Raw genomic sequence first — 115343 nt, forward strand, 5'->3', positions numbered from 1 at the left:
CGAGGCCCAGGAGCAGGTCCATGGACTCGTGGACAACCTCGTCGATACGGGCGTCAGGGCGGTCGGTCTTGTTGACCAGGAGGATGACCGGCAAGTGCGCAGCAAGGGCCTTGCGGAGCACGAAGCGGGTCTGCGGGAGGGGACCCTCGGAAGAGTCAACCAGCAGGACAACGCCGTCAACCATGGAAAGACCGCGCTCCACCTCGCCACCGAAGTCGGCGTGGCCAGGGGTGTCGATCACGTTGATGGTGATGGTCTCGCCGTTGGACGACGGGCCGTTGTAGGCAACCGTGGTGTTCTTGGCGAGGATGGTGATGCCCTTTTCGCGCTCCAGGTCACCGGAGTCCATGACGCGGTCCTCAACCTCACCGTGGGAAGCGAAGGAGTTGGTCTGCTTGAGCATGGCGTCGACCAGGGTGGTCTTACCGTGGTCAACGTGTGCGACGATCGCGACGTTGCGCAGATCGCTCCGCGACGCAGTGTTGGTGATGGTTTCAGACATGCGTTAATGACTCGATTCAGTGGTGAAGTCAGCTGTTTGTATCCGCGCGCATACCTGATCGACTTGATCGGAACACACAGCGAAAAGACCCCGGGACACAGGGCACCTGCATCCAGTCTAAACGCAGATGCATTTCTGAGCCTAAAAAGCAAGCCATCGGGCCATGAATTGTGGCGTCAGTCACAGCAGGTCACGTGTTCGTAAACACAAGTCAAGATGCTGGATTTTCACGCTCCCGTGCCCCATGATTGCAGCAGAACCAGTGCCCCACGGAGACCAATCAATGCGCCAATCTTCGGCCGTGTTTCGCATGATCGCACCTTTGATCGCCGTTGGCGTCCTTACGGTCGGTTGCGGACCAAGCCCAGTGCCAACCAGTGCCCCCTCACGATCCGCTGCGCCCGCGCCCGCCCAGACGGCCGCCGCTGACAAACCACTCAGGGTTGCCCCGCAACCCAGCGCCCTGAATCTCCCGGCAGGTTCCCTGTACAAGAATCCGACGAACAACCGCAACGAACTGGTGCTGGCCGATGTCCGCCACACCGCCGTACTGATCGGTGATTCCCAAGCCATGCCGGCGGGTTCCTGGCCGCAGCAAGGCATCGCAGCCCTCGGCTACAAACTGCATGTGGTGGGCATGGGCGGTACCGGATACGTCGCCACCAACGGCAAGACCGGCAACTACATTGACGCCTTGCAACGCGGCGACTGGGTTCTCCCCTATGGCGAGCCACCGTTGATCGTGGTGGAGGGCGGCGGAAACGACGCCACGCAGCGCGCCACGGATGCTCAGATCACCGGCAACGCCGAGCGGCTGCTGGCCGCCTTGAAGACCCGCTACCCGGGCTCACGCCTGGCCATGATCGGCACCCTGGCCCGCGGCGTCAGCAACGGAGGCGGACGACGCACGGAAGTGGACGCCCTCCTGGGCCGGATCGCCGCCAAGCACGGCATTCCTTTCGTCAGTGCCGGCGATTGGCTCACCCGATACGACGCCATCAGTGACCTTCAGGACGGCGTTCATTTGAGGGCGACCGGACACGCGAAGCTTGGTGTCGCCCTGGCGCGCGAGCTAACGGCCTTGGGCCTCACTGCCCGCCCGGACAACCCGCAGCCGGCAAAGTAGGCGACCGTACCAAACGGCAAGAGCCGGTGGTTCCCTTTCCAGGGAACCACCGGCTCTTCTGCTGTACGGCAGCGGGATTACGACGCCGGTCAGGCCACTTCAGGGGGCAGGAGCAAGGATCCACCCGGGATGGCATCCAGGAGGGCCTGTGTATAGGCCTCGCGGGGATTGTCGAAGACCTCGTCCGTGCTTCCCGTTTCCACGAGCTTGCCTTTTTGCATCACACAGACGTGGTCGGCAATTTGACGGACCACAGCGAGGTCGTGGGTGATGAAGAGATAGGTCAAACCGAGGTTGTCCTGCAGCTCCGCCAACAGGTTCAGGACCTGGGCCTGCACCAGGACGTCCAAAGCGGAAACGGCCTCGTCACAGATAATGACTTCCGGGTCCAATGCCAGAGCACGCGCGATGGCGATACGCTGACGCTGGCCACCCGAAAGCTCGTTCGGGTATCTGCGCATGGTCGACTGCGGAAGCGCCACCTGATCCAACAGCTCACGAACCTTCTTTTCTCGGCTGGCCTTGGTGCCGATCTTGTGAGTGCGCAGCGGCTCTTCGATGGTTCGGAAGATGTTGTACATCGGATCCAAGGAACCGTAAGGGTCCTGGAAGATCGGCTGCACCCTGCGGCGGAACTTAAACAAGTCCTTGCTGTTCAACGTTGATGTGTCAACGCCGTCGAAAATGATCTTCCCCGAGGTGGGTTCCAACAGGTTAAGCACCATCTGCGCCACAGTCGACTTACCGGAGCCGGACTCGCCCACAATGGCTGTGGTAGTCCCTCGACGAACGGAGAATGACACTGCGTCCACAGCCTTGAAGTCCGTGGTTTTGCCGATGCCGCCACGAAGTTTGAAAACCTTGGTCAGGTCTTCAATCTTCAGGACCTCTTCAGGCAGCGCGGATTCAACGACCACAGGTTCGCTGGGCGCCAACAGTTCGTCGGACTCAACGCCCTGTTCCTTGGCAACCTGAATACGCCGGGAGGCCAAGGACGGGGCCGAGGAGACCAAGCGCTTGGTGTACGGGTGCTTCGGGTTACGCAGCAACTCGAGGGACGGACCGGATTCCACAACCTGTCCCTTGTACATCACCACCACCTTGTCCGCCCGCTCGGCAGCCAGCCCGAGGTCGTGGGTGATGAGGAGTACAGCGGTCCCCAATTCGGACGTCATCTTGTCCAAGTGGTCCAGAATCTGTCGCTGGACGGTCACGTCGAGTGCCGACGTGGGCTCATCCGCGATCAGCAAACGCGGCTGGCAGGAAAGGCCAATGGCAATAAGCGCGCGCTGGCGCATTCCGCCCGAAAACTCATGCGGATATTGCTTGGCACGACGCGCCGCATCGGGAAGACCAGCTTCGGACAAGACCTTGGCGACATCCTCCGGCCCGGACGGAAGGCCGTTGGCTTTCAGCGTTTCCTTGACCTGGAAACCGATCTTCCACACCGGGTTGAGGTTGGACATCGGGTCCTGCGGCACCATTCCAATGGAGTTGCCACGAAGCTCAATCATCCGCTTTTCGCTCGCATGGGCAATGTCTTCGCCGTCAAAAAGGATCTCTCCGGCAGCCACCCGCCCATTGCCCGGAAGCAAACCAATGGCTGCAAGGGCGGAGGTGGACTTTCCGGATCCGGACTCGCCCACAATCGCCACGGTCTCACCCGGCATGACAGTGAAGTGCGCGTTCCTGACGGCGTTAACCTCGCCGTTGCTTGTCGCGAAGTTGATTGCCAGGTCCCTGATCTCCAGCAACGGACGTTCGAGGCCAGCGGATTCTTCTTTGATGTGAACGGAAGGGTTCATGGCTTGGCCTTTCATCGTTTACGCGCTTTCGGGTCCAGAGCATCACGAAGGGCGTCACCCAACATGATGAAACTCAGAACGGTGATGGAAAGGGCGATAGCCGGGTAGAGCAAAGGCATGGGATTGGATCGCAACGATGCCTGCGCTGCCTGGATGTCGTTGCCCCAAGACATCACGCTTGGTGGTAATCCGATGCCGAGGAACGACAGGGTGGATTCCGCCACGATAAATGTGCCCAGCGAGATGGTGGCAACAACAATGATCGGAGCCAGAGAGTTGGGCAGCACGTGGCGAAGCAAGGAGCGGAAGCGCGAAACACCCAATGACCTTGCAGCCATGACGAAGTCCGCATTCCGCACCTCAATGACGGCGCCTCTGGTGATTCGGGCAATCTGCGGCCATCCGAAGGTAATCAGAATCAGGATGAGCGTCCACACCGTGCGGTTGGCCCGGAAGACGGGAAGCTGCATCATGACGATTGCGCCAAGGATGAGGGGCAGAGCAAAGAAGATATCAGTGAGCCGAGCCAGGAGTGCGTCAGCCCAGCCACCGTAGTAACCGGCGAGGGCACCCACTGTGCCGCCGAAAATGACAACTCCAAGCGTGGTGAAGAGGCCAACTGTCACAGACGAGCGCGTTCCGAAGATGACGCGTGCGTAGACATCGCAGCCCTGTTTGTTAAAGCCGAGCGGGTGGCCGCTGACAGGTCCGCCGTTCGAGTTGGCCAACTGGCAAGCTTCGCCAGAGGGATCGATCGGTGAGAAAAGGCCCGGGAACAGAGAGACGACGACTACGACCAGGATCATGAAGGCCGAAATGATGAACAGAGGCTGCTTACGCAGATTCTTCCAGGCCTCTCCCAAAAGACTGGAAGGGGCTTGGTCTTCTTTTACCTTGTCAGTGGCTTGCAGTGGCGTCTCTTCGAGGTCCGCAACGAAGTGCTCGATGTGACGCGGGGCTGTGTCCTGCCCCGTCAGGTTGTTATCAGGCGTCATAGCGGATCCTCGGGTCAAGCCAGGCGTACAAAAGGTCAACAATCAGGTTCGAGACACAGTAGACAAGCACCAGAACTGTGACGATCGATACCACGGTAGGTCCTTCGCCGGACAGGACTGCCCGGTACAACCTGTTGCCTACGCCAGGTACGTTGAAGATACCTTCGGTGACGATCGCGCCACCCATGAGGGCGCCAAGGTCAGCACCCAGGAACGTGACAACGGGGATCAGCGAGTTGCGCAGAATGTGCACGTTGACCACACGGAAACGGGAAAGCCCCTTGGCAGTGGCCGTCCGAACGTAGTCGGCGTTCATGTTCTCGATAACACTGGTTCTGGTCAGTCTCAAAACGTAGGCGAAAGAGGCCAGCCCCAGGACGATCGCCGGAAGAATAAGGTCCGGTATGGTCGCAGCCGAACTCACGGTAGGTTTAGCCCACCCCAGCTGGACGCCGATAAAGAACTGCAAAAGGAAACCGAGCACGAAAATCGGGATACCGATGACGATCAACGAAGCGATCAGGACAGTGCCGTCAAAAAGCTTGCCCTTGCGCAGACCTGCGATGAGACCAAACGCAATGCCAAAAACACCTTCAAAGATCAGTGCCATGACAGCCAGGCGGGCCGTAACCGGGAACACTTCGCCAAGGACGGCAGCGATGGGACGCCCGGAGAAGTCCTGGCCCAGATCAAACGTAAAAATGCTCTTTAGGTAGAGCAAGTATTGAACGATAAACGGCTGGTCCAGGTTGTATTGCGCCCTGAGCTTTGCCGCGACGGCTTCATTGACAGGCTTGTCCCCAAAAAGTGCCGCAATGGGGTCGCCCGGGAGGCTGAAGACCAGGAAATACACAAGGAGGGTGGCCCCCAGGAAGACAGGAATCAGCTGGAGGAATCTTTTCAGGATGTATGTGGCCATTAGCGCAATACACCCCGAACAGCAGGCACCCGGTCCAGGGGTGCAGCGGAGTTGTTCATCGAAGAACCTTTTCGTTCGATGTGCAGGAGTTCAGGGCCGACGGTCCAAGTATGCCTGCACAAGGACGCCCAACCGGAGTTGGGCGTCATTGATTTGCAACGCGATACGGCGGCGGTAGCGCCTCTAGAGCGCCCCCGCCGCCGATCGTTATTTACTTGCCAGTGATGTTGTAGTACAGCGGGACGCCGTCCCATCCGTAGTCAACATTCGAGACGCCGGTGCTCCAGCCACCCTGCGATACCTGGTACCACAGCGGGATAGCCGGGAGGTCCTGCAGAAGGATCTCCTGGGCCTTGTTCATGGCCTTGTTGCCTTCTGCAACCGAGGGGGCCGAGAGACCGTCAGAGATGGCCTTGTCAAAGGCGGGGTTCTCGTAGCGGGCATCGTTCGAGCCTGCGCCGGTCTTGTAGATCGGTCCCAGGAAGTTGTACAGCGACGGGTAGTCTGCCTGCCAACCTGCACGGATCGAACCGGTCAACTTACCGGACGTTGCAAGGTCGCGGGCTTCCTTGAAGGTAGCGAACGGAAGACCCTCAGCCTTGATACCAAGGTTGTTCTTCAGCTGGTTGGTAACGGCCTCAACCCAAGCCTTGTGGCCGCCCTTGTCAGCGTTGTACGCAATGGTGAAGACCGTGTTCGGGTCCCACTTCTGAATGGCGTCGGCCTTGGCCCACAGATCCTTGGCCTTGGCAGCATCGAACTTGAGGTTGTCGGAGCCCGGGATGCTGTCGCTGTAGCCGTCCAGAACCGGTGCCGTGAAGTCCTTGGCGGGCTGACGGCCACCGCTGAAGATTACCTTGGTGATCTCTTCACGGTTCATGGCCATGGAGATTGCCTGGCGGCGCAGCTTGCCCGCTTCTCCGCTCCACTCGGGGAGGTACTCGGGAATGGCGATGGTCTGGTTACCGGCATACGGCTTCTCGATGAAGCGATCGCCGAGGTCGGTCTTGAAGTTCGCGAGGGCGCTCGTGGGGATCGTCTGGAGGATGTCCAGGTTGTTGCCCAGGAGATCCTGGTAGGCGGCGTCATCGTTCTGGAAGATCTTGAACGTCACGCCACCGTTCTTGGCCTTACGGGGACCGTTGTAGTCGGCGTTCGGAACGAGCTGGATCTGCACGTTGTGCTGCCAACCGTTCTCAGCCATCTTGTACGGACCGTTGCCTACCGGCTTCTCGCCGTACGTCTTCGGGTCCGCGAGTGCTGCGGCAGGGACCGGCATGAAGGCGGTGTAGCCGAGTCGCAACGGCCAGTCCGACTCAGGCTGCTTGAGTTCGACCGTGAAGGTGGTGTCATCCACAACTTTCAAGCCGGACATGGTGTCGACGGTGGAACCCTTGGCACTGGTTTCGTCGTAGCCCTTGATGCTTTCGAAGAAGGTTGCGCTCAGCTGAGCGTTCTTCGCTGCTGCACCATAGTTCCAGGAGTCAACAAACGTCTTGGCCGTGATGGCGTCGCCGTTGGTGAACTTCTGATCCTTCTTGATCTTGATGGTGAAGTTCTGCGCGTCAGGTGCCTCAATGGACTCGGCCAGTTCATTGACCGGCTTGCCGGAGGGGTCGTAGCTAACGAGCCCGGAGAAGATCAGCGTTGCGATCTTTCCGCCGCCGACCTCGTTGATATCTGCCGGCATCAGCGGCCGCTGCGGTTCTGAACCGTCAGCGATGATGACCTTGTTGGGGTTACCGCCGGATGCGCCGGAGTCGTTGTTGCCGCCGCCGCCGCAACCGGTCATTGCGAGGGCGATGACCGCCGCTACGCCTAGAGCTTTGGAAGTGCGCGAGAAACGCATTCCGCCTCCTATGAGTCGGGAAGTTGATCAGGGGAATTTTGGTAGGTTCCCCCAAGGCAAGGCACAGATTCCTACTGTGACGTTGCCTACATGTGAGTGTAAGCCTACCCACATTGCGTCCGAATGTTGGAACATGCTGGCCAAACTGTAACCGTTCCGCAACCTCCACATGCCTAAAACGGCGGGAATTTCAAGTCAAACACTACCCGGTGGTAGCATTCGCTGTCTGACAGCAGGACAGGACGTTTTTCAGGCGCAGAAACAACCCCGTCTCGGCTTCATCTTTCGCCCGATGGATGGGCTGGGTCAATGGCAACGGCAGCTCCGTGCCAGCTGTTCCCGTTGGCTTTCCTTGAACCTTAAAGTTCTTCATACTGTTGAGGCCCCTCCCGGCGAACCGGGAAGGGCCTCAATTTATGGATCCTAGTAGTCGTTGAACGACACCTTTACCTTGCCGCCATCCAGGCTGATGTTGGCGCTCAGTGATACTGAGGTGGTGTCCGTTGTGGTCTTCCAATCCGGCGTCCCGAAACCATATGAGTTGTCCTTCTCATAAGTGACGGTCGCTTTCCCCGGATTCGACGTGCGTACACGCCACGGGGTTTCGCCGTAGCCCTTGCTGACAACGAACGTGGGCTTGGTGGTGAGTGCCCAGCGGAAGTTCTTTGTGTAGCGCGAGGAACTGTAGCTGTTCAAGGGGCAGTTGGCCGGCCGGGCCTCGGTGGACTTCACACATTCAGCCAGGTAGGCATCGATTTGAGCCATTGCCTCTGACTTCAATGCTTCTGAAGCTTCCACCTTCAGGCTGGCCGTTGAAGAAGTCGACACGGTGCCGATGGTCACCATCGTGGTCAGCTTCGGAGCTGACAGATACTTCTCCGAGGACGGCAACTCCACCGTGTACTCGCCTGGCAAGGCGGGATACGTCACGGAGCGGCTGTCAGAGAGGTTGACATCAACTGACTGTCCATTGATCAGGAGGGTCTTCACCGGGGTGTCGGACGAAATGCGCAAAGTCCGGGGAGACGCGGAGTCCATGACCCAGTGATCATCCAAGAACTCCGGGTTGGACTTATGCAAACGGTAGGTCGTTTGCTGTTTCCGGCCGTCCTGGTACATGGCGGCAACCACGGTGGCTGTGTCGTTTGAGACATTCGTAGACACGATCTCAAACTTGTCGATGCGCTTGCCCGCCTTGGAATAGACCTCATCGGTCAGCAGAATTCGCTGGTCAGTGGCGACGCCGGGATCGGCGATGGCCATCGCCTTGGACGCCTCGCCATTCTGCAGCGCCTGGAGGTAGCCGGCGACGGCTTTGTCTGGTCCGTTGTTGCCCTTGATCACATCGACGGCGATGAATGCCCCGACGACCAGTACGACGACCAGACCGGCTGCTCCCAGGATCAGACCAAGCTTGCGCTTCGCTTGGGCAGTCATGGGCTCTCTGGGTGCCAGGGCCGGGTGAGCCGCAGCGGGAGCCGGCACGGATTGACCGTCACCAGGTGCGGTGGCAGCCTGTTCAGCAACGACAGGCTTGGCGGGAGCGATCCTGCCCGCCAGGGACAAGGGCACATACCTGCTCAACTGTGGCGCCAGGAAACGTGCTGAAACTTCCGTTGCGCCGCCCCAAAGCAGCAAGATGAACGGCGTCCACCACGCCAGCGTCATACTGACGGCCCCCGAAGCCAGTGACCCGGCGTCGAACGTTCCTGTTACGCCACTGAGCCACGTCATCAGCGTCCCGGCCACCAGGAAAGCAGCGGGAAGCAGGACCCAGTCGGTGATCTTGTTGCTGACCACCGGCCCCCGGCGCAGGTACCAGAAAACAGAAGCCACCACGACGGAGACCAATGCCAGGAGAAGCATCAGCCACCCGGCCCAGCCCGGCACGCCGAATTGGGTGAGCGCATTGCCGAATCCAAAGCTGATATCCGAGCCTGATGAATTAGACGACGAAGACATGCTGGAACCGGAATTCCAGGTGCGGCTTACGGCACTCAGGTGGCCCAATCCGAACATGAAAAAGCCTGCCGTGGGCGCCCACAAAGGTGAAGAGAGCGAGGCCTGCCATCCGGACTTAATGCCGATGGCAATTACCAGGACGGGAATCGCAATGGCAAGAAATACACCATAATGAACGGCCACGGTTTCGAAGGCCCGACCGATTGCGGCACCCGGCCCACTAAGGGCCGGGACGCGCGGTTTACCTGACATCCGCCCCAAATATGCGGCGAGGGTTCCGAGGATCAGCGCAAAGATCACAGAGCCAAAGGTCACGGCCCCGATCGAGCTGACCTTCACATTGGGAATGGGCAGGTTCACGGCAAATATCGCACCGAAGGCGTTGACCAAGAGGGTGAAGACGAGGCCGGCTGTTGCTGCCTCGATCCAGATTCCGGCTGTGGTGTGGGCTTCGGACCGCTTTGCGGCAATCCGTGCGGCAAGGAACAGGACTGCGACTGAGATGGCAGTCAACAACAGGGGAACGGCAAAGAATGATGCCGAACCCTGGACGCTTCCGACTAACGGAAATGTTGCATCGATGCTCGTGCCGAGCGCCCCAAGCTGGCTCATGACTACCAATTGAACGGCCAACTGACCCATCAGGGACCACGGGGACGGCATGCTGCTGCTATTGCCGCCGGAAACCATCGAATTGGACGGGAGATCGGTGTTGCCGCCGTTGCTGATGGCCACACCTATAAGAGCCAGAATCAGGAAGAGAAATGCGGTGATGAGAACGGCTGCATAGGAAATGGCCCCCACCAGGGCCCCCGGAATCAGCGACTTTGCGTCAAAAGAACTGACGACGCTGGACACCGGCCCAGTTTTGAGGCCGGCGTTGGTAGGGCCAATATTTTTGGTGCCGCTTTCTGCACCGATGGCTGAATGGCTGTCCGGTGCCGCATTGTGCGGGACTGTATTCGGCGGCGGCCCGTCCGGAGCGGCAGTCGGTTGATGTGGTTCGGTCATAACAATTTCCCCCTATTGTTTTCTCTACTGCTCATGGTGCCATAGCCAGACATAATTCATGGGGTCGTCATAACCGGCGGACCGCTCCGGCAGACACCACGAAAAATATGCCGCCCTCCGATTCACGGGGGGCGGCATATTTCCATCAATTAAAATCTAGACGTTGAAGCGGAACTCCACCACGTCGCCGTCGGCCATCACATACTCTTTGCCTTCGATGCGGACCTTGCCACGGGACTTTGCTTCGGCCATGGAGCCCGCCTCGATGAGGTCATCGAAGGAGACCACCTCGGCCTTGATGAAGCCGCGCTGGAAGTCTGAGTGGATCACACCTGCTGCCTGGGGCGCGGTGTCGCCCTGGCGGATGGTCCATGCACGGGTTTCCTTGGGACCGGCGGTGAGGTAGGTCTGCAGGCCGAGCGTGTGGAAACCGACGCGAGCCAGCTGGTCAAGGCCGGATTCGGACTGGCCGTTCATTTCCAGCATCTCCCGGGCTTCTTCCTCGTCCAGTTCAACGAGGTCGGATTCGAGCTTCGCATCGAGGAAGACGGCGTCGGCCGGGGCAACCATGGCGCGCAATTCTTCCTGCTTGGCGGGATCGCCAAGGATGCCTTCGTCGGCGTTGAAGACGTAGATGAACGGCTTGGCCGTCAGGAGACCAAGCTCCTTGAGGTGGCCCATTTCGAGCTTGTCGCTCTTGATGGAGGAGAAGATGGTGTCGCCACGTTCCAGCACCGTCTGGGCGGCCTTGATGGCTGCCAGCTCTGCGGCATCGCGCTTCTTGATCTTGACTTCTTTTTCGATGCGCGGAATGGCGTTTTCGATTGTCTGAAGGTCAGCGAGGATCAGCTCGGTGTTGATGGTCTCCATATCGGAGCGCGGGTCGACCTTGCCGTCGACGTGGATGACATCGGGGTCGTCAAAAACGCGGACGACCTGCGCGATGGCTTCAGCCTCGCGGATGTTGGCCAGGAATTTGTTGCCCAGGCCTTCGCCTTCGGACGCGCCCTTCACGATGCCTGCGATGTCCACGAAAGACACGGGAGCGGGCAGCAATTTCTGCGAACCGAAGATTTCGGCCAGCTTCGCCAGACGGGGGTCAGGCAGGTTCACGACGCCTACGTTGGGCTCGATCGTGGCGAACGGGTAGTTCGCAGCGAGCACCTGATTGCGGGTCAGTGCGTTGAAAAGGGTTGATTTGCCGACGTTGGGCAGTCCGACGATGCCAATAGTAAGAGCCACGAGCATTGATTCTACCCGTAGGAAGCCCGTCCCCGCTTGCCCTGCACTGTCAGCACGCGTACTGCCGGTCCGCCTCGCTAAAACTGTCGCACCCCTGTGACAGGGTTGCCTTATGGATGGATTTGGATTGGTTTTGGCCTTGCTGATGCTGCTGGTTGGCGCTGCGGTTGGTCTCGCTGCCGGCTACGTTGCCTTCCGACGCCGGGGCGCTGGCTTGGAAGAGGACTTCGACGCCGTCTCGTCGCGGCTTTCGGAGGTGACGGCGCAGTTGGCAGCGGCCGACGCCGAGCGGCGGCTTTTGTTTACGCAGAACCGCGAGTTGAGCGCGGCCAGGAACTCCGACGGCAGTGTTCTGCGGGCGTTGGCTCCCGTAGCCGAGAAACTTACGGCGGTACAGCAGCAGGTGTCATTGCTGGAGCGCGACCGCGTGGAGCAATACGGACAGCTTGCCCAACAGCTGCAGGACGCACGCCTCTCCGATGAACAACTCCTCAGGTCGACCCACGCGCTGGCTTCCGCCCTTCGTTCCAACAGCGCGCGTGGCCAGTGGGGCGAGGTGCAACTTCGGCGCGTAGTGGAGGCGTCAGGGATGCTGCGGTACGTCGACTTCCACGAACAGGTGCATTCGGGCAGAACCGAGAATACGTTGCGGCCGGACCTCGTGGTTCAGCTGCCTGGCGGCAAGCAACTTGTGGTGGATGCCAAGGTACCGCTGGCCTCCTACCTCGCTGCCCAGGAGCAGTTGCATGGAGACGGGGCCTTCGGTGAATCGGTAGCCCCTGCCAGCAACCAGGACTCGAAGACACTCCTTGCACAGCACGCCAAAGCGCTCAAGGCCCACATCGATGCACTGGCAACCAAGAAGTACTGGGACATTCCGGGTAACTCCCCCGAGCTGGTGATCTGCTTCCTTCCGGCGGAGTCGATCCTGGCATCCGCCCTAGAGGCCGACCCGGCCTTGCTGGAGCACGCTCTGTCCCGGAACGTCGTGCTTGCCTCCCCCGGCACGCTGCTGGCAGTCCTCAAATCAGTGGCCTTTACTTGGCGGCAGGATGTCCTTACGGACAGCGCCCACGAGCTGTTTGAGCTCTCCAAGCAGTTGTACGAACGGATGGGCACACTGGGCGAGAACGTCAGCAAGCTGGGAAGCTCTCTCAAGACCTCCGTTGATCGCTACAACGCCATGGTAGGCACCTTGGAAGCGCGGGTGCTCCCCACGGCCCGCAAGCTCAACACCATGGACGATGCCGGACTTACGGCCCCGCCGTCGGTGGAAGCCGTCCCCAGGGCGCTGGCTGCACCTGAACTCCTTGAAAACAGGGAAGATCGGGATTCAGCAGCCTGACTGAAAAGACCCGTTGCGGGCCGTCCGTAGACGGCCCGCAACGGGTCAATTGTCCGGATCCCAGTGTCTGGGTTTGAGACCTAGGATGAGGGGCGGTTTCCGCGCCCGCCCAGGGCACGCGTGACGTCGCCTGCCTTCTTCAACGTGGCACGCAATTCCTTGGGCAGCGAGAAGAGGAGGTCTTCTTCTGCCGTGACAACTTCCTGGACTTCGCCATAGCCATAGTCCGCGAGTAGTCGCAGGACGTCCTGCACCAGGACTTCAGGAACGGAGGCCCCGGAGGTCACGCCTATGGTAGCCACGCCTTCGAACCAGGATTCGTCCACTTCGTTCGCGAAGTCGACGCGATATGAACTCTTGGCCCCGTATTCGAGGGCAACTTCAACCAGGCGTACTGAGTTGGAGGAGTTTGCTGAACCCACAACGATCACCAGGTCGGCCTGCGGAGCGATCTTCTTGATGGCTACCTGGCGGTTGGTGGTGGCGTAGCAGATATCGTCGCTGGGCGGATCCTGCAACGTCGGGAAGCGGTCCTTCAGCAGACGGACCGTTTCCATGGTCTCGTCCACACTCAGCGTGGTCTGCGAAAGCCAGATGGTCTTCTCTGGGTCACGGACGGTGACCTTGTCTACCTCGTGGGGGCCGTTGATGATCTGGATGTGCTCGGGAGCTTCGCCGGCCGTACCTTCGACTTCCTCGTGGCCCTCGTGGCCGATGAGCAGGATGTCGTAGTCTTCCTTGGCGAAGCGCACAGCCTCTTTATGGACTTTGGTGACCAAGGGGCAGGTGGCATCGATGGTGCGCAGGCCACGGTCCTCAGCCGACTGGACAACAGCGGGGGAAACGCCGTGTGCCGAGAAGATCACCAAGGCGCCCTCGGGAACTTCGTCGGTTTCCTCCACGAAAATGGCACCCTGTTCTTCCAGGGAGCTGACCACATGGACATTGTGGACGATCTGTTTCCGGACATAGACAGGCGGCCCGTAGTGCTCCAGGGCCTTCTCAACAGCGATGACAGCCCTGTCGACACCGGCACAGTAGCCGCGCGGAGCTGCCAGCAGGACCTTCTTGGGACCCGTAACGGGAGCCGCTGCCTGTACCTCTTCCGGAGATCGCCGTCTGCGGGGCACCGTTGGCATCGGGATGGAAACTGCTGTGCTGGTCATGCCTCCATGCTACCGGCCCGGCCTTTAGCTCAGGGCAGAACGTGACCGTTGTCGCCCTGAGACCACAGCTGCTATGACGCCCACCACAAGGACAACGCCGGAGACGACCGCTGCCATCACAACCCACTGCCCGAAGCCGGCGCGGGCCGCAGTGAGGAACTCATCCTTGAACAGCTCCGCCACACCGTTGGCGCTGTCGAGGTTCCCCACCACTCCCCCGGCAAGATCAGCCCCGGCAGTCCAAAGGGCTGCAAGGGCGAGCCCGCCAAGTCCGAGGAACACCAGAACCAGGGAACGGCGTCGAGAGGCAACGAGCGCCAGAAGGGCCGAAACTACAGCGCCAAGGGCCGCCACCCACCACAAGGGAGCGAACGTCGCGACCCGCTCGACGAGTTGTCGGTGGGAAGGCTGCCCCAGCGACACCAGGCTCTCGGCCGGAACATCAATGCGAATAGTGGTGGCCTCGGCGAAGTGGTCGCGAACAAGCCTGACCATCGGACCGATGTCCAGGACAAGTGCGGTACTGCCACGGGCTTCCTCGGCTTGGTCCACCGTGCCGAAGTTGAGTTTGTGGCTGTTCCTGACAGTGTCCTCCCAGGCCTTCGGATAGTCGCTCCACGACTGCATGCCCGAGGCAGCTTTCCGCAGGGCATCGGCGGCCAGCGACTGAATGGGATCGGGGAGATCCACTGAGGACTCAAAGGTCCCTACAGCGGCCGCAGCCAGCCTGCCCTGGAATCCGAGGTCATTTCCCAGGGATCCGGCGATACGGACAAACCCTTCTTCCTTGACGATGTTCTGGTCCACCCACGCGGTGGGAACGGCGACGGCCGTGAGGAGCACGGCGAGGACCACTCCAACTGCAGAGACAAAAGTACGCAAGGTCATCCTTGGGGTTGGGGGCAGTGCCACCATCCTAGGTCTGTCCACATGATAGGAAAAATGTCGGAGCCGGCGGTAAAGCTATGGATAGAGTTGGAAGGCGGCCGGCATCCAAGGACGCACCCCTGAATGAGGACGACAAGAATGCAGCCACAACCGCAGCGACCGGGACAGGCACGGATCAGCCATGTCCGCTGAAGCGACGCCGGAATCAACCCTACCCGGGACCGCTGCCGAAACCAGCCCGGATAATCCCTGGCCTCTGCAACTGCTGTCCCGGAAACTCAAAGCCCACATTGAGCGTGCACCGGCGGCGTGGATCGAGGGCCAGGTCATTGAAATGAACCGCAGGGGCGGCAACGCCTTCCTCACTCTCCGCGACGTCGACGCCGAGATTTCCCTGCCGGCCTCCGTATGGTCCACCGTGCTGGAACGGCAAAAAATTCCGTTGGAGCGCGGTTCACGGGTGGTGGCGCTGGTGAAGGCGGACTTCTGGGTCAAAACCGGGCGCCTGAACATGTCGGTCAAGGACATCAGACCGGTAGGCCTCGGTGACTTGCTCGCGAGAATTGAAAGGCTGCGCCAAGCCTTGGCAGCTGAAGGCCTTTTTGCCGATTCCCGGAAGAGGAAGCTGCCGCTGCTCCCCCACCGCATTGGCCTGATCACCGGCAGGGACTCGGACGCCAAGAAAGATGTCATGCGTAATGCCGCCCTGCGGTGGCCCGCAGTGGAGTTCGATGTCAGGGAGGTGGCCGTCCAGGGCAACACCGCTGTTTCCCAGATCATTGCCGCTTTGAAGAAACTTGATGCCGATCCCCAGGTGGACGTCATCGTACTGGCCCGTGGTGGCGGCGCATTGGAAGACCTCCTGCCGTTCAGCAACGAGGACCTTATTCGCGCGGTCTCGGCGGCAAGCACCCCGGTGGTCAGTGCCATCGGCCATGAAGCCGACAGGCCAATCCTCGACGATGTTGCGGACCTCCGCGCTTCCACGCCCACGGATGCCGCCAAGCGGATCGTTCCGGACGTCGCAGAAGAACTGGCCATGGTCCGGCAAGCGAGGGAGCACCTGCGCCGCGGCATCAGCCGCATGGTGGACCGCGAAATGGACAGGCTTCATTCCCTGAAATCACGCCCCGTCCTTGCCTCCCCGGCAACCATGGTGGACGCCCGCGCCGAGGATATCCATCGGCTCCAGCGCAGAACACATTCAGCGGTCAGCACGGCCGTTGTGAGGGCACTGGACCAAGTGCATCACCTGCGGGCCCAGGTCCGGGCACTGTCACCCCAGAAAACCTTGGACCGCGGTTACGCCGTTGTCCAGCTCCTTGGAGAGGACCAGGCAGGGCACCATGTGGTCAGCGCTCCCGATGAGGCTCCGGACGGGACTGCACTCGCCATTCGGGTAGCCCACGGACGATTCAAGGCCGTCTCCGCCGGCCACGGGGAAATCCTGGATCCCTGATTTCCCCACAGCCCTGCAAACCCACGCAAAGGACATCATGACCGACAACAATCCATCAGCTCCCGGGACCGATCCCCTGGACTCACTGAGCTACGAAGAAGCCCGCGAACAACTGGTCGCCGTCGTCAGTCGGCTCGAGGCCGGAGGGGCCAGCCTCGAAGAGTCCCTGGCCCTCTGGGAACGCGGCGAGGCCCTTGCAAAACGCTGCGAGGACTGGCTGGAAGGCGCCCGCAAGCGCCTGGCGACCGCCCGCGACGCAGGGAACGACGCCGGAGCTCCCGCCGGCTCCGACTGACGCCAGCAGGAACGGCAGCCCTAGGAGGCTGCCACCAGAGCGCGTTCGGCGGCGACGTCGAAGTCGGCCTTGGGCCAGTCCAGTTCCAGGCCTCCGAGGGCGTCCAGCAGCAGCTGTTGAACAGCGATCCTGGCGTACCACTTCTTGTTTGCCGGCACGACGTGCCAGGGAGCGACTTCCGTTGAGGTCTTCTCAAAAGCGATGTCGTAGGCCGCCATGTAGTCGTCCCAGTAGGCGCGCTCGGCGAGGTCGCCCCGGCTGTACTTCCAGTGTTTGGCGGGATCGTCAAGCCGGGCGATGAGACGCTCTTTCTGTTCGTCCTTGCTGATGTTCAGCATGACTTTGACGATAGTGGTGCCCTGCTCTGCAAGGCGTGCCTCAAAATCGTTGATTGCCGCATACCGCCGCTCCAGTTCCTCGCCATCCGCCCAGGCGTGAACGCGGTGGATCAAGACGTCCTCGTAATGCGAACGGTCGAAAACGCCCACCATGCCCGCAGCAGGTGCCTGCTTCTCAATCCGCCACAGGAAGTCGTGGGACTTTTCCTCTTCCGTGGGTGCCTTGAAAGCGGCCAGGTGTACGCCCTGTGGGTCCATGGCGCCCACAACATGGCTCACAATCCCGCCCTTGCCCGCAGTATCCATGGCCTGCAGGATCAGCAGGAGCCGTTTGGAGCTGCCGAACTTGCCCTCGGCGAAGAGTTGCTCCTGCAGCCCGGCCAACCGGTCGTCCTGGGCGGCAAGCAGCGCCTTGCCGTCAGCCTTGGCCCCCGGGTAGCCGGGCGTGGATTGGGGGTCAACGCCAGCCAGCGAAAAGCCCGGGCCAACCTTCAGAACTTCGGCCGGACTCTTGGCGAACTCAACTGCAGCAGCCATGTGGCGGTACCCTTCTGTCCGGCCGCGCCCCGATGGCGCGGCTATGCACCTCAGGCTAGTTGCCCGGGTACCTCGACAGGAAGTCCGCCATGCGGCCAATCGCTTCTTCGATGTCCTTGACGTTGGGCAAGGTCACCATCCGGAAGTGGTCCGGACGAACCCAATTGAAGGCACGCCCGTGGGAAACCAGGATCTTTTGTTCCTTCAGGAGGTCAAGGACAAACTTTTCGTCGTCCCTGATGTGGTACACCTCAGGATCCAGTTTCGGGAACAGGTACAAGGCACCCCGGGCCTGCTGGGTGCTGACTCCCGGGATGGCATTGAGGAGGTCGTAGGCTTTGTTGCGCTGTTCCAGCAGCCTGCCGCCGGGCAGGATGAGGTCGTTGATGCTCTGGTAGCCGCCCAGCGCAGTCTGGATGGCGTGTTGCGCAGGGACGTTGGCACACAGGCGCATGTTGGCCAGGAGGTTGATGCCTTCGAGGTAATCCGCAGCGTCCTTCTTCGGCCCGGAAATAGCCATCCACCCGGCACGGTAACCGCACACACGGTAAGCCTTTGACAGGCCGCTGAACGTCAGGCACAGGACGTCGTCACCGGTCAGTCCAGCCAAATTCACATGCACGGCGTCTTCGTACAAGATCTTTTCGTAGATCTCATCGGCGAAAAGCACCAGGCCGTGCTTCTCCGCCACGGCCACAATCTTCTTGAGCGTCTCCTCCGGGTAAACGGCACCCGTGGGGTTGTTCGGGTTGATCACCACGATGCCCTTGGTCCGTGGAGTGATCTTCGATTCGAGATCGTCAAGATCGGGCTGCCAGCCGGACTCCTCATCGCAGAGATAGTGCACCGGGCGGCCACCGGCCAGTGCAACCGAGGCCGTCCACAGCGGGTAGTCCGGGGTGGGGATCAGAACCTCGTCGCCGTCCTCGAGCAAAGCCATGAGGGACATGGTGATGAGTTCACTGACTCCGTTGCCCAGGTAAATGTCGTCGACGTGGATGTTTTGGATGCCACGGGTCTGGTAGTACTGCGATACCGCTGTCCGGGCCGAGAAGATACCGCGGGAATCGCTGTAGCCCTGGGCGTTCGGGAGGTGGCGGATCATGTCCACCAAGATGGCGTCAGGCGCTTCAAAACCAAACGGGGCCGGGTTTCCGATGTTCAGTTTGAGGATTCTGTGACCCTCCGCCTCCATCTGCTGGGCGGCCTGAAGAATCGGTCCACGGATGTCGTAGAGGACATTATGAAGCTTGGTGGACTGCTTGAATTTCGCCATTCCTCAAATATGCCACACGGGTGATGCAGTTCAGCTGAGACTTAACTCACATATACGACGACGGCGGTGACGGAGCCGCGAGGGTCCGTCACCGCCGTCGTACGCGGTTTTATGCGGATGCTACTTAACGATGCCCTTGTCCTTCAGCCAAGCGGCTGCGGCGTCCTTGGGTGCCTGCTTCTGGTCGCCACTGACGGCCCTGTTCAGGTTGATCAGATCGTCGGTGGTGAGGATTTTGGAGACGTTGTTGAGTGCTTCCTTGGCCTTGTCCGTCATCTTTGCCTTGTTGTAGAGCGGCAGGACCTGCTGGGCCTTGAAGTTGTTCTTGGGATCTTCAAGAACAACGAGGTCGTTGTCAACGATGGACGGCGTGGTGGTGTAGATGTCGGCCACCTGGACCTTGTCTTCCAGCAATGCCTGCAGGGTCAGGTTGCCGCCGCCGTCACTGAACGGCTGCAGGCCCTTGAGTTCGCAGTTGTAGTTCTTCTTCAGACCGGGGAAACCGTACGAGCGGGTCTCGAACGTGGCCGGGGCAGCCATGGTGAAGTCCTTGCACACCTTGGCCAGGTCCTCGATGGACTTCAGCTGGTACTTCTCGGCCGTCGCCTTGGTAACTACCATCGCGTCCTTATCCTCGGCTTTGGAAGCCTCCAGGACACCCAGGCCCTCGGGAAGCTTGCCGGGGAGCGCCTTGTAGACATCATCGGCCGAGACCTCCGCGGCCTCTGTGTCGACGAAGGAAAGGAGGTTCCCGGAGTAGTCAGGAACGAGGTCAATGGACCCGTCCTGCACGGCCTTGAAGTAGATCTCGCGCGAACCGATGTTCGGCTTGGACGTAGCCGTGAGGCCTGCGGCATTGAGGGCGCCGACATAGATCTCGGCAATAACCTGGCTCTCGGGGAAGTCAGCGGAGCCCACTACCAGGGAGCCTCCGGCAGAGCCACTGGGCGCCGCCGAGGAAGGGGTGGCCAAGGGGCTGCCACCGCAGGCGCTCAAGGCGAGGGCCACACCCACACCGGCTGCGAGGCCGCCAAGACCACGGCGTGTAAGGGTCATTGGGACGGGGTTCTTCATGGTGTACCTCCTTGAACGGCAGCCCCGGCTGGCGCCGTGGCTGTGAGATCTTCGGCCGCCTTGTGGCTGCCTTTTGCTTTTGAGTCGAGGGTCAGCCCCGATGAGAGGACAAGCCGTTGCACACCGGCGAGGATCAGGTCCACGGCGATCGCAAGTCCGGCGATAAGCAACGAGCCGCCCAGCATCCTGGGGAAGTCCTGAAGGACAAGGCCGTCGAACAGATACCGGCCCAGCCCTCCCAGCGGCAGATAGGCAACCACGGAAACAGTGGCAATGACCTGCAACACCGCGGTGCGGATACCGCCGAACATCACCTGCAGTCCGTTGGGCAATTCCACTCGGAACAGGATTTGCAGTTCGGTCATGCCCACGGCCCTCGCAGCGTCAACGACGTTGGCGTCAACACTGGAAATACCGGCATAGGTACCTGCCAGGAGTGGCGGCACGGTGAGGATCACCAGCGCCCAGACCGGCGGCATCAGGCCGCTGCCGGCGAGTAAGGCGAACAGGACCAGCAATCCGAGGGTAGGCAACGCCCGGAGCGCGCCGGCCACAGCGACAGCCACAACCCGGCCACGTCCCGTGTGCCCGATGAAGAGGCCCACCGGGATAGCGATCACGGCCGCAATGAGCAACACCAGGGCGCTGTACTGCAGGTGTTCGAAGAGCCGGGTGGGAATCCCTCCGGTTCCGGTCCAGTGCTTGGGGTCGAGCAGCCAGGCAATGGTTTCAGCGAAAATATTCATCCGGACGCCCCCGTATCGGGCCGAAGGCTTGCACGCGGCAGGCCAGGACCGGACTTGGGTTCAGTGATCAACGTGGTGGCGTCAGCTCCCGAAGACTTGCCACCTGCCGCACGGGTCCAAGGCGTCAGGAGTCGTTCCAACACCACAAGAACAGCATCCATCAGCAAGGCCAGGACCAGGATGGCAAGGATTCCCACCACCACTTCAGTGATGAAGGTCCGCTGCAGTCCGTCGGTGAAGAGGAATCCAAGGTTCCCTACGCCCAGCAATGCCGCAACGCTGACCAGGGAGATATTGCTGACCGACACCACGCGAAGACCGGCGAACATGACCGGGAGGGACAACGGGAGGTCTACCTGGAAGAAGCGGGCCATGGGTTTGAAGCCCATGGCAACGGCGGCGTTCCGGAGATCGTCGTCCACCGAGTCGAACGCATCCATCGCTGCGCGGACCAGCAAGGCCACGGCATAGATGGTCAGCGCCACCACCACATTCAGGGGGTCCAGAATCCTGGTCCCCAGAATGGTGGGCAGGATGATGAACAGGGCAAGCGAAGGAATGGTGTAAAGCAGTGACGTAGCAGTAGCCACTACCGAACGGAGTGTGCTGTTCCGCCGGGCCAGCTGGGCCAGGGGAATGGAAATCAGCAGTCCAAGGACCATCGGAATGATCGCGAGAACCAGGTGCTGGCCGGCCAGGCCCAGGACCATGCCGCTGTTGGCAAGGAACCACTCCATCAGGTGGCGTCCTCCCTGTGGTGCCGGACTTCCTCGATCAAGGCCAGGACCTCCGGCGCCTTCAGGACTCCGGCAACCCGGCCGTCGTCGTCTACCGCCACGCCAAGACCCGACGGTGACGACAACGCCGCATCCAGGGCGCGACGCAGCGTGTCCCCCTTGCGGAAGAGCGATCCGCCGGGGATCAGGCCGGCGCCGTCACGCGGCGAGGACCACCCCAGCGGACGGGTGTCTTCGTCGACCACGAGCGCCCATTCCCCCGAGCGACGCCCGGCACTGTGGCCGTCGTTGGCGCTGACCATGGTCACCGGGTGCAGGGTCACGGCGTCCGCGGCGTTGAAGGCGAGGTGCCGGAAACCGCGGTCGCGGCCCACGAAGGAGGCAACGAAGTCGTTTGCCGGTGCCCTGAGGATTTCCTCCGGCGCGGCGTACTGGGCCAGCTTGCCACCGACGGCGAACACCGCAACTTTGTCGCCGAGCACGGTGGCTTCGTCGATGTCATGCGTGACGAACACGATGGTCTTGGCAAGTTCACGTTGCAGGCGCAGCAACTCCTGCTGGAGTTCGTCGCGCACCACAGGATCCACTGCGCTGAACGGTTCGTCCATGAGCAGGACGGGCGGATCAGCAGCGAGCGCCCGGGCAACCCCGACACGCTGCTGCTGCCCACCTGAGAGTTGGCTCGGGTAACGCTTCCCGAGAACCGATGCCAGGCCGACGACGTCAAGCAGTTCCGCCGCGCGTTTCCGCGCCGCTGCCTTGGATACGCCATTAAGCCGCGGGACGGTGGCGATGTTGTCCAGCACGGAGCGGTGCGGCAAGAGGCCCGACGACTGCATGACGTAACCCATGGAGCGGCGCAGCTTTGCCGCCGGAACCTGGGACACATCCTCACCGGCCACGGTGATGGTCCCGCTGGTGGGCTCCACCATGCGGTTGATCATTCGCAGTGACGTGGTTTTGCCGCAGCCCGAGGGCCCCACGAACACGGTAATGGCACCTTTGTCGATGGACATGGTGAGATCGTCCACCGCCGGTTGCCCGCCCTGGTATCGCTTGGTGACGCTCTGGAACTCAATCATGGCTTCGGCCATACCTGGGCTTACCTATCTGTGGTCGAGAACATCGGTAGAGCCTGATGATCATATGCACTCTTATTACTTGGCTGCAAAGCAATCTTCACCCAGCGTAGCCAGCACCACCGACGATGTCAGCGGCGGCACGATTTCCGTAATCAATCGGCAATGTTTACCGCTTCCTTCGTTTGGCTCCCCTGCCGGACCGTTCCTGGGCCTGGTCATGTTTGTAACGTTCGACGGCGCGTTGGCCCCTGTCGGCCGACATCACCTTTTGGTGCCATTCGCGCTGGTGGGCGCGGCGGGCCGCGGCATCATGTTTGCGGTTCAGGGCAGCGAGCTCGCGTTGCAGTTTCAAATAGCTGGCCCATCGCCGGGGATCCAGGGCCTCCTCGGCGAGCGCTTGCTGCACGGCGCAGCCCGGCTCCGCCTGGTGGGCGCAGTCGGCAAAACGGCACTGGGCGAAGAGTTCATCAAAGTCACCGAACATCTCCTCCATCCCGTCCTCCGCGTCGAAGAGCCCGAACCCGCGCACCCCGGGAGTGTCCATCAGGACAGCTCCGCCGCTGAGGGGCACCAGTTCCCTGGCCGTCGTGGTGTGTTTGCCCTTGCCGTCGCCGGCGCGGACGGCACCGGTCTGCTGGACGTCGCGGCCTGCCAGGGCGTTGATGAGCGTTGATTTCCCCGCTCCTGACGGACCCAGAAGAACCAGGGTGGCGCCGTCGGGGATGTGCTGCATGAGTTCGTCGAGCCCATCGCCGTGCTCGGCGGAGGTGGTGACCACCTCCACGCCCGCAGCCTGCAGGATAACCTCCCCCACGACGTCATCCGCGAGGTCCGTCAGGTCGGCTTTGGTAATGACCACCAGCGGTGTGGCCCCTGAGTCCCAAGCAGCCACCAGGGTGCGCTCCAGGCGGTTGTGCGTGAGGGGCCGGTCCACGGGGACCACCACTGCGACGATGTCGATGTTGCTGCCCAGGATTTGTTCCTCGGAGGAAGCCTCGAAGGCCCGCTTGCGGCTCAGCGCGGAATAGCGTGGAAGGACGGCGACGACGGCCGGCTCGCCTGCACTGTTCCGGCCGACCCAGACCCAGTCCCCCGTGGCGGGCACCAGTCCTTGGGTGGGATAGGGCAAATGCAGCAGGCCTTCACCGGAGGCGACGAGAACGCGGTTGCGGTCCAGGCGGACCACCCTTCCGGGGCTGGCTGCGTCCTGGTTGTCCGCCGGAAGATTGGCGCTGAAGAGCGCTGCTGTCTTGGCTGTAAAGCCGTATTCCGCAGGTCCGCGGAATGGCATGGTGCTGCTCAATGAAGGGTCGCTTGAAGAAGCGAAAGTGTTCGCGTAAGTATTCAATGGGATGCCTCTGCTGAGGCCCGGTTGCCTGCTACTGGCGGGCAGATGCCGGGACAGGATGAGTGGTGTGATGACGGTGCGCCGCCGCGTGCGGGGCGCGCGAAGTTATGGCAATCATCAAAATCCACCTCCTTGGGCATCAGGGCCGGCATGGATGGCCGGCAACGATGCCAAGCCTAGCCAACCGTTGGGCAGCTTGGCTAGCCCTCCGTGCCGGGCTTTCCGTCTGCCGGGCGCTCACTGTGGAGGCGCAGTGCCGTGTCGACCAGGGAAACCCTGTTCAGCTTCCCGATTTCATGCAAAGGAATCCACGCGGCATGGGTAGTACTGCCATCCACCTCATAGGTCAGTTCTCCGCCCACCACGGTGGCCTCGTAGACAATACGCAGGGCCTCGAAGCCCCGAACGGAGCCGTCCGCCTGCGTCTCCCCGGGCCAGTGACCGACGTCGATCCCCAACATCCGGTCAACCCTGGCCTCGTAGCCGGTTTCCTCCCGGACTTCGCGCCGGCACCCATCAACCGGGTGCTCGGCGAAATCCAAGCCTCCGCCGGGCAGGGTCCACCCCTCCTTGTCATCCTGCTTCCAGTAGGCCAGCAGGATCCGTTCCTCCTTGACGATTACGGCGTAGGCTGCGGGGCGGGTGTCGAACTGCGGGCTCATCGTGCCAGCATAATTCGCTTTGCCTGATCCCTAGGGCAGTTCGGCGGCGGCGATGGGGCCGGGCTCTTCGGGACCAAGGTCCGGCTGCTCACGAAGCTCGACGACGGTCCCCGGCTTGCCGAGTTCAAGAACCTTGATGCGGTTGAGGCCAACGTTCAGCAACGGTGCGGGCGCGTACAGGGTGACCTGTGGTCCTTTTTCCCAGTACCGTCCGAGAAGGAAACCATTGAGCCAGACGAAGCCCTTCCCGGAATCGGGCAAGGCAACGTAAGTATCAGCCGGTTCCCGCAGGTCAAAGTCGGCCCCGGCGAGGTCTTCCAACTCCTGGCTGCCCCACTCGGAGAGTGCCACCGGTACCTGTGTCCAGTGGAACGTGTAGCGCTGGTTGATGAGGACTCCGCCCAGGATTCCCTTGCCCTGCCCGGTGAGGGGCCCGTAGTTGATGCGGCCCAGGTTCTCCACCAAAATGTCTAGCTTGGCGGAGGCACCAGTCCCTGTCAGGGGCAAGCCTTCTGCGCCGCTCGTATCGTCCAGCACTCCGGCAAACGCGCCGTCCACCCAGATGTAGGCGCGGTCGTTCAGGCCAGTGATCTTCAACCGGCACTCGCTGGGAGAGTCGGCGCGGCCCGGCAAGATGGCGTCGGCGGAGTACAGGACCATACCGGCGTCGAGCCCCAACTGTTCGAAGCTGAGGGGCTTGACACTGCTGACGGGCTTGCCGGAGCTGCGTGCAAGCTCCAGCACGTCCGGTCCGGCCGACAATGGCAGCGACTGCGCCGGGACCACCGGAGGGTCCGCCAGCAATTCGGCGGGGAGCCCGGGCATCTCCTCAATGCCTTGCGCACGGAAGAATTCTGCCCGGAAGGCATGGAACTTAGGCGTCAGGGCACCGTTCTCCGCGATGGGCGCGTCGGAGTCGTAGCTCGTGACCGTCGGCTGCAGGCGGGAGCCATCGTGGTTGCTTCCGGATCCGAGGCCGAAGTTGGTCCCGCCGTGGGCCATATAGACGCAAACGGAGCCGCCAAGATCAAGCATCTTGCGGGCTTCATGCGCTGCATCGGCGGCATCGCGCCGGTGGTGGTGTTCGCCCCAATGGTCAAACCAGCCGCCCCAGAACTCGACATTGAAGAACGGTTCACCTGGGCGACGCCGCTTCCATGTCTCCACGGCTTCATCTCCCCGGCTTCCCAGCGTCGCTGTAGCCCACGTTCCCGCGACAGAGCCGCCGTCCAGAAAGTAGTCCGTGCCGCCGTCGGCCGTGAACAGCAGCTCCGTGATGCCGCGCTCTTCAAGGACCCGGCGGTTCCAGCGGATGTATTCATGGTCATCGCCGTAGCTGCCGTACTCGTTCTCGATCTGCACGGCCACCACCGGCCCGCCCAAGGAGGCCTGCCGGGAAGCAACGATCGGCAGTAGGTGGTCGAACCATTCCTCAATGGCGGTGGTGAATACCGGGTCCATGCACCGCAGCCCGATGCCCGGGATGCCGGTCAACCATGACGGGAAGCCTCCGTTGTCCCATTCTGCGCAAATGTAGGGACCCGGGCGGACGATGACGTCCAGACCTTCCTCTGCTGCGAGGTCGATGAAGTGGCCAACATCCCGCCAGCCAGTGAAGTCCGGTGCCGCATCACGCTGCGGCTGATGGAAGTTCCAGGCTACGTAGGTGTCAACAGTGTTGGCCCCCATGGCCTTGAGTCGACGCAAGCGGTCCCGCCACAGATCGGGGTGAACCCGGAAGTAGTGGATGGCTCCAGCGAGGATGCGGTACGGTTCACCCGAACGGTAAAGGACAGCGTCGTGGTAGCTCAAAAGGGCGTTGTTCACACGGAACAGATTAGCTCAATTTCCAACATTTATGCACAGGTGATGAACACGTGACCAATCTTGATACTTCCCCTGCACAGGAAGTTTGCCCTGCCGCACCCGAAGGGCAGGGTCCATGCGTTCAACTGTGGCCCGAACGCGAAGTCCCCCTGGGCGGCGTCCGCGCGATGAACGTCATGAGGACGCTGCCGCAGCGTGGACTGCCCACCGTAGGGGCCTGGTGCTTCCTGGACAGCTTCGGCCCGGACCGGGTGGCGATGAGCGTCCTTCCCCACCCCCACTGTGGTCTGCAGACAGTCACCTGGCCATTGGAAGGTGCCGTGCGGCACCGCGACAGCGTCGGGAGCGACGTTGTGGTGCGGCCCGGCGAGCTGAACATCATGACCGCCGGCAACGGTATTTCGCATTCCGAGTTCTCGGTCCTTCCGGCCACCACCGAAGACGATTCCAGCCCCCTCGTCGAGGAATTGCCGGTGTCACGGGGACTTCAGCTCTGGGTTGCCCTTCCGGATGAGCATCGCCACCGCACGCCGTCGTTCGAGCAAGTCCGGGATCTGCCGGTGGCCGTGGGAGACGGCTTCTCCGCCACGGTGATGGTAGGCGAGTTTGCCGGACAGCGGTCCCCTGCCACCATGTTCAGCCCCATCGTTGGCGCCGACATCGTGGGATCGGGCCTGCTGGAACTTCCGTTGCGGCCCGACTTCGAGCACGCTGTACTGGTCCTGGACGGCCGCCTTGTCATTGACGGCCAGGAGGTGCAGGCCGGTCCCCTGGCCTATCTTGGCGCCGGCCGGAGCAGCCTCGCCGTGGAAGCGCAACCCGACACCCGCTTCATGCTCCTGGGCGGCGAGCCTTTCGGTGAAGACCTCCTCATGTGGTGGAACTTCGTTGGGCGGACGCACGAGGAAGTAGAACAGGCCCGCGAAGAATGGGAGGCCGAAGGATTGCTCGACGCCGATGCTGCCGCGGCCTCGCGCTTCGGCCATGTCCATGGCCACGGACCAGATGCCGGTCCCGAAGCCGGCCGCATTCCGGCTCCCCCGCTTCCCGGGGTCAAGCTGCGTCCCCGTACGCGCGGCTGAGCCTTATTTCCGGCTTGATGCCCGCTGCTCGGCAATCAGACGGGGAACGCCAAAGACGGGATCCTGCCGCAGGATCCGCACATCCGTGATGCCTTGTTCGGCGAGTGCCGCCGTGAACGCTTCCTGCAAACGGGGAACGTTCATTCCCAGTCCGCTGCCCAGGATGACCGGACCGTTCAGGCCCAGCTGGCGGGTGGCCTGTCCGGCGAGGTCGGCGAGGTCACGCCCGGCCTGCACCACCATTGCCTGGCTGGCCTCGTCACCGGCGTCGGCGGCTTCCACCACAAGCCGGGCCTGTTGTGCCCAGTAGCGGCGGCCGGTGTCAGGTGAATGGAAAAGGGCTATGAGCTTCCCCGGCTCATCCACTCCGCAGGAATCCAGGAGCGCGCGGCTCAGCCGGTCAGGCTCCAAGCCCTGATTCATCCGCCGCAAACTGTGCCGGACGGCTTCCCTTCCGAGCCAGTACCCGCTTCCTTCATCCCCCAGGAGGTAGCCCCAGCCACCCGCCCGGGCTTCCTCACCGGCGTCGTTCTTCCCCCACGCCGCCGAACCGGTCCCGGCAATGACGGCCACACCGGTGCCAGCTCCCCCGGCCGCCAGCAGCAGCCTCGAATCGTGGACCACGGTGATGCGCGCCCCCGGCGCGTGGGGGGCGATCAGGTCTGCGAGCGCCTGGGCATCTTCTTGCGTATCGATTCCGCCGGCACCTGCGTATACCTGGTCGATCCGGCCACCACCGATTTTTCCGAACAATTCGGCCAGGTTCGCCGCAGCCTGCTCCCGGCTGACATTCTGGACGTTGGCACTGCCTGACGTTTCATCCCGGACCGGTTCGTCGTCCTGAAACCTCACACCGCGGGTCTTGGTGCCGCCTATGTCGAGCCCGATAACGGTGCCGCTCGCGGCCGCGGAGGGGGCAGGGGAATGCAGGGCAGAGTCATGATTGTTCACCGTGAAAGACTAGCTTGGAGCGTCCTGAGGAGGAACCGACCATGCCTCAATTCCTGTTTGGCACACCATTTATTGCGGCCCCGATGGCAGGAGGGACATCAACAACGAAGTTGGTACACGCTGTCCATGAGGCCGGCGGGCTGGGCTTCCTCGCTGCCGGGTACAAGAGTCCCGGGTCCATGGCTGCGGAGGTCTCCGCTGCGAGGGCGCTGGGGATCAGGTTCGGCATGAACGTCTTTGTTCCGGACCCGGACGCACTGTCGCCGGGGCCCAAGGAGCGGGCACGGCTGGAAGCCTACCGCGCCGAGCTGGAACCAGAGGCTGCGCGCTACGGTGTCACTTTGCCCCCGCTTCGCCTCGATGACGATGACGCCTGGCAGGAGAAGATCGACATCCTCGTGACGGACCCGGTGGAAGTGGTGAGTTTCGCTTTCGGCCTCCCTGGGCGCGAAGTGGTCGGGTCCCTGCAGAAGGCCGGAACACTCGTTGTCACCAGTGTGACCAGTGTTCAGGAAGCCCTCGCCGCTGCCGAGGAGGGCCCTGACGCACTGGTCGTCCAGCACGCCTCCGCAGGGGCACATACTGCGGCCTTCCTGGCCGGCATTCCGGATACATCGCCAGCCAGTACGACGGCGGACCTGGTCGCCCGGGTGCGGGCCGCCGTCGGGCTTCCGCTGATAGCTGCCGGCGCGATCATGGACGGCAATACGCTCCGCGGGGTCCTGGCTGCCGGTGCAGCAGCCGCCCAGGTTGGCACCGCCCTGCTCCGCACGGACGAAAGCGGCGCGCGCCAATCGCACAAAGACGCGTTGGGGAATCCTGAGTTCACTCAAACCGCCATGACCCAGGCTTTCACGGGACGTCCGGCACGTTCCCTGGTGAACGAGTTCGTACAGGATCATCAGGATGCCCCCAAGGGCTACCCGGCCATCCACCACCTCACTGCCCCGGTCCGTGCTGCGGCGTCCGCGGCGGGCGATCCGCACCGCCTCAACTTGTGGGCAGGAACGGGCTGGAAGCAGGCGCGGACAGGATCAGCGAGGGATGTTGTCAGGGAGTTCCTGAACGGGCTCTAACGAGTTCGGCCAACAGTTCGCCGCCTTCGGTCACCACCAGTTCGCGAAAAAGCCGAACCGCGTCCGGCTCGAAAGTCCGCTCCCGCCAGGCGATGCCAATCTGCCGGAACGCCAGATCGGATTCAATGGACACCTCGACGAGCCCGAGTTCCGTCTTGGGCAGATATTGTCCGGTGCCGGAGCCGGGCCCGGCGGGCGGGAGGATGCTGAACCCCAACCCTGCCGAGACCAGCCCTCGGGCGGATGTGGACTCCTGGACCTCAAAGGCAATGCGTGGCCGGAACCCTGCTTCACGGAACAGTGCCTCCCCCAGTGCCCGCAAGCCGACTCCGGCCGGCAGCGTCACGTAGGGGTCGTGCCGCAGCTCCGAGAGGTTGACGCTGGGCCGCCCGGCCAAGGGGTGCCGGTAGTGCAGCACAGCCCTCAGCGGCTCCCGGTACAGCGGATGGGAGCGGATGCCCCGGCCCTCAGGCGCTATGGGCGCCGTCAAGGCGAAGTCCATCTCCCCACTGGCCAACTGTTGCAGGCAATCGTCGCGGGGTCCCTGCCAGAGTTCGAACGCTGCGTGGGGATGGCGGCCGCGGAACGCACTGATCAGGAGAGGGAGGGTGGCTTCGCCGAACGTGTGCTGGAACGAAACTCCGATCCTCCCCCGCACGACGTCCGATTCGTGGCGTACCCGGTCCAGGCCTGCCTGGAAATCCTCCAGCGCAGCGTCGATGTACGGGAGGAGGGCCTTCGCGGCGGAGGTGAGACGTATACCGCGTCCGTCCCGCACCAACAGGTCCATCCCAACGATCGCGCTGGCCCGAGCCACGGCCCTGCTGACCGTGGACTGCGGTACCCCGAGCAATTCCGCGGTTTCCGTCATATGTTCGGTGCGGCCCAGTTCTGCCAGGACCGGCAGGAGCGGGAGGAGTTGGACAAGCTGCTGGTGATCCGGTTCCACGACGTTCCCTTTCAGCAACACAACTCATGCATATCTGCATCAATTATACGTAACCCATGCATTGGAATGGGTAGTCGAGGTCGTCCTACTCTGGGCCGGTGAACAGAACGAGCATTGAGGCTGAAACCGAAAGCTGGGACGGGCACGCCAAGGGGTCCCGCGGCTACAGCCGTGTTCTGGCGGCATTGGCCCTGGCCGGCGTCGCGACGTTCGCACAGCTGTATTCCACCCAGGCCGTGCTGCCCCTCATGGCAGCGGACCTCCGGATCACTGCAGCGGAAGCCGCACTCAGCATTTCGCTGGCCACGGTTGGTCTCGCCGCCACCGTGCTTCCGTGGTCGTTTGTTGCCGACAGGATCGGCAGGGTCCGTGCCATGGCCATCGGCATCGCTGCCGCTACGATCCTGGGACTGCTTGTTCCGCTGGCCCCGAATGTGCCCATGCTGCTGGGTCTGCGGATGCTGGAAGGCATGGCCCTGGGCGGTATACCCGCAATCGCCATCGCGTACCTCAATGAGGAAGTCACCAAGATCCATACCGCCCTGGCCGCCGGGAGCTACGTAGCCGGCACCACCCTGGGCGGCCTTGCCGGGCGACTCGTGGCGGGTCCCGCCGGCGAACTGTGGGGCTGGCGTGCAGCGACCCTTGCCGTGTCGCTGCTGGCCACCGTGTCCGCCGTCCTGTTCCTGGTGCTTGTTCCCAAACAGCGGCGCTTCACGCCAGCCCCGGCCGCAGGGTTCCGTGGCGCCCTCAGTACGTTGGGCGGACATTCACGCAATCCAAAACTCCTGTCCTTGTACCTGCAGGCGTTCCTCCTCATGGGTGGCTTCGTAGCGGTCTACAACTACCTGGGTTTCCGGTTGCATGCCGAGCCTTTTGGGCTGCCAGCCACCCTGGTCAGCCTCATATTCCTTGCCTACTTGTCGGGCACGGTAAGTTCCCGCTGGGCGGCCGGGCTCACCACCAGGTTCGGACGGCGGAACGTCCTGGTAGCGGGCATCGCCGTTTTGTCGGCCGGGTTGGCATTGACCCTGGTGGATAGCCTTGTGGCCATCCTTGCCGGGCTGGTAGTTTTCACCGGCGGTTTCTTCGCAGCCCACAGCGTGGGCTCCGGCTGGACCGGCGCCATTGCCACTACCGGCCGGGCACAGGCAGCGTCCCTGTACAACCTGTCCTATTACCTCGGTTCCAGCGTGATCGGATGGGCCGGAGGCCTGGTCTTCCAGCACTTCGGCTGGACCGCTTTGGCGGCGGGCGTCATCGCCCTGTCATGCACGACGGCGGCAGTCACCTTGGCAGTGCACCGTTCACCACGGATTTCCCGCTGATTCGGGCCGTGTTGGTCCTAGAATCGGAGGCATGACACAGCTCGCGAGTACACGGGTACTGTCGTCGCCGGAACGTTTGCAGGCGTTTACCGATGCCGTGGTGGCGATTGCTTTGACCCTGCTGATCCTTCCCCTCATGGAGAGCGTGGGGGAACTGGCCGATCATCATGGAACCACGGCGGAATGGCTCGTCGAGGAACAATACGCTTTGCTGGGCTTTGCCCTCAGCTTCATCCTCATTGCCGTGTTCTGGACGCATCATCACCGCCTGTTCCGCAAGGTCCGGCAGATCGATTCGGGTTTGTTGTGGCTGACGGTAGCCTGGATGTTCTTCATTGTGGTCATGCCCGTGTCCACGTCGCTCTCCACCCAGATGGACGCCGATTGGGCCCAACCCCTGGTGTACATCGGGACATTGTTTGCCACCAGCCTCACGCTTCTCCTGGCACGCATCTATCTCCGTTCGCATCCCGAGCTTCACGAAATGGACGCGGTGGAGGCACGCTCCGGAATCCGGGCAGGGGCGATAGTGGCCGGGCTTTTCCTCGCCGCCCTCGTGCTGGCCCTTGTGATTCCATCCGCGGGAAATCTTCCGTTGCTCCTGATGTTGCTCAGCGAGCCGCTCCAGCGCTTGGACCGCCGGAGGGACCGCAGCAAGCCCGCACAACGATAGTCACCTGAAGAATTCACCGCTTAGGATGGGTGGAAGGCAATTTCAGGAGGATCCGTGAGCAACCCCACGAAGAATGTTCGGTCGAGCACGGGCAGCGCAGAGCCGTTGGACGCGATCGATGAGCGGATCCTCGCTGCCTTGGTAGATGACGCCCGCATTTCCAACAAGCAGTTGGCAGAACTCGTGGGGATCGCACCGTCCACGGCCCTGATGCGGACCAGGGCCCTGTCCGAGCGCGGCATTATTGAAGGCTTCGAGGCTGTGCTGAGCCTGCCGGCCATTGGCCGCTCGGTACAGGCTTTGATCGCTGTCCGCCTCCGCGCCCACGACCGCGACCAGATCGACCGTTTCACGGCGCGCGTGCCCAAGCTCCCGGCCGTCATCTCAACGTTCCACACCACCGGTTCGGTGGACTATCTGCTGCACATCGCCGTCGCAAATACCGACGACCTCCGCAACTGGCTCCTGGACAACCTAGCCACCGACCCCGTGGTCGGCCACACGGAAACCACCATGGTGTTCCAGCACATCCCGGGCAACCGGGGACCACTACCCGAGTAACACCGGATCCCTGCCAACACCGGCCCCGCAGCGTCAGATCCGCAGGGCACTCTTCATGGACACGGCGGCCAGCGTCAGCGCGGCGAGGCCACATAGCGCGGTGAAGCCCACGACGGCGGCCTGCAGGCCAAGTGCCGTCACGGCAAGTCCCAGCCCAATCACCGGAACAGCGCTTCCAAGGTAGGTAATGACGTACACCGTGCTGATGACTTGTGCGTGGCGGGCCGCCTCTACCTTTCCGGCGACCTCGTTGAATACCTGCCGGAAGGCAATTCCCTGGCCCATGCCGGCCGAGATGCTCGCTGCCACCAGCAGCCAAGGACTTGACCACGCGGCGGCAGCTCCCACGAGGACCACGGAAACACCCAGTACTGCGAGCGCCGCGGGAACAACGAAACGCCCACGGACACCCAGCAATTGACTGAGTGCTGATGCGCCAAGGGTGACTCCGGCAAGCACTCCGATCAAGGGCCGGGAGTCTGCGTGAACCACTGTGGCGAAGTATCCGGGAGCGAGCGACAAGCAGAAACCGAAGACCGCAAAGCTCAGGAATCCAGTGGTGGCCGCCATCCAGAAAGCTCCCCTGGCCTCGTGTGAAATGGACGGTTTCCGGGGCGCCAGCACCCTATGGGCTTTTGGACCTTCTGCGGGGGCGATCGCGGGCCTGGCTTTCAGCAGCCACAGGGGAATGAGGGCGGCCAGCAGCACGGCCGAGTGGACGTAGTACGGCGTGCGGGTGGGCTCCGGGAGGAGCGACAAAAGACCGCCAATGGCAGGACCTGCAGCCACGCCACCTGCCGAGGAAAGCAGCGTGAAGCGAGAAGCCCAGTCCGGGCGTTGGGGCAGCAACTCCCGCAGCGCCGCGGAACTTGCTCCGGTAGCGAGGCCGACGGCGACCCCCTGGAGCGCCCTGCCGACAGACAGGGTAAGGAGGGAATCTGCGTTGGCGAAGATCACCCCGCCCGCCAGGCCCACCAGGACCGCGAGCACCAGTGCCGCCCGTCGGCCGATGTGATCCGACCAGTGCCCTGCCACCATGAGGACAGCCACCAACGCCAGCACATAGCTGGAAAAGGCCACGGTCACGTCAAGCAATGACAAGCCGATCCTGGCCTGGAGCAAGGGGTACAGGGGTGTGGCGAGGTTCGCGCCAACCAGCAACGTGAAGATCACGACCCCTGCCAGGACCAGCCTGGCCGTGGTGGAGGCATCCCATCCCCAGCGCTCGGCGGTGGCCGGACGCATGCGGAGTTCGCTCAAGACAGTCATTTCCATGCCTTCGGACTCGGGTGCCGGTTTTGGCATCCTTGTGGGAAACGCAGGCCGGCTAAGTATTGATGGCAATAGAATGCAGGAGGACTGAACTTTGGGAGCTGTAAACATGCAAGGATTGAGCAAAATACTCAAAGACCTAGCAGCCGAGTGATCTGGAGTGACCATTTGAACACCCTCGACCCCATGGACCTGCGGATCCTCCTGGAACTGATCAAGGATCCGCGCATCCAGATCGCCGAACTAAGCGACGGTCTGGGCATCGCGAGGAACACCGCCCAAAGCCGCCTTAAGCGTCTGCTCCGCACCGGCGTCCTTCAGGCCGCGGGACGGGAGGTCGACCTGGAGAAGGTGGGATACGACGTCGTCGCTTTCGTCACGATCGAGGTCACCCACCGCGAACTCGACGGCGTCATCGGCGCCCTGCGCCTCATCCCCCAGGTCCTCGAAGTGCACGAGATCTCCGGCAGGGGAGATTTGTGGTGCCGGGTGGTCGCAACCGACACCCATAATCTGCAGTCCGCGCTGCGCTCGGTCCTCCGCACGAAAGGAGTGATCAGGACGGAAACGGTGCTGGCGCTCCACACGCACATCCCTTACCGCACGGAACCGCTCATCGGCCGGATGGCCTCAGTACCAACACGCAGCAGGAACGAGAACCAGAGCCCGGGCGCGGAGGCCTGAACGAACTAGGATCTTAGGCATGGATTGGCTCTCACATATCTCCCAGATCAACTGGCTCGCCGTTCTCCTGGCCTTCGTTTCAAGCATGGTGATCGGCTTTGTCTGGTACATGCCGGCCGTTCTTGGACGCAGGTGGATGCAGGCCATCGGCAAGACCGAGGACGATCTGAAGAACATCGACGGCGGAGCCGGGATCTGGGTACCCATGATGCTCGCAGCGGCCGTGACCAGCATCCTCCTGGCGATCCTGCTCAGCGCGCTTGACATCAACACCTTCTGGGCAGGTGCCGTCTTCGCCCTGATCATCGCCGTGGTCTTCCGTGCAGGTGGCCACGTGATCCACAACGGCTTTGCGGGACGCCCCTCGACGGTTACCGTGATCGATTCCGGCCACGACATTCTTGCCATGACTGTTGCCGGGGCGATCATCGGGGCCATGCAGTAGCGTTCAACCTGTGACCATTATCGACAACGCCGTGTACGTGGACGGCGTCCGCACTGCCACCCCCCACAGCCTCGAGCAAACCTTTGAGACATTGGCCAAGCACGGCGGCATGGCCTGGATCGGCCTCTACCGCCCCACGCAGGAAGAAATGGCCGCGGTGGCCCGGGAGTTCGGCCTCCACCGGCTGGCTGTGGAGGATGCCGTCTCGGCGCACCAGCGGCCCAAGATTGAGCGCTACGACAGCAACCTCTTCACGGTTCTCCGACCGGCGAGGTATCTGGATGACTCCGAGTCCGTGGAATTCGGGGAACTCCATATCTTTACCGGCGTCAACTTTGTGGTGACCATCCGCCATGCCGAAACCGGCGGGGTTGCCCGTGTCCGCCACCGCCTGGAAGCACGGCCGGATCTTCTCTGCCACGGCCCGGAAGCGGTGCTGTACGCGCTGCTGGACCAGGTGGTGGATGATTATGCGCCCGTGGTCGCCGGCCTGGAGAACGACATCGATGAAATCGAAGACCAGCTCTTCAGCGGTGACAGCGCTGTTTCCCGCAGGATCTACGAACTCGCCCGCGAAGTGATCCAGTTCCAGAGGGCGATCCAACCCCTGCCGGACATCATGTCGCTTCTGGAGAAGGGTTTTGAGAAATATGGCGTGGACATCGAGCTGCAGCGTTCCCTCCGGGACGTCGAAGACCACGTGCAACGCGTCATTTCCCGTGTGAACTCGTTCCGGGACCTCCTCCAGAACGCGTTGACCCTGGACGGCACACTGACCGCAAACCGGCAGAACGAGGCAAGCGCGGCCCAGAACGAGCAGGTCAAGAAGATCTCCTCCTGGGCTGCCATCCTCTTCGCGCCATCGTTCGTGGCAGGAATCTACGGAATGAACTTCGACCACATGCCCGAGCTCCACTGGGACCTTGGTTACCCCATGGCGATCGGCCTCATGGTGGGCGTGGCACTGCTCATGTACGTCATCTTCAAGCGCAAAGGATGGCTGTGACGCCACTCTTGAGGCCAACTCCACGAGCAACCCGGGACATCGCCCGGAGGTTGCTCGAAGGAATAAACCTCGACGCCGGACAGTCCGGCTTTGCGCTCGAAGAAAGCCAGCAGCGTGCAGCCGGGCGGTTGGCGGCCATGGGCGCGGAGGTGACGGTCCGGCGTCGGACTCTTTCGCGGAAGATGCCACGGAGCCTTTACCTGCACGGACCTGTGGGACGGGGAAAGACCTGGCTGATGGACAGCTTCTTTGGGCAGCTCGATGTGCGCAAACGGCGGGTGCATTTCCACGACTTCTTCCGCAGCCTCCACGCCGGAACCCACGGTTCCCATGCCGGCAGCTCGACGGCCATCCAGCATTCGGTGGACTCGCTGCTGGACGGCATTGAGGTGCTCTTCTTTGACGAATTTCACGTCCACGACGTCGGCGATGGCATGTTCATTGCGCGTCTGCTGCGAACTGCCGCGCAGCGCCGCATCCCCTTGGCGGTCACGTCCAATTTCGCGCCGGACGAGTTGCTGCCCAACCCTCTTTGGCACGACCATTTCCTGCCCACCATTGAGGCCATCAAGGAGATGATGGACATAGTGACAATCGATGGTTCTTCAGATTTTCGACGCTTCCCCGCAGCCGGGTCCGCAGAGCCCCAAGGCAGGGAGTCCTTCCGGGCAGGACGCATCGTGACACCCGGTACGTCCCGCCAGCTGGGCCGGCTGGGCCTGTTCATCCCGTCACCGTCGCAGAGCCGGGTGCTGACCCCCACCACCCAGCCGATCGTCGTCAAGAACTCCGATCCCGACCTCCTGTGGGTTGGATTCGAGGAGTTGTGCGGCGGGTTGACCTCCACGTCCGACTATCTGGCACTGGCCGAAACGTTCACCACCTGGGTGATCGACGGCGTCCCCTCACCTGCGGACGCCGATGCGGCATCCGCGCCGGCTTGGCAAAGGTTCAGCAACGTGGTGGACGTGCTGCACGATCAGGACATCACGTTGTTCCTGATCGGCCCCGGCCCGCTGGACTGGGACGTCGGGGCCGGCCGCAGCGGCCTTCCGATGGACTTCGCCCGCATCGCGAGCCGCCTGTCCTTGCTCGGACGGTCCCACGCGGACGACGACGCTGCACGCGAAGAGGCCGCCGGAAGCTGAGCTTCCGGCGACCTTCCCCGTCATGCGCGTTGCGTCGGGCTGTTGCCGGTTCCTAAAGGGCGCCACCGGCAGCGGAGGGCGCGCTGGCGTCGTGACCGCCGTCGCCCACTGCTTCGCGGGCGACGTAGTTCTCAATGTCGAAGAGATTCTCGGCGCGTTCTGTGATGTTGAGCAGCGTGGTCATCGATGCGACCTCTTCAACCTGCTCCTTGAGGAACCACAACATGAACTGCTCGCCCAGGGCGTCGCCTTCGGCACGGGCAGCACGGAACATCTCCTCAATGTTGCGGGTGACTTCCCTCTCCTGTTCCAGGGCAAGGGCGATGGGTTCCTTGGCATTGGTGAAGTTGTTGCGCACTGGGGAAATGCCCGGAATCTCGACGTGGACGTTACGGTCCAGCATGTACTGGACCATCATCATGGCGTGGTTGCGTTCTTCCAGGGACTGGCGGTAGAAATGCCGGGCAAGCTGTGGCAAATCCTCACCGTCGAAGTACACAGCCACAGCGATGTACTGCTGGGAGGCTGCAAACTCATTGGCAACCTGGGCGGACAACAGTTCATTGAAAGTCTTGTTAGCCATGGCTAGATCCTACAGCCGCGCGACTGCGTCCTTGACGGGCGGACACACACTGCTTAGGGCAGGAGAAAAGTGAGTCCGACACCGGCCGCGGCAGCCAGGACACAGGCGGCCATGGAGCCCACACCGTTGATCAGGGCCAGCCCTGCCCTGCCGCTCTGGATAAGCCTGATGGTCTCCAGGCTTGCCGTGCTGAATGTCGTATAGCCTCCCAGGAAACCAGTGCCCAGGACAAGGTACAGGGTCTCGGACGCCTCGCCGCGCATCATCAACCCAGCTAAGAATCCGAGCACTAAAGAGCCCGAAACGTTGATCAGGATGGTGCCCCAAGGGAGGGCGGTCTTCAGCCTTGCGCGTATGAGGCCATCGACCATGAATCTGGCGACCGCGCCCACTCCTCCAGCCAAGCCAAGCAGAAGGACCGTCATGATCGGGCCCGCTCCGTCAGTCTGTGATGCCAGGCGCCGAGCCATATGCCCGCAGTCGTAGCGGCGGCCCCGCCCAGCAGGCTTGCCGTCAGGTAGCCCGCAGCTGCGGGAACTGCGTCAGCGTTCAGCAAATGCACGGCGTCCACGGCCAGGGTGCTGTAGGTGGTGTAGGCGCCCAAGAACCCCGTTCCCAGCGCAAGCCGCAAGACCCGGCGGTTTCCGACGTCGGGACCCCTGCGGGAGAGCCCCTCCAGAAGGGCACCAAGGGCCAAAGCCCCGGAAAGGTTGATGATCAGGGTGGGAAGGGGCCAAGCTCCGGGCGCGGGGATCACCATTCCCAGGCCATAGCGTGTCATTGCCCCCAGCACCCCTCCGGCGGCCACTATCCCCATGAACCGCCAGTGCAGGTGTACCGGGCGTGTGGCTTTACTCGTCGTCATCGTCGTTCGGGACCCGCGGGTTCACAGGCACCACCAGCACAGGGCGGTTCTGCCGGTGAGACAGATGGCGGGCCACGGAACCGGCAGTTGCGTCCTTGAGTGCCGCGGTCAGGCGGTGTTCGCGTGTACCCACCACAATCATCGACGCTCCAATGGCCTCCGCCTCGCGGGCCAGGGCACGCGCAGGTTCCCCCGCCAGCGGCGTGATCGACCATTGGAAATCAAGTCCGGACAGTTGATCCGCGATGGTCCTCTTCAGCGCTTCGATGGCGTTGCGGGAATCGCCGTCCACGCCATCGGGATCAATGGGTGCCGCCGGTCCTCCTGTGGTTCCGTCCACGGGATAGACGGTGACATCGGCGTAGGCGAACACCAACGGAAGGCGTGTGCCGCCGGCAACCACGGCTGCCTGCTCCACCACCGACGGATGCTGCCCAGGCATGACGCCCACCAGAATGGGTCCGTTCATGCCGCCGGATACCTCACGACGACGGGCAGGGGTCTCAGTCACAGGGCAATTCTACGGCGCGGCACGGCACTGGCCGTGCCCTCAGGATCTGTGTCGGCGCCCCGTCAGCAGCGCACCCAGCAACGGGATCACTGACGAAAACATCAGCACGTCGCCAAGAACCGCATCCCCTCCCCTGACCACGGAACCGGCAATGAGCAACGCAGCGAAGAGCACAGCAGCCACCCCGTAACGGGCCAAACGTATGAGCCGCGCCAGCTGGCGTTCCAGCTTGCGGTTCGAAACCTGCAGCGACCCGTCCTCGACCCGGGTGATCAAGCTGTCAAGGCGTTTCGGTAGGCGCAAGGCCAGCGTCGCGGCCTCCATCGCCTGGGAGGCAATGTCATTTACCAGATTGCCGCGTTCATCACGAAGGAGCTGTGCCGCGTAGGGCTCGACCGAATCCCACAGATTGAATCGGGCATCCAAGGAACTGCAAACCCCGGACGTCAGGGACATCGCCCGGATAACAAGCAGGAAGTTCTCCGGCAACTGAAACGGCAGTGAACGGATGACGCTTCCGAACTCTGCGCCGAAATCGCGGAACTCCCGCGGATCCACGTCACGCAGTTCGGCGAAACCCATGCCTCCAAAGCGGGCAAAGAGCTGTGTCATGGCCCGCTCCAATTCGACCGTATCAGCAGAGGGCATCAGCACGCCGACGTCGCTGATGGCGGCCACCAGCCCCTTGCCGTCCCGTGAGGCTGCTGCGATCAGGAGCTTCCGAAGGCCGGACCTTGTCTTCGCCGGAACCTCGCCCATCATGCCGAAATCGATGAACGTCAACTTCCACGGATGTTCCGAGGTGCCGGTGTTCGGGGTGACGAAGATGTTTCCGGGGTGCGGGTCGGCGTGAAAGAAGCCATTGGTGAACAGTTGGTCAAACATCACTGACGCGAAAACGGGCGCGACAGTCGCGGGATCAATTCCCGCCAACCGCAGTGCCTCGGTATCCGTGATCTTGATGGCGGTCACGTCTTCAAGGGTGAGCACACGGCGGGTGGTCCGCTCCCACACCACTCCCGGCACCGTCACGCGTGGGTCATGGGCAAAGTCAGCGGCGAACCGCTCCGAATTCGCGGCCTCGTTCAGGTAGTCGATCTCCTCAAGGCTGGTCTGGGCAAATTCCTTGATCAACGCGGGAACATCGGCACGGTCGGACACAATGCGGATCCGGCTTAGCCAGCCTCCCACCCTGCGCAGTGCGGCAAGATCGATATCGACGATGGTCTGGATCCCGGGCCGCTGGACTTTGAAAACCACGCTGCTCAGCCCAGTGTCCTCCGCGTTGCCTGCCAAGAGTTTGGCACGGTGGGCTTGTCCGAGTGAGGCCGCCGCGATGGGCACCTCCTCAACGGAGGCGAACACCGACTCCAAGGGTGCGCCGAGTTCGGCCTCCGCGAGTTGGCGGATGGCTTGGAACGGGACGGGCGGCACTTCGTCCTGCAGGCCCTCCAACTCGGCGGTGATCTCGGGCGGCAGGACGTCGAGCCTCGAGGACATGAACTGTCCCACTTTGATCATCAGGCCGCCAAGTTCCACCGCGAGTTGGTGGAACCGTTGAGCGAAACGCGTCATTCGCCGGGCACGATTGCGTTCAGTCAGCCGGCGCAGGCCCAACCTTGGCAGGAAAAGCTCGAACCACCACGTCACCGCAAGATGCCAGGCAGCGAACCGCAGGATGCGACGGTAACGGGCACGTGCACTCACAGCGCCCGGGACGTGCTCTGCCTGATCCGGTCGAACCGACGTCACCCCTTCAGTCCTGGGCGAGGATCGAGTACAGACGGCGGCGAGCCTCTTCGAGCACCGTCACCGCTTCCCGAACCTGTTGTGGCGTGCCTGTCCGGCCCACTTGCGCTGCGGCCTGGGCGAGCTCGACCCCGGCTTTGGGCAATGCAGCGAACCCGGGACCCGATGCAGCACCCACGGAGCCCCAGGGTGCGGACGTCTCGGAGCTTGCTACATCTTCCCTGCCTGCTTCGGTCAGGGCGTAGATCTTGCGCCCGCTGGATTCCTCGGAACTGACGAATCCCTCATCAGAGAGCAGCTGAAGCGTTGGGTATACGGAACCCGCGCTGGGCTTCCAGCTTCCGCCGCTGCGTTCCTCGATTTCCCGGATGATCTGGTAACCGTGCATGGGACGCTCAGCCAGGAGGGCCAAAATCGCGGTCCTTAGTTCGCCGCGCCCGGCCCGGCCCCCGGAGCGCTTCTCGAAGCGTGACCGGAACTCTTCCACGGCCTGCCACATGCCATCCAGGTTGTTGCCCATAAAGCCATTTGAAGGGAATGAATTGTGCATCAAGCTCACCTCTGAGATTCGCGAACGATACTGAACGATATAGTCAACGATATAGGTGACGGGGGTCCAAAACAATGGGCATCAGCTGGCAGGATCGTACTGGAAAGCCCTGACTTCCTGGGCACAGCGGCACGCCGCCGCCATCCTTGTGGCCCATTCCAGTGCGGCCTCGTAGGAGGGCAACTCCAGGATGGAATAGCCACCTTCGAGCTGCGACGTTTGCGGGTACGTTCCCTCCCGAACCGAGCCGCCGCCGTCGACCATGACCGGCGGGATGCTTTCATCGATACCCCCGCCGAACACCCACACTCCTGCGTCTTTGGCCTCCTGCACTACGGCGTGGGCCGCCGCAGCCACTGCAGGGAGTTCTTCCTCAGTGATGTCCATGGCAGCACTGGGAAAAGAGATCAGGTACTTGGTCATCGCGATGCTCCTTCAGGCACGGCTGGGTAATCTCGTCATCCTTGCCGATCCTCCGGGGCCCGTAAAGGGCACGACACCCTGCCGGGATCAGAGAGGCAGCCGCGCGTCCAAGCAGGCAACTTTGCCCAAAAGCATTCGTGGCAATAGCGTTTACTGTGGCGAAGTCCATGAAAGGGCAAAGAGTTGATCAGTGTACCGAGAGCCCAAGGTTCCACCGAAGACTTGACCGGCATTGTGGGGGTCGCCGCCCAGGTGATTGATGCCCTGGGCGAATGGGGCGTCGGCCTGATGACGTTCCTGGAGACCGTGTTCCCTCCCATCCCCAGCGAGGTGATACTCCCCCTCGCGGGGTTCCTGACCCAGCAGGGAAGCATGAACATTGTTCTGGTCTTCGTCACCAGCACGCTTGGCGCATACGCAGGGGCGTTGTTCCTGTATTGGCTCGGATACAAGGTTGGTTTGGAGAGGTCCATCTCGCTGCTTTCGAAACTTCCGCTGGTGGACAGGGAGGACTTCGAGAAAGCCTCCGGCTGGTTCGAACGCCACGGCAAGTCCGCGATTTTCTTCGGCAGGCTACTCCCCGGCGTGCGGAGCCTCATTTCCTTGCCCGCAGGCGCCGAACGGATGAACCTCATGACGTTCTCCATCTTCACGATCGCCGGCGCGGGACCATGGAACGCAGTACTGATCGGCCTGGGGTCACTGCTTGGCAAGCAGTACCACCTGATCGACCAGTACTCGCGGTTCCTCAACTACGCCGTGTACGCAGCGTTGGCGGTTTTTCTGGGATGGCTCGTTATTCGAAACGTCAGGCGCCGCCGGCAGTCAGCTGACCGCCGGTAGCGACTGCGGGGTGACCGGCATCGGTCTCCGCAGGAACACAGCCACAAGAAGTGCCGCCAGGAGGCACAGCCCGGCATTGACCCAGACGGCGGCTGTCACGCCGCTGAGCACCGAAAGGGCATCCTGGCGGCCGATGGCCAGAATATGCGCGGTGAAGACAGCGCTCATGACCGGAATGCCCAGGGTGATGCCGATCTGCTGGCTCATGGTTGCCAGTCCCGTGGCCAAACCCTGCTCGGATTCAGGCAGGCCCGAGGTTGCGGTGACCATGAACCCGACAATGACCACAAGGTTCGCGACTCCCCCGATGAACGTTGCAGTCAGCAGCAGGCCGATGGAAGCAGGGTCAGCACTGAGCAGCACAAGCAGGCCAGTGGCCGTTGCCTGAACGAGGAATCCATAAACGATCGCCATCTTGGCCCCGATCATGCCGATGATCTTCGGCCCGAGGACGCCGCCCAGGACAGTACCAAGACCCAATACTGCAAAGGCCAGACCTGCACCGAAAGGTGTGTAGCCGAGGACCTGCTGGAGATACAGGGTCAGGAGGAAAACCAGGGACGTCTCCGTGACAAACGCAAAAATGCCTGCGATGTTCGCCCAGGCCACGGTCGACCGCTTCAGTATCTCCAGCGGCACCAACGGCGACGCAGCACGCCGCTCGACGGCTGCGAACGCAAGGAAGAACACGACGGCGGCCCCCAGGCCACCCAAGGTCAGCGGATCGGTCCACGAGTGCTCGGCAGCGTTGGTGAGTCCGAAAACCAAGGCCAGAAGGCCCAGAGTTACGGTCATTGCCCCCGGTACGTCCAACCGCAGCTTGGCAGCGGGCTTGCTTTCGGCCAGGACGATCGGAGCGATGGCAAGCACTCCAACGGCCACGGGAACGTTCAGGAAGAAGGCCCACCGCCAGCTGAGAAGGTCTGTCAGAAGGCCTCCCAGGATGGCGCCGGTGGTGAACCCAGCGGCCATAAGGGAACCGTTGAGTCCCAGGGCTTTGTCCCTGAGCGGTCCTTCCGGGAACGAAGCCAGCAATAGTGACAAGGCAGCGGGCACGACGATGGCTGTGGCGGTACCTTGGCCCACACGGGCGATCAGCAGTACGGCTGGGTCGACTGCCATGCCACCGGCCAGGGAGGCTGCACCGAGCAGCGCCATCCCTATGAGGAACATCGTGCGGCGGCCAACGATGTCGGCAACACGTCCGAACAGTAAGGTCAGTCCGGCGGCGCACAAGGCGAACGCCGTCGCAATCCATTGGAGGCTCTCCAAACTGAACCCGACGTCGGCACCGATGGCGGGGAGGGCGACGTTGAGGATGGAGAAATCAACGGCGAGGGTGAAGCTGGCCGCGAGCAGGATGATGAGGGCGAGTCGTTGCCTGCCTGCCATTCGGGCAGACGGCGTGGTAATCCGGCGGGCCTCTGATGGGGGTGGAGCCGATCCTGTGGCTAAGTCCTGGTGCGAGGTCATGGGTGTTTCCTTCCGTGGAGTACTTGCTGCGTCCGTCGGCAGTGTCTCGGATCTCCACCTTCACCGAATGCCAGCGCATCAACCACACCCCCTCTTGCCTACCCCTGGCAGGGACAGGACAGTTTCAGGCAGGACCGGCAGAATGGGTTCATGACCAGCCAAAGCGAACTTGGGGAGTTCCTTCGTATCCGGCGCGCTTCCCTGCAGCCGGAGGATGTCGGCCTCCTCAACTACGGCATCCGCCGCGTACCGGGGCTCCGCCGGGAAGAACTGGCGATGCTTGCCGGAGTCAGCAGCACGTACTACACGCGCCTTGAGCAGGGCCAGAGCAGCAACGCCTCCGAGGCTGTCATCGAATCAATCTCCCGGGCCCTGAACCTGAACAGCGATGAACGCACGCACCTGTTCAACCTTGCCCGGGCAACGACCACCAAACGGCGAACAACCATGAAGCCGGACAAAGCCAGGCCCGGCACCTTGCGGCTGATTCATTCGATGCCGACCACGCCGGCTGTTGTCTTGGGCCGCCGGAGCGAAGTGCTGGCATGGAATGCCCTCGGCCACAGGCTTGTCGCCGGTCATCTGGACTTCTCTGCGCCTTCAACGCCGGCGACAAGGCCGAACCTGACCCGGATGCTGTTCCTCGACCCCCACACCCGTGAGCTGTACACACATTGGGGCGAGGAAGCCAAGCGGGCTGTTTCGTCGCTGCGCCTGGTTGCCGGCCAATCCGCGGACGATCCCGAACTGGCCTCCCTGGTTGGAGAGCTGACCATGAAAAGCGAAGAATTCGCAGCCCTGTGGGCCCGGCATCCGGTCGAGAACTGCATGTCCGGACTGAAACACCTTCATCACCCGGACGTCGGGGATCTGGTGCTCAATTTCGAGGTTCTTACCCCTCCGGACGAATCAGGTCACCGGATTCTCATGTATGCGACTGATCCTGGTTCTTCCGCCGAAGGAGCCCTTCAACTGCTGGCGTCCAGCCAAGTGGGCGAAGTTCCCGGGGAGACACGTTCACTGCAGCCAAGATAGCTGCGGTACACCTAAACTGTGGAGCTAAGGAGATTCGAACTCCTGACCTCTTCGATGCGAACTCCCACCCGGGAGTACTTGGTTCTCTTCATTTCCTCAGACGTCAACGTCACCGACTAACGGACAAGCGGTGGCCGGGCTATTTGCCGGAGGTCGCGCGACCGAAAAGGCGAGAGAACCAGCCCTTCATCCCTGACTGCGGCTGGTGGCCTTTCCCTTCACCGCCAGATGCTTTCTGCTCCCCGCCGATAACCGAGCCGTCGTCCGCAAACCCCTTGCTCATCAGCAAGAGTTCAACATCATCATCGTTCTCTGGCGTGCTCGGCAATCTGGATGCATTTCGGTCCAGATGTTCGAAGTAGGCAGCTGACCGACCGCGTACCAGCGGTTTCCTTGGCGATACAGCGTGATCTCTTCCGCGCGGTAACTGTGAAGTCCACCATTCACCGTCCGGGCAAGAATGCGTTCCTCCCCGGCGGACACGGCGCGGTCATGCCATCTTTTGACGCACTCATCATCCTGCTCGCCCGTGCTGGCTTCTCGCGCTGCGACTGGGTTTGGTTCCGCCCAGTCGTACTCGTTTCGGTGCTCCGAGAGGTCAGACAATGGTGCTCATGACGTTCCAGCCCTGCCCAACCTGAACACGTGGCATCCACCCAGTGGCGCTGGCCCGAGGATACAACCACAAAATTCCCGCGCTGTCACGGGCCAGCACGTCGGCTCGGCCGTCACCGTTGAAGTCTCCGGGAGCGATGATGGCAGTCATGACGTTCCACCCCTGACCGGACCGCACCGGCGGGTACCAGCCACCTGCCCCGTCGCCGGGATAAATCCACAGCACACCGGACGTGTCCCGTGCCAGGACATCAGGTTCCCCATCTCCGGCGAAGTTTCCGCCGCCAAGAATTGTCGTCATGGCGTTCCACCCCTGACCCACCTGAACCCTGGCGGACCAACCGCCGGCCCCATTTCCCGGATAGAGCCAAAGAACCCCGGCTTGGTCACGGGCCAGGACGTCGGGAAAGCTGTCGCTGTTGAAGTCGCCCGGGCCGACAATGGCAGTCATCGACTGCCAGCCTTGCCCGACCTGAATCCGCGGATGCCAGCCGCCGTCTCCGTCGCCCGGGTACAACCACAGCGCCCCGCCTCCATCCGTGGCGAGCACGTCCGCTCGTCCATCACTGTTGAAGTCGCCGCCAGCCACTATGGACGCCATGGAGTTCCATCCCTGACCCACACGGTCCGGCGGGAGCCAAGCTCCGGCACCATTGGTCGGGTACAGCCACAGGGCTCCGTTGGTGTCTCTGGCCAGCACATCGGCGCGACCGTCGGTCGTGAAATCCCGGTTGGATGGATCCCGGATGACCGCTACTGACCCGTTCCGCGAAGGTACGTAGACCGCGTGTGTTTCGGGATCGATCTTTGGCGTGCCCGGATCCGTGACATAAAGAGTCTGTGTGGTGGTGCTGCCATGGATCACTGACACCGTGTTTAGTCCGATGTGAGTTACGTATAGCGTATGGGTTGCGGAATCTACCGCCACGAAGCGCGGAAAATCCATGTACAGGTCGAATTCGATGGTCCTGACGACCCGGTCCCCGTTGATCACCGAGATGGTCCCGGCGAAGACTCCCGGAACGTAGACGTCGTGGGTGACCGAATCCACCGCGATCGACAAAGGACCGCCGCTCGTCGTGGGAATGGTCTGTGTGACCACGCCATCGTTGATGACCGAAACTTTGCTGTTGGAATAGTTGGCCGCGTAGACGGTGTGGGTGGAGGTATCCAGTGCAACCGCCCACACATAGCCGCCATCGATGGGTATCGTGCCGGTCACCTGATCGCCCTCGATGACAGTCAGGCCCGTCATCCCGTTGGCAACGTAGATCTTCCCGGTGCCAGGGTCCACGGCAACATCCATCGGCTGGTGCTCCACCGGAATGGTCGCTGTCACCGTTGTGCCATTGATGATCGACACCGAGTCGCTTGCCGAATTGACCACATACACGGAGTGCGTCAGCGGATCCAGTGCCATTGCGGCCGGGTGTTGCCCGACGACTACCTTCGTTGTCAACACTCCGTTCCTGAACACTGAGACGGTATCGCCTAACAAATCGGCAGCGTAAAACAGTCCCGTCGCGGGATCATAGGCAACGGACGTGAACGTGCCGGAGCCCTCATAGGAATCGCTCACTTCAGGAGCCGCCACCGCAGGGTTATCATTCTGAACGGCAACGGCGGAAACGAGAGCCAGGACCACAACGCTGACGATTCGAGCCAGGTAACTGCGCATGCGGCTCACCCTACCGTCAGTCATGAGCCTCACGGGGTTATCCCGACGATCGGGCGTGAACGTGCCGTTGCAGCCGCTCTCGACCCGTCTCCTATTACGCACTACTATAAGAAATATAAAGACTTTAAAGAATTTATAGGAGTGTAAAAGTGGCCGCGAAAAACCCGTTCAAACCGACAGCTGGTGCCCGCCCACCGCTTCTTATCGGCCGGGACGACATGCGCCAAGATTTCGCCGAGAGCATCGAGAATGGGCCCGGAGCCCCCGGGTTGCTCTCCATCTTCACCGGACCCCGCGGCATCGGCAAGACCGTCATGCTGGGGGAAATTGAAGACGAAGCCATCGAGCACGGCTGGATTGTCATCTCGGAAACCGCCACGGCCGGACTCGTGGACCGCATCGGCAGCGCCGTCCGCGCCGCGGCTGAAGAGCTCGGGGAAGGCCCTGCCGGCCGCCGGATTACCGGCGTGACGCTCGGAATCCTCCGCGTGGATACCCAGCTTCCGGCTGTGCGTGAGGTTCACTGGCGGCGGCAGATTACCGAACTGCTGGAAAAGTTGAGCGAGCAGGACACCGGGTTGCTGATCAGCATCGACGAGATTCATGCCGTGGACCGGACGGAGCTCTCCGAAATCGCAGCGGTCGTCCAACATCTGATCCGGGAGAGCCTTCCCATTGGCCTGGTCCTTGCTGGTCTGCCTAAATCTGTCGAAGACCTGCTCAACGAAGGCGTCTCCACCTTCCTTCGCCGCGCCGAAAAGTACGACCTGCACAGGACCTCGATAGACGAGGTCGCCGAAGCCTTTAGAGATACTTTCTCCGAAAGCGGCGTGAGCATCAGCGACGAACATCTCCGGCAGCTGGCCGAAGCGACGGGCGGCTACCCATTCCTGATCCAGCTCGTCGGCTACCACGTGTGGAGTCAAGCGAGAAAATCAGGGGCCGTAGTCACCGACGAGGCGCTGGCTGCCGGTGTACAGAAAGCCCGCCGCCGTATGGGTGCCACCGTCCTGCAGTCTGCCTACTCGGCTCTATCCGATGTCGATCAGTCGTACCTGCTGGCCATGGCTGAAGACGATGGCCCGTCCAGCACAACGGCAATCGCGGAGCGTTTGGGTGTGAACGCCGTATACGGCGGCCAATACCGGCTCCGACTTCTGGCCGCAGGGGTCATTGAAACAACAAGCAGGGGGTACGTGGACTTCGCTGTCCCGACATTCCGCGAATTCCTCCGCGACACACCCGCTTATGGACTTCGGTTGCAGCACCCAAAACACTGAGAGCCACGCTGTAGCGCTCTGCTCCGGAGGGGGTCAGCCGTTTCACTGGTGCCTATATGACCCTATCCAAGCCAAAGCGTTACGTATGTGTTTATTCCGTCAGGTCCGACGGCTCAAATTCCTTGCAAACTGTGGAGCTAAGGAGATTCGAACTCCTGACCTCTTCGATGCGAACGAAGCGCTCTACCAACTGAGCTATAGCCCCCGGACCAGACGTTTCCGCCAGACCAGTGTCCCTAGGCTACAAACTTTCCCGGCGCTTTTCCAACCACGACACGAACGTCTCCGCGCCAAGCGCTTTCTCGGGTGCGAGGTTGTGTCCGGAGCGCAGGAAGGCCCCCATGCTGCCGGGCAACGGAACGGTGAGAATCAAACCCCGCGCGCCGGTCACAGCCTTCCAGGACCCGGCCAGGGCGCGCATGGAGAGAACCTCCGGACCGCCTACCGTCCGCAGGTGGTGCAGCGAAGGAAGAGAATCCGACAACGCTTCTTCCAACAGAACTGCTGCAACATCCGCCGGAGAAATCGTCTGGAAATCCACGCCTTTGAACACTGGGATCAGCCCGACCCGGGAACCCGCAGCGAAGACCCCAGCAACCAGACTGTGGAACTGGGTCGCCCTGACCACCACGGTTTCCAGCGGCGCCCCGGCATACTTTCGTTCCTTATCGGCTTTGGACACGTAATAGGGAAAGCTGCTGATATCACAATTGATGATGGAGAGCATCACGGCTCTTGGGACGCCGCTGGTGTGGGCGGCAGCCAGAAGCCTCGCGCCGCCGTCGGCGAATTGTTTTTGCGCCTTGCCGAACTGGCCTTCGAGGCAGTCAATAACGACGTCGGCACCCGCCATAGCGGCCGCCAGGCCTTCACCTGTGGTGACGTCGCCGGCGAAGTTAGTGGCGCCGTCGTGATGACTTGCCGAACCGACCGGCGGAACGTGCCGGCTGAGGACTGAAACCTTATGCCCTGCCGCCAAAGCGAGCCGGACAACCTCGCGGCCCACCTGTCCGGTGCCACCAGCGACGCAGATGGAACTCATGGTTCGTTACGCGCGGCGTCGTTGCAGGACATCGTCCAGGTTGCTCAGGGCACTCGGGGCCTTGGCTGAAGCGACTGCGGTAGCAGCGTCAGTTTGCCCGGCGGCCTGCTTCAGGACGGGCTTGCCGACAGGTTTCGGGGCCTCCGGAAGGTCAAGGGGCTCCGGCGCCGGACGGGGCGCCTTGGCAGCGTCGACATACGTGGGCTTGGGAACCTCTACGGGCTTCCAGCTCGCACCTTTGGAGTCAACGGCGGCCTGCGCCGACTCGTCGCCGGCCGCAACTGCGACGGCCAACGCCGCTTGGCGAAGTTCGACCGCCGACAGGCGGGCGGCCTCACGACTGGTGGCTTCGGCGTCGAAAACTGTGGTTTCCTTCGCCTCTACAACCGGCTCCTTCGGCAAGTAGCGTGCCGGTGTCGGAATGGGCGACGCCTGCGCTGCACGGCGTGCGCGTCGTTCACGAAGATCCCGAAGGGCGAGCTTACGCAAAACGACGACGGCGACCACCGCACCGATGAACGAGACCAGGGGCAACCAGACAGAGCCCGTGCCGAAAAGACGGAGTATGCCGGAAACGATTGCCGTCACGAGCAAGGCAAGTCCGGACACCGCCAGTGTGAGCCGCGCGTAGCGGATGGTGAACGGAGTGCTGGACGACTTCCCCAGGGACGGCTCTGACGCGCGGGATTCCTGGGGCGACGCCTGTGCTTTGCTGTGCATGGTCTCCATCGGTTTCTCCTGCTGAGGTGCCAAAGTCAGTACCACCCCTGCCTGCGGTTCGTCTGGTTCGTCGTCGAAAGCCTCTGCTGGAACAGCGGCCGCTTGGACTTGTTGCCGCCTGTTCCGAAGAACGTACGGCGCCACCCAGACCATCCACAGCGCGACAGTGACCACGAGTATCACTGAGCTGCTGAGAGGGAAGTCCACATTCAAAACCGTAGAAGCAAATCACCGGGGGTGGCGGCATTGCGGCCGGTGTGTCGTGGTCGAGTCCGCAAATGACTGGAGATAAAGCTGAAAAGCCCTATGACCTGCCCGTTTGTCCTTTGAGCCATCTGCGCAAGAGACCCTCCGGGACTTCTTCGGAGGTCAACGCGAAGGAGCGATGGTCAGCCCACTGTCCGTTGATGTGCAGATACCTTTCCCGGTACCCTTCGTCGCGGAATCCGAGCTTTTCCACCACGCGCAGGCTGGGCCCGTTTTCGGGGCGGATATTGATTTCCATCCGGTGCAGACCCAACACAGTAAAGCAGTGGTCGGTGGCCATGGCTACAGCTGTGGGAGCGATCCCGCGCCCGGCCCGGTCTTTGTCCACCCAATAGCCAAGCGTGGCCATCATGGCCGATCCCCACACAATCGACGAGACCGTCAATTGGCCAACGATGGCGGGCTCCCGCGCGCCTGCCGTGCGTTCAACGATGACGAACGGCAATGCGGTGGACTGTCGGGCCTGCTCGTTCAGGGACGAAACCATTTGGCGGTAGCTGGGGAGGCGGCCACCCGGAGCCGGGTTGGACGCCTCCCACGGTGCCAGCCAATCACTGTTCCGGGAACGGACCTCGGACCATTCCCGCTTGTCGCGATAGCGGATGGGCCGAAGGGCCAGGTCTCCGCACTCCAGCGTTACCGGCCAGATCGCAGACCCGTACATCCGTGTTACTGGGGAAGCGTGGCGGTGAAGTTCGGCAGCCACTCGCGCAGCTCAGGACCAAGGTCTTCGCGTTCGCACGCGAGCTCGATGCACGCCTTCAGGTAGCTGAGCTTGTCGCCGGTGTCATAGCGGCGGCCGCGGAACACCACGCCGTACACGCCATAGCCTTCGCCTTCGCCGGCAGCCAGGACCTCAAGCGCATCGGTCAGCTGGATTTCGCCACCGCGGCCGGGGCCGGTCTGCTCCAGGACTTCGAAGACGGCCGGGTGCAGCACGTAGCGGCCAATCACGGCGAGGTTGGACGGCGCCTCTTCCGGCGACGGCTTTTCCACCAGCTGCTTGATACGGACGTAACCGTCCTCGCCGATGTCCTCGACGTCGGCGCAACCGTAAGCGCTGATCTTGGAAGGCTCGACCTCGATCAGGGCTACCACGGAACCGCCGGTCTTCTGCTGGACCGCAATCATTTCGCTCAGGAGGTCGTCGCGGGCGTCGATGAGGTCATCGCCCAGCAGGACGGCAAAAGGCTCGTAGCCGACGTGCTGCTTTGCACGAAGGACTGCGTGGCCGAGGCCGTTCGGGTCGCCTTGGCGGACATAGTGGATGTCGCCCAGGTTGGTAGCCGACTGAATCGCTTCCAGCTTGGCGGTGTCGCCCTTCTCAGCCAGGGTCGCTTCAAGCGCCGGAACACGGTCAAAGTGGTCTTCCAGGGCGCGCTTGCTGCGTCCTGTGATCATGAGGACGTCGTGCAGGCCAACCTTCACCGCTTCTTCGACGACGTACTGGATGGCGGGCTTATCGACCACAGGCAGCATTTCCTTCGGCATCGCCTTGGTGGCGGGAAGGAACCGGGTACCAAGACCCGCTGCGGGGATGACGGCCTTACGGACAGCGTTGTTATCGAGAGTCACCGGACTAATGTAACGGAAGGAAGAGAGCATCAGGTAAACCCCCCGCCGCGCGGGCCGCACATTTTATTGCCGGCAACACACAAGGAAACACTTTAACCGGACCCGACGAACCCCCAGGATTGGATACAGATGGCGTCGAAAGAAGACATCCGCCGCAACCGGCGGCTGTACAGAAGGGCCCTGACACCAGGGCAAATCGCTGATGCGGGCGAAGCGATAGCCCGGCACGGTTCCTCGTGGGCCAGCTCCGTCACGTCCGGAACACCGTCGTCGTTCGCGGTGTACGTGGGAGTCGCCTTCGAGCCGCCCACCATGCCACTGCTTGAAGCCCTCCACGAAGCGGGCCATGAAGTCCTGCTCCCCGTCTGCGAACCGGAACGGCAACTGAGTTGGGTGTATTGGACGCCGTCCACGGTCTTCACACGGTCCGCCTACGCTCCCATCGACGAACCCACCGGTGAGCGCTTGGACAGTTCAGTGGTCGCTTCGACGGCCGGAATCTTCATGCCGGCCACCGCAGTGGACCGGGACGGGAACAGGATTGGCCAAGGCGGCGGTTATTACGACCGACTCCTGCAGGGCCTGGACGCGTCCGGCCGGCGGCCGCCCACCATCGCGGTGGTGTACGACGACGATCTGTTGCCTTCAGGCTCCATACCCGCCGAGGCCTTCGATCGCCCGGTGCGGGAAGTGCTGACACCTTCGGGCGTTGTGGTTCTCGACAACGCAGCGGAGCCCGTCTGACTCCCGGTCATTTCCGGCGGGTTCCGGTTGGTGAGCTCCGGCACAAGTGCTGGCACACCTCAGGGGGACGGATGATAGAATTGGCACTCAGGCCCTGGGACTGCTAATGCGGAAGTTATTCGGCACGGCGGAGCAGGACCTGAACTTTGTCCTAAAGGAGGAACTCAGTGCCCACATACGCATACGCCTGCAAAGACTGTGACCATGCCTTCGACATCGTCCAGTCCTTCTCAGACAGCTCCCTGACAGAGTGCCCTGAATGCAAAGGCACGCTGCGCAAGAAGTTCAACAGCGTGGGCGTCGTCTTCAAGGGCTCTGGTTTCTACCGCACTGACTCCCGTGACGCCAAGGGCAGCACAGTATCCGCTGCGCCCACGTCACCGGCTGCACCCGCAGCTGCGGCCACGCCCGCTCCCGCACCGGCCGCCGCGGCGAGCTAGCTCCGGAACTTTTCCACATAGGCAACCCGGCCCCTGTTAGGCGGCCGGGGCTGCTGGCTACCGTGGCGGCATGTCACACTCCGCCCGTAGCGCCTTCCTTGCCCATGCCGAGCGTTCAGCTGGAACAGCTGGACATGAACGGTTGCCGTACCACCCCTCGCCCTCCCCCAGGCGCTTTCCACGGGGGTTCGGCCGTGCGCGGCGCAACGGACCTCCAAAGCGAAAGCCCACACTCAGGGCGTGGCTTTCCCGCAACCGGCGGCTTTGCGTCGCGCTGCTTCTATGCCTTGCTGCCGGTCTGGCGGTACAGCAGCTGACTCCTGTGTCGGTCGCCCGGGTCAGCGTCCTGGTCGCAGCCCGTGATCTACCAGCCGGCGCGAGCCTGAAGGAGTCAGATTTCACCAGGGTCGATGTCGCAGCCGAACTGGCCATCTCCGCGTGGGTGGATGATGTCGCGACCCTGGTTGGGCGCCAGCTGGCCTCTCCTTTGGGCAAGGGACAAACACCCACGGACTCAAGCCTCCTAGGCCCTGGCTTGCTCGCGGGCACTCCTGCAGGTTCCGCTGCCGTCCCCCTGCGCATGGCAGATCCTTCTTCCATCCAGCTTCTGTCGCCGGGGCAGCTGGTGACCGTTGTCCTCACGGCGTCCGGCAGTTACGACGAATCCCGCCAGAGCCAGGTTTTGGCTGGCCCTGTTCCTGTTCTCTGGACTTCGGCCCAGGGCGGCAAGGCCGGCGAATGGCTTGGCACCAGCGATACAGAAGGGCTGGTGGTGGTCGCTGCCAACCCCCAACAAGCAGAAAAGCTTGCCGGCGCATCCACGCAAGGCAAGCTTTTCTTTGTTCTGGTCAGCCCATGAAGCTGCTCAATCGCTCATCCCCAGTGCGGGGGCTTCTGTTCCTTCAACCACTGCTCGTGGTCATAGCCTGCTTCATCGCCCCATCTGCGGGGATCGTCCTCCGCGGCCTTGGTGGGGAGGATGCCGCCCGAGCTGTGCTTGGCAGCCGTCGGCTCGGCGGCTTTTTCAGCTGCCGTGTTGTCCGATCCGCTGTTCTCCCCGGCAGAGCCGTCGGTGGAACCATTTCCTTGTTCCGTCATTGGTGCTTCTTTCCTGTCCCCTGTCTGGTCCCGCGTCCCCTTGGCATCCTGCTCGGGTTGGTGATCCGGGCCGGTGGCCGGGGAACGGGTGAACACAGGCTGAGCCTTGTCCAGATTCAATTGTTCAACATCCATGTCCAGGAAGCCATGTTGAGACGACTCGGCAGCCTTCGGAATGTGGTTTTCCAGTCCAAGGTAGGAACCGATGCGATCGGCGCAGGAGGACGGGTCCGTGAAGACTTCGATCGTCCACAGCGACATGTAACGCCACCCCATGCGCTCCAGCAGTTGAGGCCGCAGCCGGCTGCGTTCACGGACACTCATGCGCCGGTATCGTTCCGTGCCATCGGACTCGATGGCTACGGGCGTGGGAATTTCAGCACCCTCCCGGCCAATGGTGTGCACAGGATCAGCGGCTGCGGCTATGTCCAGCACACCGTCGTAAAGGTGCCAGACACGGGCGCCGCGGGCACGCAGTCGTTCGCCAAGATCCGCCACCAACGGGTCCTCGCCAAGTGCTTGCTCGCTGGCAACGGCACGGGATGCCGGAGTTCCGAGATTGCTGTTCCCCGAGAGCTCCCTGTCCAGCAACTCGTAGAAGTCCACTGCGCCGTGCGCCAGGCGATCGAGGTCGAGGTCCTCGGGCCGGAAGCAGCTCAGGACGTGCATGGAGCGCCGGGCCCTGGTCATGGCCAAGGCAAAGCGGTTACGCCCACCCTCAGTGGACAGCGGTCCAAAGGAGTGGAGCGCCCGGCCATGCGGGGTGCGTCCATACCCGAGGGAGAAGATCACATGGTCCCGCACCAAGCCCTGCGCGCGTTCCAGATCCACCACGCGGAAGGATTCGGGGCCGGCGGCGAAGAAGGAAGACAGCAATGGATGGTTCGGCAGTTGGAGCCTGATGGCCTCGCCGATCCTGGCAGCGTGGCGCAGGCTTGCCGTCACCACAGCCAAGCTGGTGCGGGGACGCAGCGTGGCATGTTCAAAGACAAGATCCACCACCCGGTTGACCTCGGCAGTGACGGACTCGACCCCCTCGTGATCGGCGCCCGGAAGGCCGGTGCCGTCAGGGATGTACTCCACAAGGATCGAGCGATCCAATCCCGTAACCGAGTTGCCGTCGGGCAGCCGCTTCAGGCCGCCGTCGTAGTAGTTCTTGCTCAGCTGCAGGATCAAGTCTTCATCCACTGCCCGATACACCCAATTCAACTGCCACGATGGCAGGACCCTGGCCAAGGCCTTGAAGGCACTCTCCACAGTCTCGTGGCTCGCGACTCCGGCAACCGGGGGTTCGACGGCCACGCTGAAGGTCCGCGCATTGGCAATCTTCGCGTCGCCGAAAGCAACTACCTGCCGTGCACGGGCGATCGCGGGAAGGACCGCTTGCAACGAGGTGGACTCAGCGTCGATGACCACAACGGCATCAAACTTCTGCTCAGCCGGCAGGACGCCGGTCAGCAGGTACGGGCTGACCGACCACACCGGGACAAGCAACGGCACGAGATCCGGGGCTTGGGCGCTCAGCGCAGGCAGGGTAACCCGGCCGTCTTTCAGCAAGGCCCGCAGCAGTTCAGCCTGGCGAGGGTGCTCCACCAGTCCCTGGCGCCACCTCTGGGCAAGCTGCCATCGGAGCCGCGCAGCACCGCTGGCGATGTGGGCTTGGTCAGCAAGCCGGAATTCAGCTTCGAGGCGCCTCAGGGAGTCGCCGTCGGACATCGCAAGATAGTCGTCGCCGCTGATCATTGCTTCCAGCGCGGACTGCCACCAAGCCAGGTCCAGCTCCGCGGCCACCGAGGACGCAGGTACCTCCCGCTCCGCCAGATCCGCCAAAAGCTCCCCGAGGCCGTGCTCGCGCATTTCTTCAATGAGGAGCGTGCGTTCGGGCAAGGTTTCCAGCGTGGCGGTGTCGGCTACGAGCTGTTCCAAGCGTTCCATCAGCTCCGCGTAAGGCGTACCGTGGAGCGAGCCTCCGGCCGACGTGTGTTTGAGCGCCTCACCGAGGCGCCGCAGCTCAGCGTCCAGCTCCCGGTACAGTGCGCCGAGGTCGGCCAGGCCGGAAGGAACGGCCGGGTGCCGCTGCGTAGTGGCGTAACCGGCCCACAACGCACGCTGCTCCTGGACAAGGACCAGCGAGCTGTGGAGATCGGCGATATGAACTCCGGGCCGCACATACTCCTTGGCGACCCGCCGCAGCCGGGACCGCTGCATGGAAGGCATCTCGATGTTCCGCTCGCGGCGCCACGCAGAACTGGCCGTCGCGGAGATCAGATCGTGAACCGGACGGTCAAAGATGTCCGGCGTGAACTTGTCCAGGCTCTCGCGCACGGCAATCAGGAGTTCGAGCTGAGCGCCCCACTCAGTAAAGGTTTCTCCCAGGCGGATCTCAGCGTGATCGGACACCTGTTTCATGCGGTCACGCAGGACAGGAAGCTTCTCAGCCGCCAAGCGGGCAAGTTGCTGCGCTTCCTCGGTTTCCTTGCGGGTGACCAATCGGGCACCGTACCAAGGGCTGTTGGTCGAAGCCCGGCTGAAACTGCCAAGTTCGGCAGCGCGACGGAGCCGGGCCGCCAGCTCTTCCCGGTCCTTGATGTTGTCCAGGACACTGCGCTTCAAGCGAACTGTCGTGGAGGGTGCCGGATGGATCGAAGTCAGTTCAGCAAGTGACTGCATGGCCTGATACGGCGAGCATCCCCATCGCTCGCGCACGTTATGCAGGGAGGCGACATGGTCCATGAGGGCGTGCCGATGCCCGGTCAGTGTCTGGTGAAGGTTGCCGAGCTGGGGCTCAAGAGCCTTCTCGTTGCGCATGATGGCCCGGACCAGCTGGCCCTTGAGCTGCTGGGGGGTGGTTCCATTGCCTGGCCGGAACAGAACCGAATCCAGCCCCAGTGATTCGAGGTGAGCGGAAAGCCCGGCAAGGCTGGACTGCCTGTCCCCCACCACCAGGACCGACTTTCCTTCGCACACCAGTGCGCCAATGGCGTTGATGGCAGTCTGCGTTTGTCCGCTGCCCGGGGGTGTGCTGACCACCAGGGAGTCTCCAGCCCGAACGGCGTCAACCACGTACTGCTGGTCCGTGTCGGCGTCGAGCAGGAGCAACTCTTCGGCCGGGTCACGGAGGTCCAAGCTGGGGAACCTGCCTGCCTTGATGGGTTCCGGCTCGATGTCGCCACCGTTGGCCGCCGTCGCCAAGGCCGCCACGGTGGGGTTGTTCAGGTTGATCCAAGGATCATCCAGGTTGCCCGACAGATCGGCCAGGGTTGTTACCAGGAGATTGAACTCAACCTCAGCGCCATGGATCGGCTGAACCAGCGTGGACAGGCGATCCAGGACGGGTTGCGGATCCAAACGTGCGGTGTTGTAAGCCATTCGCGCCACGGCATTGACGTCAAAGACGATGCCATGGACGGTCTTGAGGTGACGCACCAGGGCGGGGTTCATCCGGGCTTGCTCAGTGAGCTGAAGTTCGAAGTCGTCCTCCCCCGGCCGGACCGTCAGGACGATGGACGTGAGCATCACGGGTGCGGAGACGCGCTGTGGCTTGCCGCCCACCGCAGAGGTCCACACCACGGTGCCGGCAGAAAGATACCCGGCTTCGATACCGCGGTCGTTGCTGAGCTCGAAAATCTTGGATCGGATATTGCGCGCCGCACGTGCCGCGACCAAGTACTGCTGGCGGTCCCTGATGAGCGTCGACAGGCGCGTCCGACGCCCTGCCAGCAACTGCGCCAGCCCCGAAGGGTGCGCGTTGCTGAGGTCAATGGCGCCTTCGGGCGTCTTGACGAAACGCAGCATAGTGTCTGCCCCGGTGACGGGTTTGAGACCAGACAGCCATTTGCGGAGCTCTTCGGAGCCCTCTTCCTGGCCTTGACCTACTGACACAACTTCTGCCTTCTTTTCTGTACTAGCTTTAGACGCCTTGGACCATACCGGCATACTTTCGAGGGTAGCGGGAATCCACGGCGAGCCCGCTCCGCAACGCTGTTCCGACGCGAAATTGCCCGGTTTTCACTGCAACATGTCAATCGCTCACCGGCAGGGAACTGCCGGAAAAGCACAGTGGCCGGCTTCCCGATGGAAGCCGGCCACTTAGAATGCTATTCCCACTCGATGGTTCCCGGTGGCTTGCTGGTGACGTCCAGCACCACGCGGTTGACCCCATCGACCTCGTTGGTGATGCGGTTGGAGATGCGCGCCAGGAGGTCGTAGGGCAAACGCGACCAGTCCGCCGTCATGGCGTCTTCGGAAGACACCGGACGCAGCACGATCGGGTGGCCGTACGTACGGCCGTCGCCCTGCACGCCAACGCTGCGGACATCGGCCAGGAGGACAACCGGCATCTGCCAGACGTCGTTGTCGAGGCCAGCGGCCGTCAGTTCGGCGCGAGCGATGGCATCGGCCTTGCGCAACAGATCGAGCCGTTCCTTGGTCACTTCGCCCACGATGCGGATACCCAGGCCGGGGCCGGGGAACGGCTGGCGGCCTACGATTTCCTGCGGCAGACCCAGCTGCGCGCCTACGGCACGAACCTCGTCCTTGAACAGGGCGCGAAGCGGCTCAACCAGCTCAAACTGCAGGTCGTCGGGGAGCCCACCGACGTTGTGGTGGCTCTTGATGTTTGCAGCACCCTCACCACCACCGGACTCGACGACGTCCGGGTACAGCGTCCCCTGGACCAGGAACTTGATCTTCTCGCCTTCGGCAGCAGCCTGGGCAATAATGGCCCGCTCTGCTTCCTCGAAAGCGCGGATGAATTCGCGGCCGATGATCTTGCGCTTGGTTTCGGGATCGCTGACGCCGGCAAGAGACGACAGGAAGCGTTCCTGCTCGTTGGCAACGTACAGGTTGACACCCGTGGCGGCCACGAAGTCACGTTCGACCTGTTCCGCTTCGCCTTCACGGAGCAAACCGTGGTCTACGAAGACACAGGTGAGCTGGTCGCCGACAGCACGCTGGACAAGGGCAGCGGCAACTGCGGAGTCGACGCCACCGGAAAGGCCGCAAATGACCTTGGAGTCGCCAATCTGCTGGCGGATGCGCTCCACCTGCTCTTCAAGGATGTTGCCGGTGGTCCAGTTGGGGCTCAGACCGGCGCCCTTGAACAGGAAGTTCTCCAGGACATGCTGGCCCAGAACGGAGTGCTTGACTTCCGGGTGCCACTGCACACCGTAGAGGCGCTTCTCATCGTTGGCGAAGGCAGCCACGGGGGCGCCGGCCGTCGTTGCCAGTACTTCGAAGCCCTCGGGCGCCTCGTGGACGGAGTCGCCGTGGCTCATCCAGGTGTTCTGGGACGCCGGGACGCCGTCGAGAATGGAACGTGCATCGCCCACCAGGAGCGCCTCGGTTGCGCCGTACTCACGCAGCCCGGTCTGGGCTACTTTGCCACCCAAGGCGTTTGCCATGGCCTGGAATCCGTAGCAGATACCGAAAACGGGAACCCCGGCCTCGAAGAGGTCGGCGCCTACGAACGGTGCGCCCTCAGCGTAGACGCTGGAGGGTCCGCCGGAAAGGATGATGGCTGCCGGGTCTTTGGCCAGAAGCTGCTCGGTGGTGAAGGTGTGCGGAACAATTTCCGAATACACATTTGCTTCACGGACGCGGCGGGCAATCAGCTGCGCGTACTGGGCACCGTAGTCAACAACCAGCACCGGCTTCTGGGAAGTCTGGGGTGCGGTGGGAGTAGTCACCAACCAAGACTACTTTGCCGGACCGCCCCCGCGCACGTTGACAAGGGCGGCCGGGGGCCAAAACGGGCACTCCCGTTAGGCATCTCACATCGGGAACGGCCAGTGGCGCCTAGTAACGCTTGGAAGCCTGGGGATTGGCTGCCAGTTCTGCTTCCACCTGTGCGTGGAACTTCTTCTCCACAATGAAGGACAACAGCGGAATCACGCCGCCCAACGCCAGCAGGACCATCTTGGAGAACGGCCACCGCATCAACGACCACAAGCGGAAGTTGGAGACGAGGTAAACCACGTACATCCAGCCGTGCACGATCAGCACCGTGGTGGAGATATTGAATCCACCAATGACGCCCTTGGGCTCGGATTCGGCAAAGCCAAAGCCAAAGGGCTGGCCCGTCACGGCGTTGGTTCCGCCGGCGAAGAGTGAAACACCGAAAACGTACCGGGCGATCAGTTCAGCGCACAGCAGGAGCAACATGGCACCAGTCAGGTAGGCCATGACTTTGTAGAACTTCAAGGCCGAACGGATCTGCGCTTCCGTCCCGCCGAACCGCCGCTTTTTGGGCTTCGGTCCTGACTGCTCAGGCTGGATGGCAGGTTTGGGCTCAATCATTGCTGCACCTTATGTTCTGGGTCGGGACTTGAAGGTTCGGTAGTTGCGGGCGAGGCATGGGGGTCTTCAGGAAACTCATCGTAGTAGTCGTCGTCCTCGTCGTCTTCGAGGTCCCGGCGGTAGTCATCACGCACCAGCCGCCACCAGATAAAGACGGAGAATCCGGCGAACACCACCCATTCGACGGCGTAGAAGAGGTTCAGCCAGTTGATCTGCTCTGCCGGTGGCTGCGGTGGAATATTGAGGGCCTTGACGTTGTCGCCCAGTGGGACGCTCACACCGCCAGCCACTTCGGATGTGGCCGCTATGAAACCGGGGTAGCTTGAAACATCCCAGCTGTTGATGAGTTCCGCGGTGGAGACCGCCGACGCGCGGCCCGGGCCGGCGTCGACATTTGGTACGGGCGCTTCGGACGGTATCAGGCGACCGGTCAGCGTAAGAGTGCCCGACGGCGGCGGGCCCGCTTGGGCGGCATCAGCCACCCAGCCGCGTGCTACGGGAATCCAGGTCTGCGGCGAGGCGGCGACACCCTTCAGCGTAGGAGCGCCGTTGACCTCGAAGGCCGTGACGATCCAGTAACCTTTTTGGTTGTTGTAAAGCCTGCCCTCGACCAGGACCTGCTTGCCTGGATCGTAGGAGCCGGTGGCGGTGACCATCTGGTCGGAAACAGAGCCGGGAAAGAACTGGCCCGGCTTCAGGACGTCGACCAGGGGTTTGACTTCTTCAGTGGTGGAAGCAGCAGGGCTCTCGTGCTGGGTGGACCGGCTGAGCTGCCACTGGCTAAGCAGCACGAACACCCCGGACAACAGAAGCGCAAAGACCAGTCCTGCGATCCAGCGGGGTTTCAGAGCGGTTTTCAACACCCCTTAACCGTACTTCGTCCGGCTGTAGAACAACGAAACGAGGGCTGGGGCCGCCTGGAGTGGGGCACCAATCCTTAGTGGTCGAAGAAGACCAGGCTGGAGTTGATGAGTTCGGAAATCACTTCGGGATCGTGCGCACGGCGCAGGGACTCCCTGAATGATTCCTTGGAGAGGGAACGCGCAAGCGTGGCCAGAACTTCAAGATGGTCCGAGAAGGAGCTGGCCGGTGTGGCGATGAGGAGGATCAGTGTGGCAGGGCCGTCTGCAGCCCCGAAGTCCAGCGCATGGCCAAACTTGGTGACGCCTACGGCGATGGAGATCCGGTCCACGAATTCGCTGCGGGCATGCGGAAGACCGATTCCGCCGGGAAGCCCGGTGGCCAGCTGGTGTTCTCGCGAATGTACCTGCTCCAGGAAACCATCAAGGTCCGAGATCCGTCCGGCCTGATGGAGCTTTTGAGCCAACTGTGCTGCGGCGTCGATCTTGTCCTCGGCAACAAGTTCAAGAATGACCGTGTCCGGGGTGGTCAGTTCCGCATCATATCGGTCCAGTGGTTCAGCCAAGTCGTGTTCCCTCCATGTGGCCTCCCGGCCTCAACTCCCTGCGCCCGTCAGCGGAGGGGAACGATGTCATCCACTCCCATGCGCGCGGCATCCGCCGATTCGTCATCGGGTTGCTGCTGGCTGAGTCGTTCAGCCTCCACACGTGCAAGGTAGTGCTTGATCTCGCTTTCACGCTGAGCATCGCTCCAGCCCAGGATTTCTCCCATCAGCTTAGCCACTACGGGCGCCGCAGACACACCCCGGTCCCACGCTTCAATGGAGATCCGGGTACGGCGGGTCAAAACATCGTCGACGTGCCGAGCGCCTTCATGGGTTGTTGCGTACACGACTTCGGCTGCCAGGTAGTCGTCGGCGCCCGGAAGCGGCTCGCCCAGTTCGGGCCTGTCGGAGATCGTGGCGAGGACTTCCGATGCCATGGACCCAAAGCGGTTGAGCAGGTGCTCCACGCGTGCCACGTGCACACCTGCTTGCTCGGCGGACCTCCCCCGCCGGTTCCAGGCCGCTTTGAATCCCTCCGCTCCCAGCAAAGGAATGGTGTCGGTGCAGCTGGAAGGGACACGCTCGTCCATGGCCCTCGTTGCCTCGTCCACGGCATCCTTGGCCATGACACGGTAGGTCGTGTACTTCCCACCGGCCACCACCACCAGACCGGGGACGGGGTGGGCCACTACGTGCTCGCGGGACAGCTTGGCGGTGGAGTCGTTGTCTCCGGCCAGAAGCGGACGGAGTCCCGCATAGACACCTTCAACATCTTCACGGGTCAGGGGACGCTTGAGTACCTTGTTGACGTGCTCCAGCACGTAGTCAATGTCCTTGCTGGAGGCAGCCGGATGGGCCTTATCCAACGTCCAGTCCGTGTCGGTAGTACCGATAATCCAGTGCCGGCCCCAGGGAATCACGAAGAGCACCGACTTTTCAGTACGAAGGATCAGACCCACGGTGGACTGGAAGCGGTCCCGTGGCACCACCAGGTGGATTCCCTTGGAGGCACGGACCTTGAGCTGGCCACGGTCTGTGACCATGGCCTGCGTTTCGTCTGTCCACACGCCGGTGGCATTCACCACCTGCTTGGCCCGGATCTCGAAGACGCTGCCGTCCTCTTGGTTTTCCACCTTGGCACCCACCACGCGTTCGCCCTCCCTGAGGAAGTCGACCACGCGGACCCTGTTGGCCGCGTGTGCCCCGTAATGCGCCGCTGTCCTGACCAGGTTGACCACAAGCCGGGCATCATCGACCTGGGCGTCGTAGTAACGGATCGATCCCACGAAGGCATCGTCTTTGAGGCTGGGAGCCGCACGCAGGGTGCCGCGTCGGAAGAGGTGCTTGTGCATGGGGACACCACGGCTGTGGCCGGACGTCAGACCCAAGGTGTCGTACAGCATGATGCCTGCGCCCACGTAGGGGCGTTCCCAGAAACGGTGGGTCAGCGGGTAGAGGAACGGAACGGGCCGGACCAGGTGGGGTGCGATCTGCTGGATCAGCAATCCGCGCTCCTGCAGGGCTTCCTGGACCAGCCCGAAGTCCAGCATCTCCAAATAGCGGAGGCCACCATGAATGAGCTTTGAGGAGCGGGATGACGTGCCGGACGCCCAATCCCTGGCTTCGACGATGCCAACTGTGAGCCCGCGCGTGACCGCGTCCAAGGCAGCACCAGCGCCCACCACGCCGCCACCGACAATCAGGATGTCCAACTCCTTGCCCGGCTCGGCAGTGGCTTTCAGGACATCAATGGATGCGGCACGGGATTCCGGGCTCAGTGCCCCCGGAGAATTCACCTGCGGACCGCCTGCGACATTGCTCATCGGACCCCTCCTCAAACGCAACAGCTGGTAATCCCCTACCCTACTTGTTGCTCGTCGCCTTGGGCAGGGCTGCCGATGAGGTGCATCCGGACAGAATCCGGCAAAAAAGGACCCCGGGAGCAGCGTGTGGTCTGTTCCCGGGGCCCTCCTTCTGTTTTAGGCCTAGCCGAGGTACGGCGAAACGACGACGTCGACCCGCTGGAACTCTTTCAGGTCCGAATAGCCGGTGGTCGCCATGGAGCGACGCAGGGCACCAATGAGGTTGGAGGTGCCGTTGGTGTGGTGTCCGGGACCGAAGAGAACTTCTTCCAGGGGGCCAACAGTTCCAACGTTAACCCTGTCGCCGCGCGGGAGTTCAAGGTGGTGGGCTTCCTGGCCCCAGTGCCAGCCCTTGCCGGGGGCTTCCTCGGCCCGTGCCAGTGCGCTGCCCAGCATGACGGCGTCGGCGCCCATGGCAACTGCCTTGACGATGTCGCCCGAGGCGCCCATGCCGCCGTCGGCAATGACATGCACGTAACGGCCGCCGGACTCATCGAGGTAATCACGGCGCGCGGCGGCGACGTCGCTGATGGCCGACGCCATCGGCGAGTGGATGCCCAAGGCGCGGCGCGTAGTTGTGGTGGCACCGCCGCCGAAACCGACCAGGACGCCGGCAGCGCCGGTTCGCATGAGGTGCAGCGCCGGGGTGTATCCGGCGGCACCGCCGACGATCACGGGAACGTCGAGTTCGTAGATGAACTGCTTCAGGTTCAGTGGCTCGTGGTTCTTGGAGACGTGCTCGGCGGAGACCGTGGTGCCACGGATGACAAAGATGTCCACACCGGCGGCGAGGACGGTCTTGTAGTGCTCCTGGGTGCGCTGCGGCGTCAGGGAGCCTGCCACCGTGACGCCGGAGGCGCGGATCTCGGCAAGGCGGCTGGTAATGAGTTCAGGCTGGATGGGTGCCTTGTAGAGATCCTGCATGCGCCGGGTAACGGCAGGGCTCGCGGTTTCGCCGGCGAGCGCTGAGATCTCATCCAGCACGGACTGGGGATCTTCGTAGCGGGTCCACAGGCCCTCGAGGTCCAGGACGCCGAGGCCGCCCAAACGGCCCAGGGCGATGGCCGTTTCCGGCGACATGGCCGAGTCCATCGGCGCTGCGATCACCGGAATGTCGAACTTGTAGGCGTCGATCTGCCAGGAGACGGAGACGTCCTTGGGATCGCGGGTCCGGCGGTTGGGGACGATCGCAATGTCGTCCAGGGAGTAGGCACGACGCCCACGCTTGCCACGGCCAATCTCAATCTCATAAGTCACGGCTCTTACTTTACTGGACCCCTTGCCGAACCCCGATTCGGCAAATGGCGTGGGCACTTCACAATGCGCCAAGAAGACATTGAAAGCCCGGCCGGTTCCGGGTGCGCTGGCTACTTGCCGTGCGCGCCTGGCAGTTTCCACATGGGCAGAGGTGCCCATGGCAGGATCCCGGACAAATCCGATAGCCTGCGGAAACACACCACACCATGCAAGGGGGAACCATGGCGCCCGGATTCTACGGAGCCGACATCGAACAGCTCCGCTCGTTGTCCAAGCAGATGGGACAAGCCGGGAGCCGGCTCCAGAACCAGGAACTCCAGGTCAACAGCCTGATCACCAGCGTGGCGTGGAAAGGAAACGACGGCGAGCGCTTCCGACGCGAATGGAGCAGCACCCTGCGCCCCATGTTGCACAAAGCCTCCCGTTCCCTGGATGACGCGTCCAAGATGCTCCGCACCCAGGCCGATGAACAGCAGAAGGCCAGTGCTGATGGCGGCGTTGCCGGCTTCGGACCGGGCGGATCTGGCGGTCCCGGCGGGTCTGGCGGACCGAACGTCCCCCAGGTCCCCGGTGGCAATGGAAGCCAAGTCGCCCCCACCACTGGCTTGGAAGGCGTGCTCGGCGTCAGCGGCAGCCAGGGATGGTGGGCCGGAAACGCCCTCGTGACTGCCAACGGCGTGGTGGCGGACTCCATCCTGGCCCAGATGGCCAGGGGCGGATTGGTGACTGAACTGACGAGGTGGCCGTGGCTGAGTGCCCAGTACGGACAGGCTGCCGGCGCCGGGTATGTCAGGGGTACCCGACTGCTCAACGGCAGTTCGATGCTCGGCCGTGTCTCGGGAGCATTGGGCGTCGTGACCGGCGGGTTGCAGGTCTATCAAGGCATCCAGACGGGACACCCCGGAATGGCCGTGGACGGCGGCATCTCCGCTGCCCTGGCCGTGGGCAGTTTCGTCCCGGTTATCGGCCCTGCCTGCGCCATTGCCGGCATCGCCTGGGGTGGCCTCGGCCTGTTGGCCACCAACATGGGCTACGATTCCGCGTCTTCCATGATCGCTGACGGCGCGAAACATGTGTGGGAGGGAGCGCAGGACGCCGCCGGAGCGATAGCCGACGGCGCGAAGAAGGTCTGGGGATGGCTCACATGACCCCGCGACTTCCTAGACTGGACACAGAACCGCTCAAGAGAAGGCAGAAATGACCACGCAGACCGAAGAAACCCAGGCATTGCTCATTACCGAACATGAGCTCATCGCACTTATTGCACTGGCTGGCACCGACGGCGCGCTGAGGTGCCAGACCCTCTTCCGCCTCGACCACGCAGCCGGGGCTCCCCTGGAACAGGCAGGGGTATCCACGCTGTTGGAGCGTGGATTGATGAAGATCGAAAACGACGCACTCCAGCCCGTCGGCCCGGCTGCCACGGTGACAGCAGTGCTTGCAGATTCCACGTCGTGGCTGGAAACGGCCCTCGTGACCCCGTCCTCGGAACATGTCTCCTTCATGTTTGGCGCAGAGCAGGGCGCCCTGCTGCTCAACCTGAGCAAGTACGGCGTTCACGAGCTGCACCCCATTACGGGCTCCGACGGCATGGTCACCACGGCCATCCAGATGGCCGACTACTACCTGAAGCAAGCACCGGACGGATACCCCGCGGCCGCCACAACGCGCCGGCACTTTAAGGACGGAACCTCCCGCGCGGTCCACGTCAAAGCGGAGGCCGACGGTTCCCTTTCCATCGCTGAAGGCGAGGGCGAAAACCTCGACTCGTCGGCCCTCGCGAGTGAGCAGCTCGATTCCCGGATCCGCGCAGGACTGGAGCAGCAGAACGCGTGAGCTACCAGTCCGGCCCCGCTCCACTTTTCCATTCCGACCGCCCCTTGGACTATTGGCTTTCCCCTGAGCTCTCCGCCATCACTCCGGCGAATGCGCGCTCCCGCCTGCGCGAAATCGCCGGCGCGCGCGGCGCCTACATGGGTGCCTGGGCTGCCGGGACCGGAATCGGAGCAGTCCTCGTCCTTTTGGGCGTCGTCCTCGCGGTCCGGCTTGGCACCTTCGCGACTATTGCCGCCCTCAGCCTTCCCGGCGCGGCAGTCGCAGTGCTCTGCGGCGTCTTCTACGTCCGGGTGCGGGACCGGTTGCCGCGGACAAGCCGTGCGCTGGTCAATCGTGGGCCCGGGAGCCTGCGGGGGGCGCTCTCCTTCGTGGCGTTTGTCTTGGTCGTCTTCGCGGGACTGTTCGCTTTCACGGCCAAACCCTCAACGTGGCAGGACCCCGGGACGCTGCTGACACTGGCAACGGTTCTTGCGTTCATGATCTTCCTTTTGGTGGCCGCGATCCTCGTCCCGGCCACCATCATGGGCCGTTCACGGGAATCCCTGCGTCGGAAAGCTGCTAGTGATCCACGCTTCCGGGCGCTTTTGGAACAGGATCTTGCCACCTGGCGCGATCCCGTGGGCAATGCCGGCTACGGCCCGCTCTAAGCCTCGGGACTCTCCCGGCTGGCCTCATCCACCGAAAGCTGGGACTCGAACATCCTGAAGTACCGTCCGCGGAGGGCCACCAGTTCCCTGTGCGTACCTTGTTCGGCGATTCGACCGTCCTCCAGCATGTAGACGATGTCCGCCTTCTCAATGGTGGCAAGGCGGTGGCTGATGGCGATGATGGTGCTGTTGCGATCGGCGAAGAGCCTCGTGAAAATCCGGTGCTCGGCCAGGGCATCAATGGCTGAGGTGGGCTCGTCCATCACCATGAATGAGGCGTCACGGTAGAAGTTGCGGGCCATTGCCAGTCGCTGCCACTGGCCGCCGGAGAGCCCGCTTCCCTTCCGCCCGCGTGGATCTTCCATCCAGTTGCTGACATGGTTTTCCAGCCCGTTAGGCAGCTTGTCGATGAACTCCATGGCCTCCGCGTCGGATGCCGCCTTCCGAATGCGCAGATCGTCCCGGGGCAAGTCGACGTCGCCGAGGTAGATGTTCTCTGCGGCCGTGGCGAACTCGTACTTCAGGAATTCCTGGCTCAGGACTGCCAGGTGCCGGTGCCAGCTGGTCACGTCAATTCCGGCCAGATCCTTCCCGTCCAACAAGACCTGGCCGGAGTCGGGCCGGTAGAGCCCGGCCAGGATCCGGATCAGCGTGGATTTCCCGGCGCCGTTCTCCCCCACGATGGCGATGTGCTGCCCCGCCTTGATGGTCATGGAAATACCCTTGATGACCTCGATGTCGCTTCCCGTATAGCTGAAGCGGATATCACGCAGTTCCACGGTGGTGGGCGACACTTCCATGGGTTGTTCGTTTCCGCTGGGCACCGGCAACGCCATGAAAAGCTCGTAGTCCTTCAGGTTGGCCAGGTCCTCGTCAATGGAACTGAGCGAGGACACCAGGTTGTTCGCCGTTGACAATGCACGGCTCACGATCTGCTGGACGTAGAGGAACTGACCCACCGGCTGGGCCCTGGCAATGATCTGCCCCACCACCCACACGAGCGATACCACTTCAGCGCCGTATTGCAGGGCGTCGGCAGCCAGCTGCTTGGGGATGTACCGTTTCTGGAAGTCCAGGCGCCTGCGTTCGTCGGCATCCCTCAACCTGGAGCGAAGTTCCATGAGATAGCCGACAATGCCGTACAGCCGCATTTCAGCGATGTGCTGTGGCCGCAGCAGGTTCTGCTCGATCATCCGGCGCTGCCTGCGCGAATCCACCTGGGTGTTCCAGTGGGCGATCTGTTCACGCGACAGCTTGAACTGGAGGTAGACGCTGGGCACGATCGCCACCAGCACGATCACGGCAATCCACCAACTCACCAACAGCAACGCGCCGACGGCTAGAATCACCGAGACGAGCTGGGTGAAGATGGCCGCAATCCGGTCCAGGACCCGCGCATAGGAGTCGGAGAAACGCTTTGCGCGGTCGTAGAGATCCACGGTCTCTTTGTCGTCGTAGCGCCAGAATTCCAGTGCCAGGAACCGTTGGTACATCAGGTCGCCCACGATGGCGCCCACCTTGAAGCTCATCAGCTGCTGGATGTAGCGGTCCACACTGCTGAACGCACCCCAGAACAGGCCCAGGGCAGCTGTGATGACGACGTAAAGCACTGCGCGGGGGCCCGCGTCGGGGTCCCCTGCGTAGCCGGCAGCCAGGGCCGTGGTGGTCAACGCTGCAAAGTACGTGGTGACAAGCGGCAGGGTCGCTGAGATCACCGAGCCAAGGACTTTCATGATGACCGCCACCGGTGAGGCCTTGAAGCTCACCTTCAAGACCTGCCCGACGGCGCGTGCGTACGGCCGCAGGGCCAGCTTGCGGGGCGGCGCTTTCCCCGGTTGGCCCGGATTCAGCGGGATCGACTCCGGGTGCCGCGGTTGCGCGGACTTCTCTGACATGTGCCCAGCCTATTCCCGAGGGCCGACATTACCGTCGGGCGGATCCCGGGCGGTTACACAGTCGGGTGGTTAAACAACTGTTCCCCGCGGAAATCCGCGGGGAACAGGAGGTGCTTAGCGGGAGCCGTAGTTGGGGGCTTCCACGGTCATTTGAATGTCGTGCGGGTGGGATTCCTTCAAGCCTGCCGGGGTGATGCGGACGAACTTGCCCCGGGCCTTGAGTTCGGGGATGGTGGGCGCACCCGTGTAGAACATGGTCTGGCGGAGCCCGCCAACCAGCTGGTAGGCGACCGATGCCAGCGGGCCACGGAAGGCAACGCGGCCCTCGATGCCTTCCGGAATGAGCTTGTCATCGCCGGAAACATCAGCCTGGAAGTAGCGGTCCTTGGAGTAGGACGTGTTCTTGCCACGGGACTGCATGGCACCCAGCGAGCCCATTCCGCGGTAGCTCTTGAACTGCTTGCCGTTGACGAAAATGAGGTCGCCCGGGGACTCCTCACAACCTGCCAGGAGGGATCCGAGCATGACGGTGTCGGCGCCGGCGACCAGCGCCTTGCCGATGTCGCCCGAGTACTGCAGGCCGCCGTCGGCGATCAGCGGGACGCCTGCCGGGATGGCAGCCTTGGCGGATTCATGGATTGCGGTGATCTGCGGAACGCCCACGCCTGCAACAACGCGGGTGGTGCAGATGGATCCGGGTCCGACGCCAACCTTGATGCCATCGGCACCGGCGTCGATCAGAGCCTGCGCACCTTCACGGGTGGCGGCCTGGCCACCGATCACGTCAACGTGTGCTGCAACGGGATCGGACTTCAGGCGGCGGATCATGTCCAGGACGCCCTGGGAGTGGCCGTTGGCCGTGTCAACGAAAAGTGCGTCAACGCCGGCGTCGATGAGCTTCATGGCGCGCTCCCAGCCGTCACCGAAGAAGCCGATGGCAGCGCCGACCCGCAGGCGGCCTTCATCGTCCTTGGTGGCGAGCGGGTACTGCTCGGCCTTAGTGAAGTCCTTGGTGGTGATGAGGCCCTTCAACCGGCCCTGTTCGTCCACCAGCGGGAGCTTCTCGATCTTGTTGGTGGCCAACTTGTGCGAGGCTTCGTCGCGGCTGATGCCCACGTGCCCGGTGATGAGCGGCATCTTGGTCATGGTGTCGCTGACACTACGGAACGGGAAGTCCGATTCCGGGATGAAGCGGGTGTCCCTGTTGGTCACGATGCCCAGGAGGCGGCCGTCGGTGTCAACAACCGGCAGGCCGGACACGCGGTACCGGGAGCAGAGCTCGTCCAGTTCCTGCAAGGTGGCTTCCGGACCGATGGTCAACGGATTGGTGATCATGCCGGACTCGCTGCGCTTGACGCGGTCAACGTGCTCCGCCTGGTCGTCGATGGCGAGGTTGCGGTGAACCACGCCCAAGCCACCCTGCCGCGCCATGGCGATGGCCATGCGGGATTCGGTCACGGTGTCCATGGCGGCGGACAGCAGCGGCGTCTGCACGGTGATGCGCTTGGAGATCCGGGAAGACGTGTCCGCTTCGGACGGGATGACATCCGTGTGTCCGGGAAGCAGCAGGACGTCGTCGTAGGTCAGGCCGATAAGGCCGAAGGGATTGTGTTCGGGCTGGGTCATGAGTGCGCCTCTTACCTTGGTTCCGGGGGCTTAACTGGTAGGGGTTGCAACTGATGACCAGCCCGTCATTACGGGACTGGCCTGTGCATAAGTGTTGAATAAATAGTAGAACCTCCGCGGCAATCGCCATATTCCGTAACGCCGGAGTGTGAGCAACAGCACTGGCGGCAGGCCGCCGTCGCCGGTTTTCAAGTCCCCGGGCAACGAAAATCAGCTGCGTGACCAGCCGGTGGCCGCCAGGAGCCGCTCCTCGAACATCGGGATCATGCTTTGCACGTAGGTCTTGGTGAGGTGGTTGTCGTCCTTGTAGACATAGACATTTCCCACGACTGCCGGGCACGTGCCCTGCTCGCAGATGAAGTCGCTCATGTCCATCAAGTACAGCCGGTCGACTTTTCCGACGTAATCATCCAACGGTGAAGATTCCGCAAGGGACTCTTCCAGCGGCGCCTTGCAATCGGGCGAGTCGGGGCCCTTTTTCTGCACGCATTCGGGCATGTTGATGCTGAACCTGGGATTGTCGCGGATTCCCACAACATCGATCCCCGCGTCCGTGAACGGTTTGATGCCTTCGAGGTAGCCGGGCACCTCCGTCTCGAACGGGGCATCGGCGTGCGTCAGCGACGCCACCGTGAACACGGCGTCAGGCTTGTGTTCCATCACGTAGTTGGCGCTGGCCTTGTTGAATTCATTGCACTCGTCGGTACGTTCGACGGATTCGGCGCCGAAGCGGCAACTGCCTTTGAGCAACGTCACCACTTCCCAGCCGTGCTGCTTGGCGATGGGGCCGAGCGCCGCCATGTACTGCTGGGCGTGCGAATCACCGAGGACCACTATTTCCTTGGTGACGACGTCGGGTTCGTCGTTCTGGAGGCAGCCCTGCAGCAAGGGGTCGCTGGGCACGTTGTCTCCGGTGCACAAGCCGTCGATGTCAGCCCACTCGTCCTTCATGGCCGCAGGGGCCGGAATGATCATGGCCTCCTGGGCCTGCTGCCCGACGAATTCCGGCGACAAGGCTGCAGCCCCTGGCGTCAGTTCCTTGGGCTGGCCGGCAATCGCTGCATCTTCAGCGGCGATGGCACCCTGCCAAACGGTCACCGGCATGGCGAGCAACGCACCGCAGGCGGCTATCACGACGGCGGCGCGCCAGGAGCGCACGTCCGGCCACTGCCAGCGGCGCATGGGCTCCTCCACGAACCTGGTGGTGCCGATCGCAAGGAGCATGGACGCCGCCATGATGCCCAGGCCCTGCAAGAGGCTCGGAGCCGTGGTGCCGCTGACCAGCAGGAAGAACACCAGGACCGGCCAGTGCCACAGGTAAAGGGCGTAGGAGTTGTTACCCACCAGGACCAACGGCCGTGAGCTCAGGAGGCGATCGACGCCGAAACGGCTGCCGCTCTGCCCGGCGACGATGACAGCGGCGGCGGCAAGCGTGGGCCACAACGCGATGAATCCCGGGAAGGACCGGTCAACTGTCAGGACCAGGCCACAGGCGAGCATGGCGGAGATTCCAGCCCAACCGAGGAACACCCGGAGCCTGCGCCCTGGCTTCAGGTACGGGAGTGCCAGGGCGAGCAGGGACCCCAGCGCGAACTCCCAGAGCCGGGCACGGGTATCGAAGTACGCGTACTCCTGGTTGTTGGCGGTCTGGTCGATGGAAAACACCAGGGAGGCCAGGAAGACCGCGCCGAACGCGAAGAAGAGCAGGCTCCGGTGACTCAGCGTCCGCCCCTTCGGGAGAAGCCGGGCCAAACTTGGCTGCAGCAGCGCCACGGCAGCGAAGACCAGGGGCCACAGGATAAACACCTGGCCCTGGACAGACAGGGACCAGAAGTGCTGGAGCGGGCTGGCACCGGAGTGGTCCTGCGCGTAGTAATCCACGGCATTGTCCGCGAGCTGCCAGTTCTGCCGGTAGAACAGGGACGCCCAGGCTTCGGCCAGGACATCCGGCCAACGGCTCTGCGGAATGAATGCCCAGGTCGCCAGCAGAACACCCAGCAAAACCACGACGACGGCGGGCAGGAGTCGCTTGAACACGTGGAGCCAGTGCCGCAGCAGTTTCAGCGGCGAACCGGCTTCGAGCTTCCGCGTGAACGACAACGTCAGAAGGAAAGCCGAGATGAGGAGGAACACGTCCACCCCGCCCGAGACCCGGCCAAGCCAGATGTGGTAGGCAGCGACCATGAGCACAGCCAGGGCGCGCAGGCCCTGGACTTCCGGACGGAAGCCGCGTTCCGGCGTCGTGATTTTATCCACGCTGCGAGTGCTGGTGCGGGTGCTCATCATCGTTGCCACCCCGTCGCGGCAAACCACCTCTCATCAAGCATGTCCGTCATGCTCTTCACATAGGTCTTGGTCAAGTGGTTGTCGTCCAGGTAGACGAAGGTATTGCCGATGATGGGCGGACAATAGAGGCCGATGCAGATCAGGTCTGTCATGTCGATCAGGAACAGGTCCTGGTACTTGCCCATGACTTCCTCAAAGGGGCTCGGATCTGCCAGTACGTCCGCTTTCAGCGGCCGGCAGTCCGGGCTGTCCACTCCCTTCGAAAGGGTGCAGTCCGTCAGGCTGTAGGTGAACCTGGGATTGTCCCGTACCGCGATGACCTCAGTGCCGCGGGCCGTGACTTCCGAGACGAGTTCCTCGAATCCATGCGTCAGCTTCTCGTCCGGCTCCGAGGGTTCGGCCTTGGTGCCCACCGTGAAGATGGCGTCGGGGGCGTGCTCCTCAATGTGTTTGCGCACTTCCCTGTTGAACTCATTGCACTCGGGCTCGACATCGGAATCGTCGGTCGCAAACGGGCAGGCCCCGTAGAGCAAGGCATACAAGCGCCAGTGGTGTTCTTCAGCCATCTGGCCCAGCGCGGCCAGCCATTGCTGGGAATGCGAGTTGCCCAGGACGAGGACAGTCTTGGTGGCATCAGAGCCCACGTTGTTCTGCTGGCAGTTGTCGCGCAGCAGCTGCGACTCCGGTTTGGTGTCGCCGGAGCAACCGTCCGGAAGCTTGGCCCAGTCGCGCCCGATCCGTTCCGCGGTGGGCTGGGTGAGGGCGTTGGGGGCAACCTCGTTCACATACGTGGGCAGCAGTGCCTTGGCGCCGGGATTGTCGAAGACCATCCGGGCTTCAGCGGCCTGCTGTTCAAGGTCCTGCCTGTATTGAAAGCCCATCAGGGGCGCAGTGACCACGGCAAGGCAGGCGACGATCGCGATGAACGAACGGCGGCGCTTCATCTCGGGCCACTTCCACTGGCGGAAGGGCTTCTCAATGTACTTGGTGGTGAGGAACGCCAGCGTCAGCGAGAGGGCGATGATGGCCGTGCCGGAAAGCCATCCAGCGTGCTCTTTGCCGCTCCAGCCCAGCGCGATGACCAGGATGGGCCAGTGCCAGAGGTACAGGGCGTAGGAGTTGTCGCCCAGGCGGACCAGGAACTTGGAGCTAAGGATCCGGTCGACACCGAAGCGGCTGCCGGTCTGGCCTGCCGCGATGACGGCGACGGCTGCCAGGGTGGGCCACAATGCCACGAAACCCGGGAAAGCCGTCTGGACCTGCAGCACGATGCCGCAGGTGAGCATGGCAATGACGCCGATCCAGCCCATCAGTACGCGGACGGGTTTGGAGAAGTTCAAGCCCGGCAGCACCAGGGCCAGCAAGGTGCCCAAGGCAAATTCCCACAGACGGGCGAAGGTATCGAAGTACGCCACAGCCTGGTTGGTGGCCGTGAAGATGATGGAGTAGACGAACGAGACCAGGAAAATTATGGCGAAGACGTACACGAGGGTCGCCCGGTACCTGAGGGCAAAGCGGCGGCACAGAAGCGCGACCGCTGCGAAGATCACCGGCCAGATGATGAACACCTGGCCCTGGATGGACAGTGACCAGAAGTGTTGCACCGGGCTGGCCATGCTGTGGTCCGTGGCGTAGTAGTCCACCGCAAGCTGTTGGAGCAGCCAGTTCTCGTAGTAGAACAAGGACGCCCAGGCCTGCTGGACAATTTCAGCCCACCGGGTAGGTGGCAGGAGGACGAAGGTGGCTGTCAGCGTTCCCAGAAGGACAACCACGACGGCGGGCAGCAGCCGCCTGAACAGGTGCAGCCAGTGCCGCAGGAGGTCCATGGGACGGCCCTGTTTATAACGGCCCGTGAACTGCAGGGTCATGAGGAACGCGGAGATGAGGAGGAAGACATCAACCCCTCCGGAAACCCGGCCGATCCAGATGTGATAGCTCACCACCATGAGGACGGCCAGTGACCTGAGACCTTGGATTTCAGGGCGGAACTTGGACTTTCCAACGGGACCGGAAGCCCGCCTACCGCGGTGGGCAGGGGCTGTAATCGCTGGGGTAGTCACGTTAGGCAGTTCCTTAAAGCGGCTGGCACAAAGCATCCATAATACGCGGTTCAGCCCACCCGCCCCCAGTTCGAGGATGCTGCTGACCGCCTTCCGCACCTCCCCCGGGCCCGGTTCAGCCATCCATTCTTGCAGCTCTTCCTGTGTGTGACCTGTGCCGATGCCTCATTCGGGTCCCTGCGGCCAATGCGATACGCCGGTCCGGAAGTTGTGATGCATCGCACAGGATCTTAACAGCAGAAACCCCGGTCGCACCTAGTTGTGACCGGGGTTTCCGCGGGACAGGCGCTTAGTGCTGGTGGCCTGCGTGTGCGTCTTCTTCCTCAGCGGGCTTCTCGGCAACCAGGGTCTCGGTGGTGAGAACCAAGGCAGCGATGGAAGCGGCGTTGCGGAGTGCAGAGCGGGTGACCTTGACGGGGTCGATCACGCCGGCGGCGATCAGGTCCTCGTACTCGCCGGACTTGGCGTTGAAGCCGTGGTTGGCTTCGAGTTCGGAAACCTTGGCGGTGACCACGAAACCGTCGAAGCCGGCGTTCTGCGCGATCCAGCGCAGCGGCTGGACCAGTGCGCGGCGAACGATGCCTACAGCGGCCGCAGCGTCACCTTCGAGGTCCTTGACTGCCTGGGACTCGTCCAGGGCCTTCAGGGCGTGGATCAGGGCGGAACCGCCACCGGAAACGATGCCTTCTTCGAGGGCTGCACGCGTCGAGGAAACGGCGTCCTCAATGCGGTGCTTCTTTTCCTTCAGCTCAACCTCGGTGGCTGCGCCAACCTTGATGACGCCGATGCCGCCAGCGAGCTTGGCCAGGCGTTCCTGCAGCTTTTCCTTGTCCCAGTCGGAATCCGTCCGGGTCAGCTCAGCGCGGAGCTGTGCAACGCGGTCGGCAACGTCCTGGGCCGAACCGGCACCGTCAACGATGGTGGTGTTGTCCTTGGTGACCGTGATGCGGCGGGCGGTACCGAGTACCTCGAGGCCAACGGAGTCCAGCGTCAGGCCCAGGTCCGGGGAAACTACCTGCGCACCGGTCAACGTAGCGATGTCCTGGAGCATGGCCTTGCGGCGATCGCCGAAGCCCGGAGCCTTGACGGCAACGACGTTGAGCGTGCCGCGGATACGGTTGACGATCAGGGTGGAAAGGGCTTCGCCTTCGATGTCCTCAGCGATGATGAAGAGGGGCTTGTTGGCCTGCAGGGCCTTCTCGAGCAGCGGCAGGAAGTCCTGCAGCGAGGAGATCTTGCCCTGGTTGATCAGGATGAGGGCGTCTTCGAGGACAGCTTCCTGGCGTTCTGCGTCGGTGACGAAGTACGGGGAGAGGTAGCCCTTGTCGAACTGCATGCCCTCGGTCAGGACCAGCTCGGTCTGCGTGGTGGAGGACTCTTCGATGGTGATGACACCATCCTTGCCTACCTTGCCGAAGGCCTCGGCGAGGAGCTCGCCGACTTCATCGCTCTGCGCGGAGATGGCTGCGACGTTGGCTACCTGGGTGCCTTCGACTTCGCGGGCATTCTCCAGGAGGCGTGCAGCGACGGCTTCCACTGCAACTTCGATGCCCCGCTTGATCTCGCCGGGAGCTGCGCCGGCAGCAACATTGCGCAGGCCTTCCTTGACCAGGGCCTGGGCCAGCACGGTTGCCGTAGTGGTGCCGTCACCGGCAACGTCATTGGTCTTGGTGGCTACTTCCTTGGCAAGCTGGGCGCCAAGGTTCTCGTAGGGGTCATCAAGCTCAACTTCACGGGCGATGGTGACACCATCGTTGGTGATCGTGGGGGCGCCCCACTTCTTGTCCAGGACGACGTTGCGGCCGCGCGGGCCCAGCGTCACCTTGACAGTGTTGGCGAGCTTGTCGATACCGGCCTCAAGAGACCGGCGGGCAGCATCGTTAAAAGCAAGCTGCTTTGCCATGGTTGTGTCCTTTCGAGACAGAAAACCCGCACCGCTGACGCTCGGAATGATTCCAACGCGACGGCGGTGCGGGGCTCCAGGAAGTTACTTTACGACGATCGCAAGGACGTCGCGGGCGGACAGAACGAGGTACTCGCTGCCGCCGGTCTTGACTTCGGTTCCACCGTACTTGGAGTAGATGACGACGTCGCCAACAGCTACGTCAACCGGTACGCGGTTGCCGTTGTCATCGAAGCGGCCGGGGCCGATTGCAACAACTTCGCCTTCCTGCGGCTTCTCCTGCGCGGAGTCCGGAATAACCAGGCCGGAAGCCGTGGTCTGCTCTGCTTCGAGCGGGCGAACAACAATACGATCCTCAAGAGGCTTAATCGAGACCGACACTCGGACTCTCCTTTTCATGAGCTGATTCATGGACTAAGAACTAGGGTGCCGTGGCGTACAACCGTCGTCGCGGTGCCGGTGGACGCCTGGCGTGATTAGCACCCTCAAGGGGAGAGTGCTAACTAGACTCTATGTAAGGCGTTAGCACTCGGTCAAGGTGAGTGCCAGCATTTCGTCATCGGTGAACGTTGTCACTGGTCCCTGAGGTCATCAAGGTCGTAGTCTTCGCCGTCGTCATCCTCATCCAAGGAAGCGCTGCCGCGGTTCAGGTAGAGCACCACCGCCGAAGCAACCGCCACGACGCCGGAAACCACCAGCGCGATGATCCCGCCGAGGCGCGCACCGGCGTAGAGGTCGCGGATGTCGCGTGCCTCATCCGTCGCATCGTTCACGCTCTTGCCACTGACGGAGTAGGCCGCTGCGTTGAAGGAATCCAGCGCGAAAATAACGATCAGCAAGCCTATGCAGACCACCGCGATGACAGCGCCCGCGATCAGGGCGGGACGGGCATACGTGGTGAGGCGGGAGGGCTGTGGTGCTGCGTTGTCTTCCATGAAAACAACCCTATCCGGCTGATTCCCCAGTCACGCAGCCATGACGCGCGACGTTAGGCTTGTTCCCATGCCTCATGCACCGCAGGAACAGATCGCACCTTTATTGACCACTGAAGGTTGGGAGCTTCTTGCCTCGCTGGGACCCTACCGTGAGGCTGATGCATTCAGCGTCAATGCCAGCCTCCGCAAGGCCGGCCACTCCCCGGAACTCGTGGCCGCCGTGCTCACGCAGTCCCGTTTACGGACCCGGGCTGAGGCGAAGTTCGGCGAATTCGCCCGGCAGATGCTGTTCACCCAGGCGGGCCTGGAGCAGGCAACCCGGCTGAACGTCGCCGCCCGCCACGCCGAACGTTTTGCGCAGGCCGACATCACCCATGTGGCCGATCTCGGCTGCGGCCTCGGCGCCGATTCCATGGCGATGGCTTCCATGGACATTGCTGTCACCGCTGTGGAGATGGACGAAACCACCGCTGCCTGCGCCATGATCAACCTCATGCCTTTCCCGCATGCAACGGTGGTGCACTCGGACGCGGAATCAATGGACCTCGAGGGCATCGACGGCGTGTGGATGGACCCTGCCCGACGCACCACGTCCACGTCGGGAACCAAAAGAATCTGGGACCCGGAGGCGTTCTCGCCCCCCTTGTCCTTCGTGGAGAGCGTGGCGGCCACCGGGCGTGCAGTAGGGGTGAAGATGGGCCCGGGCATCCCCCACGACTCGGTGCCTTCGGGCTGCGAGGCCCAATGGGTCTCCGTGGGCGGCGATGTCACCGAGGCCACCCTGTGGTTCAACTCAGTAGCCCGCCCGGGCGTCCGCCGCGCCGCATTGCTCCTTGGCAGCCAGCGCGCCGCCGAAATCACCAGCGGCGAGGACTTCGGCGGTGGCCCGGAAGCCGCCGTCGGGCCTGTTGAAGGCTTTCTCTACGAACCCGACGGTGCGGTGATCCGCGCAGGCCTGGTGGCCGACGTCGCCGAGCGGCTGGGCGGGCACCTGGTGGACGAGCACATCGCGTATATCTGCGCCCCGGAACTCCACGACACTCCGTTTGCCCGGGCCTACAAGGTGCTGGACGTGATGCCGTACAACGTCAAGGCCCTCAAAGCGTGGGTGAAGTCAAACAACATCACCGTGCTGGATATCAAGAAGCGCGGCACGGCAGTGACACCCGAGGAACTGCGGAAGCAGCTGCTCCCCACCAAACCCGCCAAGGGCAAAGATGCGAAAACAGCCACCCTTGTCCTCACCAGGATCGGCGAGGAAAGAGTGGCTGTCGTGGTGGAACCGGTGACCGCCCAGGCTTAGCAGGCCTGCGGCGTCAGCGACGCGAGAATTCCGAGGCCTCCCGTACTTGGCCGGGCGTCGGGCGAACGCCGGTGTACAGGACGAACTGTTCCTCGGCCTGAATGGCGATGACCTCGGCTCCTGTGATGACCGGCTTGCCCGCAGCGTGCGCGGCGGTGATGAGCGGCGTTTCGGAGGGAAGGGCCACCACATCGAACACCACCTGCGCGGCTGCGATGGTGGCGTCGTCAAAGGACTGGGCGGTTTCGTCCGCGCCGGCCATGCCCAGCGGGGTGACGTTGATGATGAGGTCCGCGGTGGCTCCGTTGACGTCGTCCTGCCAATCGAAGCCGTAGAGGTCGGCGAGCGCTCGGCCGGTGGTTTCGTTGCGGGCCACGATGGTGACGGCAGTGAACCCGGCGTCCCTCAGGGCGGCCGCAACAGCTTTGGCCATTCCCCCGGCGCCGCGGAGCAGGACAGTATGGCCGCTGGGGACTTCATGGTCCTTAAGAAGCCTGGCGATCGCGATGTAGTCGGTGTTGTAGGCAGTGAGGACGCCGTCGTTGTTCACGATGGTGTTCACCGAATCGATGGCTTTGGCCGACGGATCCATGACGTCAACCAGCGGAATGACTGCCTCTTTGTAGGGCATGGACACCGCGGCACCCCGGATCGGGAGGCCGCGGATGCCCGCCACCGCAAGGGTGATGTCCGCGGGGGCGAATGCCTTGTAGACAAAGTTCAGGCCGAGCAGATCGTACAGATAGTTATGGAACCTCGTCCCGATGTTGCTGGGCCGGGCCGCGAGCGAAATGCACAATGACATGTCTTTGTTCAGGATGGGCATCCACCCATTAAACAACGCCCCTCCAGGCTTCCGTGCGGTCAGCCCTGGCGGGCCTTCATGCGCGGGTTGTTCTTGTTGATGACGAACGTGCGGCCACGCCTGCGGACGATTTGCGCCCCGGGGATCTTCTTGAGTGCACGCAGCGAGTTTCGGACCTTCATGGTGTTTCTCCTTTTTTGTTGGTGTTTGGCTTAGAGGGCGTCGCTGAGTTCCAGGGGGTCATCCCACGCGTCGGCATCCATGGCCATTTCGGTCTCCGTCAGCTGGCAGCCTTCCAGGAGTTCACGGATTTCCGCGGCGTCAACATCGTCGGCCCGCCCAGTGATGGCCAGGACGGTTCCGCGGTCCCCGTGGCTGGGGTGCCAGTCGAGGAAAGCGTCGACGTCGGCACCCACTTCTCCGCGCAGGCCTTCTCCCATGGGGGCTGCTTCCGTGGAATCGGCCATCCAGTTGCCCGTGCTTTCGAGCCAGATCCGTGGACCTATGCCTTGGACAGCTATCCGCTTGGTGGGAGCGGAGGCGATCCACAGGCGGCCCCGCATCCAGTGCATGCCGACAGCCAAGCGCGGAAGCGCCTCTCGGAAACGGCCCGGATGAAGTGGCCGGGCAGCCCGATGGAGCACGGTCCGGAAGGAACCTTCCGTTTCAGCCAGGGGCACACGCACGACGCCGGGACGGTTGCGGGCAGCTGCTTCGGCGGGGTCGAAGCAGCCCGGCCGGAAATCATCGGCCGCTGCGGCAACGGTTGCATGGGGTGCCAATTCGCCAAGCAACTCCACCCCCGACGCCCACTGCGGCGAACCCTCGCGGGGATCCCCCGTCAGCACGGCACCCAATCCCGGATAGGTCATCACGGTGTCCACGTGTCCGAATTCGCCGACCAGGAATTCGCCACTGGTCCGCTCGTCCTGGGGCATGGACGTGAAGCCGGACTCAAACAGGGTGTGACGGTCCCAGATGTGGTCGTCCAACTCTGCGGGGTCCAAGGCGAGCACGGCGTTGTCGATGACCGCCGGGCGGCTGAGCCCACTGCGGAGCTCCGCCACGGCCATTCCGGCTGCGACGCCTGGCGGCAGGCCCAGGACGACGTGGTCGAAGCCGCAGGCGGCGAGTCGTTCCGCCGTCGGGACCACGTCAAGCCGGACGGTGCAGCTCAGGCAACCGTGCTCCAGGACCGTCGTCCCGCGTTCGAACAACCGGCCGTTGCGGTAAACGCGCCGCAGGACCAGTGAGCCATCCAGGAGATCGTGGAGGACCACCACGGAATTGGCATGGGTCCGCCCCAGCCTTTCGGTGGCTGCCTCACGGCATTGGCTGTCCAGGGAACTGACGATCGTGAGGTGCATGGCACACACTCTAATGCGAATGGTTCGCATTAGCAAATGACGGGTCATTTCTCCCGCGCACCCGCCGCAATCATGCGAGTTCCGGCTGCATTAGACTTGATCCGACCGCTGGCGGCCCCGCAGCGGGGAACCGTGTCCGGCCGAAACAACACATTGCCGGACAGTACACATAGCCGGACAGTACAAACCGAGGGGACTACGTGCAGATTGATTTTGCGCCATCCAGGCAATCGACACTGGGTGTGGAATGGGAGTTGGCGCTCGTCAATGCACGCACAGGGGAACTGGTATCCGTCGCGAACGACGTCCTGAAAGGCGTTGCGGCAAACCACCCGGACCTCAATGAGGACGACGAACACCCCCATATCAAGCGCGAACTGCTCCTCAACACGGTGGAACTCGTCACGGGCATCTGCGAGACCGTCAACGAAGCCAAAGAGGACCTCAGCCGGTCCCTCGCCGCAGTGCGCGAAGTCACCGATCCCATGGGTGTCGAAGTGTTTTGCGCCGGCAGCCACCCCTTCAGCCCTCCCCTGCTGCAGCCGGTCACCGACAAAGAGCGCTACGCCAAACTGATCGAGCGGACCCAATGGTGGGGACGCCAAATGGTCATCTACGGCGTTCACGTCCACGTGGGCATCGACAGGAAAGAAAAAGTCCTCCCCGTCCTGGATGGCCTGGTCAACTACTTTCCGCACTTCCAGGCATTGTCAGCTTCCAGCCCGTACTGGGCCGGTGAGGAAACAGGGTACGCATCACAACGCGCGCTCATGTTCCAGCAGCTTCCGACAGCCGGCCTGCCGTTCCAGTTCGAAACCTGGGAGGCGTACGAGTCCTACGTCCAGGACATGTTCACCACCGGAGTGATCGACTCAACCTCCGAAATCCGCTGGGACATCCGCCCGGTTGCCAACCTTGGCACCATCGAAATGCGCATCTGTGACGGCCTGGCAACCCTTGAGGAAGTCGGTGCCATCGCGGCCCTGACCCAGTGCCTGGTGGACGAATTCTCCTCCATTCTTGATGCCGGGGGCAGCATCCCCACCATGCCTCCGTGGCACGTGCAGGAAAACAAGTGGCGCGCTGCCCGCTACGGCATGGAAGCCATCATCATCCTCGATGCCGCTGGCAACGAGCAGCTCGTTACCGAGCACCTGGCCGAAACCGTCGCGCGGCTTGAGCCTGTGGCAGCCAAGCTTGGCTGCTCCGAAGAACTGGCCGATGTCCTGAAGATCGTCGAACGCGGTGCCAGCTACCAGCGGCAGCGCCGCGTCGCCGCCGAACACAACGGCGACCTGCAGGCAGTGGTCATGGACCTCGTCCAGCAGATGCGAAAAGGTCCCGACGCCTAGCGGTTTCCGGTTTACCTGCCCGGGCCGGCGGCCTGGGCAGGTACTGACACTGTGGTGACAGGCATGGAGGAATCCGGTGCGAACTCCACTCCGCTGGGGTCGATGCCGGCCATGATCAGCTGGGCGCCCAGCGCCGCCACCATGGCCCCGTTGTCCGTGCACAGATCCCGCGGCGGAACGTGAAGCCTGATCCCGGCCGAGGTACAGCGCTGTCCGGTCAGTTCCCGGAGCCGGGAATTGGCAGCCACGCCGCCGCCCAGCAGGAGGTCCGTGATGCCGTTCTCTTTGCAGGCCATAACCGCCTTTGAGGTGATGACATCCACTACGGCTTCCTGGAACGCGGCAGCGATATCAGCCACCGGCACTTCCTCGCCGCGGGCCTCGAACTGTTCCACACAGCGGGCCACGGCAGTTTTCAGACCGCTGAAAGACCAGTCATAACGGTGCGGCCCCTTCTCCTCGGCGGTCCCCATGTACTTGGGTTGCGTCAGGCCACGCGGGAAGCGGATGGATTTGGGGTTGCCCTGGCGTGCCAGTTTGTCGATTGCGGGTCCGCCCGGATAGCCCAGACCAAGGATGCGCGCCACTTTGTCGTAGGCCTCCCCGGCGGCGTCATCGATGGTTGAACCCAGCAGCTCGACATCGTCCGTGATGCTCCGGATGCGCAGGATTTCAGTGTGGCCCCCGGACACCAGGAGCGCCCCGAGGTTCTCCGGCAACTGCCCCGCACCCAGGCCGGCGGCAGCACCGGCGTCGGGCTTTCCTTCCGGGGTTCGCCTTTGATCCAGCAAGCCAACGCCAACGTGCGCCACCAAATGGTTGATCGCGTAGAGCGGCTTCCCCGTGGCAACCGCCAGGGCCTTCGCAGCACAAACGCCCACCATAAGCGCCCCGGCGAGGCCCGGGCCGGACGTCACGGCAATGGCGTCGATCTCGTCCAGGGTGACCCCGGCTTCAAGCAGCGATTCCTGCAACGTGGGCAAGAAGGCGTCCAGGTGCGCCCGCGAAGCGATTTCCGGGATGACGCCGCCAAAACGCACGTGCTCGTCCATGGAGGAAGACACAGTGTTGGTCAGCAACGTCGTCCCGCGGACGATGCCCACACCGGTCTCGTCGCAGGACGACTCGATGCCGAGCACCAGCGGCTGCTGTCGATTAAGGCCGCTCACGCTGGGGCTCCTTCGGAAGGGTGTTGTTCGTTCAAGGCCAGCCTCATGATCAAGGCGTCTGTTCCGTCGCGGTAATAGCGGGGACGGACGTGGATCTGCTCAAACCCGAAACGCACATAGAGTTGCTGCGCGCGGGGATTGTCCGCCCGCACTTCCAGCAACACGTCTGCCGCGCGGCGTCGCCGCGCCTCATCGATGAGCTCCGCGAGGACCGCGGAGCCGATGCCCCGGCCTTCGAATTCAGGCACGACGGCGATCGTCTGGACGTCCGCGATGGGCTCGATGCACATCAATCCCGCATAAGCGATGATCTCCCCTGCGGCCTCGGCCACCAGGTAACGGCGGGTTTCGGGCTGGGCCAGTTCGTCGAAGAACATCTGCAGCGGCCATGCGTCCACGGGGAACAAACGGCGCTCCAAAGCCTCTACGGCCGGGATGTCGGCTTCGGTCATGTCGCGCAGGGAAACCCCGGCGAGCTCCAGTTTGGGTGACAATTTCACAGTTCCCGTCCCATCACAGTGCGCGCTTCCGGGGTCCCGGTACTTGGGCGTCGGATTCCCGCAGGTATAGAGGGGTCGAATCCAGAAGGGGCCGGCCTGATGCGAGCCGGGCAAGGGCGAACTGGCCAAGGGAAGCGGCGTCGGGCTGCGTGGACGCAAAGTCTTCATCGGCCCTGAGCACATCCGCGTACAGACCGGCGCCGGCACCGAACACCGGCAAGTCGGGCAGTTCGGAGGCGAAGCCCACGTGCGGTCCATCCACGAGATCCGGCAGCTGGCCCTCCTTCAGGGAGTACCGGGCCCAGTAGACCTCTTTGCGCCGGGCGTCCGTTGCCACCAGGAACCCGGGAGCTGCCGCAGTGGATTCAGCCACCTCAAGGGCAATGGCGTCCAGGCTCATCAGTCCGTACAACGGTTTGTTCCACACGAACGCCAAGGTGCGGGCGGTCGCGATACCGGAGCGGAGCCCGGTAAACGGGCCCGGGCCCACGCCGGTGACGATCGCATCGATGTCCGCGCCGGTAACGCCTGCTCCGGTCAACAGCTTCTCAATACCAGGGGCAAGCACTTCGGCGTGGTTACGGGTATCTTCCGTAGCGAAGGAATCCACCACGCCTTCCATGGCGTCGTCGGAGATCAGGGCTGCGCTGGCAACGGCGGAAGTATCAATGGCCAGGATCAACATCAGTGGTCTCCCTCATGTGCGGTGTCCGGTTGCGCTGCGCTGTCCGCTTGCCCTGCGGTGGCCAGGAGCCGTGGCTCATCCGCCCACCGTGGACCGAATCCCCGGAACACAATGGTGCGGGGCTCGTCGTCGTCATCGCTGTCAAAGTCCAGGACGTCATCCGTCACCGTTCCTGCCGAGGCGCCGCCGCCCACGGCCCTGTGCAGCTCCACTTCCAGGCGGCTATCCGAGAGATGCTCCACCCGGTCCCGCCCCCACTCCACCACCGTGACGGCGGCGTCCATGGTGTTTTCGAGGTCGATGTCGTCGATCTCTGCGGCCGAGTCCAGCCTGTACGCGTCAACATGGACCAAGTCAGGCCCACCCGGCCTGAGACCGTCCGGAAGGTTCGGATGGATCCTGACCAGCACAAAGGTCGGCGAGATGATGCCGGCCCTTACACCCAGGCCCTCCCCCAGCCCCTGGGTGAACGTGGTCTTTCCAGCGCCCAGTTCTCCGGTCAGGACAAGGAGGTCGCCGGCCTCAAGCACCTCACCGAGCGCTGCTGCGAGCGCGTGTGTCTGCTCCGCCGTCGTGACCTTCAACGTGCGTTCCCACAGGGGTTCGCTCACAGCGCTGCTGCTTTGGCGTCGGTGGCAACGTCGGTCTGCGATGCCGGCTGGGAGGGTACTTCATTGACGTAGCTGCGAGGCACCCGCTGGCTGATACGCGTGACGATTTCGTAGTTGTTGGTTCCGGCAGCTGCGGCCCAATCGTCGGCCGTGGGGCCGTGATCGGAGCCATTGCCGAACATGACGGCTTCGGCGCCCCGAAGCTCCGCGGCTGCCTCAGGAGTCAGGGGGCCCAGATCGATGACCATCTGGTCCATGGCGATCCTGCCCACTACCGGGTAGTTGACGCCATTGACGCGGACCGGTCCGCCGGTGGCGATCCGCGGGACCCCGTCGGCGTAGCCCAACGGGACCAGGCCCAAGGTGCTTTCTTCGATGGTGCGGTAGTTCAGGCCGTAAGAGACGCCCTGCCCTTCCGGGACCTGCTTGCAATTGGACAGGAGCGTGCGGACGGTCATGGCGGGGTGCAAGCCAAGTTCGGCCGACGTCGCGCCTTCGAAGGGCGACAATCCGTAGACGCCGAGGCCCACGCGCACCAGGTCGAAGTGCGAATCCGGGCGCGACAACGCAGCGGGAGTGTTGGCGATATGCCGGACCTCCGTGTCCACACCGGCGTCTTCAGCCATGGCGATGGCTTCACGGAAGACAGCGAGCTGCTCATCGGTTTCGGGGCGGTGCGGTTCATCGGCCACGGCGAGATGAGAGAAGATCCCCACCACGCGCAGCAGGCCCTGGTCCTGGTAGTCCATGGCCTGGCCCAGCAGTTGATCCCAGTCGGCAATGGTGCAGCCGTTGCGGCCCAGGCCGGTGTCCACCTTGAGGTGTACCCGTGCAGGCCGTTCCTGTTCGCGGGCTGCCGCAACTACGGCATCCAGCTCCCAGCCGGAGATTCCGACGTCGATGCCCGCGGCGACGGCTGCCTGGAAGTTGCTCTCGCGGGTGTGCAGCCAGGCAAGCAACGGAGCGTCGATACCGGCGGCCCGCAAGGCAAGGGCCTCGGAAATGTGCGCCACCCCGAGCCATGCCGCACCGGCGTCGAGGGCTGCCCGCGCAACCTGGACGGCTCCGTGACCATACGCGTCGGCCTTCACTACGGCCATGACCGCGGCAGGAGAGGCGATGGCGACGAATTGCCGCACGTTGTGGCGTACAGCTTCGAGATCGATCACCGCGGACCGTTCCAGGACCGCCGACTTGGCTATTGAGGCCTTTTCGCCGATCCCGATATCTGCTGCTGCTTCATAAGTCACCCTAGAGATTCTAGTGGTGCCGGTGAATTCGGGTTAACTGCGCACGGGCGTTCACCCCTACTGGGCATCCGACAAGTGCGCGATGGTGGCCCGGGCGCGGCGTTGGGCTTCAGCGGGGATGTCCTTCACGATCGGTTCCAGGAACGCGAAGCGCCTCAGCCACTGGCTGCTTTGCCGCTCCTTCCGCGCGTTCGCCCGCTGCCACCAGTCCGCGATGTCTCCCCAGCCGGGTGCGGCCAGGGACCCGCCAACCTCCTGGACGGCAAGCGAAGCGCACAGGTTGGCAAAGCGCAGGCGGTCACCCAGCCGCCATCCTGCGAGGCACCCCACGATGAAGGCCGCACCGAAGCAGTCCCCTGCTCCCGTTGGATCAGAAGCCGGGACCGGCAAAGAAGGCACCCACTCTTCCTCGCCGCTCTCCGAGTCCACCGCCACTGCCCCTTGGGGACCCAAGGTCACCACGGCTACCGGCACGCGGTCAGCCAGCGAGTACAGCGCCGCCCAGGGGTCGGATTTGCCGGTGAACGCCATGGCCTCGGGAGCGTTGGGCAGGAAGGCATAAAAGTTCTCCAGCTGGTCCAGCCGGCGCTCCGACCATTTCCCGGTAGGGTCCCACCCCACCACCCCAAAAAGCTTGGTACCGGATTTCATTGCGGCCAGCATCCACGGCTCCATCTCCTCCTCCAGGTCCGCAACGGCTGCGAGCGCCCGCGGAGGCTGGCCAATCAGCTGAGAAGCAGAGATCGGGGCGGGATGGCCGTGGGTGACCATGGAGCGGTCCTGGTTCACGCACATGGAAACAGTCACTGGTGAGTGCCACCCGGGAACCCGCTGCGACAAGGACAGGTCCACGTGCTCCTGCTTCTCCAGGATCTGCCAGTTGTAGTCGCCGTAACCGTCGTCTCCGAAGGTCGCTGCAAGGTTGGTCCGCAACCCGAGCCGCGCTGCCGCAATGGCCTGGTTGGCCACCCCTCCCGGGCAGCTTCCCATGCCCTCGCTCCACACTTCCGTGCCCGGTTCCGGCGCTTGGGGAAGGCCGGTGAAAATGATGTCCTGGAAAACCGTGCCGGTCAGGAGAAGGTCGCACCCGGCGTCAGCGTCTGACCTAACGGAGGCAAGGGGGTCGAATCGTCGCTGCGGCATAGCGTCCATGAACGGCAGACTACGCTGCAGCTTGCGGAGCTGCATAGACTCGGATCATGCGGCTTATGATCGCCGGCGGTGGCGGATTCCGGGTTCCCCTTGTGTACCGGGCGTTGTGTACTGGCCCCTTTGCCGGCCTGGTCAGCGAATTGGTGCTTTTCGACGTCGATGGGCAACGGCTCCAAGCAATCCAGGCCGTACTCCGCGATATGCCCACAGGCCCCGGTTCCGGTCCCGCCGTCGTCGCCTGCAGCGACCTTGGCCAGGCGCTCACGGGAACCGACGTGGTTTTCGCGGCCATCCGGCCTGGCGGAACGGCCGGCCGGATCGCCGATGAGCGTGTTGCACTTGATCTGGGGCTGCTGGGCCAGGAGACCACCGGAGCAGGCGGGATTTCCTACGCCCTGCGATCCATCCCCCGGATGCTCGAACTCGCCCAGGCCATGCGGCGTCACTGCCCCGGTGCATGGCTTATCAACTTCACCAACCCCGCCGGAATGGTCACCGAGGCATTGGTGCCGCTGCTTGGGAACCGGGTGATTGGGATCTGTGATTCCGCTGGGGGCCTGGCCCAGCGGGCGGCCCGGGCAGCCGGTGTCCCGCTGGAGGAAGGAAACCTCGACGGCGTGGGCTACTACGGGCTGAACCACCTCGGCTGGCTCTACCGGCTGGCACCAGGTGGCGCGGACCTCCTGCCCGGGCTGCTGGCGGATCCTGCCGCCCTTGAGTCGATGGAAGAGGGGCGCCTGTTCGGGCAGCACACCTTGGAAAAGCTCGGCTGTCTGCCCAACGAGTACCTCTATTACTACTACCAGACGTCGCAGGCCACCCAGGCTATCCGTGGACAACGGCAAACGCGTGGGGCGTCCATCCACCAACAGCAGCATTCGCTCTACCCCGATCTGCTGCGGGCGGAGGACGCCTATGCGCTATGGGATGCAGCCCGGCGATCCCGCGAAGAGGGGTACCTCGCCGAAGCCCGCACCCACGGGGAACAGCGCGACGAGTCCGATCTCGCTGGTGGCGGCTACGAGAGGGTGGCTCTGTCCGTAATGCGGGCCCTCTCGGGCGGCGGGACCGCCCAGCTCATCCTCAACGTGCCGAACGCTCCCGTGCTGCCCACCGGGAGTCTTCACCCGGCGGAGGTGGCCGTGCCCGGGCTGCCGCCGGACGCCGTCGTCGAAGTCCCCTCCCAGGTGACGCCCGACGGCGCCGTGGCAGTCGCGCAGGAAAGGCCGCCGGGCCCGTTCCTCACCTTGATGCAGCGCGTCAAGGAGGTGGAGCGGCTGACGATCCGCGCCGTCCGTGACCACGACCGGGAAGCAGCCGTCCAGGCGTTTGCGTCGCACCCGTTGGTGGGATCGGAGCTGCTGGGCACGCAGCTGCTGGCAGGCTATGAGGAGGCATTCCCCGGGATGGCCGGGCTCTTGGGGGTAAGGGCGGGACAAGGCTAGAGTTTGCGGTACATCACGTGCAGGCCCACGTAGCCGATCTCCGGATGGTTGAAGGCCTCCGGCACCGTGGCAAGGATCCGGAATCCCATGGACTGCCACAGCCACACGGCCCTGACGTTGCTCTCCACCACCGCGTTGTACTGCATGGCGTAGAACCCCGCAGCTTTGGCTTCCTGGAGGGAGTATGCGCAGAGCGCACGCGCAATGCCCTGGCCCGAGTGGTTGGCCGCCACCATGTAACCGGCGTTGGCGACATGGCTGCCACCACCGCCCTGGTTGGGGTGGAATTCGCCGGTCCCGAGAATCTTGCCGGATTCCCTGTCGACGGCCACAAACGTCTGGCCGGGCTCTTCCTTGGTCCACTTCGCCTTCGCTTCGTCCTCCGGTGTGCCGCGGTCCCAGGTGAAGGTCTCGCCCTCCCGGATCACGGGTTCCAGGATGGACCAGATGCCGGCCCAGTCGCCCGGTGTTGCGATGCGGATGTCAAAGCTTTGTTCTTGGCTCACAGCCCACACGCTAGCAGCCTTGTCCACATAGCGGGGCCGCTTTATTGAGGCACGGTTTGGCAGGAGTAGTGTTTTCTGCAGGGCAAAAGCCACGTGCGGTGAAAGTCAGGAGGAGTGCGATGCCGATGGTCCGTCGAGTGGCGTTCTTGTCACTGCACACCTCCCCCATGGAGCAGCCCGGGGCCGGTGACGCCGGTGGGATGAACGTCTACGTCCGGGCTTTGGCCATGGCACTTGCCGAGTCGGGTGTTGAAGTGGAGATCTTCACGCGCGCCACCAAAGCCAGCCAGCCCGCCGTCGAGCATCCCGGTCCCGGCGTGTGCGTCCACAACGTCAAGGCCGGACCACGCCGGAAGATACCCAAGGAAGAACTGCCCGAACTTCTGCACCACATGGTGGTGGAGATCGACAATATCCGGAACCGGCAACTGCATGGCCGCTACGACGCCATCCACTCGCACTATTGGGTCTCAGGCGTTGCGGGGCTTGAGTTGGCCTCATTGTGGGGAGTTCCTCTGGTGCACACCATGCACACCATGGCGAAGGTAAAGAACCTCGTGCTGCAACCCGGCGAACACCCGGAGCCGCGGCGCCGCGAGAACGGCGAGCAGCGGATCGTCGATGGCGCGGCCCGCCTGATAGCCAATACCCCAGCTGAAGCCGATGAACTCGTGTCGCACTACGGGGCGGACCGCGACCGGATCGACATCGCTCCGCCCGGCGTAGACCTCAACGTCTTTACGCCGTCGTTCCGCAAGAAGTCACGTGCCCGGCTGGAGGTGCGGCCGGAGAGCTTCCACATTCTGTTTGCCGGCCGGATCCAGCGGCTCAAAGGTCCCCAGATTTTCGTCAAGGCCGCCGGAATCCTCCGCAAGCGCAGGCCGGACATCGACCTGGAAATGACCATCCTGGGCTCGCTGAGCGGCGCCAAGGACTTCAACCTCCAACAGATCATCCACGAAGCAGGACTCGACGACGTCGTCACCCACCGTCCGCCGGTAGTGGCGCCCGAACTCGCCGGGTGGTTCCGCTCGGCCGACGTCGTCGTGATGCCATCGTTCAGCGAGTCCTTTGGCCTGGTGGCTTTGGAAGCACAGGCGTGCGGTACACCCGTAGTCGCCACCAACGTCGGTGGTCTGTCCCGGGCAATCTCGGACGGCCGCACCGGAATCCTGGTGGACGGACACGACCCCACGGACTGGGCCGATGCCCTCGAGGACCTCTACGACGACGTCCAGACCCGCGAGGACATGGGCCGGCTCGCGGCCACCCATGCCGAATCGTTCGGCTGGCAGCGCACAGCTGCGATCACCTTGGACAGCTACCGTGAAGCCGTCGGGGGCCTGTTGCTTCCGAGGACCTGAGGTTCCTCAGCGTCGGGCCTCGCGGCTGGTAGATTGTCGCGCACAGCGTTAGCGCGCCATAAGCGTCAGCCGTGACACGGGAACATCCAGCCGAAGGACAACGATGTCTGAAAACAAGGCCATGAGTGATCTTGAGATTGCCCGCAATGCCGCCATGCTCCCCATTGAGGAGATCGCCCAAAGAGCGGGCATCAACGTGGATGCCCTTGAGCTGTACGGGCGTTACAAAGCCAAGATCAACCCTGGAAAGCTGGCGTTCCCTGCCGACAAGGTGCCGGGAAAAGTGGTGCTTGTTTCAGCCATGTCCCCCACTCCCGCCGGAGAAGGCAAATCAACCACCACAGTAGGACTCGCCGATTCCCTGGCCCGCGCCGGACACAAAGTCATGATCGCGCTTAGGGAACCTTCCTTGGGGCCGATCCTGGGGATGAAGGGCGGGGCTACGGGAGGTGGCTACTCCCAGGTCCTGCCGATGGACGACATCAACTTGCACTTCACCGGGGATTTCCACGCGATCACCTCAGCAAACAACGCCCTCATGGCCTTGGTGGACAACCACATCTTCCAAGGAAACCAGCTGGGAATCGACCCCCGCCGCATGACGTTCAAACGCGTCCTTGACATGAACGACCGTGCCCTGCGGGAAGTGGTGATCGGCCTTGGTGGCCCCGCGCAGGGCGTGCCACGGCAGGATGGATTCGACATTACCGTGGCGTCCGAGATCATGGCCGTCTTCTGCTTGGCCACGGACCTGGACGATCTCCGATGCCGCCTGGGCAGGATCACTTTCGGGTACACCTATGAGCGGGCACCGGTCACCGTGGCGGATCTCGGTGTTGAAGGCGCACTTACGATGCTCCTGAAGGACGCCATCAAGCCAAACCTCGTCCAGACCATCGCAGGAACTCCGGCGCTGGTACATGGGGGTCCGTTTGCGAACATCGCCCATGGATGCAATTCGCTGATCGCCACCAGGACGGCCATGCAGCTGGCTGACGTGGTGGTCACCGAGGCCGGCTTCGGGGCGGACCTTGGCGCCGAAAAGTACATGGACATCAAGGCGCGGATCGCAGCAGTGGCGCCATCCGCCGTCGTGGTTGTTGCCACCATCCGGGCCCTCAAGATGCAAGGCGGGGTTCCCAAGGAGCACCTCGGCGAGCCCAACATGGATGCCATGGCTGCCGGAGTGGAGAACCTCAAGAGGCATGTCCGGAACGTGGCCAAATTTGGTATCACTCCGGTTGTCTCCATCAACAAGTTCGCCACCGACACTGCGGAAGAACTCGACTGGCTCCTCGCATGGTGTGCAGCGGAAGGGGTGGAGGCCGCCGTCGCAGACGTCTGGGGCCGCGGTGGAGGCGGGGATGGCGGGGACGAACTGGCCGCCAAGGTGGCAGCTGCCTTCAATGCGCCGTCCGGTTTCCATCACCTCTACCCGCTGGAGCTGCCTGTGGAGGACAAGATCCGGACGATCGTGCAGGAGATATACGGGGCCGATGGCGTGGAGTTCTCCGTGCCGGCCCTCAAACGCCTTGCGGAGATTGAGAAGAACGGCTGGTCCGGCCTTCCCGTCTGCATGGCGAAAACCCAGTACTCCTTCACTGACGACGCCTCCAGGCTCGGGGCACCCAAGGGTTTCCGGGTGCACGTTCGCGACCTCATCCCGAAAACCGGTGCCGGTTTCATCGTGGCACTGACCGGGGCCGTCATGACCATGCCCGGGCTCCCGAAGGAACCGGCAGCGATGCGCATGGACGTCGACGCCGACGGCAACCCCATGGGCCTTTTCTAACCCTCCCGCACACCCCACGCCCTTCAACCAAACCCTCCCGCACAACCCACGCCCTTCAACCAAACCCTCCCGCACACCCCACGCCCTTCAACCAAACCCTCCCTCACACCCCACGCCCTTCAACCAAACCCTCCCGCACACCCCAAGCCCTTCAACCAAACCCTCCCGCACACCCCACGCCCTTCAGCCAAACCCTCCCGCACACCCCACGCCCTTCAGCCAAACCCTCCCGCACGCGTTTGAAGGGGTGAGTAAGCGTCGCCACCAAACCCCAGGGATGTGAGTAAGCGTCGCCACCAAACCCCAGGGATGTGAGTAAGCGTCGCCACCAAACCCCAGGGATGTGAGTAAGCGTCGCCACCAAACCCCAGGGATGTGAGTAAGCGTCGCCACCAAACCCCAGGGATGTGAGTAAGCGTCGCCACCAAACCCCAGGGATGTGAGTAAGCGTCGCCACCAAACCCCAGGGATGTGAGTAAGCGTCGCCATCAAACCATAGGGATGTGAGTAAGCGTCGGCGCCAAACCCTAGGGACGTGAGCAAGCGACAGTGGGAAACCATGGGGATGTGGAAGAGGGTCCCGGAGACGACTGACGCCCCCGCACATAGTGCGGGGGCGTCAGGTGACAAAGGGGTCCTGCGGTGTTTAGCGTTCGATGTCGCCGCGGATGAAGGCTTCGACCTTTTCGCGGGCGATGTCGTCGTTGAACTGCTCCGGCGGCGACTTCATGAAGTAGCTGGAAGCGGAGAGCAGCGGGCCGCCGATGCCGCGGTCCAGGCCGATCTTGGCGGCGCGGATGGCATCGATGATCACGCCGGCAGAGTTCGGGGAATCCCATACCTCGAGCTTGTACTCCAGGGATACAGGGGCGTCGCCGAAGTTGCGGCCTTCGAGGCGGACGAAGGCCCACTTGCGGTCATCAAGCCAGGCGACGTAGTCGGAAGGCCCGATGTGGACGTCGTCGGCGTGCAGCTCGGCCTCGACGTTTGAAGTAACGGCCTGGGTCTTGGAGATCTTCTTGGATTCCAGGCGGTCGCGCTCCAGCATGTTCTTGAAGTCCATGTTGCCGCCGACGTTCAGCTGGTACGTACGGTCCAGGGTGACGCCGCGGTCTTCGAACAGCTTGGCCATGACACGGTGGGTGATGGTGGCACCGATCTGGCTCTTGATGTCGTCGCCCACGATCGGGATACCGGCAGCAGTGAACTTGTCGGCCCATTCCTTGGTGCCGGCGATGAACACGGGCAGTGCGTTGACGAAAGCGACGCCGGCGTCGATGGCGCACTGGGCGTAGAACTTGGCGGCCTGGTCCGAACCAACAGGCAGGTAGCAGACCATGACATCCGCTTTGGCTTCGCGCAATGCAGCGACGATGTCCACGGCCTCTTCCGGAGCCTCAACGATGGTTTCGCGGTAGTACTTGCCCAGTCCGTCCAGTGTGTGGCCGCGCTGGACGGTGACGCCCGTAGCGGGGACGTCGGCAATCTTGATGGTGTTGTTTTCGCTGGCGCCGATGGCGTCCGCCAGGTCCAGTCCAACCTTCTTGCTGTCGACATCGAAAGCAGCAACGAAGTGGACGTCGTTGACGTGATACTGGCCGAACTCGACGTGCATCAGACCCGGGATCGTGGCCTTGGGGTCAGCGTCGCGGTAGTACTGAACACCTTGGACCAGCGATGCGGCGCAGTTACCTACGCCGACAATGGCAACACGAATCGGATGTGAAGACACGGAACTCCTTTGAGAACTAAACCTCAGGTGCCAGGCGCACCGCTGGCTGAGTCCAGGGCACGACTGATTGGCACGGCGCCATTCGGCGCACACTTGCATTGTAGCCAACACAGGAGGGGCCGCCTTTGTTCCCGACCGGCCCCTCCCGTTTTATGTCAATCGTGAACGGCTACTTTTGCGCCCACAGGTTGATGTCCGATTCAACAGCAAACTCGTCGATCGCCGTCAGTTCTTCCGTGGTGAACTCCAGGTTTTGGATGGCGCTGAGCGTGTCTTCCAGCTGCTTCACACTGGAAGCTCCCACCAGTGCCGACGTCACCGGCGAGCCCTTCGGCTGATCCCGGAGGATCCAGGCCACAGCCATTTGGGCGAGCGTCTGTCCCCGGCCCTGGGCGATTGCGTTGAGCCCGCGCACCCGGTCAAGCTTGTCCTCGGTCAGCTGCGACTCGGACAGGAAACGTTCCTTTGCTGCGCGGGAGTCGGCCGGCACTCCGTTGAGGTACCGGTCGGTCAGCATCCCCTGGGCCAAGGGCGAGAAAGCGATGGAGCCTGCGCCCACCTGGTCCAATGCCTCGTAGAGGTTGGGTGAGCCATTCTCGGTCCACCGGTTCAGCATGGAGTAGCTCGGCTGGTGGATCAGCAGCGGGGTGCCGAGTTCCTTGAGGATCCGGGCCGCTTCGAGGGTCTGCTCAGGGGTGTAGGACGAGATGCCCGCGTAGAGCGCCTTTCCTGAACGGACGGCGTAGTCCAGGGCGCCCATGGTTTCTTCCAAGGGTGTTTCGGGGTCCGGGCGGTGGCTGTAGAAGATGTCCACGTACTCCAGGCCCATGCGTTCGAGGGACTGGTCGAGGCTGGAAATCAGGTACTTGCGGGATCCCCATTCGCCGTACGGACCAGGCCACATGTAGTAGCCGGCCTTCGTGGAGATGACGAGTTCGTCGCGGTAGGGCTTGAAGTCGTCCTTCAAGTGGCGTCCGAAGTTCGTTTCGGCCGATCCGTCCGGCGGACCGTAGTTGTTGGCGAGGTCGAAGTGATTGACGCCGAGGTCGAAAGCCCTGCGCAGGATGGCGCGTTGCTCGTCGAATCGCTTGTCGTCGCCGAAGTTGTGCCAAAGGCCCAACGAGATGGCGGGCAGCTTGAGTCCGCTGCGTCCGACACGGCGGTAGGGCATGGTTTCGTAGCGGTTTTCCGCGGCCGAATAAGTCATACGTACCATCCTGCCACTGTGGAAACCGGGGCGACGGCGGTGTCCGCCATGTGGGCGCCGTCACCCCGGTTCACTGCTTGTGTCAGTTGACGCGTACGACGGCGGCGCTGGCGCCCGGGAGCGTCAGCGTGTCCTCGTCCAGGGCAGCTTCGGAATCGGTAGACAGCAACAAGGACCCCTCCAGGGCCGTCACGAGTGCGTCGTCACCGAAGTTGCACACAACACGGATTTTCCCCCGGGACATCTGCAGCCACTGTTCCTCGTCGTCGAACTCGACGGAGGTGTCCCCGAAGCCGCCGTCGACTAGTTCAGGCGTGTTTCGGCGCAGCTGTGCCAAATCCCTGTACAACTGGAGCAGGCGGGCGTGGTCTCCCTCGCCGGCCTCCTCCCACTTGAGCTTGGAGCGTTCGAACGTCTGGGGATCCTGTGGATCGGGGACAACGGCCGGATCCCACCCCATCCGCTCGAACTCCTTGATCCGTCCCTCGGCTGTGGCCTTGCCCAGATCGGGCTCCGGGTGGGAGGTGAAGAACTGCCACGGCGTTGAAGCACCGAACTCCTCTCCCATGAACAGCATGGGGGTGAAGGGAGAGGTCATGGTCAGCACGGCACCTATGGCCAACTTGCCATAGGACAACGTCGCGGTGAGTCGGTCACCTATGGCCCGGTTTCCGATTTGGTCATGGTTTTGCAGGCAGACCACCAGGGCCGATGGGTGCGCGAGGTCATGCCGGATTGACCGGCCATGATGGCGACCCCGGAAGCTCGAGTAGCTGCCATCGTGGAAGAAGCCGTGTTCCAGGACCTTGGCAAGCACGGACAGCGATTCAAAGTCCGAGTAGTAGCCGGTGGTTTCTCCGCTGAGGTTGACGTGGACGGCGTGGTGGAAGTCGTCGCTCCACTGCCCCTCCAGCCCGTAGCCGTTGTCCTTGCGGGGATAGATGAGGCGCGGGTTGTTCAGGTCCGATTCTGCGATGAGGGTTTTCGGTATCCCCGTTTCAGACTCGATCTGGTCAGCCAGCGCACCAAAGTCCTCCAGGATGTGCACGGCCCGTTCGTCCCGGAGTGCATGGACGGCATCGAGCCGAAGTCCGTCAACGTGGTAGTCGCGGAGCCACATCGCCGCATTCTCCAGAATGTAGCGGCGCACGTCATCGGAGCCCGGGCCGTCAAGGTTGACGGAGTCACCCCAGGTGTTGCCCTCCCCCGATTTCAGGTAAGGACCGTACTTTGGCAGGTAGTTTCCGCTCGGACCGAGGTGGTTGTAGACGACGTCCTGGATGACGCCAAGCCCCGCAGCGTGCGCCGCGTCAACAAAGCGCTGATAGGCGGCGGGACCACCATAGGGTTCATGCACGGCGTACCAAAGGACGCCGTCGTAACCCCAGTTGTGGACACCGTTGAATCCGTTGACCGGCAGGAGTTCAATGAAATCGACGCCGAGGTCCACCAAGTAGTCCAGTTTTCCAGCGGCGGCATCCAGTGTGCCCTCCGGCGTGAACGTGCCCAGGTGCAGTTCGTAGATGACGGAACCCTTGAGGTTCCGTCCCTTCCAGCCGGCATCCTTCCATTCGTGGATGGACGGGTCGAACGTTGAAGACAGGCCATGGACGCCGTCCGGCTGCCGCCGCGAACGCGGATCAGGGAACGGTCCTTCTCCGTCCACAAGGTAGCCGTACGGCACGCCGTCGACTCCCCCTGCCACCGCCTCAGCCGGCGCGTGCCACCAGCCGTGGGCAGCGGCGTCGTCGTATTGCTCCATGCCGTATTCGTGGCCTCCGGCCACCAGCCGAACAGTTTTCGCGTTCGGCGCCCAGACATCAAAGAGATTCTTTCCAGCAGCGTGCTTCAGCATGATGTTCCCCTGTACGTTCCTTAAGCGTGCGTTGCCGTGATTCGTGGTGGCGTCAGTCAGTGGGTACCAGCAGCGCCACAGGGTACCGCTCCAGCAGGGTGCTCAACTGGACAGCACCCGGGGCGTAGCTCGCCCCTGTGAGCTCGTCCCTGCAGTTCACCGTGAGTTCGATGACGGTGTCCCGCCAGCCGCCTTCCCGTGCAAGACGACGGGGAAGGCGCGTGGCGACAGTCAGCGCGCCACGACGACCAGACCCGCGGTCGAAGGCCACCACATGTGCTGCTGCCGCTCCCTGCGCCGCGACGGGCAAGTAACCTTCGAACAGCTCGGGCCGGTCCCTACGCAACCTCAACGCCCGGGAGAGCACCAGCAACTTGGCCGATTCCTCCGTGAACGACGGTGTCGCTCCCTGGTCCAATGCTGCCAAAGCTTCTTTGCGTGCCTTGAAGTCCACCGGCCGTCGGTTGTCCGGATCGGTCAGTGATCCGTCCCGGAACTCCGTGCCTTGGTAAACGTCAGGGACGCCGGGCATGGTGAGCTGGATCAACTTGGCGGACAGCGAGTTGGAGGTCCCGTATGGTTCCAGCTCAGCCACGAAGTTCTTCAAGGCGGCCGCGACCTCGGGAACGTCGAACGCGGCGTCGACGGCGGCTGCAAGCTGCCTTTCGAACTCCGGGTTCGGGTCGGTCCAGTTGGTGGAGTTGCCGGCCTCGCGCGCCGCCTTCAACGCATATGACTGAAGCCGCCCGCGGTCTGCCGGCCAGGCACCCACGATCGACTGCCAGACCAGCGCCGCCAACGGTCCGTCCGGAATCGGCGCGAGCTGCTGAACTGTTCCAAGGAAAAGTTCCCACTCCGGCACGGCCTCGGAAATAACCGATATCCGCGCCCTGGCGTCCTCGCTCCGCTTTGTGTCGTGCGTGCTCAGGGTGGTCATGGAGAGCGGCAGGAGCTGCTGGCGCCGGGCCATCCGTTCGTGGAAGACCCCGCTGGGCAACGAGAACTCCGTGGGGTCTGCGCCGACTTCGGTGAGAGAGCCCAATCGGGTGTAGCGGAAGAAGGCGGTGTCCTCCACGCCCTTGGCCATGACCATTCCCGATGTCTGCTGGAACCGCCGCGCCAAAGCACTTTCGGGATCCAGCAGGAGCGGCTGCAGTTTCCCAAGGACGGGTTCGAGTTCGGGGCGGTGTCGGCCGGCCCGCTCGATTGCTTCCACGAGGGTTTTCCCGCCGTAGGGCAAATAGGTCCGGTAAATGGGGAACCAGCAGATGACCTCGGCAAGGGAGTCGGCCACCTTGGCGAACGGCAGTTCCAGGGAGACCGGTACCAAGCGGGCAAGCCGCAGGATCTCTGAACGCAGGATGCCGTCAGCGATCCGCCGCTTGGTCCCATGGATCATCTCGGCGTAATCGGCCGCTTTCTCCGAGTTCCGCAACCGCGCGTCCAAAGAATTGAGGTATTCCTCGGCGGTTGGATCCACGAACAGGCGGTCTACGTCCGCGAGGGCGTCATAACCGGTTGTTCCTTCGCAGCTGAAAGTCTCCGGAAGTTGCTCGCCGGGTTCGAGGATTTTCTCCACAAGCAGGTAAGCGCCCCCGGTCGCCTCGCGAAGCCTGGCAAGGTAGCCTTCCGGATCGGCAAGCCCATCCGGATGGTCGATCCTGAGTCCGTCCACCAGGCCTTCGTGGAACCAGCGGACAACCTCGGCGTGCGACTCGTCGAACACCCAGGGAATTTCGACCCGGATGCCGGCCAGGGTATTCACGGCGAAGAATCGGCGGTAGTTCAGATCCGCATCTGCCCGCCGCCATCCGATCAATTCGTAGTGCTGGCGCGAGTGGACATCCTTGGGGCTGTCTCCTGAGGCGAACGTTCCTTCGGCCAAGGGGAAGCGGTGGTCGTAGTAGTGCAGTTCGCCGTCCACCAGCTTGAGCTGGTCGAGGTCGTCGTCGCTGCCCAGGACCGGGATCCGGATCTTGCCGCCGCCGAATTCCCAGTCCACGTCGAAGGCCTCGGCGTATTTGGAATCCCGCCCGTCTTTCAGGAGGTTCCACCACCAGGCGTTCTGCTTGGGAGTGGCAACACCCATGTGGTTGGGCACGATGTCGGCAAGAATTCCCATGCCGTTGTCCTTGGCGGCCCTGGACAGGGCAGCCAAACCCTCGGGGCCACCCCTGGAGGGGTCCACCGCGGAGGGATCGGTCACGTCATAGCCGTGGTCCGAGCCCTGCTCCGCGGTCAGGATGGGTGAAACGTACACCCAATCGACGCCCAGGGAGTGCAGGTAACCCGTGAGTCCGGCGGCATCCTGCAAGGTGAAGCCGGGACGGATCTGGAGACGGTAGGTGGAGACCGGCGTCCTCATGATGCGGTCCCCTTCGCCTCGCCCGCTTCCGCAGTTTCGCCGGCGTCGTCCCCTTCGTCGGGGACCTTGTAGTCATACGGCAGCGACGTGACGGCGGGAGCCGTAATCGAGGCCGTTTCAGGGGTGCTCGTCTGCGTCAATGCTGCAAGCGAGGCAGCGACGGAGTGGTCCGGCTCGATCTCGGGAGTGCTGTGCGCACGGAGGACCACCAGCGACTTACCGCCAACGGAAAGGATCTGGTCGGGCTTGATGACGCCCGCTTCGGCTCCCTCTCCGGCAGTATCGATCATGACATCCCAGGCCGGCGCGTATTCATCCGAGGGAATCCGGAAGTCGACGTCTTCCTGGTCGGCGTTGAAGTACAGCAGGAAGTTGACGTCTGTGATGCGGCGGCCCTGGTTGTCGCGGCCATGGATGCCGTCACCGTTCAGGAACACGCCAACGGAGCGGCCCAGGGCTTCATCCCAATCCGAGGGACTCATGGTGCTGGCGTCAGCATCCAGCCATACGATGTCCGGGAGCCGCTCGCCCTCCCCACGCAGGACAGGGCGTCCGTCGAAGAACCGGCTGCGCCGCAAACTGGGGTGCTTGGCACGCAGTGCGCTCACGGCCGCGGTGAATTCGATCAGGGGCTGGTCCACGTTGTCCCAGTTGATCCACGTAAGTTCGGAATCCTGGCAGTAGCCGTTGTTGTTGCCGTTCTGCGTCCTGCCAAGTTCATCACCGTGCAGCAGCATGGGAACGCCCTGCGACAGGAACAGGGAGGCAATGAAGTTCCGCTGCTGACGCGCCCTCAAGCCGAGGACGATGGGGTTGTCTGTCGGCCCCTCCTCGCCGCAGTTCCATGAACGGTTGTGGGACTCGCCGTCGTTGTTGTCTTCGCCGTTGGCCTCGTTGTGTTTCTCGTTGTAGGAGACGAGGTCCGCCAGCGTGAAGCCGTCGTGGGCGGTGACGAAGTTGATCGATGCCACCGGCCGCCGGCCTGAGTGTTCGTACAGGTCAGCCGACCCGGTCAGCCGGGACGCGAATTCGCCCAGTGTCGAGGGTTCCCCGCGCCAGAAGTCACGGACGGTATCGCGGTACTGGCCGTTCCATTCCGTCCACTGCGGCGGGAAGTTGCCAACCTGGTAACCACCGGGACCAACGTCCCACGGTTCGGCGATGAGCTTTACCTGCGAAACCACGGGATCCTGCTGGATGAGTTCGAAGAAGGTGGAGAGTTTGTCAACGTCGTAGAACTCGCGTGCCAGGGTGGAGGCGAGGTCGAAGCGGAAGCCGTCGACGTGCATTTCCGTGACCCAGTAGCGGAGGGAGTCCATCAGCAGCTGCAGGGAGTGCGGGCTGCGGACGTTCAGCGAGTTGCCCGTACCCGTGTAGTCCATGTAGTACTTCTGGTCATCTTCCACCAAGCGGTAATACGCGGAGTTGTCGATGCCCTTGAACGACAACGTGGGCCCCAGGTGATTGCCTTCGGCGGTGTGGTTGTACACAACGTCCAGGATGACTTCGATTCCCGCGGTGTGCAGCGCACGGACCATGGCTTTGAAGTCCTGGACCTGCTGGCCGGTGTCGCCCTTGGAGCTGTAGCTGTTGTGGGGCGCGAAGAAACCAATGGTGTTGTAGCCCCAGTAGTTGTTCAGGCCCTTGTCCTGCAGGATGCCGTCGTTGACGAACTGGTGCACCGGCATCAGTTCGATTGCGGTGATCCCGAGCTTCTGCAGGTGCGAGATGACCGCAGGGTGTGCCACGCCGGCGTAGGTGCCGCGCTGCTCTTCGGGGACTTCCGGGTGCAGCTGGGTCAAGCCTTTGACGTGGGCCTCATAGATGACCGACTTGTGGTAGGGAATCCTCAGGAGCTTGTCGCCGTCCCAATCGAAGAACGGGTTGATGACGACGCCCAGCATCATGTGCGGCGCTGAGTCCTCATCATTCCGCGAATCGGGGTCTCCCAGGTTGTAGGAGAAAAGGGACGGATCCCAGTCGATCTGCCGGTGGATGGCTTTTGCGTACGGATCCAGCAGCAGTTTGTTGGGGTTGAAACGCTGACCGGCGTCGGGATCGTAGGGCCCGTGAACCCGGTAGCCGTACTTCTGTCCCGGCTGCACCTGCGGCAGGTAGCAGTGCCATACGTAACCATCTACCTCGGTAACTTCTACGCGGACTTCGCCGCCGTCGTCGTCAAAGAGACACAACTCCACTTTTTCGGCCTTCTCGCTGAATAGCGCGAAGTTGGTGCCGGTGCCGTCAAAGGTGGCACCCAGCGGATAAGCCGATCCAGGCCAGACTTCCATGCGTTCTCCTCTTGATGATGCGAACAACTGTTGCAAGCCTACTCAGTACCCTGACAACGACAGTAACCTTACGGTATTGTTCGGTCGTATTCCGCGCTGAGCGAACCAATAACGCGCGGCACAGCCGCAGCAATTGCCGAGGCTGTAAGGGGGCCACCGTCGCAATCCGCCGACGCCAGGGCCCCTGCCCTGCCGTGGATGCCCGCCGCCACGGCCGCCACAGCAGCCCAGCGGTCCGCAGCGTCCAGGCCCAAGCCGGCATACGCGCCGTCGTCGCCGCCTATCTCTTCAGCGGCCTGAGCCAGCAACGCTCCCAGCACTCCGGCCAGGACATCGCCGCTGCCGGCGGTCGCCATCCAGGGGATGCCCTCCGACTGGCTGAAAACAATTCCCGACGGCGACGCCACAAGTGTCGTGGCACCCTTCAGAAGCACTGTGGCTCCGGTTTGTTGGGCCGCCTGGCGTACGAAGTGCAGGGGCCGGGATTCGACGTCGGCCCGCGTCACCGCAACTTCGCCCGTGGACGGCAGCGAATCCAGCAAGGACGCGAGTTCGCCGGCGTGCGGTGTAAGGATCCATTGGGGCGGGCAACGGTCCGGGAGGAGGCTCAGCGCCCCGGCATCGACCACTACCGGAAGGTCATGGCCCAAGGCCGCCTCCACGGCAGCCGCTGCACGGCCCAATTGCTCTTCTCCGTCGACGCCCGGACCCACTACCCATGCCTGGACCCGGCCCGGATCCTTGTCTTCCCACAAGGCCTCCGGGGTCCGGGAGAGAACCATTCGCGCCGCGGACCCGGGGCCGACGTAGCGCACCATACCCACCCCGGCGAGGGCTGCGGCGTGCACACCCAGGACAGCGGCGCCGGCAAAACGGGACGAGCCTGCAACAATTCCCAGGACACCGCGGGAGTATTTATGTGACCTCCGGCCGGGGCGGGGCAGCAAGGCGCCAAGGTCCGGGTCGGTCAGGCGCCGCAACTCCGGCGCCTGGTCCTGAAGCCCGGCCTCGATGCCGATCTGCACCAGTTCCACCCGCCCCGCGCAGCCCTCACCCGGATCGGTCAGGAGCCCTGCCTTGACACCACCGAACGTGACCGTGACATCGGCATCCAGCACGGGCCAGTGGACCTCCCCGGTGCCTGCATCCAGCCCGCTTGGGACGTCACAGGCGACAACCAGCCGTGGTCCGAGTTCCTGCAGCGCGGCAATCAGCTCGGCCGGGGCTTCGCGCAACCCCCCGCGGGCGCCGGTACCCAGCAGAGCATCGATGATCACGTCCTCACCGGCAAACAGAACCGCGAGCTCTTCGGCATTTGAAGGACCGAGCTGCAAAACCCGCCCACCTGCGGCGAGAAGAGCAGCCAATGCTTCCGCGTGGACGGAATCGCCGGCGAGTACCGCCGTCGCACGCATTCCGCGTCGGGCGAGATACGCGGCAGCATAAAGGCCATCGCCGCCGTTGTTGCCTTTGCCGGCGAGAACCGTGACGCATGCACCAGCCAACCGGCGTTTTTTCTTCAGCTCACGGATCACGGCCTGGGCGAGGCCGTACGCTGCCCGTTCCATAAGAACAGCGCCCTCACCGGAGTCCAGGAGCGGCTGTTCCGCGTCCCTGATCTGTTGTCCGGTGAAGGCGCTGATCATTGTTTAGGTGTCCGTCTAGCCCTCAGCGAGGACGGTTGCCGTGGCGATGCCGCCGTCGTGGCTCATCGACAGGTGCCAACGCTTGACGCCCTTGGCCTCAGCGACGGCAAGCACAGTTCCCTTGACCTGGATGGTTGGACCATTCTGGTCAAGGCCGATCCAGCAATCCTGCCAGTTCATGCCTGCCGGTGCGCCCAGGACCTTGGCCACTGCTTCCTTGGCTGCGAAACGGGCAGCCAAGGAACGTGTGTTGAGTTCACGCTCGGCGGGCACAAACAGGCGATCCCTCAGCCCGGGAGTCCGTTCAAGCTGCCGGCCAAACCGCTCAATGTCTACGACGTCTACGCCAATGCCAACAATCATGCCGTTATTCTACGGTCACGCTCTTGGCGAGGTTACGCGGCTGATCGACGTCGTATCCCTTCGCCCCGGCCAGTTCGGCAGCAAAGATCTGCAACGGAACCGTGGTGAGCAGCGGCATGAGCAGCGTGGGCGTCTCCGGTACGTAGAAGACATGCTCTGCGTAGTCCTTGACCGACTCGTCGCCCTCTTCGGCGATGACCAGGGTGCGTGCACCACGTGCGCGGACTTCCTGGATGTTGCTGACCACCTTGGAGTGCAGGGAGTCACGGCCACGCGGGGACGGCACGACGACGAAGACCGGCTGGCCGTCGTCGATCAGGGCGATCGGCCCGTGCTTGAGCTCGCCGGCGGCGAAGCCTTCTGCGTGGATGTAGGCGATTTCCTTGAGCTTCAGGGCGCCTTCGAGGGCAACCGGGTAGCCAACGTGACGGCCGAGGAACAGCACGGACTTTTCGTCCTTCATGCTGCGGGCCAGCTCGCGCAGCGGTCCTGCGTTGTCCAGGATTGTCTGGATCTTGGCCGGGATCTTGTTCAGGTCCGCGAGGACATCCTTGATCTGGCCGGAGAAGATGTTGCCGCGCAGCTGGGCCAGGTAGAGGCCCAGGAGGTAGGCAGCCGTGATCTGCGCAAGGAACGCCTTGGTGGAGGCGACAGCGATTTCCGGACCGGCGTGCGTGTAGAGCACGGCGTCGGATTCGCGCGGAATGGTGGAACCGTTGGTGTTGCAGATCGAGATCGTCTTGGCACCCTGTTCCCGGGCGTAACGGACGGCCATGAGGGTGTCCATGGTTTCGCCGGACTGGCTGATGGAAACCACCAGGGTGTTGGAGTCCACGATCGGGTCACGGTAACGGAACTCGTGGGCGAGCTCCACCTCGGTGGGGATGCGGCACCAGTTTTCGATGGCGTACTTGGCCACCAGGCCGGCATAGGCTGCCGTACCGCAGGCGAGGACGATGATCTTGTCCACCTGCTTGAGAAGCTCGGGATCGATACGGAGTTCGTCCAGCGTCAGCTTGCCGTTGAGGTCGGAGCGTCCCAGGAGGGTCTGTGCCACAGCGTCGGGCTGGTCGTTGATTTCCTTCTCCATGAAGGAGCTGAAGCCACCCTTTTCAGCCGAAGCCGGGTCCCAGTCAACGTGGTATTCCTTGCCTTCAGCCGGTGCACCGAAGAAGTCGGTGATCTCAACGCTGTCCGCGGTGATCGTGACGATCTGGTCCTGGCCCAGTTCCACAGCGCGGCGCGTGTAGTCAATGAAGCCGGAGACATCGGAGCCGAGGAAGTTCTCGCCATCGCCCAATCCCACGACCAGGGGAGAGTTACGGCGGGCAGCAACAACTACGTCCGGCTGGTCAGCGTGCACTGCCAGGAGCGTGAAAGCACCCTCGAGCCGCTGGCAGGCGAGGCGCATCGCTTCGGTGAGGTTGCCGCCGTCGCCGTTGAGCTGGTTCCGGAAGATGTCTCCCAGAAGTGCCGCAGCGACCTCGGTGTCCGTTTCGGATTCGAACGTGACGCCCTTGGCGAGCAGTTCCTGACGGAGCTCGGCGAAGTTCTCGATGATTCCGTTGTGAATGACAGCCAACCGCCCACCATCGGAAAGGTGCGGGTGGGCGTTGCGGTCGGTGGGGCCGCCGTGCGTGGCCCACCGGGTGTGGCCAATGCCTGTCAGGGACTTGGGAACGGGATGCGCTTCCAGTTCCTCGATCAAGTTGCTCAGCTTGCCGGACTTTTTACGGGATGAGATGGCCCCATCAGCCACTACTGCGACGCCGGCGGAGTCATAGCCGCGGTACTCCAGACGGCGCAGCCCTTCCACCACGACGTCAAGGGCGCTGTAACCAGCTGCCTCGCGAGACGAATTGCCAACATAGCCTACGATTCCACACATGGGTACAAGCCTAACGGCTAACGCAAACACCTGATGTGGGACATCCCATTTCATGGGGTCCCTGGCGACCTTTACGGCACCCATAATTCATCCCCCAGCCATCGCGCATTTCCTGATCAGCCGCGCGGAGGGCAGAATCATGATCGTGACTTTGCAACGCACCGAAGCTAATGGCGACGGCGCTTCCCCGTTTGTCGAGCTGGACCGCCAGACCTGGTCCAGGCTTGCAGCACAGATGGAGCAGCCCCTCAACGAAGAGGACATCTTCCGTCTGCGCGGGCTCGGCGATCCCCTGGACATGAAGGAAGTCCGGGAGGTCTACCTCCCCCTCTCAAGGCTCCTTCACCTCTATGTCCAGGCATCCCACCAGCTTCACGCCGCAACCACCACCTTCCTTGGTGAGCAAACCCAGCGCACGCCATTCGTGATCGGCGTGGCCGGTTCCGTGGCAGTAGGCAAGTCCACCATCGCCCGCGTTCTCCGCGAGATGCTGCGCCGCTGGCCAGGAACGCCGAACGTGGAACTCATTACGACGGACGGCTTCCTCTACCCCCTGGCTGAGCTCAAACGCCGGCACCTGCTTGAGCGCAAGGGCTTTCCGGAGTCCTACGACCGGCGGGGGCTCCTTCGCTTCGTTTCGGAGGTCAAAGGCGGCGCAGAGGAAGTCCGGGCGCCCTGGTATTCGCACGTTACCTACGACATCGTGCCGGGCAAGGAAGTCGTTGTGCGCCGCCCCGATGTCCTGATCGTCGAGGGTTTGAATGTGCTGGCACCGGCACGGCCCCGCATGGACGGCAAACAGGGCCTGGCCGTCAGCGACTTCTTCGATTTCTCCATTTACGTCGACGCCAAGACCTCGTACATCGAGGAATGGTATGTGGACCGCTTCCGGAAGCTGCGCAGTACGGCTTTCGCCCAGCCCGAGTCATACTTCCACCGTTACGCCACATTGTCGGACGACGACGCCGAGTCCACCGCCCGGGGTATCTGGAAGCGCATCAACGAGCCCAACCTCAAGGAAAACGTGCTGCCGACACGTGGTCGGGCACAGTTGGTGCTCACCAAGGATGCAGACCACTCCATCAGGCGCATGCTGCTGAGGAAGGTCTAGTTGCCGAACGAAATCACACCGATGCCCAGCCGCCGGGCTTTCGCCGGGCTGCTCACAGTCAGTGCCGGCCTCGCCGCCCTGACGGCATGCACGCCACAGGACGGGGCTCCCTCCCCTGCTGCCGCAAGCATGCCGGCCCAAACCGACGTGGCGGCTCCTGCACCAGCTTCAAGCGCCGCTGCCGCAACACCAACGCCGTCCGCCACAGCAGAGCTCACAGCAGAGCCCACCGCGGCCACCAGCCCGGGCCCGGCCCCTTCCAGCACCATCAAGACCCAGCACTCCCTGACCGATCCGACCAGCCCCTGGGTGATCGTCAACAAGCACAGGCCGCTGAATCCTCAGGACTTCGTGCCGGCCGACTTGGTGCAGCCGGCCATCCGACTCGCCGTCAGCGGCGAAGCGGCCCTTTTGAACAGCACGACGGCGGCTGCCGCAGAGAGGATGTTCGGGGCAGCGGCATCGGAGGGCGTCATCATGACGCTGGCTTCGGGCTATCGTTCTTACACAACGCAGGTGTCCACCTACAACGGATATGTTGCCAGCACAGGGCAGGCCGCAGCCGATCGCGCCTCCGCGCGGCCGGGACACTCCGAACACCAGACAGGCTGGTCATTCGATATCGGCGACGGAGGCGGAGCGTGCAGCTTCCAGCCATGCTTCGCCGAGCAGCCTGCAGCGGTCTGGGCCAAAGCCAATGCGCACAAGTTCGGATTCGTCGTCAGGTACCCCTGGATGTTCCACGACACCACAGGCTACTTCTACGAATCCTGGCACCTCCGGTACATCGGAGTGGATGCCGCGGTGGACATGGCCACACGCGGCATCACGACTCTCGAAGAGTACTTCGGGCTTGAAGCTGCTCCGGACTACCTGTAGCCCGGTTCTTAGACGGCCAGTTCGCTGGAGGCGCCCAGGCGCTCCTTGACCACGGCAGCGAGCTCGGTGCAGATGCGCTCGGCCGTTTCCATGTCCGCCGCTTCCACCATGACGCGGACCAGGGCCTCGGTGCCTGAAGGGCGGAGGAGCACCCTGCCGGTCTCACCGAGTTCGAGCTCGGCTGCAGCCACTGCCGCGGCAACGCCTTCGTCAGTGGCGGCACGCGCCTTGTCGACACCCTTGACGTTGATCATGAGCTGCGGAAGCTTGGTCATCGCGCCGGCAAGGTCCTGGAGCGTGCGGCCGGTGAGGGCCACTTGGGCTGCCAGCTGCAGTCCGGTCAGGACGCCGTCGCCTGTGGTTGCGTAATCGGAGAAGATCACATGGCCGGACTGTTCGCCGCCAAGGTTGTAACCGCCGTCGCGCATTTCTTCAAGCACGTAGCGGTCGCCGACGCCGGTCTCCCGGATGGTGATGCCGGCATCGCGAAGGGCGATCTTCAGCCCGAGGTTGCTCATGACCGTGGCAACCAGAATGTCATCCTTGAGTTTGCCGGCCTTCTTGAGTGCCAGCGCCAGGATCGCCATGATCTGGTCACCGTCCACTTCGTTGCCTTCGTGGTCGACGGCCAGGCAGCGGTCCGCGTCGCCGTCGTGCGCCACGCCAAGGTCTGCGCCGTGCTTGACCACGGCTTCCTTCAACGGACCCAGGTGGGTTGAACCTACGCCTTCGTTGATGTTCAGTCCGTCAGGCTCTGCTCCGATGACCACCACGTCCGCGCCGGCGTCCTTGAATACCTGGGGCGAGCATCCGCTCGCGGCACCGTGGGCGCAGTCAAGCACCACCTTCAGGCCGTCCAGGCGCTTCGGGAGCGTGCCGAGCAGGTGCACGATGTACCGGTCCTCCGCGTCCGAGAAGCGCTGGATGCGTCCGACGTCGGCGCCTACGGGCCGCTGTGGCTCTTTGCCAAGCTGCGCTTCGATGGCGTCCTCGACGTCGTCGGGAAGCTTCTGGCCGCCCCGGGCGAAGAACTTGATTCCGTTGTCCGGCGCAGGGTTGTGGGAGGCGGACAGCATGACGCCGAAGTCGGCGTCGAGATCTGCCACCAGGTAGGCCGCGGCGGGGGTGGGGAGGACACCGGCGTCGTAAACGTCGATACCGGAGCTGGAAAGCCCGGCCTCCACGGCGGCGGCGAGGAATTCACCGCTGGCCCTGGGGTCCCTGGCTACCACGGCGCGGGGCCGCTTTCCGTCTGTCGCACGGTCGTGGCCGAGTACGACGGCGGCCGCCTGCGCGAGCTGCATAGCCAGTTCAGCGGTGAGTAATCCGTTCGCGAGACCGCGCACGCCATCTGTTCCAAATAATCTAGACATCGGGTCAAGTTTAGACGACGCCACGGCACCACCTGTTCATCGGGCCACCGGAGCGTCTTGACCCGGTCCACGCGCGTGCGCAGTGACGGCAGCGTTAAATGACGGAAGCCCGCCCCACCGAAACGGCGGAACGGGCTTCCGATACCCCTGTAATGGGGCGAAGCGAATTAACGCTTGGAGTACTGCTGGGCCTTGCGTGCCTTCTTGAGACCAGCCTTCTTGCGCTCGATGACGCGGGCGTCACGGCTCAAGTAACCGGCCTTCTTCAGGGTGGCGCGGTTGTTGTCGACGTCGATCTCGTTCAGCGAGCGGGCAACACCGAGACGCAGGGCACCGGCCTGGCCGGAGATGCCACCGCCGTGGATACGGGCGATGACGTCGTAGGCGCCTTCGAGATCAAGGATCTTGAAGGGCTCGTTGACGTCCTGCTGGTGCAGCTTGTTCGGGAAGTAGTTGTCCAGCGTGCGGCCGTTGATGGTCCACTTGCCGGAACCCGGAACAACGCGAACGCGTGCAACGGCTTCCTTGCGGCGGCCAACAGCTGCGCCGGCAACGGTCAGTGCCGGGCGCTCCTTCTTGGGAGCATCTTCAGCAGCGGCGCTGCTTTCAGAGGTGTAGCTGGTGAGGGTTTCCTCAGCCTCGACGGCTTCGGCGGTCAGTTCTTCGTTCTGAGCCACGGTTCTCCTTGTAATAAAAAGTTTAGTTGGTGGCCAGGACTACTGGGCGACCTGGGTGATTTCGAAAGTCTTCGGCTGCTGTGCAGCGTGGGGGTGCTCGGGGCCTGCGTAGACCTTGAGCTTGCCCAGCTGCTGAGCTGCGAGGGAGTTCTTGGGGAGCATGCCCTTGATGGCCTTCTCAACAGCGCGAACCGGGTTGGATTCCAACAGCTCGGCGTAGTTGACGGAGGTCAGGCCGCCCGGGTAACCGGAGTGGCGGTATGCGCGCTTCTGCTCCAGCTTGGCGCCGGTGAGGGCAACCTTTTCAGCGTTGATGATGATGACGAAGTCGCCCATGTCCATGTGGGACGCAAAGGTCGGCTTGTGCTTTCCGCGCAGCAGTGTTGCGGTCTGGCTGGCAAGACGACCAAGGACAACGTCGGTGGCGTCAATGACGTGCCACTGGCGGTTGATATCGCCGGGCTTCGGGGTGTACGTACGCACGGTTTTGCCTCGTTCTTGTTCTGGCGTTCATGTTTTAGGCGACACGCAGTGAGGCGTGTACCTACTATGTATGCGCTACCGGAGCAGAGGTGAGGGCTCTATGTACCAGTTATCCCAGGATCTCGAAATGCCCATGGAGTTAGCGATCCTGCAACTGGATCCCCCTGTAGGCATGTGTCATCGAGATAGGACACGCACAACGACTCTAAACAATACCTTCAACGGGGCGCCCGGGTCAAAATGGGGTGAGCACACAGGGGTGAACCTGTGTTAATGAGGGAGTGCACGTGACTGACGGACTTGCCATGCCGCTTCTGCTGGCTCTCGCCGGCCTCCTTCTGAGTCCGGCGGCCGAGTTGCTGATCGCGCGGACGCTGCCGCGACTCGGCGGCCTCCCCTCCCTGAAGATACGGATCACGACGGCGGTGGTCACCGCGCTGCTCTTTGCTCTGCTTGCGTGGCGGTTTGGATTAGGGGCCGAATTGCCGGCTTTTCTTTTCCTGGCCCTTATTGGGGTGCAACTTTCACGTATTGATTTCACACTTCATTTGCTGCCGAATCCGCTTGTTTTGGCCCTGCTTATCGGCGCAATGGGGCTCCTTGCCGTGTCTTCGATGCTTGAGCCTGGGTGGACAGACCTGCTCCGAGCACTGGCCGGCGGCTTCATACTCTTCGTTGGCTACCTGATATTGGGGCTGATTTCGCCCGGAAGCCTCGGAATGGGCGATGTGAAGCTCGCGGCACCACTTGGAATGTACTTGGGCTACTTGGGTTGGCAGCAAGTACTCTTCGGCGGCTTGCTTGGATTCGTGGTGGGTGGAGTTCTGACGGTCGCGTTGTTGCGCCTACGTTCCGCGGAAAAGCCAGCCGAAACAGCCCACGGGCCGGCAATGGTTCTCGCGGCTTTTGGTGTAATCCTCGCCCTGCACTGAGCCTGGCTGAGTACGTGCTTATCCCTGCTTGACGTAGCTTCCCCATTAGTAGGTCTCCTGTCGGAACCAAGTAGTTCCCGGCTGTTCAGAGGCCGAAACCGAGTACTTCGCTCCACCGCGCCCATACGGCAAGTAATGCATGCCCAAATAAATCGAGTACGGCTACGCATTGTGGCTTTTGGTGTGGCTGGGCAATTCTTGAGTCATCGAATTCCGAACGGCAAAAGCGATAACAGCCCTTCGAGTTCGGACAAATCTGCACTCTCGCAATAACCATCTATTACCCTCAAACAAAATCATTTCTGGGAAGGATTTTCCAATGTCTACTTTCATGATCCACACCATCGCATTTATTGCCGGCGTCAAGGACCGCTTCACCCGGGAAGAGAAGGGCGCGACAGCCGTTGAATACGGTCTGCTCGTGGCCCTGATCGCCGCCATCATCGTCGGCACCGTGGCCACTCTGGGCCAGGACGTCTTGAAGGGCTTCAAGACCGTAGCTGACACCCTGCCGTAACCCGGACTTGGCCGGCTTCAATTCGATACCCGGGCCGGCTGCTCCGATGAACCATCGGCTGCAGCCGGCCCGGACTCATTCATCTGGGAGAAGCAATGAGATCCAAAAAGACCAAGGGCCAGTCTGGTGCGGTCGCTGTTGAGTTCGCTTTGGTGCTGCCGATATTTCTCGTCTTGGTGCTCGGCATCTTTGAGTTTGGTCGGGCCTTCAACATCCAGATCTCGTTGTCGGAAGCCGCCCGGGAGGCAGCACGCTACGCCGCAATTCATCAGTCCGATGCGGGCTACAGTGTTGCCGCTGCTCAGGCCGCGGGAGTGGCTGCTGCCCCGTCGGTTGCCCTGAAGCCGGGGGATGTGGCGGTTGTGTCATCAGGTTCGACCCCTTGCAATGTGACGGTCACCGTTTCCTACAGCACACCGTGGATGACAGGCTTTCCAGGCCTGGTGCCTGGAATCCCGTCGCAGTTGAAGACCTCGGGTAAAGGAGTCATGCGATGTGGCGGCTGAAGCATGACGACCCCGAGCGGGGAGCAGTGGCCCCCATGACAGCGATTCTCATGGTGGTGCTCTTGGGCATGACCGCTTTCGCCGTCGATGTGGCGATGATGTATTCCGAGCACGCGCAACTGCAGAATGGTGCTGACTCAGCCGCCATCGGCATCGCCCAGGCTTGTGCGAAGAGCGCCAGCTCAAGCGACTGCGCCGCTCCGTCGTCGGCCGCGACCTCCCTGGCCGGCATGAATGCCCTTGACGGCGTCAGCAATGCGCCGGTCGCATCAGTCAACCTCAGTACCGGTACCGTCGATATCACTACCCAATCACGCAGCACCTCCGGGGATAACCATTTCTCCCTGGTGTTTGCCCGCGCTCTTGGCATTGAGACGGCCGACATCAAAGCTAAATCGCAAGCGAAATTCGGTGGTTTCAAGGCAACCGATGCGTTGCCGCTGACGTTCTCCAAGTGTGAGTCGGACCCGAGCTTCACCAAAGGCCTCCAGTTCTTTCCGGTCCATGGGACCAAACTGACCGATGACCCCGCGTACGCCTGCCCACACCAGTCATCTTCGGGCTTCGAAGTTCCCGGAGGCTTTGGCTGGCTCGATCACACGGGGCAATGCACCATACATCTCGACGTGAGCAATCCTTGGATCAATTCCAACCCGGGCAATGACTTTGACTCGACCTGCAGCTCCACTTTCGCTTCATGGGAAGCAAAGCTCAAGGCCGGCAAACCTGTTGAAGTCCTTATTCCCGTCTTCAACACGTACTGCCCCGTCAAGAAGGGCTCGGGCACAAACCCCTGCAATTCCGCTCCATCCGGCAAAGTCTTCAAAATCGAAGCATTTGCCGAGATTTCACTTAGAGGCTGGCATCTCACTGGTGGCGGCCCAACGTATATGTCCTCCGATGCTGCGGCGTTGCAGAAGTCGTTGAAGTTGGGCAACAGCGACACCGGCCTGTTCGGCACATTCATCAAAAAAGTAAGTCTGACGGAGGCCGCGACTCTGGGCGGTCCAACCACGTACGGCGCCTTGGGCGTCCAACTCACTAAGTAGCAATCAATCTGGGAGAAAACTCCAAGTGCAATAAGGGAGAACCGAAATGAAAACACGCCTACTGGGAGGCATAGTGGCGGTAGTGCTGGCGATAGTCGGCACACTGCTCCTGGTCACATACGTACAAGCAGCTGACGCACGCGCGCAAAAGGACCTCCAACCTGTTGATGTCCTGGTCATCCAAAAACAGATTCCAGAGGGTGCCGACCTTCAGCAGATCAAGTCTGCTGTCAAGCTCACTTCCCTCCCGGCAGCTTCCGTGCCAAACGGGGCCCTCAAATCCTTATCCGGGCTTGAGGGGA

At 62.9% G+C, this 115343-nt stretch carries 103 protein-coding genes and 1 tRNA gene (2 of these 104 only partly in view); 34 read left to right on the top strand and 70 right to left on the bottom strand.

Annotated elements, in window-relative coordinates:
- Window positions 1-502 carry the start of a translational GTPase TypA gene (gene typA, locus PYR64_RS12810; RefSeq protein WP_018776557.1) on the bottom strand. It extends 1415 nt beyond the left edge of the window, so only the first 502 of its 1917 coding nucleotides appear in the window; its start codon is at window positions 500-502; its stop codon lies beyond the left edge, outside the window.
- A 310-nt stretch (window positions 503-812) separates the two neighbouring features.
- Here typA and PYR64_RS12815 point away from each other — a divergent pair, with 310 nt between their 5' ends.
- Window positions 813-1628, top strand: a complete 816-nt coding sequence (locus tag PYR64_RS12815; RefSeq protein WP_229778577.1) for an SGNH/GDSL hydrolase family protein — start codon at window positions 813-815, stop codon at window positions 1626-1628.
- A gap of 89 nt (window positions 1629-1717) precedes the next feature.
- Here the strand turns inward: PYR64_RS12815 and PYR64_RS12820 are convergent, their stop codons facing one another.
- The 6 genes from PYR64_RS12820 to ychF form a co-directional block, all read right to left on the bottom strand.
- Window positions 1718-3433, bottom strand: coding sequence for an ABC transporter ATP-binding protein (locus tag PYR64_RS12820; protein WP_275775549.1), 1716 nt, complete (start codon window positions 3431-3433; stop codon window positions 1718-1720).
- An 11-nt stretch (window positions 3434-3444) separates the two neighbouring features.
- Window positions 3445-4428 carry an ABC transporter permease gene (locus PYR64_RS12825; protein WP_275775551.1) on the bottom strand — a complete coding sequence of 328 codons (984 nt, stop codon included), beginning with the start codon at window positions 4426-4428 and terminating at the stop codon, window positions 3445-3447.
- Window positions 4418-5347 carry an ABC transporter permease gene (locus tag PYR64_RS12830; RefSeq protein ID WP_018776561.1) on the bottom strand — a complete coding sequence of 310 codons (930 nt, stop codon included), beginning with the start codon at window positions 5345-5347 and terminating at the stop codon, window positions 4418-4420. Before PYR64_RS12830 ends, PYR64_RS12825 begins: the two co-directional genes overlap by 11 nt.
- A 211-nt stretch (window positions 5348-5558) precedes the next feature.
- A complete protein-coding gene (locus PYR64_RS12835; protein ID WP_018776562.1) occupies window positions 5559-7196 on the bottom strand; it encodes an ABC transporter substrate-binding protein in 1638 nt (545 codons plus the stop codon).
- Between the two features lie 423 nt (window positions 7197-7619).
- A complete protein-coding gene (locus PYR64_RS12840; RefSeq protein ID WP_275775552.1) occupies window positions 7620-10016 on the bottom strand; it encodes a hypothetical protein in 2397 nt (798 codons plus the stop codon).
- A 309-nt stretch (window positions 10017-10325) separates the two neighbouring features.
- Window positions 10326-11411 (bottom strand): redox-regulated ATPase YchF, encoded by a 1086-nt coding sequence (gene ychF / locus PYR64_RS12845; protein WP_026266974.1) that lies wholly within the window; start codon window positions 11409-11411, stop codon window positions 10326-10328.
- Window positions 11412-11523: 112 nt separating this feature from the next.
- Here ychF and PYR64_RS12850 point away from each other — a divergent pair, with 112 nt between their 5' ends.
- On the top strand, window positions 11524-12756 hold the full coding sequence (locus tag PYR64_RS12850; RefSeq protein ID WP_275775555.1) for a DNA recombination protein RmuC: 1233 nt from the start codon (window positions 11524-11526) through the stop codon (window positions 12754-12756).
- 80 nt (window positions 12757-12836) lie between these two features.
- On the opposite strand, the gene PYR64_RS12855 is transcribed toward PYR64_RS12850, so the two are convergent.
- Window positions 12837-13922, bottom strand: a complete 1086-nt coding sequence (locus PYR64_RS12855; RefSeq protein ID WP_275775557.1) for a 4-hydroxy-3-methylbut-2-enyl diphosphate reductase — start codon at window positions 13920-13922, stop codon at window positions 12837-12839.
- A gap of 24 nt (window positions 13923-13946) precedes the next feature.
- Entirely contained in the window at window positions 13947-14810 is an 864-nt protein-coding gene (locus tag PYR64_RS12860; RefSeq protein WP_275775559.1) for a hypothetical protein, read from the bottom strand.
- A 181-nt stretch (window positions 14811-14991) separates the two neighbouring features.
- On the opposite strand from PYR64_RS12860, the gene xseA reads away from it, so the two are divergent.
- A complete protein-coding gene (gene xseA / locus PYR64_RS12865; protein WP_275775561.1) occupies window positions 14992-16269 on the top strand; it encodes an exodeoxyribonuclease VII large subunit in 1278 nt (425 codons plus the stop codon).
- A gap of 37 nt (window positions 16270-16306) precedes the next feature.
- Entirely contained in the window at window positions 16307-16564 is a 258-nt protein-coding gene (locus PYR64_RS12870) for an exodeoxyribonuclease VII small subunit (RefSeq protein ID WP_018776569.1), read from the top strand.
- A 20-nt stretch (window positions 16565-16584) separates the two neighbouring features.
- Here the strand turns inward: PYR64_RS12870 and PYR64_RS12875 are convergent, their stop codons facing one another.
- The 9 genes from PYR64_RS12875 to PYR64_RS12915 form a co-directional block, all read right to left on the bottom strand.
- Entirely contained in the window at window positions 16585-17439 is an 855-nt protein-coding gene (locus PYR64_RS12875) for a polyphosphate kinase 2 family protein (protein ID WP_039242273.1), read from the bottom strand.
- Between the two features lie 55 nt (window positions 17440-17494).
- Window positions 17495-18715: a pyridoxal phosphate-dependent aminotransferase gene (locus PYR64_RS12880; protein ID WP_018776571.1), complete on the bottom strand. Its 1221-nt coding sequence runs from the start codon at window positions 18713-18715 to the stop codon at window positions 17495-17497.
- A gap of 120 nt (window positions 18716-18835) precedes the next feature.
- Complete coding sequence (locus tag PYR64_RS12885; protein ID WP_018776572.1) at window positions 18836-19789, bottom strand: ABC transporter substrate-binding protein; 954 nt, start codon at window positions 19787-19789, stop codon at window positions 18836-18838.
- Entirely contained in the window at window positions 19786-20535 is a 750-nt protein-coding gene (locus PYR64_RS12890) for an ABC transporter permease (RefSeq protein ID WP_275775564.1), read from the bottom strand. Before PYR64_RS12890 ends, PYR64_RS12885 begins: the two co-directional genes overlap by 4 nt.
- Window positions 20532-21272: an ABC transporter permease gene (locus tag PYR64_RS12895; protein ID WP_018776574.1), complete on the bottom strand. Its 741-nt coding sequence runs from the start codon at window positions 21270-21272 to the stop codon at window positions 20532-20534. The genes PYR64_RS12890 and PYR64_RS12895 overlap by 4 nt, the downstream gene beginning before the upstream one ends.
- Window positions 21272-22366 (bottom strand): ABC transporter ATP-binding protein, encoded by a 1095-nt coding sequence (locus PYR64_RS12900; RefSeq protein WP_039242277.1) that lies wholly within the window; start codon window positions 22364-22366, stop codon window positions 21272-21274. The genes PYR64_RS12895 and PYR64_RS12900 overlap by 1 nt, the downstream gene beginning before the upstream one ends.
- A gap of 154 nt (window positions 22367-22520) precedes the next feature.
- Window positions 22521-23645, bottom strand: a complete 1125-nt coding sequence (rsgA, locus tag PYR64_RS12905; RefSeq protein ID WP_275779952.1) for a ribosome small subunit-dependent GTPase A — start codon at window positions 23643-23645, stop codon at window positions 22521-22523.
- 257 nt (window positions 23646-23902) lie between these two features.
- Window positions 23903-24364 carry an NUDIX domain-containing protein gene (locus PYR64_RS12910; RefSeq protein ID WP_079580654.1) on the bottom strand — a complete coding sequence of 154 codons (462 nt, stop codon included), beginning with the start codon at window positions 24362-24364 and terminating at the stop codon, window positions 23903-23905.
- A 30-nt stretch (window positions 24365-24394) separates the two neighbouring features.
- Window positions 24395-26191, bottom strand: coding sequence for a beta-galactosidase family protein (locus PYR64_RS12915; RefSeq protein ID WP_275775567.1), 1797 nt, complete (start codon window positions 26189-26191; stop codon window positions 24395-24397).
- A 50-nt stretch (window positions 26192-26241) separates the two neighbouring features.
- On the opposite strand from PYR64_RS12915, the gene PYR64_RS12920 reads away from it, so the two are divergent.
- Window positions 26242-27273, top strand: coding sequence for a pirin family protein (locus PYR64_RS12920; protein WP_193589810.1), 1032 nt, complete (start codon window positions 26242-26244; stop codon window positions 27271-27273).
- Window positions 27274-27276: 3 nt separating this feature from the next.
- Here PYR64_RS12920 and PYR64_RS12925 read toward each other — a convergent pair whose 3' ends face one another.
- Entirely contained in the window at window positions 27277-28224 is a 948-nt protein-coding gene (locus PYR64_RS12925) for a BadF/BadG/BcrA/BcrD ATPase family protein (protein WP_039242281.1), read from the bottom strand.
- Window positions 28225-28265: 41 nt separating this feature from the next.
- On the opposite strand from PYR64_RS12925, the gene PYR64_RS12930 reads away from it, so the two are divergent.
- Window positions 28266-29300, top strand: a complete 1035-nt coding sequence (locus PYR64_RS12930) for a nitronate monooxygenase (RefSeq protein WP_064721631.1) — start codon at window positions 28266-28268, stop codon at window positions 29298-29300.
- Here PYR64_RS12930 and PYR64_RS12935 read toward each other — a convergent pair.
- Window positions 29275-30249, bottom strand: a complete 975-nt coding sequence (locus PYR64_RS12935; protein ID WP_064721811.1) for a LysR family transcriptional regulator — start codon at window positions 30247-30249, stop codon at window positions 29275-29277. The two genes, PYR64_RS12930 and PYR64_RS12935, sit on opposite strands and share 26 nt — an antisense overlap.
- A 98-nt stretch (window positions 30250-30347) precedes the next feature.
- On the opposite strand from PYR64_RS12935, the gene PYR64_RS12940 reads away from it, so the two are divergent.
- Genes PYR64_RS12940 through PYR64_RS12950 form a run of 3 tightly spaced genes read left to right on the top strand, consistent with a single transcriptional unit; the run spans window position 30348 to window position 32811 of the window.
- On the top strand, window positions 30348-31577 hold the full coding sequence (locus tag PYR64_RS12940) for an MFS transporter (RefSeq protein ID WP_064721630.1): 1230 nt from the start codon (window positions 30348-30350) through the stop codon (window positions 31575-31577).
- Window positions 31578-31608: 31 nt separating this feature from the next.
- The gene (locus PYR64_RS12945) at window positions 31609-32250 is read left to right on the top strand and encodes a TMEM175 family protein (protein WP_055971780.1); all 642 of its coding nucleotides are present in this window, start codon (window positions 31609-31611) and stop codon (window positions 32248-32250) included.
- Between the two features lie 54 nt (window positions 32251-32304).
- A complete protein-coding gene (locus tag PYR64_RS12950; protein WP_011775479.1) occupies window positions 32305-32811 on the top strand; it encodes an Lrp/AsnC family transcriptional regulator in 507 nt (168 codons plus the stop codon).
- A 33-nt stretch (window positions 32812-32844) separates the two neighbouring features.
- On the opposite strand, the gene PYR64_RS12955 is transcribed toward PYR64_RS12950, so the two are convergent.
- Entirely contained in the window at window positions 32845-34080 is a 1236-nt protein-coding gene (locus PYR64_RS12955; protein ID WP_275775576.1) for an MFS transporter, read from the bottom strand.
- Between the two features lie 171 nt (window positions 34081-34251).
- Here PYR64_RS12955 and PYR64_RS12960 point away from each other — a divergent pair, with 171 nt between their 5' ends.
- The 4 genes from PYR64_RS12960 to zapE are packed head-to-tail and all read left to right on the top strand — an operon-like array spanning window position 34252 to window position 37366.
- On the top strand, window positions 34252-34767 hold the full coding sequence (locus PYR64_RS12960) for an Lrp/AsnC family transcriptional regulator (RefSeq protein ID WP_026266981.1): 516 nt from the start codon (window positions 34252-34254) through the stop codon (window positions 34765-34767).
- 19 nt (window positions 34768-34786) lie between these two features.
- On the top strand, window positions 34787-35212 hold the full coding sequence (locus PYR64_RS12965) for a DUF1761 domain-containing protein (protein WP_055971777.1): 426 nt from the start codon (window positions 34787-34789) through the stop codon (window positions 35210-35212).
- A gap of 10 nt (window positions 35213-35222) precedes the next feature.
- Window positions 35223-36218 (top strand): magnesium/cobalt transporter CorA, encoded by a 996-nt coding sequence (gene corA, locus PYR64_RS12970; protein WP_018776588.1) that lies wholly within the window; start codon window positions 35223-35225, stop codon window positions 36216-36218.
- Entirely contained in the window at window positions 36209-37366 is a 1158-nt protein-coding gene (zapE, locus tag PYR64_RS12975; RefSeq protein WP_275775581.1) for a cell division protein ZapE, read from the top strand. The genes corA and zapE overlap by 10 nt, the downstream gene beginning before the upstream one ends.
- Window positions 37367-37418: 52 nt before the next feature.
- Here the strand turns inward: zapE and PYR64_RS12980 are convergent, their stop codons facing one another.
- The 7 genes from PYR64_RS12980 to PYR64_RS13010 all read right to left on the bottom strand — a co-directional run bounded on the left by PYR64_RS12980 (window position 37419) and on the right by PYR64_RS13010 (window position 42047).
- Window positions 37419-37949 carry a ferritin gene (locus tag PYR64_RS12980; RefSeq protein ID WP_275775583.1) on the bottom strand — a complete coding sequence of 177 codons (531 nt, stop codon included), beginning with the start codon at window positions 37947-37949 and terminating at the stop codon, window positions 37419-37421.
- 53 nt (window positions 37950-38002) lie between these two features.
- The gene (crcB, locus tag PYR64_RS12985; protein ID WP_055971771.1) at window positions 38003-38374 is read right to left on the bottom strand and encodes a fluoride efflux transporter CrcB; all 372 of its coding nucleotides are present in this window, start codon (window positions 38372-38374) and stop codon (window positions 38003-38005) included.
- A complete protein-coding gene (locus PYR64_RS12990) occupies window positions 38371-38814 on the bottom strand; it encodes a CrcB family protein (protein WP_275775586.1) in 444 nt (147 codons plus the stop codon). Before PYR64_RS12990 ends, crcB begins: the two co-directional genes overlap by 4 nt.
- Window positions 38801-39325, bottom strand: coding sequence for a universal stress protein (locus tag PYR64_RS12995; RefSeq protein WP_275775588.1), 525 nt, complete (start codon window positions 39323-39325; stop codon window positions 38801-38803). The genes PYR64_RS12990 and PYR64_RS12995 overlap by 14 nt, the downstream gene beginning before the upstream one ends.
- Window positions 39326-39364: 39 nt before the next feature.
- A complete protein-coding gene (locus tag PYR64_RS13000; protein WP_055971760.1) occupies window positions 39365-41077 on the bottom strand; it encodes an AarF/UbiB family protein in 1713 nt (570 codons plus the stop codon).
- Between the two features lie 4 nt (window positions 41078-41081).
- Window positions 41082-41624 (bottom strand): PadR family transcriptional regulator, encoded by a 543-nt coding sequence (locus PYR64_RS13005; protein ID WP_026266984.1) that lies wholly within the window; start codon window positions 41622-41624, stop codon window positions 41082-41084.
- An 81-nt stretch (window positions 41625-41705) separates the two neighbouring features.
- Entirely contained in the window at window positions 41706-42047 is a 342-nt protein-coding gene (locus PYR64_RS13010; protein WP_055971757.1) for a YciI family protein, read from the bottom strand.
- Between the two features lie 183 nt (window positions 42048-42230).
- Here PYR64_RS13010 and PYR64_RS13015 point away from each other — a divergent pair, with 183 nt between their 5' ends.
- A complete protein-coding gene (locus PYR64_RS13015) occupies window positions 42231-42890 on the top strand; it encodes a DedA family protein (protein WP_275775592.1) in 660 nt (219 codons plus the stop codon).
- Here the strand turns inward: PYR64_RS13015 and PYR64_RS13020 are convergent.
- Entirely contained in the window at window positions 42873-44282 is a 1410-nt protein-coding gene (locus PYR64_RS13020; RefSeq protein ID WP_275779954.1) for an MFS transporter, read from the bottom strand. The genes PYR64_RS13015 and PYR64_RS13020 overlap by 18 nt on opposite strands.
- A gap of 231 nt (window positions 44283-44513) precedes the next feature.
- Between PYR64_RS13020 and PYR64_RS13025 the strand changes: the two genes are divergently transcribed.
- The gene (locus PYR64_RS13025) at window positions 44514-45398 is read left to right on the top strand and encodes a helix-turn-helix transcriptional regulator (protein ID WP_055971748.1); all 885 of its coding nucleotides are present in this window, start codon (window positions 44514-44516) and stop codon (window positions 45396-45398) included.
- 598 nt (window positions 45399-45996) lie between these two features.
- Here the strand turns inward: PYR64_RS13025 and PYR64_RS13030 are convergent.
- Window positions 45997-47691 carry an FG-GAP-like repeat-containing protein gene (locus tag PYR64_RS13030; protein ID WP_275775595.1) on the bottom strand — a complete coding sequence of 565 codons (1695 nt, stop codon included), beginning with the start codon at window positions 47689-47691 and terminating at the stop codon, window positions 45997-45999.
- Between the two features lie 149 nt (window positions 47692-47840).
- Here PYR64_RS13030 and PYR64_RS13035 point away from each other — a divergent pair, with 149 nt between their 5' ends.
- Window positions 47841-48971: an ATP-binding protein gene (locus tag PYR64_RS13035; RefSeq protein ID WP_055971741.1), complete on the top strand. Its 1131-nt coding sequence runs from the start codon at window positions 47841-47843 to the stop codon at window positions 48969-48971.
- A 132-nt stretch (window positions 48972-49103) separates the two neighbouring features.
- On the opposite strand, the gene PYR64_RS13040 is transcribed toward PYR64_RS13035, so the two are convergent.
- The 5 genes from PYR64_RS13040 to galU all read right to left on the bottom strand — a co-directional run bounded on the left by PYR64_RS13040 (window position 49104) and on the right by galU (window position 52575).
- A tRNA-Ala gene (locus PYR64_RS13040) sits at window positions 49104-49176 on the bottom strand.
- A 36-nt stretch (window positions 49177-49212) separates the two neighbouring features.
- On the bottom strand, window positions 49213-50013 hold the full coding sequence (locus tag PYR64_RS13045; RefSeq protein ID WP_275775597.1) for an NAD(P)H-binding protein: 801 nt from the start codon (window positions 50011-50013) through the stop codon (window positions 49213-49215).
- 6 nt (window positions 50014-50019) lie between these two features.
- Window positions 50020-50907, bottom strand: a complete 888-nt coding sequence (locus tag PYR64_RS13050) for a hypothetical protein (RefSeq protein WP_189075443.1) — start codon at window positions 50905-50907, stop codon at window positions 50020-50022.
- Window positions 50908-51037: 130 nt separating this feature from the next.
- Complete coding sequence (locus PYR64_RS13055) at window positions 51038-51664, bottom strand: GNAT family protein (RefSeq protein ID WP_018776605.1); 627 nt, start codon at window positions 51662-51664, stop codon at window positions 51038-51040.
- A 5-nt stretch (window positions 51665-51669) separates the two neighbouring features.
- On the bottom strand, window positions 51670-52575 hold the full coding sequence (gene galU / locus PYR64_RS13060; protein WP_026266986.1) for a UTP--glucose-1-phosphate uridylyltransferase GalU: 906 nt from the start codon (window positions 52573-52575) through the stop codon (window positions 51670-51672).
- Between the two features lie 129 nt (window positions 52576-52704).
- Here galU and PYR64_RS13065 point away from each other — a divergent pair, with 129 nt between their 5' ends.
- From PYR64_RS13065 to PYR64_RS13075, 3 genes are all read left to right on the top strand, one after another.
- Complete coding sequence (locus PYR64_RS13065) at window positions 52705-53319, top strand: 5-formyltetrahydrofolate cyclo-ligase (protein ID WP_039242310.1); 615 nt, start codon at window positions 52705-52707, stop codon at window positions 53317-53319.
- Between the two features lie 167 nt (window positions 53320-53486).
- Window positions 53487-53759 (top strand): FmdB family zinc ribbon protein, encoded by a 273-nt coding sequence (locus tag PYR64_RS13070; RefSeq protein ID WP_018776608.1) that lies wholly within the window; start codon window positions 53487-53489, stop codon window positions 53757-53759.
- A 70-nt stretch (window positions 53760-53829) separates the two neighbouring features.
- Window positions 53830-54618 carry an RcpC/CpaB family pilus assembly protein gene (locus tag PYR64_RS13075; RefSeq protein WP_275775601.1) on the top strand — a complete coding sequence of 263 codons (789 nt, stop codon included), beginning with the start codon at window positions 53830-53832 and terminating at the stop codon, window positions 54616-54618.
- A 14-nt stretch (window positions 54619-54632) separates the two neighbouring features.
- Here the strand turns inward: PYR64_RS13075 and PYR64_RS13080 are convergent, their stop codons facing one another.
- From PYR64_RS13080 to PYR64_RS13110, 7 genes are all read right to left on the bottom strand, one after another.
- Window positions 54633-58793, bottom strand: coding sequence for a DUF4011 domain-containing protein (locus tag PYR64_RS13080; protein WP_275775603.1), 4161 nt, complete (start codon window positions 58791-58793; stop codon window positions 54633-54635).
- A gap of 161 nt (window positions 58794-58954) precedes the next feature.
- The gene (gene guaA / locus PYR64_RS13085) at window positions 58955-60544 is read right to left on the bottom strand and encodes a glutamine-hydrolyzing GMP synthase (protein WP_275775605.1); all 1590 of its coding nucleotides are present in this window, start codon (window positions 60542-60544) and stop codon (window positions 58955-58957) included.
- 109 nt (window positions 60545-60653) lie between these two features.
- A complete protein-coding gene (locus tag PYR64_RS13090) occupies window positions 60654-61154 on the bottom strand; it encodes a DUF3817 domain-containing protein (RefSeq protein ID WP_018776612.1) in 501 nt (166 codons plus the stop codon).
- Window positions 61151-62017, bottom strand: coding sequence for an SURF1 family protein (locus tag PYR64_RS13095; RefSeq protein ID WP_275775607.1), 867 nt, complete (start codon window positions 62015-62017; stop codon window positions 61151-61153). The genes PYR64_RS13090 and PYR64_RS13095 overlap by 4 nt, the downstream gene beginning before the upstream one ends.
- 74 nt (window positions 62018-62091) lie before the next feature.
- Window positions 62092-62580, bottom strand: coding sequence for a PTS sugar transporter subunit IIA (locus PYR64_RS13100; protein ID WP_018776614.1), 489 nt, complete (start codon window positions 62578-62580; stop codon window positions 62092-62094).
- A gap of 47 nt (window positions 62581-62627) precedes the next feature.
- Window positions 62628-64382, bottom strand: a complete 1755-nt coding sequence (locus tag PYR64_RS13105) for a glycerol-3-phosphate dehydrogenase/oxidase (protein WP_018776615.1) — start codon at window positions 64380-64382, stop codon at window positions 62628-62630.
- 162 nt (window positions 64383-64544) lie between these two features.
- Window positions 64545-65678: a GuaB3 family IMP dehydrogenase-related protein gene (locus PYR64_RS13110; protein ID WP_018776616.1), complete on the bottom strand. Its 1134-nt coding sequence runs from the start codon at window positions 65676-65678 to the stop codon at window positions 64545-64547.
- Between the two features lie 221 nt (window positions 65679-65899).
- Here PYR64_RS13110 and PYR64_RS13115 point away from each other — a divergent pair, with 221 nt between their 5' ends.
- Genes PYR64_RS13115 through PYR64_RS13125 form a run of 3 tightly spaced genes read left to right on the top strand, consistent with a single transcriptional unit; the run spans window position 65900 to window position 68161 of the window.
- The gene (locus tag PYR64_RS13115) at window positions 65900-66826 is read left to right on the top strand and encodes a hypothetical protein (protein ID WP_275775610.1); all 927 of its coding nucleotides are present in this window, start codon (window positions 65900-65902) and stop codon (window positions 66824-66826) included.
- A gap of 49 nt (window positions 66827-66875) precedes the next feature.
- Window positions 66876-67514: a hypothetical protein gene (locus tag PYR64_RS13120; RefSeq protein ID WP_039242317.1), complete on the top strand. Its 639-nt coding sequence runs from the start codon at window positions 66876-66878 to the stop codon at window positions 67512-67514.
- Entirely contained in the window at window positions 67511-68161 is a 651-nt protein-coding gene (locus PYR64_RS13125; RefSeq protein ID WP_052247246.1) for a hypothetical protein, read from the top strand. Before PYR64_RS13120 ends, PYR64_RS13125 begins: the two co-directional genes overlap by 4 nt.
- On the opposite strand, the gene PYR64_RS13130 is transcribed toward PYR64_RS13125, so the two are convergent.
- The 7 genes from PYR64_RS13130 to PYR64_RS13160 form a co-directional block, all read right to left on the bottom strand.
- Window positions 68158-70056, bottom strand: coding sequence for an ABC transporter ATP-binding protein (locus tag PYR64_RS13130; RefSeq protein WP_039242320.1), 1899 nt, complete (start codon window positions 70054-70056; stop codon window positions 68158-68160). The genes PYR64_RS13125 and PYR64_RS13130 overlap by 4 nt on opposite strands.
- Before the next feature lie 114 nt (window positions 70057-70170).
- Window positions 70171-71682, bottom strand: coding sequence for an IMP dehydrogenase (guaB, locus tag PYR64_RS13135; RefSeq protein ID WP_018776621.1), 1512 nt, complete (start codon window positions 71680-71682; stop codon window positions 70171-70173).
- A 210-nt stretch (window positions 71683-71892) separates the two neighbouring features.
- Window positions 71893-73965: an acyltransferase family protein gene (locus PYR64_RS13140; protein WP_275779956.1), complete on the bottom strand. Its 2073-nt coding sequence runs from the start codon at window positions 73963-73965 to the stop codon at window positions 71893-71895.
- A complete protein-coding gene (locus PYR64_RS13145) occupies window positions 73965-76064 on the bottom strand; it encodes an acyltransferase family protein (protein WP_052247247.1) in 2100 nt (699 codons plus the stop codon). The genes PYR64_RS13140 and PYR64_RS13145 overlap by 1 nt, the downstream gene beginning before the upstream one ends.
- A gap of 253 nt (window positions 76065-76317) precedes the next feature.
- Window positions 76318-77931, bottom strand: a complete 1614-nt coding sequence (groL, locus tag PYR64_RS13150) for a chaperonin GroEL (protein ID WP_018776624.1) — start codon at window positions 77929-77931, stop codon at window positions 76318-76320.
- 84 nt (window positions 77932-78015) lie between these two features.
- Entirely contained in the window at window positions 78016-78312 is a 297-nt protein-coding gene (gene groES / locus PYR64_RS13155; RefSeq protein ID WP_018776625.1) for a co-chaperone GroES, read from the bottom strand.
- A gap of 191 nt (window positions 78313-78503) precedes the next feature.
- Window positions 78504-78866, bottom strand: a complete 363-nt coding sequence (locus tag PYR64_RS13160) for a hypothetical protein (RefSeq protein WP_018776626.1) — start codon at window positions 78864-78866, stop codon at window positions 78504-78506.
- Window positions 78867-78933: 67 nt separating this feature from the next.
- On the opposite strand from PYR64_RS13160, the gene PYR64_RS13165 reads away from it, so the two are divergent.
- Window positions 78934-80169, top strand: a complete 1236-nt coding sequence (locus PYR64_RS13165) for a class I SAM-dependent methyltransferase (RefSeq protein ID WP_275775613.1) — start codon at window positions 78934-78936, stop codon at window positions 80167-80169.
- 13 nt (window positions 80170-80182) lie between these two features.
- Here the strand turns inward: PYR64_RS13165 and PYR64_RS13170 are convergent, their stop codons facing one another.
- Genes PYR64_RS13170 through PYR64_RS13180 form a run of 3 tightly spaced genes read right to left on the bottom strand, consistent with a single transcriptional unit; the run spans window position 80183 to window position 82341 of the window.
- Window positions 80183-80995 carry a shikimate 5-dehydrogenase gene (locus PYR64_RS13170; protein ID WP_275775615.1) on the bottom strand — a complete coding sequence of 271 codons (813 nt, stop codon included), beginning with the start codon at window positions 80993-80995 and terminating at the stop codon, window positions 80183-80185.
- A 38-nt stretch (window positions 80996-81033) separates the two neighbouring features.
- Window positions 81034-81156 (bottom strand): type B 50S ribosomal protein L36, encoded by a 123-nt coding sequence (gene ykgO / locus PYR64_RS13175; protein ID WP_011775528.1) that lies wholly within the window; start codon window positions 81154-81156, stop codon window positions 81034-81036.
- A gap of 30 nt (window positions 81157-81186) precedes the next feature.
- Window positions 81187-82341, bottom strand: coding sequence for a GTP-binding protein (locus tag PYR64_RS13180; protein WP_275775618.1), 1155 nt, complete (start codon window positions 82339-82341; stop codon window positions 81187-81189).
- A 200-nt stretch (window positions 82342-82541) separates the two neighbouring features.
- On the opposite strand from PYR64_RS13180, the gene PYR64_RS13185 reads away from it, so the two are divergent.
- Entirely contained in the window at window positions 82542-83693 is a 1152-nt protein-coding gene (locus PYR64_RS13185) for a glutamate--cysteine ligase (protein WP_026266994.1), read from the top strand.
- Window positions 83694-83704: 11 nt separating this feature from the next.
- Here PYR64_RS13185 and tsaD read toward each other — a convergent pair whose 3' ends face one another.
- The 6 genes from tsaD to PYR64_RS13215 are packed head-to-tail and all read right to left on the bottom strand — an operon-like array spanning window position 83705 to window position 89060.
- Window positions 83705-84862, bottom strand: coding sequence for a tRNA (adenosine(37)-N6)-threonylcarbamoyltransferase complex transferase subunit TsaD (gene tsaD, locus PYR64_RS13190; RefSeq protein ID WP_275775621.1), 1158 nt, complete (start codon window positions 84860-84862; stop codon window positions 83705-83707).
- A complete protein-coding gene (rimI, locus tag PYR64_RS13195; protein WP_275775623.1) occupies window positions 84859-85362 on the bottom strand; it encodes a ribosomal protein S18-alanine N-acetyltransferase in 504 nt (167 codons plus the stop codon). Before rimI ends, tsaD begins: the two co-directional genes overlap by 4 nt.
- A gap of 13 nt (window positions 85363-85375) precedes the next feature.
- Window positions 85376-86047 (bottom strand): tRNA (adenosine(37)-N6)-threonylcarbamoyltransferase complex dimerization subunit type 1 TsaB, encoded by a 672-nt coding sequence (gene tsaB / locus PYR64_RS13200; RefSeq protein WP_275775625.1) that lies wholly within the window; start codon window positions 86045-86047, stop codon window positions 85376-85378.
- Window positions 86047-86658 carry a tRNA (adenosine(37)-N6)-threonylcarbamoyltransferase complex ATPase subunit type 1 TsaE gene (gene tsaE / locus PYR64_RS13205; protein WP_275775627.1) on the bottom strand — a complete coding sequence of 204 codons (612 nt, stop codon included), beginning with the start codon at window positions 86656-86658 and terminating at the stop codon, window positions 86047-86049. Before tsaE ends, tsaB begins: the two co-directional genes overlap by 1 nt.
- Window positions 86655-87908: an alanine racemase gene (gene alr / locus PYR64_RS13210; RefSeq protein ID WP_275775629.1), complete on the bottom strand. Its 1254-nt coding sequence runs from the start codon at window positions 87906-87908 to the stop codon at window positions 86655-86657. Before alr ends, tsaE begins: the two co-directional genes overlap by 4 nt.
- 57 nt (window positions 87909-87965) lie before the next feature.
- Window positions 87966-89060 carry a carbohydrate kinase family protein gene (locus PYR64_RS13215; protein ID WP_035733205.1) on the bottom strand — a complete coding sequence of 365 codons (1095 nt, stop codon included), beginning with the start codon at window positions 89058-89060 and terminating at the stop codon, window positions 87966-87968.
- A gap of 47 nt (window positions 89061-89107) precedes the next feature.
- Between PYR64_RS13215 and PYR64_RS13220 the strand changes: the two genes are divergently transcribed.
- Complete coding sequence (locus PYR64_RS13220; protein ID WP_275775631.1) at window positions 89108-90505, top strand: 6-phospho-beta-glucosidase; 1398 nt, start codon at window positions 89108-89110, stop codon at window positions 90503-90505.
- Here PYR64_RS13220 and PYR64_RS13225 read toward each other — a convergent pair.
- Window positions 90502-91020 (bottom strand): GNAT family N-acetyltransferase, encoded by a 519-nt coding sequence (locus tag PYR64_RS13225; RefSeq protein WP_039242338.1) that lies wholly within the window; start codon window positions 91018-91020, stop codon window positions 90502-90504. The two genes, PYR64_RS13220 and PYR64_RS13225, sit on opposite strands and share 4 nt — an antisense overlap.
- Before the next feature lie 110 nt (window positions 91021-91130).
- On the opposite strand from PYR64_RS13225, the gene mshA reads away from it, so the two are divergent.
- Entirely contained in the window at window positions 91131-92375 is a 1245-nt protein-coding gene (gene mshA / locus PYR64_RS13230; protein ID WP_018776639.1) for a D-inositol-3-phosphate glycosyltransferase, read from the top strand.
- Window positions 92376-92478: 103 nt separating this feature from the next.
- Window positions 92479-94167 (top strand): formate--tetrahydrofolate ligase, encoded by a 1689-nt coding sequence (locus PYR64_RS13235; protein WP_275775634.1) that lies wholly within the window; start codon window positions 92479-92481, stop codon window positions 94165-94167.
- 646 nt (window positions 94168-94813) lie between these two features.
- Here PYR64_RS13235 and PYR64_RS13240 read toward each other — a convergent pair.
- The 8 genes from PYR64_RS13240 to glmS form a co-directional block, all read right to left on the bottom strand.
- Window positions 94814-95899, bottom strand: coding sequence for an inositol-3-phosphate synthase (locus PYR64_RS13240; protein ID WP_018776641.1), 1086 nt, complete (start codon window positions 95897-95899; stop codon window positions 94814-94816).
- 169 nt (window positions 95900-96068) lie between these two features.
- Window positions 96069-97106 (bottom strand): L-glyceraldehyde 3-phosphate reductase, encoded by a 1038-nt coding sequence (gene mgrA, locus PYR64_RS13245; protein ID WP_018776642.1) that lies wholly within the window; start codon window positions 97104-97106, stop codon window positions 96069-96071.
- 82 nt (window positions 97107-97188) lie between these two features.
- The gene (gene treZ, locus PYR64_RS13250; RefSeq protein ID WP_275775636.1) at window positions 97189-98961 is read right to left on the bottom strand and encodes a malto-oligosyltrehalose trehalohydrolase; all 1773 of its coding nucleotides are present in this window, start codon (window positions 98959-98961) and stop codon (window positions 97189-97191) included.
- Window positions 98962-99013: 52 nt separating this feature from the next.
- Window positions 99014-101326, bottom strand: a complete 2313-nt coding sequence (gene treY, locus PYR64_RS13255; RefSeq protein ID WP_275775638.1) for a malto-oligosyltrehalose synthase — start codon at window positions 101324-101326, stop codon at window positions 99014-99016.
- Window positions 101323-103617: a glycogen debranching protein GlgX gene (gene glgX, locus PYR64_RS13260; RefSeq protein WP_275775640.1), complete on the bottom strand. Its 2295-nt coding sequence runs from the start codon at window positions 103615-103617 to the stop codon at window positions 101323-101325. Before glgX ends, treY begins: the two co-directional genes overlap by 4 nt.
- Before the next feature lie 68 nt (window positions 103618-103685).
- A complete protein-coding gene (locus PYR64_RS13265; protein WP_275775642.1) occupies window positions 103686-105263 on the bottom strand; it encodes an NAD(P)H-hydrate dehydratase in 1578 nt (525 codons plus the stop codon).
- A gap of 15 nt (window positions 105264-105278) precedes the next feature.
- A complete protein-coding gene (locus PYR64_RS13270) occupies window positions 105279-105626 on the bottom strand; it encodes a holo-ACP synthase (protein WP_018776647.1) in 348 nt (115 codons plus the stop codon).
- A 4-nt stretch (window positions 105627-105630) separates the two neighbouring features.
- Window positions 105631-107514 (bottom strand): glutamine--fructose-6-phosphate transaminase (isomerizing), encoded by a 1884-nt coding sequence (gene glmS, locus PYR64_RS13275; RefSeq protein ID WP_018776648.1) that lies wholly within the window; start codon window positions 107512-107514, stop codon window positions 105631-105633.
- A 139-nt stretch (window positions 107515-107653) separates the two neighbouring features.
- Here glmS and coaA point away from each other — a divergent pair, with 139 nt between their 5' ends.
- A complete protein-coding gene (gene coaA / locus PYR64_RS13280; protein WP_018776649.1) occupies window positions 107654-108625 on the top strand; it encodes a type I pantothenate kinase in 972 nt (323 codons plus the stop codon).
- A gap of 21 nt (window positions 108626-108646) precedes the next feature.
- Window positions 108647-109504 (top strand): M15 family metallopeptidase, encoded by an 858-nt coding sequence (locus PYR64_RS13285; RefSeq protein ID WP_275779959.1) that lies wholly within the window; start codon window positions 108647-108649, stop codon window positions 109502-109504.
- An 8-nt stretch (window positions 109505-109512) separates the two neighbouring features.
- Here the strand turns inward: PYR64_RS13285 and glmM are convergent, their stop codons facing one another.
- From glmM to rplM, 3 genes are all read right to left on the bottom strand, one after another.
- Window positions 109513-110877, bottom strand: coding sequence for a phosphoglucosamine mutase (gene glmM, locus PYR64_RS13290; RefSeq protein WP_026266997.1), 1365 nt, complete (start codon window positions 110875-110877; stop codon window positions 109513-109515).
- A 167-nt stretch (window positions 110878-111044) separates the two neighbouring features.
- Window positions 111045-111554 carry a 30S ribosomal protein S9 gene (gene rpsI, locus PYR64_RS13295; RefSeq protein WP_018776652.1) on the bottom strand — a complete coding sequence of 170 codons (510 nt, stop codon included), beginning with the start codon at window positions 111552-111554 and terminating at the stop codon, window positions 111045-111047.
- Between the two features lie 39 nt (window positions 111555-111593).
- Entirely contained in the window at window positions 111594-112037 is a 444-nt protein-coding gene (gene rplM / locus PYR64_RS13300) for a 50S ribosomal protein L13 (protein ID WP_011775554.1), read from the bottom strand.
- A gap of 305 nt (window positions 112038-112342) precedes the next feature.
- On the opposite strand from rplM, the gene PYR64_RS13305 reads away from it, so the two are divergent.
- The 5 genes from PYR64_RS13305 to cpaB all read left to right on the top strand — a co-directional run.
- Complete coding sequence (locus PYR64_RS13305) at window positions 112343-112969, top strand: prepilin peptidase (protein ID WP_275775646.1); 627 nt, start codon at window positions 112343-112345, stop codon at window positions 112967-112969.
- A 319-nt stretch (window positions 112970-113288) separates the two neighbouring features.
- Window positions 113289-113486, top strand: coding sequence for a Flp family type IVb pilin (locus PYR64_RS13310; protein WP_064721600.1), 198 nt, complete (start codon window positions 113289-113291; stop codon window positions 113484-113486).
- Window positions 113487-113581: 95 nt separating this feature from the next.
- Window positions 113582-113992 (top strand): TadE family protein, encoded by a 411-nt coding sequence (locus tag PYR64_RS13315; RefSeq protein WP_189075245.1) that lies wholly within the window; start codon window positions 113582-113584, stop codon window positions 113990-113992.
- Window positions 113980-115041 (top strand): TadE/TadG family type IV pilus assembly protein, encoded by a 1062-nt coding sequence (locus PYR64_RS13320; protein ID WP_275775650.1) that lies wholly within the window; start codon window positions 113980-113982, stop codon window positions 115039-115041. Before PYR64_RS13315 ends, PYR64_RS13320 begins: the two co-directional genes overlap by 13 nt.
- A 46-nt stretch (window positions 115042-115087) precedes the next feature.
- On the top strand, window positions 115088-115343 hold the 5' end (the start) of the coding sequence (gene cpaB, locus PYR64_RS13325; protein ID WP_229778555.1) for a Flp pilus assembly protein CpaB. 491 nt of this gene lie beyond the right edge of the window; only the first 256 of its 747 coding nucleotides appear in the window; its start codon is at window positions 115088-115090; the stop codon falls past the right edge of the window.

It is taken from the genome of Paenarthrobacter sp. Y-19 (assembly GCF_029223985.1).
GTDB lineage: Bacteria > Actinomycetota > Actinomycetes > Actinomycetales > Micrococcaceae > Arthrobacter > Arthrobacter nicotinovorans.

Coding starts and splice junctions, on each gene's coding strand:
- groL (WP_018776624.1), bottom strand. CDS start 77,931: ATGGCAAAGCAGCTTGCTTTTAACGATGCTGCCCGCCGGTCTCTTGAG.
- mshA (WP_018776639.1), top strand. CDS start 91,131: ATGCCGATGGTCCGTCGAGTGGCGTTCTTGTCACTGCACACCTCCCCC.
- PYR64_RS12980 (WP_275775583.1), bottom strand. CDS start 37,949: ATGGCTAACAAGACTTTCAATGAACTGTTGTCCGCCCAGGTTGCCAAT.
- PYR64_RS13090 (WP_018776612.1), bottom strand. CDS start 61,154: ATGATTGAGCCCAAACCTGCCATCCAGCCTGAGCAGTCAGGACCGAAG.
- PYR64_RS13120 (WP_039242317.1), top strand. CDS start 66,876: ATGACCACGCAGACCGAAGAAACCCAGGCATTGCTCATTACCGAACAT.
- PYR64_RS13065 (WP_039242310.1), top strand. CDS start 52,705: ATGGCGTCGAAAGAAGACATCCGCCGCAACCGGCGGCTGTACAGAAGG.
- xseA (WP_275775561.1), top strand. CDS start 14,992: ATGTCCGCTGAAGCGACGCCGGAATCAACCCTACCCGGGACCGCTGCC.
- PYR64_RS13010 (WP_055971757.1), bottom strand. CDS start 42,047: ATGACCAAGTACCTGATCTCTTTTCCCAGTGCTGCCATGGACATCACT.
- PYR64_RS12815 (WP_229778577.1), top strand. CDS start 813: ATGATCGCACCTTTGATCGCCGTTGGCGTCCTTACGGTCGGTTGCGGA.
- PYR64_RS13115 (WP_275775610.1), top strand. CDS start 65,900: ATGGCGCCCGGATTCTACGGAGCCGACATCGAACAGCTCCGCTCGTTG.
- PYR64_RS13220 (WP_275775631.1), top strand. CDS start 89,108: ATGCGGCTTATGATCGCCGGCGGTGGCGGATTCCGGGTTCCCCTTGTG.
- treZ (WP_275775636.1), bottom strand. CDS start 98,961: ATGCTGAAGCACGCTGCTGGAAAGAATCTCTTTGATGTCTGGGCGCCG.
- glgX (WP_275775640.1), bottom strand. CDS start 103,617: ATGGAAGTCTGGCCTGGATCGGCTTATCCGCTGGGTGCCACCTTTGAC.
- PYR64_RS13105 (WP_018776615.1), bottom strand. CDS start 64,382: ATGAGCAATGTCGCAGGCGGTCCGCAGGTGAATTCTCCGGGGGCACTG.
- PYR64_RS13310 (WP_064721600.1), top strand. CDS start 113,289: ATGTCTACTTTCATGATCCACACCATCGCATTTATTGCCGGCGTCAAG.
- ykgO (WP_011775528.1), bottom strand. CDS start 81,156: ATGAAGGTCCGAAACTCGCTGCGTGCACTCAAGAAGATCCCCGGGGCG.
- PYR64_RS12945 (WP_055971780.1), top strand. CDS start 31,609: ATGACACAGCTCGCGAGTACACGGGTACTGTCGTCGCCGGAACGTTTG.
- zapE (WP_275775581.1), top strand. CDS start 36,209: ATGGCTGTGACGCCACTCTTGAGGCCAACTCCACGAGCAACCCGGGAC.
- PYR64_RS13285 (WP_275779959.1), top strand. CDS start 108,647: ATGCCCAGCCGCCGGGCTTTCGCCGGGCTGCTCACAGTCAGTGCCGGC.
- PYR64_RS12890 (WP_275775564.1), bottom strand. CDS start 20,535: ATGAATATTTTCGCTGAAACCATTGCCTGGCTGCTCGACCCCAAGCAC.
- PYR64_RS13165 (WP_275775613.1), top strand. CDS start 78,934: ATGCCTCATGCACCGCAGGAACAGATCGCACCTTTATTGACCACTGAA.
- crcB (WP_055971771.1), bottom strand. CDS start 38,374: ATGACGGTCCTTCTGCTTGGCTTGGCTGGAGGAGTGGGCGCGGTCGCC.
- PYR64_RS12850 (WP_275775555.1), top strand. CDS start 11,524: ATGGATGGATTTGGATTGGTTTTGGCCTTGCTGATGCTGCTGGTTGGC.
- PYR64_RS13215 (WP_035733205.1), bottom strand. CDS start 89,060: ATGGACGCTATGCCGCAGCGACGATTCGACCCCCTTGCCTCCGTTAGG.
- PYR64_RS13030 (WP_275775595.1), bottom strand. CDS start 47,691: ATGCGCAGTTACCTGGCTCGAATCGTCAGCGTTGTGGTCCTGGCTCTC.
- mgrA (WP_018776642.1), bottom strand. CDS start 97,106: ATGACTTATTCGGCCGCGGAAAACCGCTACGAAACCATGCCCTACCGC.
- PYR64_RS12895 (WP_018776574.1), bottom strand. CDS start 21,272: ATGGAGTGGTTCCTTGCCAACAGCGGCATGGTCCTGGGCCTGGCCGGC.
- PYR64_RS12855 (WP_275775557.1), bottom strand. CDS start 13,922: ATGACCAGCACAGCAGTTTCCATCCCGATGCCAACGGTGCCCCGCAGA.
- PYR64_RS12860 (WP_275775559.1), bottom strand. CDS start 14,810: ATGACCTTGCGTACTTTTGTCTCTGCAGTTGGAGTGGTCCTCGCCGTG.
- PYR64_RS12910 (WP_079580654.1), bottom strand. CDS start 24,364: ATGAGCCCGCAGTTCGACACCCGCCCCGCAGCCTACGCCGTAATCGTC.
- PYR64_RS12835 (WP_018776562.1), bottom strand. CDS start 7,196: ATGCGTTTCTCGCGCACTTCCAAAGCTCTAGGCGTAGCGGCGGTCATC.
- tsaB (WP_275775625.1), bottom strand. CDS start 86,047: ATGTTGATCCTGGCCATTGATACTTCCGCCGTTGCCAGCGCAGCCCTG.
- PYR64_RS12930 (WP_064721631.1), top strand. CDS start 28,266: ATGCCTCAATTCCTGTTTGGCACACCATTTATTGCGGCCCCGATGGCA.
- PYR64_RS12965 (WP_055971777.1), top strand. CDS start 34,787: ATGGATTGGCTCTCACATATCTCCCAGATCAACTGGCTCGCCGTTCTC.
- glmM (WP_026266997.1), bottom strand. CDS start 110,877: ATGTCTAGATTATTTGGAACAGATGGCGTGCGCGGTCTCGCGAACGGA.
- PYR64_RS13080 (WP_275775603.1), bottom strand. CDS start 58,793: ATGCCGGTATGGTCCAAGGCGTCTAAAGCTAGTACAGAAAAGAAGGCA.
- PYR64_RS12830 (WP_018776561.1), bottom strand. CDS start 5,347: ATGGCCACATACATCCTGAAAAGATTCCTCCAGCTGATTCCTGTCTTC.
- rsgA (WP_275779952.1), bottom strand. CDS start 23,645: ATGCCATTCCGCGGACCTGCGGAATACGGCTTTACAGCCAAGACAGCA.
- PYR64_RS13075 (WP_275775601.1), top strand. CDS start 53,830: ATGTCACACTCCGCCCGTAGCGCCTTCCTTGCCCATGCCGAGCGTTCA.
- PYR64_RS12870 (WP_018776569.1), top strand. CDS start 16,307: ATGACCGACAACAATCCATCAGCTCCCGGGACCGATCCCCTGGACTCA.
- PYR64_RS13235 (WP_275775634.1), top strand. CDS start 92,479: ATGTCTGAAAACAAGGCCATGAGTGATCTTGAGATTGCCCGCAATGCC.
- PYR64_RS13005 (WP_026266984.1), bottom strand. CDS start 41,624: ATGCACAATTCATTCCCTTCAAATGGCTTTATGGGCAACAACCTGGAT.
- PYR64_RS12880 (WP_018776571.1), bottom strand. CDS start 18,715: ATGGCGAAATTCAAGCAGTCCACCAAGCTTCATAATGTCCTCTACGAC.
- PYR64_RS13305 (WP_275775646.1), top strand. CDS start 112,343: ATGCCGCTTCTGCTGGCTCTCGCCGGCCTCCTTCTGAGTCCGGCGGCC.
- PYR64_RS12820 (WP_275775549.1), bottom strand. CDS start 3,433: ATGAACCCTTCCGTTCACATCAAAGAAGAATCCGCTGGCCTCGAACGT.
- PYR64_RS13025 (WP_055971748.1), top strand. CDS start 44,514: ATGACCAGCCAAAGCGAACTTGGGGAGTTCCTTCGTATCCGGCGCGCT.
- PYR64_RS12885 (WP_018776572.1), bottom strand. CDS start 19,789: ATGAAGAACCCCGTCCCAATGACCCTTACACGCCGTGGTCTTGGCGGC.
- PYR64_RS13145 (WP_052247247.1), bottom strand. CDS start 76,064: ATGCTTTGTGCCAGCCGCTTTAAGGAACTGCCTAACGTGACTACCCCA.
- coaA (WP_018776649.1), top strand. CDS start 107,654: ATGATCGTGACTTTGCAACGCACCGAAGCTAATGGCGACGGCGCTTCC.
- PYR64_RS13315 (WP_189075245.1), top strand. CDS start 113,582: ATGAGATCCAAAAAGACCAAGGGCCAGTCTGGTGCGGTCGCTGTTGAG.
- PYR64_RS13170 (WP_275775615.1), bottom strand. CDS start 80,995: ATGCCCATCCTGAACAAAGACATGTCATTGTGCATTTCGCTCGCGGCC.
- PYR64_RS12875 (WP_039242273.1), bottom strand. CDS start 17,439: ATGGCTGCTGCAGTTGAGTTCGCCAAGAGTCCGGCCGAAGTTCTGAAG.
- PYR64_RS13055 (WP_018776605.1), bottom strand. CDS start 51,664: ATGTACGGGTCTGCGATCTGGCCGGTAACGCTGGAGTGCGGAGACCTG.
- PYR64_RS12990 (WP_275775586.1), bottom strand. CDS start 38,814: ATGACGACGAGTAAAGCCACACGCCCGGTACACCTGCACTGGCGGTTC.
- PYR64_RS12900 (WP_039242277.1), bottom strand. CDS start 22,366: ATGGCCGAAGCCATGATTGAGTTCCAGAGCGTCACCAAGCGATACCAG.
- guaB (WP_018776621.1), bottom strand. CDS start 71,682: ATGACCCAGCCCGAACACAATCCCTTCGGCCTTATCGGCCTGACCTAC.
- PYR64_RS13140 (WP_275779956.1), bottom strand. CDS start 73,965: ATGAGCACCCGCACCAGCACTCGCAGCGTGGATAAAATCACGACGCCG.
- PYR64_RS13320 (WP_275775650.1), top strand. CDS start 113,980: ATGTGGCGGCTGAAGCATGACGACCCCGAGCGGGGAGCAGTGGCCCCC.
- treY (WP_275775638.1), bottom strand. CDS start 101,326: ATGAGGACGCCGGTCTCCACCTACCGTCTCCAGATCCGTCCCGGCTTC.
- PYR64_RS13045 (WP_275775597.1), bottom strand. CDS start 50,013: ATGAGTTCCATCTGCGTCGCTGGTGGCACCGGACAGGTGGGCCGCGAG.
- PYR64_RS13270 (WP_018776647.1), bottom strand. CDS start 105,626: ATGATTGTTGGCATTGGCGTAGACGTCGTAGACATTGAGCGGTTTGGC.
- PYR64_RS12825 (WP_275775551.1), bottom strand. CDS start 4,428: ATGACGCCTGATAACAACCTGACGGGGCAGGACACAGCCCCGCGTCAC.
- glmS (WP_018776648.1), bottom strand. CDS start 107,514: ATGTGTGGAATCGTAGGCTATGTTGGCAATTCGTCTCGCGAGGCAGCT.
- PYR64_RS13130 (WP_039242320.1), bottom strand. CDS start 70,056: ATGTCAGAGAAGTCCGCGCAACCGCGGCACCCGGAGTCGATCCCGCTG.
- PYR64_RS12955 (WP_275775576.1), bottom strand. CDS start 34,080: ATGACTGTCTTGAGCGAACTCCGCATGCGTCCGGCCACCGCCGAGCGC.
- PYR64_RS13265 (WP_275775642.1), bottom strand. CDS start 105,263: ATGATCAGCGCCTTCACCGGACAACAGATCAGGGACGCGGAACAGCCG.
- PYR64_RS13180 (WP_275775618.1), bottom strand. CDS start 82,341: ATGCACCTCACGATCGTCAGTTCCCTGGACAGCCAATGCCGTGAGGCA.
- PYR64_RS13160 (WP_018776626.1), bottom strand. CDS start 78,866: ATGGAAGACAACGCAGCACCACAGCCCTCCCGCCTCACCACGTATGCC.
- PYR64_RS13020 (WP_275779954.1), bottom strand. CDS start 44,282: ATGGCAGGCAGGCAACGACTCGCCCTCATCATCCTGCTCGCGGCCAGC.